Raw genomic sequence first — 110752 nt, forward strand, 5'->3', positions numbered from 1 at the left:
GTTCGTCGCCGGCGACATGCCCTGATCGAACTCTCTGAAGGCTGAAAATATCGCCGGCCGGGCCTCGCGCCCGGCCGGTTTCTTTTTGCGCATTGGGCGCTTCGCGTCCCGGAGCAAGAACGCAGCAGTTATATCGCAATGCGATATATGCGGCGTTTGGACGCAGGAGAAATTGTCGCGTCCGCGCCCGAACACGCATAGAATTTATCCATAGAGTCTCACTCCGGCGGCGGTCTCGCACGAATGAGCTGGGCTGCGGCAAGTCGACGAAATAGCGATTTCAAATCGATTCCTTTTTGCACTAAGAAAAATCGGGACAAGCGAGGGCGAGGCGATCTCGCTCTCTCGAAGCTCGAAGCAAAAAAAAGACGACGCGGCGACCCTAGAGGCGCGCGTGGTCGGGAGGAAGGAAAGCGATGATCGTCCGATCCGTGAGACCGTGTCTATTGGCGCTTGCGCTGTTCTTCGCGTCCTTTGCCGCTACTCCGGCTCGCGCCGGCGGCGACGGACCGGAAGCGATGGTCATGGACAATATGTGCATGGTCATGTTCGGCTATGACATGATCCACATCACGGCCTATGAGGCCGAAGGCGCACGCGATCAATATTGCGACCATATTCCGATCGTCGGCCGGATCATCTTCACTTTCGATATCGCCAATCCGGATTTTCGCGATCTGCCGCTCGAGCTGCGCATCATTCGCGATCCGCTGACGCCGATCTCGGCCAATACGGATCTCGAGCCGCTCACCATCATTCATCTGCCGCCGAAGCTCTACAGGACCGGCACCTTCAATTTCGAGCACAAATTCACCGAAAAGGGTCATTTCATCGGCTATGTGACGCTCACCCGAGCGAATGGCGAGAAAGAGACCCAGCAGTTCAAATTCATGGTCGGCCAGACGCTGTGGTCCTTCGTGCCGCAGGCGCTCGGCGTCGTGCTGATCGCGCTGATGGTCGGCGCTTATTGGCGCCATAGCCACACCAAGCCGAAGGCTGCCGATCCTGCTGATGCGCTGAAGTCGTCGTGAACGCGACCGTCTTGAACGGATGCGGCCGACCGACCAGATCATGATACGAAAAGCAAATAATATAGGAGGAGCGACGATGAAGATGACGTTCGGAGCCGGCCTCGTGGCGGCATTTCTATGCATGAGCGCCGGCGCGGCCTTCGCTCATTCCTTTCTGGTCGACGCTTCTCCGTCGGCGAAGGATCACGTCGCCGCTTCGCCGAAGCTCGTGAAGCTGCGCTTCGGCGGCGGCGTCGAGCCCAATTATTCGACGATCGCGATCCTCGACGCCAATGGCAAGACCGTCGTCGAAGGCGCGAAGGGCGCGCCCGACAAGCCGCGCGAGCTGACGCTCGACGCGCCAGATCTGGCGGCGGGCAAATATGTCGTGAAATATCGCGTTCTCTCCTCGGATGGCCACATCGTCGAGGGGAAATACGAGTTCACGGTGGACGCTCACTAAGTCTGGCTCAGAGCAGCTTTAAAAAATGTCGGGCGGCGCCGATCGGCGGGGCGCCGCGCCGTGCTCGCGAGCGTAACGGAAGTCGAAATCAATGGAATTGGCGACGCTTCGCTTCGTGGAGAGCGTTCTTTCCGCTCTCGCCGTCGGACTATTGCTGCTGCCGCGCCTCGTAGAGGAGGACGGCGAGCGCTTCAAAAAAGCGATCGCGGGCGCCGCGGTCCTGCGCCTGCTGTTCGGCTTCGGCCTCATCGTGGCGACGGCGCGCGCCATCATCCCCGCCGGCCGTCCGGTCGATGCCGACGCGCTGCTGCAGTTCATTTCCGGCACGGTGATCGGAAAGGCCTGGGTGGCGACGCAGATTCTCGCGGCGGTCTTCACTGTCGCGACGCTGGTGCGCCTGCGGATCTCCAATCTCTGGCTCGATCGCGCGACGCTCGGGCTCGGGCTCGCCGTGCTCGCGGTCGTGTCTGTCACTGGCCATGCGGTGGACGACAGCCTGCCGATCTACACGCAGCTGAGCTTCCCCTTCCACACACTGGCGGGCCTCACCTGGATCGGCGGCCTGCTCGGCCTCGTCTACTGGATGTTCACCGGCCGCGGAAAGCCGCCGGAGGTCGCCTGGCGTCTCGCCGAGCGCTGGTCGATGATCGCCAAGGGCGCGATGCTGATCGTGCTGATCAGCGGCCTCATCCTGGCATGGGAGACGGTCGGCAGCTTCGGCTTCATGCTGGCGACGCCCTACGGACGACTGCTCACAGTCAAATTGGCTCTGCTCTGCGCAGCGCTGCTGCTCGCTCTCTCGCTCGCGCGCTATCTGACGCTCGCCGAGTCCAAGAAGGGCTTCGATTTCGCCTGGTACAGCAAGATCGGCGGCATCGAGGGCGCGTGCGCGCTCGGCCTTTTGTTCATCGCAGGCTGGATCGCCACCATCACGCCGGCGGCGCATGAGACGAACGTCTATTGGCCGCTTCCTTTCCGCGTGACTTGGGCCGGCACATGGGGCCTCAAGGTCACGCCCTGGATCGATCCCACTTGGCAATGGGGCGTCGCCGGAGCGGCGCTGGCGGTCGTCGCCGGCCTCGCCTGGTTCGGGCCGGCGCTCGTCGCGGCCGTGGGGCTCACGCCTTTGCCGCAGCTCCGCGATTGGCGAAAATATTCGACCTCGGCGCTGGCGCTGGCGGCGGTGGTCTGCGGCACGGTCTCACTGTCGGTGCAGGCCTATCCCGAGACCTATACCGACCCGCCCATCGCTTACACGGCGGCATCGGTGAAGCGCGGCTATGAGACCTTCCAGGCCAATTGCATCGCCTGTCACGGCGTCACCGGCGAGGGCAATGGACCCATGGCCAAGGGTCTCAAGGTTCCGCCCGCCGATCTCACCGCGCCGCATGTCGCGACGCATACGCTCGGCGATATTTTTCACTGGCTGACCTATGGCGGACAAAGCGGCGTCATGCCGGCCTTCGGCGACGCGGTCACCGAGGACGAGCGCTGGGACCTCATCAATTTTCTCACCGTTCTGTCGAATTCCAACCAGTCGCGCTTCCTGAGTCCGAAGGGCGTCATCCCTTGGCTCGTCGCGCCCAATTTCGCGCTGGACGATCCCAAGGGCGAGATCGACGACCTCGAGAAGCTGCGCGGCGTGCCGACGCTCGTCTCCTTCGCGCGGTGCAAGCCGGAGGATGCGGATTTCGCCGATCGTGTCGCGAGTCTGAAAGTCGCCGCCGAGACGGTGAAGGCGATGGGCGCGCATCATGTCACCGATTATTTCGGCGAATGCCCGAATGATCCGAGCGCGCTGACGCCGAGCCATCCGGACGCCACAGAGCTCACTTATTCTCTCATCAATCATTATCTCGACGAGCCGGTCATCAATGAGATTCCGGAAGGTCATTTTCTGATCGATCGCTCCGGCTATGTTCGAGCCCGCTTCCGCCATTTCGGGACCGACGACGGCGCGGTCTCGCTGCTGAAGGCGCAGATCACGCTGACCGCGAAAGAGCCGATCGTCTATGTCTCGCCGCATCAGCACTGAGCGGCGAAGGAGTTGCGCGCAATTCGTCGCATGGTCGCGATGCGGCGGAACGGGGCCGCGAGAGCCTCGCCGAGAAAAGAGCGACGAATGCAGCCGACGAGCTTTCGTCGGGCAAGTAAGGGAGAACGCACATGATGATCAAGCGGCGTGATCTGTTGGCGGCTGGCGGCGCTCTATTGGGCGGCGCGGCGTGCGGCGTTTTGGCTCCGATGCGCGCGGCGCAGGCTCATGAATATGAGCTCGGCAAGCTGACGATCGAGCATCCCTGGGTGCGCGCGCCCAAGGACGGCGAGACCACTGCCTATTTCTACGCATTCGTCCACAATAAGGGCGGCGCCGACAAGCTCATTGCGGTGAAATCGCCGAACGTCGGCAAGGTTACCTTGCACGCCGACGCCAAGCACACCATCGCGGAAGGCGGCATCGCCATCGCGGCCAATAAGACGACGACGCTCTCGCCCGAAGGCGCGCATGTCGTGCTCGCCGAGGTCAAGAAGATCAACCCCGTCGGCTGGGGCATGGAACTCGTTCTCGTCTTCGAGAAGGCGGGTGAAGTGACGGTCGACGCGGCGGTCGATGCGCCCGACGCCAAGCATGCGCATGACGCCGAGGCGATGCAGCGATGGGAAAAGGCACATCCGGAAGGCGGCACGACGTCTCCGGCCGGCGGCGCTGAAGAGCACCACCACGACCATCACGACCATCACGATCACAAGGACGATCACAAGTCCATGGATATGAAGTGACCCTGGAGACGTAGAGGTCTGACGCGCGGTTCGGCCATTGCCGGGCCGCGCTTCTTTATGCTCAGTCGGCCGAATCCAAAGAGAGAAGGCGACCGGAAAAATCGCTCGCGTCGGAGGAGACGGCGGGCGTCGGCGGCGAGCTGCGTGGGGCGTTGAGCGGCAGAGCGAAGCCCAGGATAAAGGCGGCGAGCGCCATTGCCGCGACCAGGAAAAGAGAAACCCTGAATTGACGCCGCGCCGATTCCGGATCGAAGCTATGCGTAAAAGCCGGCTCCATGCGGTTTTCGAACTTATCCACCAACGACATGACGCACCCTCTCCGGGACGCTCCCCCGAACGTCCGACGCGTCGCGACCGCTCCCACGATCGCTCGGCGAATGATAAACGGCGGCGCCGGCCAAAAAGTTTCACGCCTCGAGCAGCGGGCGCCGGTTTTTTTCGCGAGATGAATTTTTTGTGGTCGTCAGGCCGGCGATCGTAGCGACGCAGTGGCGCCTGCGTGGCGAAAACATGCCTCGCGCGAATTTGACAGAATTATCGCGAACAATGCGGCCATTGTGATCGCGCCGAGAGGCAGAGACGTCGCCGTTGCCACGGGGCGCGCCGCGAGCGGAATGATGAAAGCCGCGGTGAGAGCGCTTTTCATATAGGGACCGAAGCCGCGTTCGAGCCCAAAGGAGACGAGCAGCGCGAAGGCGGGCGCGAGCGCCGTCATATCGTAGTCGAGACAATAGGGCGTCGTGAGGAATGTCGCGACGATCGCGCCGGCGGCCTTGGCGCGATAATCGGCGCCGCTGCGCCACAGCCAGACGAGCGCGGCGAGAGTCGTCGCCGTGGCCAGAGTCTGCGCGGCATAGGCCGTCGCTATATCGGCGCCGAGCAGGCGCGCCGCTGCGAAGACGCTCTGGATTTTCGGAAAGCCGGCCGCGCCGCGTTCGACGACGAGATCGCGCGTGACGTCGAGATTCTGAACAAAGGCGATCCAGCTTTCTGGGCCGAAGAAGAAGAGGCTGGCGAGCGTCATCACGAGGAGCGAGGCGGCGGCCGAAGCGAGCGCGCGCCAATGGCCGCCGACGATGAGCGCGACCGGCAGCGCGAGCGCGAATTGCGGCTTATAAGCGAGCAGCGCGAAGCAGAGGCCGGCGAGCGCCGGCCGGCGCGGCAGCGCCAGAAAGCCGAAGCCGAGCAGGGCCGCGGTCAAAAAGCCGTTCTGCCCATGGCCGAGATTGACGAGCGTCGCCGGAAAGGCGAGCGCGAGAAGCGCGACGCGCCCGGGTGGCGCCGCGCCGCCATGCATGAGCGCGAGCACGGCGATGAGATAGAGGGCGAGCGTCGTCATCTGCCAGACGGCGAGCGCTTCGAGATAGGGAAGATGCGCGAGCGCCGTCGCCGGGGCGAGGAAATAGGGCGGGTAATGCCAGCCATAGACGTCGCTGCCGGCGCCGAATTCGGCGCGCTGCTCGGCGATGTGGCTTGCAAGATCAAAGGGCTGTTCCGGATGGCCGCGCAAGGTCTCGAGGCCGGCGACCCACACTTGGCTGAAATCCGTGCCGAGCGGATGGCCATTGGCGTCGAAGCGGCCCTTTGCCGTCATCAGCACGGCCGCGACACAGCCGATCGCGAGCAGGAGCAGCATCGCCGGATAGACGCGCAGACGCTCTTCGTCGAGCCAATCGCCGCTGCACAGCTTTTCCCACATGTTCCGCGCCTCTCCACGGCTCGAGGTGAAGTCGAGCGTCGCAATTCTACGGAGGAGAGGTTAAGCGCTTCGTTTCGACGCGGGGGCGGCGGGCTGATTTTCGATTGCCCCGCACGTCCGCCGCGTCTATCTTCGACCTGATTGTGCACCGCACACATGCCCAGAGGAGCTCCCCAAATGGCCTTCATCGCCGACGCTTTGTCACGCGTGAAACCTTCCGCCACGATCGCCGTGACGCAGAAGGCGCGTGATCTCAAAGCGCAGGGCAGGGAGGTCATCTCGCTCTCGGTGGGCGAGCCGGACTTCGACACGCCGACGCATATTTGCGACGCCGCCGTCGAGGCGATCCGCCGCGGCGAGACGCGCTATCCGCCGGTGCTCGGCATTCCGCAGCTGCGCGAGGCGGTGGCCAAGAAGTTCAAGCGCGAGAACGGCCTCGACTACAAGGCCTCGGACGTCATCGTCGCCACCGGCGGCAAGCACATCCTCTTCAACGCCTTTCTGGCGACGATCAATCCCGGCGACGAGGTGATCGTCCCGGCGCCCTATTGGGTCAGCTATCCGGAGATGGTCGCCATTTGCGGCGGAACCACTGTCTTCGTCGACACGACGATGGAGCATGGCTTCAAGCTGCAGGCGGCGGACCTCGAGCGCGCCATTACGCCGCGCACCAAATGGCTGGTGCTGAACTCGCCCTCCAACCCGTCCGGCGCGGCCTATACGCATGACGAGCTCAGCCAAGTCGCCGAAGTGCTGCTGCGCCATCCGCAGGTGCATATTCTCACCGACGACATCTATGAACATCTCGTCTATGGCGATTTCAAATTCGCCACCATCGCGCAGGTCGAGCCCGGCCTGTTCGACCGCACGCTGACGATGAACGGCGTCTCCAAAGCCTATGCGATGACCGGCTGGCGCATCGGCTTCGCCGCCGGCCCGGCGCCGCTCATCAAGGCGATGGATATGCTGCAGGGCCAGCAGACCTCCGGCGCCTGCTCAATCGCGCAATGGGCGGCGCTCGCGGCGCTGGAAGGTCCGCAGGATCATCTCGCCGTGTTCCGCAAAGCGTTCCAGGAGCGGCGCGATCTCGTCGTCTCCATGCTCGGCCAGGCGAAATATCTGCAATGCCCGTCGCCCGAGGGCGCCTTCTATGTCTTCCCCTCCTGCAAGGAGGCGATCGGCCGCAAGACGCCGGAGGGCAAGGTGATCGCGAGCGACGTCGATTTCGTCACCGCTCTGCTGGAGGCGGAGGGCGTCGCCGTGGTGCAGGGCTCGGCCTTCGGCACGGGACCGAATTTCCGCGTCTCCTATGCGGCGTCCAATGCGACGCTCGAGGACGCCTGCACGAAAATTCAGAGGTTCTGCGCGAGCTTGACGTAAATGGCCGAGGCGACAAATCGCGAGCGCGACCTATCGATCCTGCGCTCCGACCTTCGCGCGTTCGAATTGCGCGTGACCGCGAGGCTCGGCGGCCTGACGATCTTCGCGACCGCAATCATCCTCGTGGCGCTTTGGCATTTGCCGCGCGCGCACTGAACTTCTCGACGAGAGGACAGTGAGAAGATTATTTGACGGCGGCGACGCATCGCGCCGCCGCCGTATGAAACTGTCTTACTTCGTCGCGGCCTCGTAGAGCTCCTCGACATATTCCCAATTCACGAGATGCTCGAGGAAGGCCTTGAGGAAGTCGGCGCGGCGATTGCGGTAGTCGATGTAATAGGCGTGCTCCCACACATCGGCGACCAGCAGCGGCTTGGCGCCGAACACCAGCGGGTTCTCGGCGTTCGGGGTCTTGCGCACGGCGAGCTTGCCGTCCTTGATCTCGAGCCACACCCAGCCCGAGCCGAACTGGCCGAGACCCTGGGTCTGGAACTCTTCCTTGAACTTGTCGACCGAGCCGAAGGACTCGACGATCGCCTTCTCGACCTTGGCGGGAATCGCGCCGCCGCCATTGGGCTTCAGCCACTTCCAATATTCGGAGTGGTTGTAGATCTGCGCCACATTGTTGAAGATCGGCACGTTCTTGCCGTAGGAGGCGACGATGATCTCCTCGATCGGCTTGCCCTCGAACTCGGTGCCTTTGATCAGATTATTGGCGTTGGTGACATAGGTCGCATGATGCTTGTCGTGATGATACTCGAAGGATTCCTTCGACAAATAGGGCTGCAGCGCATCATAGGCGTAGGGAAGGTCGGGAAGGGTGAAGCTCATATTCCTTGCTCCTGACTTGGGTTCGCGAGCGCAGCATTCTCCGCTCGCCTCTACCTAGAACCCGGCAGGGCTCCAAGCAATCTCGCACGGCCGCAGTCTAACAATTTTCGTGCAAAGCTCGGACGACAAGCGCATTCCGGGCGCGAAAAAAGCCCGCCCGATCTTCGATCGGACGGGCTGTGGTCATTTCGCCTGCGAGGCTGTGGTCATTCCGCCTGATGGAGGGCGGTCTGCTCCGGCTGCGCTCCGCGCCGCCAGGCCACCAGCCACAGACCGGCGGTCAGTCCGAGGAAGCCGATCCCGTAGAGGACATATTCGATCGTGTTCCACAGGCTGAGCACGCCGACGCGGAAGGGAAAGCGCGAGCTCCACTCATGCCCGTCGCGATCGGCGACGGTGATGATGGCCACATAATTTCCCGGCTCCTTGAAGTCATGCTCGAAGGTCATGGTGGCGTTGTTATGAATCTTCGGCGGCGCGTAGAACTCCGGCGCCGCGGCGTCGCTTCCGTCCTTGACGATGCGCACGCCAATGGCGATGTCGCGTACATCCACGGCCGGGCCGGCAGGCGCAGCGGCCTCCCGATTCTGGGCCATGTAGGAATCCGGCTGGCGACCGGAATCGATGGCCGTGAGCGCGATCACCGTCGGGCCGGTCCGGGCGATGTCGTCGCAGAACTCCTCCGGCTCGCCTTTTCGCTGATAGCCGATGAAATGCACCTTCACCGGACCGACTGTCGTCACGCATTCGTCCTGCTCGAGCTTTACCCCGCCATGCGCGAAAGCAGAACCCGCTGTCGCCAAAGCGAAGAGAAAGCTCAGTGCGAATATATTACGCCTCGATGAGCGCGTATCCATGGTTTCGACTCCCCTGAGATAGGCGGATCGTTGCCGACTTTCCTCCTGGAGACATTGGTCTCCATTATTGATGTCTGTATCGGCGTCACCGAATTCCATGTGACGTTACGACGCAGAAATATTGTTTTCTAAAGGGTTGAATATCATCTTTGGGGGCCGGTCACGGCGCGTGCGGCGTTTCTCCACACTCGCGCCGGAATTCTCGCGCGGAATGCGTGCATGGAATGCTTGGCGAAAACCGTCGGCGCGACCCGCGAGCGGGCGTGCTAACAGATGGCGGGCGACGATTCTCGCGCGTGATCTCGTCGCCGGTTGCACGGTCGCCATGCGAGAGGAAGAGGCGGAACATGCGGAGCGTCTGGTTCTTTCGGCTGACGCGTTGGGGCGTCTTGGGGCTCGGCGTCGCGCTCACGACTTGGGGCGTGGCGGCGATGTTCGAAGGCTGGGACAAGATCCAGATCGAGCGCGGCTGGAGCCTGTTCATCTCGGGCGCGGTGGCTCTCTCGGGCGGCGTGGTGACTTTGGCGATCGTCGCCGCTCTGTCGCGTCTCGACCATGCGCTCGCGACATTCGCTCCGCAGGCGGCGCGCATCGCGCCGGCGCCCGTGATTTCGCAGCCGGCCCTCGCGCCGGAGATGGAGCCGCCGCCGGCGATGGCCCCGCCGACAGCCATGGCGCCGCCGCCTGGCTTCGAGGCCTATGCGCCCAAGCGCTATGTCGAGGCGGAGCCGGTCGAGGTCGACCGCTATGAGAATGGCGGCGCGCTCTATGTGATGTTTTCCGACGGCTCGGTCGAGATTCGCGGCGAGGGCCGCGTGCGGCGCTTCGCCTCGCTCTCCGAGCTGCGAGCGCAGGTCAACGCCTGACTCGGTTTTCAGACCGCCAGTGAGATCGTCACCGGCACATGGTCGGAGGGGCGCGTCCAATTGCGCGCCTCGCGCAGCACATGCATCTGCTCGAGCGCGCCGGAGAGCGCCTCGCTCGCCCAAATGTGATCGAGCCGGCGGCCGCGGTCGGATTTCTCCCAATCCGAGGCGCGATAGCTCCACCACGTATAGAGCTTCTCCTCCTTGGGCACGAAGCGGCGCATCGTGTCGATCCAGCGCCCGGCCTCGACCACGCGGCCGAGCTTCTCCACCTCGATCGGCGTGTGGCTCACCACTTGGAGCAGCGCCTTATGGCTCCAGACGTCCTGCTCCAGCGGCGCGATATTGAGGTCGCCGACCAGCACGACGCGGCCGTCGGTCACGCGATCACGCTGAATCCATTCCGCCATCTCGTCCAGAAAATCGAGCTTATGGGCGAATTTCGGATTGATCTCGCGATTAGGCTCGTCGCCGCCGGCCGGCACGTAGAAATTATGGATCGTGACCGGCGCCCCGCCATTGGGGACGCCGACCGACACATGGCGCGCGTCGCCTTTCTCGCAGAAATCGCGCGTCTCTAATAGCTCCAGCGGCTGTTTCGAGACGATGGCGACGCCGTGATAGCCCTTCTGGCCATTGATGGCGAAATGCTCATAGCCGAGCGCGCGAAAATCCGAATAGGGAAATTCGGCGTTGCGGCACTTGGTCTCCTGCAGGCAGATGACGTCCGGCGCGTGCTCCTTCAAGAATTGCGCGACGATCGGCATGCGCAGGCGCACGGAATTGATGTTCCAGGTGGTGATCTTCATCCGTTTGTCTTCTCGAGAGGGAAAATCCGCGCCGCCATATCGTCAGCCGCCGCTGCTGCGGTCGCCGAACAAGAAAGGCGCCACATCGGCGACGCCGGGCGGCTTTTCGGCGCTGAAGGGCATGGGCCGGCAGACCGCCATGGCCGAGAGGCCGACGCGCGCGGTCAATAGGCCGTTGAGCACGCCCTCGCCGAGCTTGGCGGAGAGCTTGGCGGCGATGCCATGGCCGACCACCTGCTGTAGCAGCGAATCGCCGATGGCGAGCCCGCCGGTGATGGCGAGATGCGCGCCGACCGAGCGCGCGAGCTTGAAGAAGCCCAGCATTCCCGGCCGTCCGCCATAGATTTCGGCGATGCGGCGCATCAGCCTTATCGCCTGCGCGGCGACGAACAGAACGTCGAGCAGCGCGCGTGGGCTGACCGTGGTGACGATGGAGACGCGCTTGGAGGCGTCGGCGATCTCGCGCCGCGCCTGCGCGTCCAGCGGATGCGCGAGATGGCGCTCGGCGAGATCGACGAGATCGCGCCCGTCGATGATCTGCTGCGAGAATTCCAGCACCAGCGCGCGCGCCCGGCCGGTTTCGGGGCGGTCCTCATAGAGCTTGCACAGCTCCTTCACATGCTCGCGCGCGGCTTTGATGTCGTCGCGCAGCCGCGCATCGGCGAGGGCGATATGCAGCTTGGCGATGCGATTCTGCCGCGCGATGGCGGCGATCTCCTTGGTCAGCATCGCCGCGGCGGCGACGAGCGCCAGGCCGGCGAGCGCGAGCCCGACAGTTCCGAGCATGGCCGAATGCGCGAAGAGATCCTCGACCAGATTGGTGAGCCACATGCCGCCGGCCAGCGACAGCAGCCCCGCCACGGCCGAGATGAACAATCCGCCCCAGGAGACCAGCATGCTGCGCAGCACGCCGCGCTTCTGCGCGGCCTCGATCGCCTTCTCCCCCTCGACGAAACCGCGCGGCGCCGCCTCGGCCTCGAGCGCGAAGACGTCGATCTGCGCCTCGAAGACGCTGGGCTGGACTCGCTCCGCCTCCAGCGGCTTCGCGCTCTTGGGGGGAACGATCTGCTCGCCGTCGAGGCGGAAGGCGCGCGGGCGCGGTCTGCGTTCTGGTTCCGTCATCTCTGTCGCTTCGATGGCGCTTCGCCCCGCAGCTTTCTAGCGCATGGCAAACCGCTCCGCCCGTAAAAATTGCCGCCTGCGCCGAGCTCTCGACAGAAATCATCGGGGGCGGGGCCGTCCCGCCCCGGCTCAGGCCGGCGCCCAGGCCTGCCGCGCGGCGAGCTTCTCGTTCTGCTCGAGCGCGCGCAGCCGCGCCGGGCGATTCTCCAGGCCGCCCCAATAGGCTTCGAACTCCGGCCGCTTCTCCAGCACGCCGAAGCGCATGCCGAAGCCGATCATCGAGCCGAGATAGACATCGGCCGCGCTGAAGGCGTCGCCGGCGATATAGCGCCGTCCCGCCAGCGCTTTCGCCAGAGTGTCCAGCACGGCGGCGTATGAGCCGTAGCCGAAGCTCCGCTGCCTGTCCGCGGCCGGGTCCCAGCCGACGGAATGATTGCTCATCGCCGGCTCCACGCAGCCGGCGGCGAAGAACAGCCAGCGATAATAGGCGCTGCGCTCGGCCGTCGGCGGCGCGAGGCCGGCTTGCGGAAACGCATCGGCGAGATAGGCGCAGATGGCCGCGGCCTCCGTCACCACCTTGTCGCCGTGGCGGATCGCCGGCACCTTGCCCATTGGATTGATCGCGAGGAACTCGGGCGATTTGATCGAGGTGCCATATTCCTCGATCTCGATGGAATAGGGCGCGCCGATCTCCTCGAGCAGCCAATGCACGATCATGCCGCGCGATTGCGGATTGGTGTAGAAGACGATCTCGGACATGGAATTTCCTTTTGTGGTCGAGGACGCCGCACGTCCATAAGCCGTCACGCTGTCAGATTCTGTCAGCATCGAGCGACGCCACTCCTTTTGCAGCGTCTGGCGTCGGCGCGGCGGGCGCTCCTCCAGCATTTCCGCCGCCTCGATGCGATCCGCGCGGAAATGGCGAAAATCGCCTCTCAGCTCGCACCAGGCGACGAGCACGCGGGCGGATTCGAAAAAGCCCAGCGCGACCGGCCAGACGACGCGCCTCGTGCGCGCGCCTTTGCCGTCGGCGTAGGAGATGGCGAGCTTGCGCTCCTCACGCAGTGCGCGGCGCAACAGCTTCAGCTCGGCGACATGCGCTCGCGACCAAGGCGGGCCGACGATCAGCGCATCGTCCTGCGCGCGCGACCGTCCTTGCGGGAGAACGGCGGATATTTTCGCCATCGCGCTCTGCGCCGCGCGCGAAAGTCCGTCATCGGTGCGCTGCGCCACCCATTTGGCGCCGAGCTCCAGCGCCTCGATCTCTTCCTCCGAGAACATCAGCGGCGGCAGCAGAAAGCCGGGCCGCAGGACATAGCCGACGCCGGGCTCGCCCTCGATCTCCGCGCCCATCGCCTGCAGCGCGGCGATGTCGCGATAGAGCGTGCGCAAGGAGACGCCGGCCGCGCGTGCGAGCTCGGCGCCGCTGACCGGGCGTCGGCGCCCACGCAGGAGCTGCAAGAGTTCGAAGAGGCGGCCGGCGCGCGACATGGGCCGCGAAGCTAGCACGGGACGGGTGGCGGATCGCGCCCCTATTCCTTCGGCGGATAGGGCGGCTTGAGCTGGCTCGCCAGCAGCGCGACGAGGCCGGACTGTCGGCCGACGCCGGTTTTGGCGAACACGCTCTTGAGCTGGCTGCGAACGGTCGCGGGCGTCGTGCCCTGACGGCGGGCGATCTGTTCCAGCGACAGGCCCGAGACGATTCCGCTGGCGACGCAAGTCTCGGCGGCGGTGAGATCGAAGAGGCCGCGGATCACCGTGGCGTCGGGCGCTTGGCGGAGCGCTATGGGCGCGACCACCAGAAGCGCGCATCCGCCGTCGAAGAGATCGCGCGATTCGCCCGCCATCGGAATGAGATGGACGACCGCGGCGTCGCCGTCGCGGCCGCGGGCCGGAAAGGAGCGCGCCGTCGTCGCAGCGAGGCTCGACACATCGGCGAGCGCGCGCCGCAGCATGCCATTGGCGGCGGAGTCGGCGAGAGCGACGCGGTCGTCGGGCAGCCATTTGACATGAGGCGTCATCTTCTCGATGAGCGAATTGGCGGCCAGGGCGCGCCCGCGCGCGTCGAGAGCGGCGGCCGGGAGGCCGATCAGCGCGAGCGCCTCGGTGGCGGCGCGCAGCCGCTCGAGCCGCCAGCGCGCCGCGAGAAAGCCGGCGCGCGCGAGATGCGGACGAAACGCGTCGAGCCGCGCGATATCGGCGGCTGTGAAGGCCGGCTGGTCGATGCGTCGGCTGATATGAACCACCACGAAATCCTCTGTCGGCATGGGCATGGCCGTGGCGGCGGCATGGCCTATGCCATTGGGGGTTCCCCAATGCGTCATCACCGGATCGGCGAGCCATTCCTCCGGCGTGAACACTGTCGCGGCGTCGATGAATCCCGCCCTGTCGGCGGCGAGCAGCCTTATGGGCGCCTCGCTGCGCGCGCTGGCCGGCGACCGCAGATAGTCGTCGACGCCGACCATTGCGGGGGAATGGCGCCAGCCGACCCAGGAGTCGCTGCGCCGCGTGAGAATGATTCCGCCGGCGGCGTCCGCCGAGGCGGCGAGCTCGTGCATCGCGCGCGGCCAGAGATCGGGATCTGTGGCGGCGCGATAGATGAGCTCGACGAGGCTTTCGAAATCGATCATGGCCGGGCTCGAATATGAATTTTCGAAATGAGAAAACCAAGCTTGGGCGGACGTCGAAGCAGCTTTCGCGCCAGCGCGGGGCGTCTCGCATTTCGGCGCCGCTTCGCGCTCGGCTTGCGGCGAGCGGCGCGCTCGATTAGTTTGCGCGCCGCGTTCGGCGAATGGCGCCGGCGGCGCGGCGCGGGTCTTTCTCCTTGGCGTTTTCTCCTTTTCCAGAGCTCGGCGCGCTGGCGGTCGGCTATCTGCTCGGCTCGATCCCCTTCGGCCTTTTGCTGACGCGGCTCGCGGGGACGACCGACATTCGCTCGATCGGCTCCGGCAATATAGGCGCGACCAATGTTCTGCGCACCGGGCGCAAGGATCTCGCCGCGGCGACTCTGCTGCTCGATGCGCTCAAAGGCGTCGCCGCCGCGCTCATCGGCGCGCTAATCGCGCCGGACGGCGCCGTCATCGCCGCGGCGGCCGCTTTTATCGGCCATATCGCGCCCGTCTGGTTGCGCTTTCGCGGCGGCAAGGGCGTCGCGACATTCTTGGGCGCGCTGTTCGGAATCAGTTGGCCAGCGGGCCTCGCTTTCGCGGCCATCTGGCTGTCGATGGCGGCGCTGTTCCGCTACTCCTCGCTCTCGGCGCTGGCGGCGAGCCTCGCTTCGCCGCTCGTTCTCGCGGCGATGGGCCATGGTCGCGAGGCCATCGTCTTCGCGGTCATGGCGGCGCTGCTGTGGTGGAAGCATCGCGACAATATTCGCCGCCTGCTCTCCGGCAATGAGAGCCGTATCGGGCAGAAGGCATGAGCGCTTCCTCCTCCGCGACGCGCTTGACGGAGGAGCAGCTCTTTCATTGGCTGCGGCTCATTCGTTCGGAGAATGTCGGGCCGCGCACCTTTCGCCAACTCGTCAATAAGTTCGGCGGCGCGCAGGCGGCGCTGGAGGCGCTTCCAGATCTGCTCGCGCGCTCCGCCCATGGGCGCATGATCCGCATCGCCGAGCCGGACGACGTGCGCGCCGAGATTGAGCGCTCGGCCAAGCTCGGCGTGCGCTTCGTCTCGCTCGGCGACGCCGATTATCCTCAGCCGCTGCGCGCGATAGAGGCGGCGCCGCCGCTGCTTGCGCTGCGCGGCTCGGCGGAAATCCTGTCGCGTCCTTGCGTCGCCATCGTCGGCTCGCGCAACGCCTCGGCGGCCGGGCTCACCTTCGCCGAGCGTCTGGCGCAGGGCCTCGCGCGGGAAAATTACGTCATCGTCTCAGGCCTCGCGCGCGGCGTCGATCTCTCGGCCCATCGCGCGAGCCTCGCGGCGGGAACCATCGCCGTCCTCGCCGGCGGTCATGCGCGGCCCTATCCCAATGAGCATCGCCCCTTGATCGAGGAGATCATCGCGCGCGGCGGCGCAGTGGTGACGGAAATGCCGCTCGAATGGGAGCCGCGCGGGCGCGATTTTCCACGCCGCAATCGCATCGTCTCGGGCCTGTCGCGCGGCGTCGTGGTCGTGGAGGCGGCGCGCCGCTCCGGCTCGCTCATCACCGCGCGCTTCGCCATGGAGCAGGGCCGCGAGGTGTTCGCCGTTCCCGGTTCGCCGCTCGATCCGCGCGCCGAAGGAACCAATGATCTGCTGCGCCAGGGCGCGACGCTCTGCGCCGGGGCGGAGGATGTCACCCGTGCGCTCGCCGCCGGCGCCGGCAGGCAGGGCGATCTCTTCGGCGAAGGGGAGGGCGCGCCCAAGGAGGAGCCGTTCTGGGAAGAGATGGACGATCTCTTCTCGTTGCAGGAACGGGCGCCGAATTTCATGCATGAGCGCGTCGCTCCCATCGCGCCGCAGCCGGAGAGCGCGCCGATCGTCGCTGCGCCGACGCGAGAGGCGGAGACGGTCGATCCGCTCGCGCGCGTCATGGCGCTGCTCGGCCCGTCGCCGGTCGCCATCGACGATCTCGTGCGCGCCGCTGGTCTTCCCGCGCGCGAGGTCAACGCCGCGCTGCTGGAACTCGATCTCGCCGGGCGGCTCGCGCGCCACGGCGCCAATCTCGTCTCGCTGGCTTGATTTGAGGCTTTATGCGCGGCCGCGGGAGTCGGCGGCGCGCTCGCGTGATTTCGTCTCGGCCTCGACGCGCGCCAGATTGAGGAAATAGGCGAGCATGGTGAGATCGGACCGGTCCGCCATCGTCGCCAGCTCGCCCGCCATTTGCGCGATATAGACAGCGAGAGAAGCCGTCGATGCTTCTTGCGCGTCCATCTCGTCGGAAGTTGCTTTTGCGCTCTTCGACATCGGCTCCTCGCATCGGCGCATTGGATGGCGGCGGCGATACAGATATTCAACTTACAGTCGTAAAATGCCTCGTCGCCGACAGCTTGTCAACGCGACCGCAGCTATGTCGTCACGATTTTTTGCCTTGAACGCCATGCCTCTAGAGGCAAAGGCGGACGCCCTCGCAAAGCGGCGCAATACAACTAAAAGTTTTCATATCGAGGCCCCTCCGGCGCGGCGGGAGCGTTAACGGAGGGTTTTTTTTGACGCTCGATGGTCTGGACGGCCGGTAAGCGCGCCTTAGTTCCCCTTCACCTGGGCCGCGCTTCTCTCAGCGGAGCGACGGCATGATCGGGAATTTTTCAAAAGAGGCGCGAGTTGAGCGACCGATGAGTTGGGGGACTGATATGTGCGTTGGCTTCTCTTCACCGACCGCGCTCCTCCCGGCGCATCTGGTCGTCTGCGCCGTCGCGTCTGCCGTCACTGATTGAACGTCTGCGTCGGCGCGGATCGCGCCGTGACGAAAGGTTCCGGTCGCCCGCTGCGGGCGGCGGGAAAGGGGGGGCGAGAGCCACGAGGAGGCTTGGGTCATGAGCAAGGTTGTGAAGTTGTCTCTGCTGGGCGCCGCTGGCGCCGTGATCGGCATCGCCGCGCCGGGCGTCGCTCTGGCCGGTCCGGTCGGAATGGCGAATGTGGCGTCCGTGTCGCTTCCGGCGGCGACGGACGAGGTCCATTATCGTCGCATTCATGCGGGCCGTTCCGCCCACTATTGCCCGCCGCGTCGCATCGAGCACCGCACCGTCTATGTGCGTCGCATCATCGAGCGCCGCACCGCCTACTATCCGATGTATGAGCGTCGCACGGCCTATGTCGCGGCTCCGGTGGCGACGGCTGTCGCCGTGCCGGTCGTCGCGGCGACCTACGCCTATCCCTCCTATGGATATGGCTATGGCGGCCCGGGCATCATCGGCGCCGGCGCCGGTCTTCTCGGCGGCGCGCTGAACATCGGCTTCGGCGGCGGCGGCTGGGGCGGCGGTTGGGGCTGGGGACGTCGCGGCTGGTGGTGAGCCGGCTCGTCTAGCCTCCCGTAGCGAGGCGCCCCAGCCTGTCTAGGGCGCCTTGCAGAATATAGGCCGCGGCCATTCTGTCCACGACCTCGGCCCGCTTTGCGCGCGAGACGTCCTGCGCCAGCAGCTCTCTGGTGACGGCGGCGGTGGAAAGCCGCTCGTCCCAGAAGGCGTAGGGCGTGCGGCGCATCGCGTCGAAATTGCGCATGAAGGCCCGCGTCGCTTGCGCGCGCGGGCCTTCAGAGCCGTCCATGTTGAGCGGCAGGCCGACGATCAGCGCGGCGATCTCATGCTGCGCGATCAAGGCGGCGAGCCGTTCGGCGTCCTTGGTGAATTTCACGCGGCGGATCGTCTCGAGCGGCGTCGCGAGGCGGCGCTCGACGTCCGACAGCGCGAGCCCCACGGTCTTCGTTCCGACATCGAGCCCGATCAGCCTGCTTTTTTGCGGCAGCAGAGCGGCGAGCTCCTCGAGCGTCTTTGGTCCGGCGGTCATGCCGATTGGCCTAGCACGACGCGCGGCTTTCTGGAAATCCGGCGCGCTCGTTGCATCACGGGCGGACGCGCGCATTGCGCCCTCGAAGCCGCGAGTGGTATAGCGCGCGGGACGAAGTCGGAACGGAGCTCCATAAAATGTCCGTCGATCAGGCGACTGTCCGCCGCATCGCCCATCTCGCGCGCATCGCCGTCGAGGACCAAGAGGTCGAGCGCCTCGGCGCGGAGCTCAACGCAATATTGGATTTCGTCGCCGAGCTTTCGAGCGTCGACGTCGAAGGCGTCGAGCCTTTGACCTCCGTTCTGCCCATGCAAATGAAGAAACGGCAGGACGTCGTCACCGACGGCGGCTTCGCCGACGCCATTCTGGCCAATGCGCCGGAAAAGGACGACCATTATTTCGTCGTGCCCAAGGTCGTGGAATAGACGCCTTCCGCAAAGACGAGCGACGCCTGCCACATGCGGGCCTTTGAATAAGACACGAACGAGCGAAACGCATTCATGTCCGATCCTACGCATTTGTCCCTCGCCGAGGCGCGCGACGCGCTCGTTGCGAAGAAGCTGTCGGCGACGGAGCTGACCAAGGCCCATATAGAGGCGATAGAGAAAGCGCGCGCGCTCAACGCTTTTCTCACCGAGACGCCCGAGCTCGCGCTCGAAGCCGCGCGCGACAGCGACGCGCGCATCGCGCGCGGCGAGGCGCGCCCGCTCGAGGGCCTGCCGCTCGGCATAAAGGACCTCTATTGCACCAAGGGCGTGCGCACCACGGCGGCGAGCCGCATCCTCGACGATTTCACGCCCACTTATGAATCGACTGTCTCCGCCAATCTGTGGCGCGACGGCGCGCTGATGCTGGGCAAGCTGAACCTCGACGAATTCGCCATGGGCTCCTCCAATGAGACCAGCGCCTTCGGCCCGGTCGTCTCGCCCTGGCGGCGCAAGAAGGGCGAGGGGTTCGATGACGCCAAGATCGTTCCCGGCGGCTCCTCGGGCGGCTCTTCGGCGGCCGTCGCCGCGCGATTGGCGCTCGGCGCCACGGCGACGGACACGGGCGGCTCCATTCGCCAGCCGGCGGCTTTCACCGGCACTGTGGGCATAAAGCCGACCTATGGCCGCTGCTCGCGCTGGGGCATTGTCGCTTTCGCCTCCTCGCTCGATCAGGCGGGGCCGATCACGCGCACGGTCCGCGACGCGGCCATCATGCTGCGCTCCATGGCCGGCCATGATCCCAAGGACACGACCAGCGTCGATGCGCCGGTTCCCGATTATGAGGCGGCGATCGGCGCCTCGGTGAAGGGCCGCCGCATTGGAATTCCCAAGGAATATCGTATCGGCGGCGGCGCCGAGATCAATGCGCTGTGGGATCAGGGCGTCGCCTGGCTTCGCGACGCGGGCGCGGAGATCGTCGAGATTTCTCTGCCGCATACGCGTTTCGCTCTGCCGGCCTATTACATTATCGCTCCGGCGGAGGCCTCCTCCAATCTCGCGCGCTATGACGGCGTGCGCTACGGCCTGCGCGAGAAGGGCCGCGACATCGCCGACATGTATGAGAAGACGCGCGCCAAAGGCTTCGGGGCCGAGGTGCGTCGCCGCGTGATGATCGGCGCCTATGTGCTCTCGCACGGCTATTACGACGCCTTCTATGTGCGCGCGCAGAAGATCCGCAGCCTCATCAAGCGCGATTTCGACGAGGCTTTCGCGGCCGGCGTCGACGCCGTGCTGACGCCGGCGACGCCTTCCACCGCTTTCGCGCAAGGCGAGAAGGGCGCGGCCGATCCGGTCGAGATGTATTTGAACGACATTTTCACCGTGACGGTGAACATGGCCGGCCTGCCGGGCATTGCGGTGCCGGGCGGCCTCGGCGCCGACGGCTTGCCGCTCGGCCTGCAGCTCATCGGCCGCCCCTTCGACGAGGCGACCTTGTTCTCGCTCGCCGCGGCGCTGGAGAGCGCGGCGCCGAAGATCGATTTCCCGCAGCCCTGGTGGACAGACGCGAAATGACGCGCAGAGCAGAGGCCGCAAAGCGCGAACCGCGCGACGAAATGTCGGACGTGCGCGCCACCATAGACGCGCTCGACGACGAGCTCGTCGCTCTGCTCGCCCGCCGCCAGCGCCAGATCGAGCGCGCCGCCGCGGTGAAACCCTCGCTCGGCATTCCGGCGCGCGTGCCAGAGCGTGTGGACGAAGTGCTGGCGCGCGTCGCCGCGGCGTCGCAGCGCGAGGGGCTCGAGACCGAGCTGGGCCAATCGCTGTGGCGCGCGCTGATCGAATGGTCGATCGGCTATGAAGAGCGGCTGATGGGCGATCGCGAGCAAAGCGAGACGCCGTCCGGCGCCTGAGCCGTCATTGCTGGGAGCGGAGCGGCGACGACGCGATCGAGGGTCCATCGGCCCCTGGATTGCTTCGCCCTCGGCTCGCAATGACGAGCGTCGATCTTAGATGTAAGCTTCCCTCAACGATAGACACGGTTCGAGGACGAAAGACATGAACACGCGCGAGACGCAGCCGAGCAAGCTCCTCAAAGGCGCGACCGGCGACTGGGAAGTCGTCGTCGGCATGGAGATTCACGCCCAGGTGACGAGCAAGGCCAAGCTCTTCTCCGGCGCTTCCGCGGAATATGGCGGCGAGCCCAATAACCATGTCTCGCTCGTCGACGCGGCCATGCCGGGCATGCTGCCGGTCATCAATGAGGAATGCGTCAAGCAGGCCATTCGCACCGGGCTCGGCCTGCAGGCGCAGATCAATCTGCGGTCCGTCTTCGATCGGAAAAATTATTTCTATCCCGATTTGCCGCAGGGCTATCAGATTTCCCAGTACAAGCATCCGATCGTCGGCGAGGGCGAGGTCATCGTCGATGTGACGCCCAGCGAGCGCATCACCGTCGGCATTGAGCGTCTGCATCTCGAGCAGGACGCCGGCAAGTCCATCCATGATCTCTCGGCCACCGAGAGCCATGTGGACCTCAACCGTTCCGGCGTCGCGCTGATGGAGATCGTCTCCAAGCCGGATATTCGCTCGGCGGAGGAGGCGCGCGCCTATGTCTCCAAGCTGCGCACCATTCTGCGCTATATCGGCTCCTGCGACGGCAATATGGAGCAGGGCTCGCTGCGCGCCGACGTGAACGTCTCCGTGCGCAAGCCCGGCGCGCCCTTCGGCACGCGCTGCGAGATCAAGAACGTCAACTCCATCCGCTTCATCGGCCAGGCGGTCGAGGTGGAGGCGCGCCGCCAGATCGGCATTCTCGAGGATGGCGGCGTCATCGCTCAGGAGACGCGCCTCTTCGATCCCGGCAAGGGCGAGACGCGCTCCATGCGCTCCAAGGAGGAGGCGCACGACTATCGCTATTTCCCGGACCCCGATCTGCTGCCGCTGGAATTCGATCAGGCCTATGTCGACGCGCTGAAGGTCGAACTGCCGGAGCTGCCAGACGAGAAGCGCGCGCGCTTCGTCGCCGATTACGGCCTGCCGCCCTATGACGCCGGCGTGCTCGTCGCCGAGCGCGCGAGCGCGGACTTCTTCGAGGAGGCGGCGAAAGGCCGCGACGCCAAGCTCGTCGCCAATTGGGTGATCAACGAGCTGTTCGGCCGCCTCAACAAGGAGGGGCTCGACATTACGCGTTCGCCCGTGTCCGCTGCGGCGATCGGCGCCATCGTCGATCTCATCTCCACCAGCGTCATCTCGGGCAAGATCGGCAAGGATCTGTTCGAGATCGTCTGGCAGGAAGGCGGCGATCCGCGCGAGATCGTCGAGACGCGCGGCTTGAAGCAGGTGACGGACACTGGCGCGATCGAGAAGGCGATCGACGAGATCATCGCCGCCAATCCCGACAAGGTCGCGCAAGCCAAGGCGAAGCCGACCATGCTCGGCTGGTTCGTCGGCCAGGTGATGAAAGCGACCGGCGGCAAGGCCAATCCGCAAGCCGTCAATGAGTTGCTGAAGAGCCGTCTCGGCGTCTGAGACACTTCCGACAGAGCCGAAACTCGAATCACCGGCGGCGTCGATTCGATCGAATCGACGCCGCGCGATGGCCGCAGCGCGGCTTTCGCGAGACGCGGCGCGCGCGCTGCGCACAATTTTTTTTCACATGGTTAGCAGCGCTGCGAGAGCGCGCGTGACGAGCTTCGCAGAGGCGGCGCCGGCGTCGTCGCGCATGCGTCGAGACATGCGAAGCGATCGGCGCGGAGCGTCGGCGACAGCGTGAAACGAAAGCGCAAAATCGCGCTTCGTCATGCGCGCATCGTCGCGCGAATGCGTTACGCGCAATTGCGCGCATCTCCTAGTCATTGAAGAAAAACAATAGATTGAATGGCCTCGTCGACGGTCGCGCGGAGTGCGTGGACATTTCGAGGAGGCGTCGTCGTCGATGCGCGACGCGCCTTTCGAGCGCTGTCGAGATCGCTTTCGACATGCGTCTTCCGCGCTGCGTCTTACGCCTTCATCGACATGCGTCGCGGCGTTCATCGGCGCGCGCATTCGCTGCTGTCGCGCGCTATGCGACATCGCATTCGCGAGCAATTCGTGAAAGCGCCACTTGAACGACTGGTTAACCACGTTACGCTATTGCGGCCTATTGTCGGTCATAGCGACATTCCGACGATATGGATCAAGGGGACTGAAGATGGCGAAACCAACGACGAAGCGTAAGCCTGCGAAAAAGGCGGCCGCGAAGAAGGGTGCTCGTAAGACTGCGACCAAGAAGGCGGCGACCAAGAAGGCCGCGACCAAGAAGGCCACCGCCAAGAAGGCTACGCGCAAGGCCGCTTCGAAGAAGGTCGCCCGCAAGACCACGCGCAAGACGGCGACGAAGAAGCGCGTTGCGACGAAGAAGCGCGTTGCGACCAAGAAGCGCGTCGCCACGAAGAAGCGCGTCGCGACGAAGAAGACCGCCACGAAGAAGGCCGTGCGCAAGGCGCCCGTCAAGCGTCGCGCTCCGCGCAAGGCCAAGGAAACTCCTCCGGCTCCCGAAAGCTCGGAAGCGGTCTGACGAAAGACCCGCGGCCGAAACGCGTTCGCCATGCGCAGCCGATCCACCTCGCATCGTGAACGCGTTTCGCAGCACTTCTCTCGCCCGGGCCGGCTCGGCCCGCGCTCCTTGCTCCTGCTGATCGGCTTTCTTTCTCTCGCGCTTTTCCGGCCGACCTCGACGCGAGGTCCGCGACGGCGGGCGAGACCGCTCCCTCAGGCCATCAACGGGTGAGACATCTGGTCGCGAACTCGCGCCAGCTCGTTCCCGCCGTTCGACCTTCCTGCCGGATCTTCATCCATTGTGTGGCGCATTGGCGCATGCGCTCGCGCGAGGCGCGCGGCAGCGAGGGCGGCGGCGTCGATGTGTCGAGCGGCGGCAGCTCCTGCGGCGGCGCGGGCGGCGTCTCTACCGCCGGCGGCTGCGGCGCGCGCTGCTCTGGCGGACGTCGTGGCGGCGCAGGCGCGCGCGTCGCGCGGCGCGCGGCTGCGTGCGGCGGACGTTCGCTAGCAGACTGTGGCTGAGGCGCTGCGACGACAGCGGTCGCGAGCGCGCAGAGCGAGGCGACGATCGCCGCAAAGGCGCTCCGCGATGAAGAGAGAGCGCCGGAGTTCACGCGTTCCGCCATCGGCTCCCATTGCTCGTCGCGCCGCATCCGCGGATGAGAGCGCGGCGTCGGACGTGAGGACGGCTCTAGACCGGAAGGCGGCAGGGCGTCAATGTTCGGAGGTTTCGCAGTCTTCCCATTGCGACGAGCGCCATGCTACGCACGCTTCGCCGCCGTGCGCGTTTTCCGTGACGCGGCTGCGCTGGAGGTCGCGCCAATGAAATCTCCCGGAAACAAATTCGCCGACGCCTCCGCGCGGCTCGCGCTCACCGCGCGCCCGCGCCGCAATCGCAAGAGCGAATGGGCGCGCCGCCTCGTGCGCGAGACCAGGCTCTCCGCCGACGATCTCATCTGGCCGCTGTTTCTGCTCGACGGGGCAGGGCGCTGCGAGCCGATCGCCTCCATGCCGGGCGTCTATCGCTATTCGATCGACACGGCGCTGGAGGCGATAGAGGAGGCGGCCTCGCTCGGCGTGCCGGCGGTGGCGCTGTTTCCCAACACTGATCCGGCGCTGCGCGATCCGCATGGCTCGGCCGCGCTCGATCCCGAAAATCTCGTCTGTCTCGGCTGCCGCGCGATCAAGAAAGCGGTTCCGGGCATAGGGATCATCACCGATGTCGCGCTCGATCCCTATACGAGCCATGGTCATGACGGGCTGCTCGTCGGCGATGAGATCGTCAATGACGAGACCGTCGCCGTGCTGACGGCGCAGGCGGTCAATCAGGCGCGCGCCGGCGCTGATGTCATCGCGCCCTCGGACATGATGGATGGCCGCATCGGCGCGATCCGCGCCGCGCTCGACGCCGAGGGCTTCGAGAATGTCCAGATCATGAGCTACGCCGCCAAATACGCCTCGGCCTTCTACGGACCGTTCCGCGACGCCATCGGCACCAATAAGACTCTGCGCGGCGACAAGCGCACCTATCAGATGGACCCCGCCAATAGCGACGAGGCGCTGCGCGAGGTGGCGCTCGATCTCGAGCAGGGCGCCGATATGGTGATGGTCAAGCCGGGCATGCCCTATCTCGATATTGTGCGACGCGTCGTCGACGCCTTTCATGCGCCGACCTTCGCTTATCAGGTGTCGGGCGAATATGCGATGATCGAGGCCGCCGCCGCCAATGGATGGCTCGACGGCGAGCGCGCGATGATGGAGAGCCTCACCGCTTTCAAGCGCGCGGGCGCCGCGGGCGTTCTCACTTATTACGCGCCACGGGCCGCCGCCTTGCTGCGCCGCGGCTGAAGCCGCGGCGAGAACTCCGGGCCGTTATCGCGAGGAGCGAAGCGACGAAGCGATCCAGGGGCCGCCCTATGGCCATGGATTGCTTCGCTTCGCTCGCAAGGACAGCCGTCACCATTCGGCTTTCACCAGCGGCAGCTTCTGCTTCAGACGCGTGAGAAGATCCTTCAGGCTCTGGCGATTGGCCTTGTCGCAGAGCTGCGCGTCGAGATCGGCCTGCACCGATTGCGACAGCCACCAGCTCATCGAGACCTTGGACATGGACAAGGTCTGGCCCTTGAAGCGCGCGCAAGTCGCGTCGAGCAGCGGATCATCGCCGCCGTCGGCGACCAGCACGGGCTGCACGCGCACGCCGATCTGGAAGAAGCTCGCCGTCATATCGCCGGCGTAGCGGTCGGTGTCGGTGTTCATCTCGAGCAGGCTGCGCTGCGCCAGCGCCGCCTGCTCGGCCGCATGGCCGGCGCGCGTCGCCAGCAGAGCGTTCGCGGGCGCGGCGACGAGGCCGAAGAGATCGGAGACGAAGCTCACCCCCGTCTCGCCCAGCCGCGGCGTGCCTGCCGCGCGCGGCGGCAACGTATCGTCGGTGAGCGCGCCGACAGGATCATTCTGCACCCACAGGATCAGCGGCGTGACGCCCTGGCCCTTCAGCGCGCGCGCCACATCGAGCGCGGAGGCGAGGCCGGCATTGTCGAAATAGCCGCCGTCGACGACGCGGTCGCCATGGGAGCCGTCGCCCTTGGCGCGCAGCGTTCCCGCCGGCGAGATGACGGGGAAGCGCGCGCTGAGCAGCGCCGCGGTGGAGAGAAGAATGTCCGGCCCGTCGCGCAGCGCCGCGACATCCTTGTCGCCATGCGCCGCGGCCGGGCACATGTCGCCCTGCGGCGTCTTGCAGGGCGTCGAGATCATCTCGAAGAAATCATAGGCGGCGGGATAGAGCGGCGCGCGCGAATTGGTCGTGGGGGCAGGGCGCGTCGAGACGAGATCGGTTCCGATGATGCGCGTCCCGCTGTCCACCGAGGTGCCGTTGAGCAGCAGCAGCGGCGCCCATTTGCCCGCCGGCGTCGCGCGCGCATAGCCGAGCCGACGGCACATGCCGGTCGCGGCGCCGCTCGCGCAGGGCTCGCCGGTCTGGATCAGCTCGCCGGTCCAATAGTCTTTCTTATAGGCGGCGTTGGTCACGAAGTCGTAATGACGCTCCCAGGATTTCTCGAGCAGAGCGGCGCGATCCTCCATCCAGCTCTCCTCGCCGAAGAAAAATTTGCGCGGCGAGAAATTGTCGCGAAAGCCGAGGCCGACGAAGGCGGGCGAGAGATAATCGCCGGCGACCAGCAATTGCAGGCAGTCGCGCCAGCTCTTCGTCGGGTCGCGATGCTCATGCGCGCCGACCCAGACGCGCGCCGAATTGACGCAGGGCGGCGTCGGCGCGTCCTTCTCCGCGGCGTCGGCGAGAGCGGCGCGGAAGATCGCCGAGCCGAAGGCGCCGCCGGAGACGCCAGAGAAGGCGAAGACGCGCCGGCCCGGCGAGCTCAGCTGCGGCGCATCGTGGAGATCGCCGTCGCGATCGATCAAATGGCCGATGACCGTCGCCGCCATATAGGCCGCGCGGCTGGCGCCGCCTTCGGCCGCGACGATCAGCGCCGGAGGACATTCCGTCTCTGTGCAGCCATTGGCCGCCTTCCAATTTCTCACCGCCTCGGTGATGTCGATCTGCCGATCGTCCTTGGAAGGCGCGCCGGAGGCCTCGGGCAAAGCGCGCACATCGTCGAGATGCGTGTTCGCCGCCGTGATCCCGGCCGCGAAGAGTATGGCGATCAGCAGCAGCGGGCGGCCGGTCTCATAGCCCTTGCGCACCAGCCAGCTCGCGCCGAGCACGAGGCTGCCGAGCAGAAAGGGAACCAGCAGCGCGCGCGGCGCATGGTCGGACAAGAAGAACGGCCAGATCAGCGCCGAGACGAACACCGCCATTGTGGCGTGCAGCGAGGCGAAGGTCAGCCAGCGCAAATCCATGCTCGCGCCGATGAATTTGGCGATGCGCTGACGCTTCATTACAAAATAGACGAACGCGGCGGCTGTCGCAGCGTCGAGCGCCAGCAGCGCATAGATCTGGTCGCGCGTCGCCGTCGCCTCGGGGAGGATGGCGGCGTTTTCGATCGAGGCCTGCGCGCCCCAGAGGCCGAGCGCCACGGCGACGAAAGGGATCAGTCCGAGGAGGCGCGGCGTCCAACAGATGACATGTCCGAAGCGTCGGCGCACATGGTCGCGGACGGAGCGTATGTCGTTGTCGCGCATCTCGACGCGTAGCAGATAGGGGATCATCCAGGCCGAATCGGCGTCCTCGAGCACGCGGCGCGCGCCGTAATGGACGGGGAAGGCCCAGACCAGGAAGATCGCGGCGAAGACGCTGAGCCAATAATGCGCGCCGAAGAGCAGCGCGTCGAAGGAGCGATCCGCGAACAGATTCTGCGCCTGATCGACGAGGCCGAAGAGGAGAAGGCCGGCGAGGGCGCTGACGACGCTCACGCGGCAGGCCCAGAGAATGCGCAATATCCAATAGAAGTCCGTCTTCCATTGCGGAGCTGGAGCCGTCACCTCCGCGTGAATCTCTGCTTTCGTCTCGAGCAATTGCGACATGATGCTCTCCATTGAAAAGGTCATGCCCGGACCTTCGCGGCCCGGCGGGAAAACCTGTCTTTAAGTCTACGCTAGGTCGTGACAGTGACAAGACGGCCACGCCCGCGGCCCGATTGCGCGCCAGGAGGCGTCGTCGGGGTGGACAAAGCGGCCGTCCCGTGGTTTGGCTGTGTATCGCCGCTTCGGGCCGCCGGTCCGCGGCGCCGCTCTTCGACCCTCTCGCGACTGTTCCGCCCATGCCCGGACGCACGACTCTCTTTGTGATTATTTCGTGTTGTCTTTGCGTTATATCCGGCGCGCGAGCGGATTTTCGCCTGTGCAACAACACGACGAACAGAGTGAGCGTGTCCTTGGCCTATACGGACGGACGCAATTGGCTGTCGGAAGGGTGGTGGAATTTGCGTTCCTCCGCCTGCGAGACGCTGTTGCGCGGACCGCTGGCGGCGCAGTACTACTACGTATATGCGATGGACGAGCGTGGCGGAGAGTGGAAGGGCAAGGCGTTCATGTGCACGCGCGATCGCGAGTTCCGCATCGACGGGCGCGAGGACTGCTTCGCGCGCGGCTTCGACCGCACGGGCTTCTTCGAGATAGACACGGGGCGCGACGCCAAGAACTGGACGGTGCAGCTCACAGATCCGACGCCGTCGTCGACGCAGTGACGAAGACGGCCCGCGCGGCTCTGACAAAAGAGGATTGGGCGACAAAATGAGAAGGTTGCGGCGCGTGAAGATCATCGCGACGCTCGGTCCCGCGAGCGTCGAGAAGACCGTCGTGGCCGGCCTGTCGACGGCCGGCGCCGATGTGTTTCGGATCAATATGAGCCACACCGATCATGCCGGGCTCGCCGCCTATGTGCGCATGATCCGCGAGATCGAGGCCGAGACCGGCCGCGCCATCGGCATATTGGTCGATCTGCAGGGGCCGAAGCTCCGCATCGGCGCCTTCGCCGACGGACCGGTGCATCTGCGCAAGGGCGATCATTTCGTCCTCGACGCCGATCCGACGCCGGGCGACGCTGTCCGCGTGCAGCTTCCGCATCCTGAGATTCTGCAGGCGCTGAAGATCGGCGACGCCATTCTGATCGACGACGGCAAGGTGCGGCTGCATGTGGTCGAGACCTCGGACGACATGGCCCGCGCCGTCGTCGACATCGGCGGCCGCGTCTCCAACCGCAAGGGCGTCAGCCTGCCGGACACGGATATTCCGATCACCTCCATGACGCCCAAGGACCGCGTCGATCTCGACGCGGCGCTGATCGAGGGCGTCGATTGGGTGGCGATTTCCTTCGTGCAGCGCGCCGAGGATGTGCTCGAGGTCAAGCGCGTCGTCGGCTCGCGCGCGCTGGTCATGGCCAAGATCGAGAAGCCGCAGGCCATCGCCCGGCTGGACGAGATCATCGAGCACGCCGATGCGCTGATGGTGGCGCGCGGCGATCTCGGCGTCGAGGTGCCGCTCGAGAAGGTCCCGAGCCTGCAAAAGCGCATCACCCGCGCCGCGCGCCGGCTCGGCAAGCCGGTGGTGGTGGCGACGCAAATGCTGGAATCGATGATTCTGGCCCCGCTCCCCACCCGCGCCGAAGTGTCGGACGTCGCCACGGCCGTCTATGAGGGCGCGGACGCCGTCATGCTTTCGGCAGAGAGCGCCGCCGGTCAGTTCCCGATCGAGGCGGTGGCGACGATGAGCCGCATCGCCGAGGAGGTGGAGAGCGACGGCGTCTATCGCTCCATCCTCAATGCTCAGCGCAATGCGCCGCCCAATCCCACAGCCGCCGACGCCATCGCCGTCGCCGCGCGCGACGTCGCCGAGACGCTCGACTCCATGGCCATTTGCGCCTGGACGGCCTCCGGCGCCACGGCGCTGCGCATCGCCCGCGAGCGGCCGCGCCCGCCAATTCTCGCGCTGACGCCCAATCGTGACACGGCGCGCCGGCTGGCGTTGGTGTGGGGCGTCCATGCGCTGGAGACGCAGGATGCGCGCGACGTGGAGGATATGGTCGATCGCGCCAGCGTGAATTCGCTGGGCGAGGGCTTCGCCGCGCCGGGTGATCGCATCATCATCGTCGCGGGCATGCCCTTCGGTTCGCCGGGCGCGACCAATATGGTCCGGCTCGCGCTGGTCGGCGAGAAGATCGGCGCCTAGAGCGTACGCCGATCGAGCGGAAGCCCGTTCGATCGGTCGGCCTTCGCTCAGGTCAAGATCGCGGCGCGGCGGCCGACGACCATTCCATGATCAGCGTCGGCCGGCCTGCGAGGCTCGGCCGGCCTTCGCCGACACGCACGAAGCCTTCGCGCTCATAGAAGGCGACGGCGCGCTTATTGTCCTGATTGACGTCGAGCCGCAGCCGCGCGGGCGAGAGGCTGCGCGCCGCCTCGATCAGCGCCTCCGCCGCGCCGGAGCCGAAGCGCTCTGGATGCACGCAGAGCTGATCGAGCCAATGCGAAGCGGGATCGACGGTGACGAAGCCGACGAGCGTCCGCCCGGCGCCCTCGAGCAGCAGCAGCGTGCGCGCGCCGCCGTGCTCCAGCTGGATGATGTGATTCTTCAGCCAGTCGCGGCGCGCCTCGAAATCAATGTCCGCATAGGTCCGCCGCCAGGCGGCGACCCAGAGCTCGATGAGCTCGGCCCAGTCCGAATCGCGGCGCGCGACGATACGCGGGCCGGATATCGGGGGGCCGCCTGTCACGCGCGCGCCTTGCGCACTGTGTCGAGTAGGAGCCGGTGGATCGTCTCATTGCCGGCGCAGATCGCGCCCTTGGGCAGCATGTCGCCGCCGCCGTCGAGATCGCTGACGAAGCCGCCGGCCTCCCGCACCAGAACGATTCCGGCGGCGATATCCCAGGGCTTGATGCCGCGCTCCCAATAGGCGTCGTAGCGGCCGGCGGCGACGCCGGCGAGATCGAGCGCGGCGGCGCCCATGCGGCGAATATTGCCGGTCTTGGCCATGACGGCGGTCAGCTCCGTCTGGAAGAGCGCGTGGCGGTCCACCGCTGCGAGCGGGGGGATGCCGCAGGCGATGAGCGAGTCGCCGAGCGATTTGCGCGAGGCCACCCGCATGCGCCTGTTGTTATGATAGGCGCCCTGGCCCTTCTCGGCGACGAACATATCGTCGGTCGCCGGATTATAGACAACGCCGGCGACCAGCTGGCCCTCCCGCTCGAGCCCGATGGACACTGCGAAAATCGGGATGCCGTGCAGGAAGTTGGAGGTGCCGTCGAGCGGATCGATGTGCCAGGTGTGGGTCCTGTCGCTGCCCTCGACAGCGCCGCTCTCCTCCATGAGGAAGCCATAGCCGGGACGCGCGCGCGACAATTCCTCGAACACGACCTTTTCGGCGCGGCGGTCGGCGGCGGAGACGAAATCGCCGGGGCCTTTGACGGACACCTGCAAATTCTCGACCTCGCCGAAGTCGCGCTTCAGGCTGCGCCCGGCCTTTATGGCGGCGGCAGTCATGACGTTCATCAATGCGGATCGGATCATGGAGTCCTGAAGAATGGCGCGTGTGGGGGGAGGTGGGGCGAGGTCTCAAATGACAGGCCGGCGGCGGGCGCGTCAAGCATTCACTGACGTCCCGCCCGCATTCGCGCGCCCTCCGCCGCTCAGGCGTTAACCGGAGATAAACCCTGACGGCGGCGCTGGTCGCGGCCTTCACCGTTTCGAAAGCGCCATTTGGCCAGAGTGAGGCCCTCGGCCCCCTTCGTTGGAGATCAGTTCCGTGCCGTTCGATCCTGTGGAAATCCTCGAGACGAGAGGCGGCCGGCCCGCCGTGACCCTTCGCCGGAGCGACGCCGCGCCGAAAAACGGTCGCTCGCTCGCGTTCTCCAACCGGCCGGCGGCGCCCGATGGCGGGCAATTGCTGCGCGTCGGCCTGCTGCTGGCGCTCGCCGCGCTCTGCGCCGGCGCTCTGAAGGCGGGCCTCGGCCGCTCGGTCGTCGGCGCCGAGCGCACCGCCGATATGGAGCTCCAGCGGAACATCAAGAGCTGAGCCTAAGCGGTTTAGCTGGAAGGATATTCTGCGCCTCCACGCGCCTCGGCGGCGGAATTTTGCGCCATTCTTCGAGCAATGGTTAAAGCAGACCGATAAAAGGCGATATTTCATTTGCTTAAAGCCGGTCGCTAATGCGCCGCATCAGCATTGGCCGGGCAGGGAGAGGCGGGCGCGGACCCGCGCGGAGGCGGCTCGCGAGCCGTGACCTCGGGCGTAATACGTACGGATTCAAAGATTAAGGTTAAGCAAAACCTAATAAGGCGCGCCCCGCAAATTTGCGTTACATAGGTCTCATCGGAACGGCGCGGATCGAGCGCGGCGTTCGAGCGTTCGAGAGCGTCGTATGATGGGACAAGCGTCCGATTCGGTGGAGAGCATTCAGACTCCGGTCTCCTTCGTGGAGAAGCTGGCGGGGTCGGAGGCGTTCGGGGCCATGTTTCGAGAGGGCATGGCGCTGGTGGAGGAGGCGGCGGCCTATCTCGACGGCGATGGTCGGGACGACGCCAAATCGCTGCCGCGGCCCGAGGCTCTGGCCTATGCGGCCGAGAGCATGCGGCTGACGACGCGGCTGATGCAGATCGCTTCCTGGCTGCTGCTGCAGCGGGCGGTCAATCAGGGCGAGATCACGAGAGCGCAGGCCGCCAGCGACAAGCACAAGGTGCGGCTGTCGCAGCAGGAGCTCGCGTCCAATCCGGATGTTTTCGCGCATCTGCCGCAGAAGTTGCGCGATCTCGCCATTCACTCGCTGCGCTTGCAGGCGCGGGTGATGCATCTCGATCAGCTGATCTATGGCTCGGACGCCGGCTATCGCCAGAACCAGGCCGAGAGCCCGGTCGAGGCCCAGCTGCAGAGGCTGCGAAACGCCTTCGCCCCGGGGCTCTGAGGCGCTGGGTTCCCGAGACGAGAGAAACCAAAAAAGCCGCGCTCTCGAGCGCGGCTTTTTTTGGCGCCGGTGAGGGACGCGCTTACTTCTTGCCGAAGGACAGATTGCCGAAGCGCGAGTTGAAGCGCGACAGGCGGCCGCCACGGTCGAGCAGCTGAGCAGAGCCGCCGGTCCAGGCCGGATGCGTCTTGGGGTCGATGTCGAGGTTGAGCGTGTCGCCCTCGGCGCCCCAGGTCGAGCGCGTGAAATACTCCGACCCGTCGGTCATCACGACCCTGATCGTGTGATAGTCGGGATGGATTTCCTTCTTCATCGTCATTCCTCGAAATGAGAGCCGCGCCGACGCCGGCGTTTGGCGGCGCTCATAGCGCATGGCGCGCAAAGGAGCAAGGTCGCGTGAGCGGCGCCGGCAATTCTAGGCGCGTTGCGCCGCATTTTGGTCAGGCGGCGAGCAGACGCTGCACCTCATTGACGAGGTCCTTGAGGTGGAAAGGCTTGGAGAGGATTTTCGCCTGCCGCGGGGCCTGATTGTCGGGATTGAGGGCGACCGCCGCAAAGCCTGTGATGAACATGACTTTTATGTCGGGATCGAGCTCCGTCGCGCGGCGCGCCAGCTCTATGCCGTCCATCTCCGGCATCACAATATCGGTGAGCAGCAGCTCGAAAGGCTCGACGCGGAGCTGGTCATAGGCGGAGAGCCCGTTGTCGAAGGACGTGACGGCGAATCCGGCCGTCTGCAGCGCGCGCACCAGAAAGCGGCGCATGTCGGTGTCGTCCTCCGCCAGCAGGATTTTCGCGGCAATCTTGTCGGTCATATCGCTCCTCGCATGTTCTATGTCATAAGGGCGCAGTTTGGTAAAAATCGGGTGAAAATAAGGACCCGCTCACGCCCGCCTCTGAAATTCTGGCCCTTGTTTCGCATGATCTGAAATTTTCGGGAATATGCGCGCTGAAAGAGTCTATGCTGCGCATCCGCGATATTCTCTCGAGGGGGCGATAGGAGAGTGAGAGCGATGAGGCGTCGACGATGATGGACGAGGAGCGGGCCGAAAGCCCGACGCCCGCCGATCCCGAGCTCCATGTTCCGTTCGAGCTGGTCGAGCCCATCGAGCTCTCGTCGCCGCTCGTCTTCTCGTCCCCGCATTCGGGCGACATCTATCCGGCGAGCTTTCTCGCCAGCTCGCGGCTCGACATCGGGAATCTGCGCCGGTCCGAGGATGCGCATGTGCATGAGCTCTTCGCTCTCGCGCCGGCGATCGGCGCGCCGCTGCTCAAGGCGCATTTCCCGCGCGCTTTTCTCGACGTGAATCGCGAGCCCTATGAGCTCGACCCGCGCATGTTCGAGGATGCGCTGCCGGAATTCGCCAACACGCGCTCGCTGCGTGTGGCTGCAGGCCTCGGCACCATTCCGCGCGTCGTCGCCGACGCTCGCGAGATCTATTCCAGCCGGCTGCGCGTCGCCGAGGCGCTGCATCGCATCGAGAGCCTGCACAAGCCCTACCACGCCGCTCTGCGCTCGCTGATGGAGCGCGCGCGCCGCAAGTTCGGCGTCGCTCTGCTGGTCGATTGCCATTCCATGCCCTCCAGCGTCGCCAAGGAGAGCGCCACCGGCCGCGGCGACAAGCGCAAGCCGGATTTCGTGCTCGGCGATCGTTTCGGCGCGAGCTGCTCGGGCGACGTCGTCGAGGCCATAGAGGCGCGGCTGCGGCAATGGGGCTATCATGTGCAGCGCAATCGCCCCTATGCCGGCGGCTATATCACCGAGCATTACGGCAGGCCGGGCGCCGGCTGGCATGCGGTGCAGATCGAGATTTCACGAAATCTCTATATGAACGAGGCCGATCTGCGTCGCAGCGTCGATTTCGATCTGCTGGCCTCCCGGCTCGGCGAGATCGTGCGGCTGCTGACGCAAATCGTCGGCCCGCGCGAGCAGCGCGCCGCCGCCGAATAAATCCACAGCGCCGGAGAGGCAATGACCGCCGTCGATTTCGAGAAATTCGTCGAACGCCTCGCCGACGCCTCTGGCGAGGCGATTCTGCCCTTCTTCCGCACCAGCCTCGCGGCGGAGGACAAAGCCCCGGGCGGCGCCTTCGATCCGGTGACGGAGGCCGATCGCGCCGCCGAGATCGCCATGCGCCGGCTGATCGAGGCGACTTTTCCGAGCCATGGAATCATCGGCGAGGAATTCGGCAATATCCGCGCCGACGCCGAATATGTCTGGGTGCTCGATCCCATCGACGGCACCAAGAGCTTCATCTGCGGCCTGCCGCTGTGGGGCACGCTCATCGGCCTCCAGCATCGCGGGCGGCCCTGCTACGGGCTGATGCACCAGCCCTTCACGCGCGAGCGCTTCTCCGGCGATGGCGCGGCCGCCTATTGGCGCGGGCCGGCGCGACATCACCATGTCGAGCCCAGCTGGAAGGCGCAGCCGCCGGCGCCGACCGAGGAGCGTCGCAAGCTGCAGACGCGCCCCTGCGCCACGCTCGCCGAAGCGACATTGATGACCACCTCGCCGAGGCTCATCGACGAGCGCCTCCGCGATGATTTTTTCAGAGTGGAGGCGCAGACCAGGCTCTCGCGCTATGGGGGCGATTGCTACGCCTATTGCGCGCTCGCCGCCGGACATGTGGATTTGGTCATCGAGACCAATCTCAACCCTTATGACATTGTCGCGCTGATCCCGATCGTCGAAGGCGCGGGTGGCGTCGTCACCACATGGGACGGCGGCCCGGCCGCGCAGGGCGGCGCGATCATCGCGGCGGGCGACAGACGTGTGCATGAGGCGGCGATGCGGGCGCTCTCTGCGGGATGACCGCAGCCTCCGCAGCTCGACCGCGCTTTGCCGAGACGCTACCCTCCGCGCGTCCTTATGCGAGGTATCGTCATGCGGAATATTTTGCGCCTTTGCCTTCTCGCCTTCCTGTCCACCTTCGCCGCCGCCGCGCTGGCGCAGGCGCCTGCGACATCCATCGCCAAAGCGGGCAAGAGCGCGCCCGCCAAGCAGCAGCCGGAGGCTCCGGCGCAGGAACCTTCCAAGGAGCTGCCGGCCAAGGAAGCCGCTCCCAAACCGGTGGAGCTTCTCGACATAAACTCCGCGACGAAGGAAGAACTGAACGCGCTGCACGGCATTGGCGAGGCGCGCTCCGTGGCGATCATCAAGGGGAGGCCCTATAAGGGCAAGGACGAGCTCTATCAGAAGAACATCCTCCCCAAAGGCGTCTATGAGAAGATCAAGGACAAGATCATCGCCAAGCAGAAGTGAGCGCGCCCCGCGCGGTGGTTTGCAGCGAATTCTGATCGCTCGAACGGTCCGTTCGAGCGGAAAACGCTGTGACGCGCGGACGCTTCCTTGATCGCTTTTACCGACAAGCTGCCGATCGACGAGGTTCTGCCGCGCGTGACGGCGGCGCTCGGCGACGGGCGCAATCTCGTCGTTGTGGCGCCGCCCGGCGCCGGCAAGACGACGCGTATTCCGCTCGCTCTGCTGGACGCCGATTGGGCGAAAGGCGGCAAGATCATTCTGCTGGAGCCGCGCCGTCTCGCCGCGCGCGCCGCCGCCGCGCGCATGGCCGCGAGCCTGCGCGAATCCGTCGGCGAGACGATCGGCCTGCGCATGCGGCTGGAGTCGAAAATCTCCGCGAAGACGCGCGTGGAAGTCGTCACCGAAGGCGTTTTCGCGCGTATGATCCTCGATGATCCCATGCTCGAGGACGTCGTCGCCGTGCTCTTCGACGAATTTCACGAGCGCTCGCTCGACGCCGATGTCGGCCTCGCTCTGGCGCTCGACGCGCAAGCGGGACTGCGCGACGATCTGCGCATCGTCGCAATGTCGGCGACGCTCGACGGCGCGCGCGTCGCGGGGTTGATGGGCGGCGCGGAAATCGTCGAGAGCGAGGGCCGCGCCTTTCCTGTGGAGACGCGCTATCTCGGGCGCGACTCCAATGAGCGCCTGGAAGAGGCCGTCATCCGCGCCGTGACGCGCGCGCTGGCGGAGGAGAAGGGCTCGATTCTGGTTTTCCTGCCGGGGCAGGGTGAGATTCAGCGCGTCGCCAATTTTCTCGGCGAGCGACGCCTTCCCGCTGATGTCGATATCGCCCCGCTGTTCGGCGCGATGGATCGCAAGGAGCAGGACCTCGCCGTCGCGCCCGCTGCGCCGGGACGCCGCAAGGTGACGCTCGCCACCTCCATCGCCGAGACCTCGCTGACCATCGAAGGGGTGCGCGTCGTCATCGACAGCGGCCTCTCGCGCGTCGCGGTCTTCGAGCCCGATCTCGGCCTCACGCGGCTCGAGACCGTGCGCGCAGCGCGGGCCAGCGTCGATCAGCGGCGGGGCAGGGCGGGACGCATGGAGGCGGGCGTCTGCTATCGCCTGTGGGAAGAGGCCGCGACCGTCTCGCTGCCCGCTTTCGCCGCGCCGGAAATCCTCGCCGCCGATCTCTCGGGCCTCGCCCTCGATTTGCGCTCCTGGGGCCTCGACGATCCGGGGAAGCTCGCCTGGCTCGATCCGCCGCCGGCGCCGGCCTGGAAGGAGGCGGTCGCTCTGCTGCGCGCGCTCGGCGCTCTGGACGAGGCGGGCGCGCTCACCGCGACCGGCCGCGCGATCCGCTCGCTGCCGCTGGCGCCGCGCCTCGCGCGCATGATCTTGGAGGCGGCGCGCCATGGCGAGGCCGAACGCGCCGCCGATCTCGCTCTGCTGCTCTCCGAGCGGGGGCTGGGTGGGACATCCAGCGATCTCTCGGATCGCCTCGATCGCTTCCGCTCCGACGGCTCGCGCCGCGCCCGCGATGCGCAGCGGCTTTCGGCGAGCTGGGCCAAGCAGGCGAAAGCCGCCGTCCGGCGTGAGGCGGAAGCCGATCTCTCCGATGGCGCGCTCATTTCCATGGCCTATCCCGATCGCATCGCCAAAGCGCGCGGCGCGGGCGGCGAGTTTCTGATGGCCAATGGCCGCGCCGCCGCTGTGCCGCCGCATGACGTTCTCGCCAAGGCGTCTTTTCTGGCGATTGCCGAGACTGCCGGCCGCGCCGCGCAGGCGCGCATTCTCGCCGCTTGCGCGCTCTCGGCCGAAGAGGTGGAGCGCATCGCCGCCGATCGCATCGAGACGCGCGACGAAACAATTTTCGACGCGCAGAGCGCGAGCTTGCGGCGACGGCGTTTTCGCAGGCTCGGGGCGATCCGCCTCGCCGAGCAGAATCTCTCGGTCGAGGCCAGCGAGGAGAATGCGGCCATTCTCGCGCGCGGCGTCGCCGGGCTCGGCGTAGCGCGTCTGCCTTGGAGCAAGGCGCAGGAGCAATTGCGTGACCGCATCGCTTTCCTGCGCCGCGCCGAGGGTGACGATTGGCCGGATGTCAGCGACGAAGGCCTCGCGCAGAGCGTCGAAGATTGGCTCGCGCCTTTCATTCTCGGCCGCGCCAGCGTCGCCGCCATAACGGCCGATGATCTCGGCGCCGCGCTTTCGGCGCTGCTTCCCTATGAGCTGACGCGGCGGCTCGACCTCGAGGCGCCCGCCTTTTTTGAGACGCCCGCCGGCTCGCGCCATGCGCTCGATTATGCTGCCGCCAATGGGCCGCTCTTATCGGTGCGCGTGCAGGAATTGTTCGGCCTCTCTGCGCATCCGACGCTCGCCAAGGGCCGCGTTCCCTTGACGCTGGAGCTCTTGTCGCCGGCGCATCGCCCCATTCAGACGACGCGCGATCTGCCGGGCTTTTGGGCTGGCTCCTGGAGCGAGGTGAAGCGCGAGATGAAGGGCCGCTATCCGCGCCATCCCTGGCCCGACGATCCCGCTGGCGCGGCGCCGACGACGCGGGCGAAGCCGCGAGGGACGTGAGTTGCGTCCAGCTCAGGCGACGTCCTCTAGCCGGTTGGCGATGAACTGGTTGATGCTCTCGCCGGCCTTGGCCGCTCGTTCCGCTATGCGCCTGTGAAGCTCGGGAGCGATGCGCAGCGACAGCGTGCCGGAATAAGGCTTGTCCGGCTCGACGCCGCGCTCCTCGCACCAGTCCCGATAATCGGCGATCGTCTCGGCGAAGGCTCGGCGCAACTCCTCAATGTCCCGGCCGGCGAAATGAAGCGTGGCGCGGGCGTTGACGACGACGCCGTTCATCGACGCGTCGCCCTCTTCGTAGGACACTTCGGCGATATAGCCGTCATGCTTCAGGATCATGGCTTTACTCCCGCGCTCTCGAGGAAGCGGCGAACGGCGGCGACGGCGCCCTTGTCCGTTTCGGGTCTCGGATGCGGGCGGTGAAAAACCGCCTCGGAGCCGGCGAGCGAGAACCGGACGCGAGAGCCGCGCCCCTCGTAACGCTCTGCCCCGAGCGCAATCAGAAGGCTCTCGATCTCCGCCCATCGCAGGTCCGGGGGGACGGGACGGGCGTAGATCGCTTCCAATGTGCGCCGATGCTTTGCGTTCATAAGTGTCGATACCAGAATATGGTATCGACCGCCAGAAGGGCAAGCGGAGGCTCGCGCCGACGACGCGGGCGAAGCCGTGGGGGCATGGTGCCATGACGGCTTGATTCCGCAAGCCGCAGCGACAGGTACAGCTGCCTGCCAGGCAAAGCAGCCTGCAAGGAATCTCGCCAATGACCGAGGTTCAGACGCTCGCGGAATTCGTCGATCGGGCGGAGCTCGAGGAGATGAGCGAGGCCGCGCTACGGCAATTGAAAATCCGCGTTCTCGACACGATCGGCGTCGCCATAGGCGCGCTCGACGCGGCGCCGATAAAGGCGATCCGCGAGATGACGCTGGCGCTCGGCGGCGCGCCGATTTCGACGCTCATCGGCGGAGGCAAGACCGCGCCCGATCGCGCCGCCTTCTACAATGGCGCGCTGTCGCGCTATCTCGATTTCATGGACAGCTATCTCGCGCCGGGCGAGACCTGTCACCCTTCCGATAATCTCGGCGCCGTTCTCGCGGCGGCGGAAATGCGCGACGCCAGCGGCGCGGAATTTTTAGCGGCGCTCGCCGTCGCCTATCAAGTGCATACGCGCTTGAGCGATGTCGCCCCTGTGCGGGCTCGCGGCTTCGACCATACGGTGCAGGGCGCCTATGCGGCGGCTGCCGGCGTCGCCAAGGCGCTGCGTCTCTCGCCCGAAAAAATCGCCAACGCCATCGCCATCAGCGGAACCGCGAATAATGCTTTGCGCGTGACGCGTACGGGCGCGCTCTCGAATTGGAAGGGCCTAGCCTATCCCAATACCGCAATGGCGGCGACGCATGCGGCGCTGCTCGCCGCGCACGGGATCACCGGGCCGGCGGAAGTCTTCGAAGGCAATAAGGGCTTTGAGGAGACGATCGCGGGGCGTTTCGAAATCGACTGGCTGCGCGAGGATTTGGAGAGCGTGACGCGCACCATCGTCAAGAAGCACAATGCCGAGATTCATTCGCAATCGGCGATCGATGCGGCGCTCGACATCCGCGCGCGGCCGGGGTTTTCGGCGGCTTCTGTGCGCGAGGCGCGGCTCGAGACTTTCGCGGTGGCGTTTCAGATCATCGGCGGCGGCGAAGAAGGCGACAAGCGACTGGTGCGCAATAAGGAGGAGGCCGATCACAGCCTTCCCTATATGCTCGCCGTCGCGCTCATCGACGGCGAGGTGCAGCCGGAACAATATGCGCCGCAGCGCATTCTCGCTGATGATGCGCAGACGTTGCTGCGCAAGGTGAAGATCGCCGCTTCGCCGGAGCTTACCGCTCTGTTTCCGAAATTTCTGCCGGCGCGGCTCGCGATCGAGCTCGAGGATGGGCGCCTGCTCGCCTGCTCGCGCGACGATTATCACGGCTTCTATACCGATCCCTTCGATTGGGAGGCGGCGCGACGAAAATTCGATCGCGTCACGCGCGAGAAGACGAGCGAGATCGAGCGCGACGCCATCGCCAATGTGATCGAGACGCTCGACCGGCGGCGCGTCGCGGAGCTGACGGGACTGCTGGGGCGCATCGGCGGATCGGCGCAGGGGGAGCGACGAATGCGAGCCTGAAGGCTCGCGGTCCAGGGACTGCGTTGGACCGTGAGCCCTCAGGCTCGCACTCGAGCACGCTAGGTGAACGCCATGGTCGAGACCACATTCTCCTTCATTCCGCGCGCCGCGCGCACCAGCAAGCCGCGCCAGCGCGGGCTCACCGAAATTCGTGGGCCTTATTACAGCGCCTATGGCAAGCGTCATCTCGCCGATCTCTTCGAGACCATGGGCGCATGGATCGACGGCGTGAAATATGCCGGCGGCTCTTTCGCGCTGATGCCGCCCGAGGCGGTGAGGAGCTTCAACAAGACCGCGCATGACCATGGCGCCTATATCTCGACCGGCGGCTGGCTCGAGAATGTGATGCGCTTCGGCCCCGACGCGATCGACCGCTACATAGAAGAGGTGAAATCGCTCGGCTTCGATGTGGTGGAGATATCGGCGGGCTTCGTCAGCCTGCCGGTCGACAGCCTGCTGCGGCTGGTGCGCATGGTGAAGAAGGCGGGGCTGAAGGCCAAGCCCGAGGTCGGCATTCAATTCGGCGCCGGCGGCGACACTTCGGCGGCGGAATTGGAGGCGGAGGGAACGCGCGACGTCTCCTGGCTCATCGCGCAGGCCGAGCGCGCGCTCGACGCCGGCGCCGACATCATCATGATCGAGAGCGAAGGGATCACCGAGAATGTGACGCGCTGGCGCACCGATGTCGCCGCGCGCGTGATCGACAGTCTCGGGCTCGAGAAAGTGATGTTCGAGGCCGCCGATCCGCCGGTCTTCGAATGGTACGTCAAGAATTACGGCAATGAGGTCAATCTATTCGTCGACCACTCGCAAATCGTGCAATTGGAGGCGCTGCGCCAGGGCATATGGGGCACGAAGAGCACTTGGGGACGCATTCAGAACGTCGGCGGGTGAGGAGGGGCCGCGGCGCGGCGGAGGCGACGTACGAGTTGCAACGGATTGATAGATTGCAACTTGCGGTTTATCAAAAGATTCAAATCAAGCGTTAATTTCGATTATTCGAATTAAATCGAGGTTCAGGTCGAGATCGATATCTCCCATGCTTCGGATTTGAAGTCGTTTTTCTGTGGTGTTGGTTCGTAAGGTGATCAAGATGGGCACTTCTACAGTAAATTATACGATTCCCGCCAATGCGGCGGATGGAACTCCCAAAATCGACGTCACGCTCAATCTGACATATTCCGATGCCCTGAATACCGACGGCTCGCACACTGTCACGAATGCGAGCGGGACCTATTCCGTGAATGGAACGGTCTACAATGTCACCGGCGTCGTCGATCCGAGCGGATCGACCGAGGGCGCGGACAATCATTTTTGGCCGAGCGGCAATGGCCCGAACGGCGCCTATGTCGACTACAACGGCCTCAATTTCGTGACCGATTATCCCGCCGCCAATGGCAATCAGACCGGCGGAAACGGCAGCTATGTCGGCCCCAATGTCGATCTCTACTATGATCCGCGTCAGCAAGCCTATCTTCAGGACACGGGCGTCCAGAAGAGCCCGCTCGCCGCGACCAATTTCAGCGCGACCGTGACCTGCTTCGTCACCGGCACGCTGATCCGCACGACGCGCGGCGATATCGCCGTCGAGAATTTGCGCATCGGCGATCTCGTCGTTACGACAGAAGGGCGCGAGCGTCCGATCGTGTGGATCGGCCATCGCAAGATCGATTGCACAGCGCGCGCGACGCCGCGCGACGCCTGGCCGGTGCGCATCGCAGCAGGGGCTTTCGGCGAAAATCGCCCGGCGCGCGATCTCTATGTCTCGCCGGGGCATGGTCTCTGCGTCGATTGCGTCGGCGAGGCGCTGATCCATGCGCAGAGCCTCGTCAATGGCGCGACGATCGCGCGCGTCCCGGTCGAGACGGTCGATTACTGGCATGTCGAGCTCGAGAGCCACGATATTCTGATCGCCGAAAATCTTCCGTCGGAGAGCTACAGCGCGACCGGCGAGCGCGGCTTCTTCCTCGACATCCAAGGCTCGCCGGCGTCGGAGCGGCGTTTCGACTCCGACTTCTGCCGCCCCTTCGCTTCGGCGGCGATGATCGCGGCCGTGCGCGAGCAGCTCATGGCCCGGACGGAGCGATTGGGCTATCGGCGCGAGCTCGATCCCTGCGTGCGCCTCCTCGTCGATGGGGCGGAGATCTCGCCGATCCGCGCCGAAGGCTCGGCGATATTCTCATTTCCGCACGACGCGCAGGACATTCGGCTGCTTTCGACGAGCTTTGTTCCGGCGGATGACACGGGACTCTGCGCCGACATGCGCCGCCTCGGCCTCTCTCTGAGCGGCCTGGTGGCGACGGATGGCCGGGAGATCGCGCGAATTTCGCTCGATCATCCGCAGCTCGCCGAATCCTTCCATCCAGAGGAGGCGGGCGAGCATCGCCCCTGGCGCTGGACGCAGGGCGATGGTCTCGCGCTGCCGCGGTCTCTGTTCTCGCAATTGAACGGCGCGCAGATCATGCTGGTCGTCGCCTATAATTGCGACCAGATGCGCGGATGGGCGCCGCCGCCGTCACGCCGCGACGTCTGCGCCATTGAAGTGGAGCGCCGCGAGGCGGCCTGACGAGAAAGGCGCCGGGCGGGCCGCTCACGCCGGCCCGGCGCGGAAGGTCCACAGGCGATTGCCGAGAAAGGACCAGAAGAAGACAATTCCCGTGGTGACGATTTGCGCCGGCAGATAGGGCGCCCCCATGTTCTCCACAAAGAGGCGCATGAAGCCATAGGTGAGGCAGAAGCCGACGAAGGCGACGAGGGCGAAACGCCATGTCGTCTCCTCATGCGGCCGCACGCTCTCGAAAGTGTGACGGCGGTTGAGGATGTAGGAGACGATTCCGCCGGAGAGATAGCCGGCGAGCGCGCCCGGCACGGGCGCCCAGGCGGCGAGCTCGACGAGGCCGACGAGCACCGCATAATGCAGCGCTGTCGCGATGACGCCCACCAGGGCGAAGACGGAGAGCTGGCGGGGGAGCGACATGCGCCGACAATCGCATGTTTCCCGCTCCCGCGCGAGAGGGCCGAGCCCGCGGATGAGATCAGAAGCCTACTGACGCAGAACCAGCTTTCCGGCTCCCGCCTCGATGCGGGACAGGCGCGACAGGAAGGTCATGCCGAGGAGGCTGGCTCCCAGAGCATTGCGCTCGGCGACATAGGCGTCGACGTCGCGCAGCGCCACTTGGCCGAGCCGCGCCTCGCGCAGCTTCACGCGCGCCATGCGGGTGACGCCATTGGCGGTCTGGGCGGGGTATTTGAAATCGGCGGGCGTTGGCAGATAGCCGATCGCGGCGGCGTCCTCATAGGACAGCACGACCGTGCTCGCGCCCGTGTCCACCAGCATGCGGACGCGCTGGCCTTCGATCTCGACGTTGGCGGAATATTGGCCGAGCCGATCGGCGGCGATGGTCGCCTCGCCGGGCGCCGCGAGCGGCGCCGCCGGCGCGACAGGCGCGTAAGCCCGCATCGGAGCGGCATAGTCGGCCTGCTGGCGGTAGGGCGAGGTCTTGGCCTGCACCTGGGTGAGAATATGAACGAGCGACTGAGATGCGACGAGCGTGATGAACGCCCCGCCAATGGCGGTGCGGAGGATGGAGCTGGACATCGACATGGTCCCTTAATGCCGGCGACACACCGCCGGCTACGGAAGGCAGAGTAGCGAGGGGACCCTGATCAATACTTAAGGCGTTTCCTTAAACTAGGGCGTGTCAGCGCTTTTTGGAGAGGCTGCGCTGCTCCTGGGCGACCTCCTGCTCGGGCGTCGGCTCACGCACCATCGGCGCCGAGCCGAAGCCGGCGCTCACCACATGCACCAGCGCGGTCCGCACGTCCCAGCCATGATCCGTCAGCGTGATGTCGTAGCAGGCGCGCGGCTCGCCTATGTCGGATTTCTTGCCCGCCTTCGCCTGCTGGGCGATTACTTTCGCCTTGATCTGCGGATTCTCGACGAGAGACGCGAGACCGCGATCCTGCAGATGATGATCGGTGCTGAAATCGTCGATCATGGAGGTCGTCGGCTTGTCGAACTCGCAGAGATTGGCCAGCAGGCCGACCTGCAGCAGCCGCAGCGCCATGCGCGGCTCCAGCGCGTTCAAATCGCGGGCGACGCGCCGACGGTCCTTGGCGTCGAGCCGCTCGAAGAGCATGGGCGGCACGCGCTGCTCGATCGTCGCCTCGCCGAAATCCAGCTTGACGCCGGCGATCTCCGCGCCGCGCAGCCCGCCGAAGCGATCCGCCAGAGCCGCGAGGCCGTCGCCGATCGCATTGGCGTTGACGATGGCGAAGCCGATCGCCAGAACGAGGCCGACAGTCGCGATCAGGCTCTTCAGCGCCGCGAGCGCCTCCTGCATCCCCTTTATGTCCATTTCTCCTCCGAAACCGCTCGCAATATCGCGTGATGATAGCGGAGGCCGGCGGGCTTCGCCATTCGGGGCGCCGGCGCGGAAGCGCACATGCGCTTGCGCCCCGCCGCCGGTTCGGCTAAGGGGCTGTGCTTCTGCACTCCAGCCCGCCGGAAGAGCCGTGGCGCAGTCCAAGAAGCCTGTCGCGATCATCATGGGGTCCCAATCCGATTGGGCCACCATGCGGCATGGCGCCGAGACGCTCGATGCGCTCGGCGTCGGCTATGAGGCGCGCATCATATCCGCCCACCGCACGCCGGACCGGCTCAGCGCCTTCGCCAAAGGCGCCGAGGCGGAGGGATTCGAGGTCATCGTCGCTGGTGCCGGCGGCGCGGCGCATCTGCCCGGCATGACGGCGGCGCATACGACGCTTCCCGTGCTCGGCGTGCCGATCGAGAGCGCCGCGCTCTCCGGCATGGATTCGCTGCTCTCCATCGTGCAGATGCCGGGGGGCGTGCCCGTCGGCACTCTGGCCATCGGCAAGGCCGGCGCGATCAACGCCGCTCTGCTCGCCGCCGCCATTCTCGCGCGCGGCGACGCCGAACTCGACGCGCGGCTGAAGGATTGGCGGCGCCGCCAGACCGAGCAGGTCGCCGAGACGCCGAGCGACGATGCGGGAACCAAATGACCAGTCTGCGCCCCGGCTCCACCATCGGAATATTGGGCGGCGGCCAGCTCGCCCGCATGCTGGCCAAGGCCGGCGCGCGGCTCGGCCTGCGCGCCCATGTCTATTCGCCCGTGGCGGATGATCCGGCCTTCGATGTCTGCGCCGCGCGCACCATCGCCGCTTTCGAGGACGAGACGGCGCTCGCCGGTTTCGCCGCGGCCGTCGATGTCGTGACTTATGAATTCGAGAATGTGCCGTCGCAGACGGCGGCTTTTCTCGAGGCGCATTCGCTGGTGCGGCCCAATCCGCGCGTGCTGGCGTTGACGCAGGACCGGCTCACCGAGAAGAATTTCGTCCGTGGCCTCGGCATTGAGACGGCGCCTTTCGAGAATGTCGAGAGCGTCGACATGCTGGCCGCCGCCGTGTCGCGTCTCGGCCTGCCCGCCATATTGAAGACGCGGCGCTTCGGCTATGACGGCAAGGGCCAGATCATGCTGCGCGAGGGCGCCGATCTCGCCGGCGCTTACGAGCAACTCGGCCGCGCGCCTTGCGTCCTCGAGGGCTTCGTGCCCTTCACGCGCGAGGTCTCTGTGGTGGCGGCGCGCGGCGCGGACGGCGCCTTTCGCGCCTATGACGTCTGCGAGAACGTCCATGAGCATCATATTCTCGCGCTGACCGTCGCGCCGGCGCGGATTTCGCCGCAGACTGCGACGGCTTCCGTCGAGATGGCGCGAAAAATCGCCGAGGCGGCCGATTATGTCGGCGTGATCGCGGTGGAGATGTTCGTCGTCGAGACGACGGGCGGCGAGCTTCTCGTCGTCAATGAGATCGCGCCGCGCGTGCATAACTCCGGTCATTGGACGCTGGACGGCGCCGTGACCTCGCAATTCGAGCAGCATATGCGCGCCGTCGCCGGTTGGCCGCTCGGCTCGACGCGCCGCCATGGCGCGCGCGTGGAGATGCGCAATCTGATCGGCGACGAGGTCGATAAGTGGCCGGAGCTGCTGGCGGAGGAGGGCGCCTCGCTCCATCTCTACGGCAAGAAGGAGACGCGCCCCGGCCGCAAGATGGGGCATGTGACGCGGGTGTTCGCGGAAGACTGATTGGGCGTATCAGCGCGCCTCCGCCACCCTGCGTCGGGCCGCCACGGCCAGATTGCGCTCCACCAGCGGCGCTATGCCGGCGACGATGCGCTCGACGCCGGCCGCATTGGGATGAATATGGTCCTCCTGCATCAGCGCCGGATTGCCGAAAGCGCCCGCGAGGAAGAAGGGATAGAGCGAAGCGCCCCAGCGCGCGGCGAGCTTCGGATAGATCTGATCGAAGGTCACATTATAGACGAAGCCGAGCTCCGGCTTGGACAGCATGCCGCCGATGACGACGCGGGTTCCGCGCTTCTTATAGCCGTCGAGTATCCAATCGAGATTGCGCGCGACGACGGCCGGATCGGTCTGCGTCAGCATATCATTGCCGCCGAGCTCGACGATGACGACGTCGGCGTCATAATCCTGCGGCGTCGAGGCGAGCCGGGTGGCGGCGTCGGCGGTGGTGTCCCCGGCCATGGAGCCATTGACGACATCGACATTGCGATAGCCGTCGGCGCGCAGCCGCCGCGCTAGCGCCGGGCCGAAGCCATAGCCTTCCGGCACGCCGAGGCCGGAACTGAGACTGTCGCCCAATATCAGCAGCTTCAATGGGGAGGACGGCTGGCTCCGCGCGGGCGAGCCATGGATCGACGCGGCGAGCGCGATCGCGGCTCCGAGAGCGGCTCCGAAGCGGAAAATTTCACGGGCCATTTTGCACCTCGAACGCCTGAAATGAAATCGAGCGGACGGTAGAGGCGGCGCGTTGATCGACCATGAAAAAAGCCCGGCGGATTCGCCGGGCTCTTAAATCTTCTCAATACTTTGGCTTGGCCGTTACTCGGCGAACTCCATGATCACCGCATCGACGGCGAGGCTGTCGCCCGGCTTGGCGGCGATCTTCTTGATCGTCACGTCGCGCTCGGCGCGCAGCACATTCTCCATCTTCATGGCTTCCACCATGCAGAGCGGCTCGCCGGCCTTCACCTCCTGGCCCTCGACGACGTCGACTGTCTTGACGAGGCCGGGCATGGGGCACAGCAGATGCTTGGAGACGCCGACATTCTTCTTCTTCGGCATCAGCGCGTTGAGCTCGGCCTCGCGCTTGGTGAAGACGCGCGCGTCCACCGCCACGCCCTGGTGCGAGAGCTGGAAGCCGTTGAGGATCGGCCGAATCTGCACATAGATGGAGGCGCCGTCTATGGTCCCCTCGAAGACGGGATCGCCCGGCCGCCAATGCGAGGAGATGCGGCGCGTGCGGCCGTCCTCCTCTTCGAAATGGACGATCAGCGCCTCGCCCTGCGTGTCCAGCGAGACGTGGAACGACAGCTCGCCGAGCGAGCAGACGCGCTCGCGCTCGAACTCGAACGGCCGGCCATGGCCGAGCTGGCCGCTGATCAATCGCTTGCGTTCGTTGCCGATGTGATCGACCAGCGCGGCCACCGTCGCCAGCACATGGGCGACCTCGCCATCCGGCTGCGGGGCGGCGAAACCGCCCGCATATTCCTCCGCGATGAAGCCGGTGGAGAGCTGGCCGGAACGCCAACGCTCATGCTGCATCAGCGAGGCGAGGAAGGGGATGTTGTGGCGAATGCCGTCGATCACGAAGCGATCCAGCGCGCTGCCCTGGGCGTCGATCGCGGCGAGGCGGTCGGGGCCATGGGTGACGAGCTTGGCGATCATCGGATCGTAATGGATCGAAATCTCGCGGCCCTCGGCGACGCCCGTGTCATTGCGGACGGTGATCGCACCCTCGCGCTTCTCCTCCGGCGGGCGGTATTTCACCAGACGGCCGATGGAGGGCAGGAAGTTGCGGGTCGGATCCTCGGCGTAGATGCGGCTCTCCACCGCCCAGCCGTTGATCGTCACCTTCTCCTGGCGCAGCGACAAAGGCTCGCCGGCGGCGACGCGAATCATCTGCTCGACGAGATCGATGCCGGTGATGAGCTCGGTGACCGGATGCTCCACCTGCAGGCGGGTGTTCATCTCGAGGAAGTAGAAGCTCTTGTCCTGGCCGGCGACAAACTCCACCGTGCCGGCGGAATCGTAATCCACCGCCTTGGCGAGGGCGACGGCCTGCGCGCCCATGGCGGCGCGGGTCTCCTCGTCGAGAAGCGGCGAGGGGGCTTCCTCTATCACCTTCTGATTGCGGCGCTGAATGGAGCACTCGCGTTCGTTGAGGTGGATCACATTGCCATGCTTGTCGCCCAGCACCTGAATCTCGATATGGCGCGGGTTGACGATGAATTTCTCGATGAAGACGCGGTCGTCGCCGAAGGAGGAGGCGGCCTCGGAACGGGCGCGGTTGAAGCCCTCGACCACTTCCTCGGCCTTGAAGGCGACGCGCATGCCCTTGCCGCCGCCGCCGGCGGAGGCCTTCAGCATCACCGGATAGCCGATCTCATTGGCGATGCGGACCGCCTCTTCGCCGTCCTGGATGACGCCGAGATAGCCGGGAACGACACTCACCTTGGCGGCGGAGGCGAATTTCTTCGACTCGATCTTGTCGCCCATCGCCTCGATCGCGCGGGGATTGGGGCCGATGAAGACGATTCCGGCCTCGGCCAGCGCCTTGGCGAAGGCGGCGCGCTCGGAGAGAAAGCCATAGCCCGGATGCACGGCCTCGGCGCCGGTCTCCTTGCAGGCCGCGACGATCTTGTCGATCAGCAAATAGGATTGCGCAGCAGGGGGCGGGCCGAGATGAATGGCCTCGTCGGCCATTTCGACATGAAGCGCGTCTGCGTCGGCGTCGGAATAGACTGCGACCGTCTTTATGCCCATGCGGCGAGCGGTCTTGATGATGCGGCAAGCGATCTCGCCACGATTGGCGATCAGGATTTTACGAAACATGCGCGCCCCGATACATGCGGAACGGCGCGCCTGCCATTCTCGACCAGCGAGAAAAGCGGGCGCGCCGGGATTTGATCTGCGTCAGGCCTTGGCCTCGGTCGAATCGTCGGCATGGCTGACCTCCACCCGGTCGACGATGCCGAATTCCTTGGCCTCCTCCGCGGACATGAAGTGATCGCGATCGAGCGTCTTGTCGATCGTGTCATAGTCCCGGCCGGTGTGCTTGACGTAGATTTCGTTGAGACGCCGCTTGATCTTCATAATATCCTCCGCATGGCGGAGGATATCCGAGGCCTGGCCCTGGAAGCCGCCCGAAGGCTGATGGACCATGATGCGGGCGTTGGGCAGAGCGATGCGGTTGCCGGCCTCGCCGGCGCAGAGCAGCAGCGAGCCCATGGACGCCGCCTGGCCGATGCAGAGCGTCGCCACCTTGGGCTTGATGTATTGCATCGTGTCGTAGATCGCGAGACCGGAGGTCACGACGCCGCCCGGCGAGTTGATGTAGAGAAAAATCTCGCGCTTCGGATTCTCGGCCTCGAGAAACAGGAGCTGGGCGATGATGACCGAGGCCATATGGTCCTCGACCTGACCGGTCAGAAAGATGATTCGCTCGCGCAGCAAGCGCGAATAGATATCGAAGCCGCGCTCTCCGCGGCTCGTGTTCTCGATCACCTGGGGGATCAGATATTGGTTGTAGACGTCGATCGGATCACGCATCTGTTTTGCGCCTTTTTTAGATTTGACTGGCCTGCGACCGATGCGCCACGCAGCGGGGCTCTATGCTCCCCGGCTCCGCGGCGGCCTCTTCGACCCGCCGTCCTTCCCCCGCATGGAGTGAAAGCCACGAGCCAGCTTTTGGCTCGTTGGTAGCATATTGCGGCAAGCCGTCCAGACACAAACCGCAAAAGGGGCGGGCGGAAACCCCGGGGCCGCCCTTAATCGGCCCCGGGTCGGCGCGCCGGATCAGGCGGCGGGCTGGGCCAGATCGTCGTCTTCCTCGGCTGCGAGCAGCTCTTCCTTGGTCACGGACTTGTCGGTGACGCTGATCTTGGTGACCAGATGGTCGACGACCCGCTCCTCATAGAGGGGGGCGCGAATCTGGGCGAGGGCCTGCGGGTTATTGCGGTAAAAGTCCCAAACCTGCTTCTCGCGGCCGGGGAAGGCGCGCACGCGCTCGACCAGCGCATCGGTGACGTCCTTGTCCTCGACCGTCACGCCGGCGCCCTGGCCGATCTCGGCCAGCACCAGGCCGAGACGCACGCGGCGCTCGGCGATCTTGCGATATTCCTCGCGCGCCGCCTCTTCCGTCGTGTTCTCGTCCTCGAAGCTCTTGCCGGAGCGCTTGCGCTCTGCCTCGAGCTGGTTCCAGATCGTGTCGAACTCCTGGGCGACGAGACCCTCGGGCAGCTCGAAGCTATATTTCTTGTCGAGAGCGTCGAGCAGCGAGCGCTTCAGCTTGGCGCGCGAGGCCTTGGCGTAATCCGCCTCGAGATTGCCGCGCACGGCGAAGGTCAGCTCGGCGAGCGATTCGAAGCTGTATTTGCTGGCGAAAGCGTCGTCGATCGGCAACTCCTTGGGACCGAAGACGCCCTTGATGGTCACGTCGAACTCGGCGTCGCGGCCGGCGAGCGTCGGCACGCCGTAATCCTCGGGGAACTTCACCTTGACGACGCGCTGCTCGTCCTTGGCCGCGCCCTCGAGCTGCTCCTCGAAGCCGGGGATGAAGGAGCCCGAGCCGAGCACCAGATCGACGTCGCCGCCCGTGCCGCCCTCGAAGGGCTCGCCGTCGAGCTTGCCGGTGAAGTCGATGGTGACGCGGTCGCCCTTGGCGGCGGCGCCTTCTTTCGCCTCGAACTCGCGGATGCGCTCGGCGAGATCGGAGATCGCCTTCTGGACCTCCTCCTCCGAGACCTCGGCGATGGGACGCTCGATGGCGATGTCGTCGAAAGCGCCGAGCTCGATCGCCGGCAGCACCTCGAAGGCGACGGAATAGGAGAAGTCGCCCTCGGCCTCGAGCGCCTTCTCGACCTCGGCCTGATCGGTCGGGAAGTCGAGGCGGGGCTCCATGGCGACGCGCAGGCTATTGTCCTCGACGATCTTGCGATTGGCCTCGTTGACGGCCTCCTGCAGGACCTCGCCCATTATGCCTTTGCCATAGATCTTCTTGAGATAGGAGAGGGGCGCCTTGCCGGGGCGGAAGCCCTTGATCTGCGCCTTGCCGCGCAGCTCGACGAGCTGCGACTCGAGCTTGGCGGCGAGGTCGCCGGCCGGAAGCACCACTTTGAACTCGTGTTTCAAGCCCTGCGACAGGGTCTGCGTCACCTGCATGTCGTTTTCGCCTTCTCGAATCTCGACCAGTCCGGCGTACGCCGGGAAAAAATCTCTGCCGCCGGCGCGCGTCGGATGGTGCGGGCGGAGGGAGTCGAACCCCCACGACTTGCGTCACCGGAACCTAAATCCGGCGCGTCTACCAGTTCCGCCACGCCCGCCGCCTCGACGCGCAAACGCCCGACGAGCCGCCGGCTCGCGGGTGAAACGCCAAAGGACCGAAGCCACGAGCCATCCGGCGTCGAAACGTCGCGGCGACAATCGAAACGCCGGCTTCGAAATGCCGGCGTCGACGCGCGGACGCGGCCACGCGCCGGCTCGGGCGGGGGGTCTATAGCACGACGCGCCGCCGGCGCTAAAGAAAATGTCACGTGCGGGATGCGGGGTCGCGCCCTGTTGAAAGCCGGGCTCCGCTAGGGCCATATGCGCCGGCGAGGAGAAACCGGAGCCATCATGCCGTTCAACTGCTCACGCCGCGCCTTTGTTCGCGGAGTCGCCGCGACCCTCGTCTCTCTGGACGCCCGCGCCGAGCCGCCGGCCGCCGCCCTGAAAACGCTGGCGGCGCGCAAGGGCACGGCGCGGCTGCTGCCGGAGCCGGCCCATGCGACCGAGATTTGGGGATTCGAGGGGAAGGCTCCGGGGCCGCTGCTGCGCTTCGCTCAGGGCGACGAGCTGGCGGTCGGTCTGGCCAATGGCTTGGAGAAGCCGCTCTCCATCCATTGGCACGGCATGCGCGGCGACAGCGCCATGGACGGCGTCGCGCCGCTGACCCAGGCGGAGGTCGGGCCGGGCGGGCGATTCGACTATCGCCGCAAATTGGTCGACGCCGGTCTCTTCTGCTATCGGCCGTCGGTTTTCGGGGCGACGCCGGAGCTCTGCGGCCGCGGGCTGAAGGGCCTCGTCGTCGTCGACGAGCCCAAGCCGCTGGAGGCCGACGCCGATCTTCTGCTCGTGCTCGACGATTGGCGGCTGGACAAGAATGGCGCGATCGAGGGCGATTTCGCCTCTCCCGCCGCAGCCGCCGGGGCAGGGCGCATCGGAACGCTGGTGGCGGTGGACGGCGCCCCGGCGCCGGCGCGACGCGATTTCGCGCCGGGCGCGCGCATTCGCCTGCGCCTCGCCAATCTCGCCAATGCGCGAATCATGTTCGTCGGCTTCGACAATATTCAGCCCTTCGTCGTGGCTGTGGACAGCCAGCCCTGCGACGCCTTCGAGCCTGTGCGCCGCACCATTCCCGCGGCGCCCGGCTCGCGATTCGAATTGCTGTTCGATCTGCCGCAGGCCGAGAACGCCGCCGGCAAGCTGATTCTGCGCGGCATGGACGAGCCCGACCGCGAGCTGGCGATCTTCACCACCCGCGGCGCAAAGGCGGCGTCGCGCCCGCCCATAGCGGCGCTGCCGCAAAATCCGCTGCTGCCCACAGAGATAAAGCTGCAGGCGGCCAAGAAGGTCGATCTGACATTGGAGCCGCCCGCCGCGCCCGGCGCCCCCTGGCGCATCAATGGCGCGCCGAGCAAGGCCTATGGCGGGCCGCCTTTGTTCCAGGTGAAGCGCGGCGCGCCGGTGACGCTCGGCTTCGTCAATCGTTCCGATGTCGTCGCCGTCATGCATGTCCACGGCCATTGCGTGCGGCTCCTGCATGATCTCGACGATGGCTGGGAGCCCTATTGGCGCAATGGCGTCGTCGTGCCGCCGGGCAAGACCAAGCATGTCGCCTTCGTCGCCGACAGCCCCGGCAAATGGGCGGTGCATGACGATATTCTCGAGCACGAGGCCGCCGGCCTCGCCGCTTGGTTCGAGGTGAAGTGACGATAGCGTCAGCGAATCCTGGCCCGCGGTTGCGCGCTGCTGCGGCTGCGTGCAATATCCGCATGACGCGTCGCTTCACGACATGGCCCGCTCCACGCGGGGCCGCATTAGGCGACCTCTCGCCGGTCCGGGTAACTCTACGATAACCGAGCTCGAATAATAGTATGTAATCGCATCGATTTCGGGCTAGTTTTGCGACGAGGGCTCCAGTCGGGGCGTACTGACATCGACTTGCGAGATCGACTTGTGGCATCGACTCCCGGAGTGGCCATGGCGACGGCAGCCTTGGAGCATAAGCTTCGAAAACCGAATGAGTTTCCTGATTGGGAATTCGAGAATCTCGAAGTCGCCTATGACTCCGAGAGCCGTTCGGTGTGGATGAACTATAAGGTCGGCGCTCCGCATCATTATAGTCTCGCCATGCTCCTAGAAGCGGTCGAGATGCGCGAATCGCTGAAAGCGCTCGCGCAGTCGCCCTATGCCGAGCGCTGGCCGATCCGCTATTTCGTCATGAACTCGAACAAGCCGGGCGTGTTCAGCCTGGGCGGCGATCTGGCGATCTTTTCGGCCTCGGTCCGCAAGCGGGACAGGGACAGCCTGCTGACTTACGCTCATGTCTGCATCGATGTGATGTATGGTCTCACATCGGCCTTCGGCCTGCCGCTCGTCACTGTCTCGACCGTCCGCGGCCAATGCTTCGGCGGAGGCTTCGAGGGCGCCATGGCGACCGATTTTCTGATTGCCGAGGAGAGCGCCAAGCTCGGCGTTCCAGAGGTCGCCTTCAATACTTTCCCCGGAATGGGCGCCGTCACCTTTCTCAAGCGCCGCTTGGGTGCGGCGCTCGCGGAGCAAATCATCGCAACCGGCGCCGCCCATTCGGGATCGAAGATGCACGAGCTCGGCGTCGTCGATGTGCTGGCTCCCGATGACCGTCTGCGCGAGACCGCCCTCGAATGGATGTGCGAAGGCGGCGAGGAGCGTTGGCTGCGGCGGCGCGCGCTCGCCGATCTGCGGCGCGACTGCTTTCCGATCACGCACGACGAGCTGCTGCGTGTCGTCGAGCTGTGGGTGGATTGCTCGTTTTCGATCGGCGAGCAGGACTTGCGTCATATGGAGAGGCTGGTCGCCGCTCAGGGGCGGCTTTCTGGCCAGCGGCCGAGATCGGCGTGACAATGCTGCGCCCTCTGGCGGCAGCGAACTGGAAAGACCGTTCCATGTCGTCGAACGTCAATGCGAGCGACATCGAGAATAGCGAGATCCGCGAGGAGATACATCGCGATCTCGTCGAGACGCTGTTCGGCACGCCCGGATCGTTCGCCGCGGGACTCGTCGGTGGGATGATCGCGCCGGTGAGCGCCTGGCTGATGACGCGTCACGACGTCTATCTCGTGCTGACGGCGATCATGGCCTGCTTCGCCGCCTACCGGCTCTATGTGCTCTATGCCCACACCAAGACGCCGGTCGACGTTCGTCGCGGCGACGCGCAGCTGTGGGAGATTCGCTATGCGATCGGCGGCGTCGGCTTCATGACCGCGGTCGGCCTCAGCGTCGCGATCCTCTTCTCCGAGCATCATGACGAGATCGGGGGCTATTACGGCATCGTCATTATGATGAGCGGCGTCGGCATGCTCGCCGGACGCAACGCCGGAAGTCCCAGAATCGTCTATGCGCAAATGCTGGGTCTCTGCACGCCGCTGACGGTCGCGGCGCTGCTGCACGACGATCTGCGCTATTGGGGCCTCGCCTCCATATTCGTCCTCGTCATGGTCTCGTTGCGCTCGACGACGATATTCCTGCATGGAAATCTCGAATCCGCGCTGCGCAACGGCCGTGACGCCAATATGCAGCGCCGCCGCTTCAAATCGGCGCTGAACAGCATGAGCCACGGGCTCTGCATGGGCAATTGCGACGGGAGGCTGACCGTCGTCAATCGCCGCCTGCTCGAATTTTTCCAGATAGACGAGGGCAGCGCGCCGTCGACGCTCGCCGGGCTGGCGCGACGGATCGCCGAAAAGGCGGACATGCCCGAGTCCGAATGGCGCGCCTTCGCCGAGCAATGGGAATCGCATTCGACACTGCCGCGCACCAGCGTCTTCTCTCGCGAGATCGGCGATCGCATCTTCGATTTTCGCTGCGAGCCGGCCGACAACGGCGCCTTCGTCACCGTCGTCGAGGATGTGACCGAGCAGAGACGCGCGGCGCGCGAGATCGAGCGAATCGCGCATTTCGACACTTTGACCAGTCTCGCCAATCGCTTCCAGTTCCAGCAGCGGCTGGAGCGCGATCTGCGGCATATTCGCAAGCGCGGGCTCAGTCTCGCGCTTTTGTGCATCGATCTCGATCAGTTCAAGGAGGTCAATGACACGCTCGGACATACGATCGGCGACCGGCTCCTCTGCGCGGTCGCCGAACGTCTGCGCGAATGCGTGCGCTCGGTCGACATGGTGGCGCGCTTCGGCGGCGATGAGTTCTGCATCCTCATGCATCCGACGATCGAGACGCCGCCGGCCGACGCGCTGGCGCGCCGCGTCATAGAGGCGATCGGCCGTCCCTATGTCGTCGAGGGGCATACGATCGTCATCGGCGCCAGCGTCGGCCTCTGCATCGCGCCGCGGGACGCCGTTTCCGTCGAGGGGCTGCTGAAATGCGGCGATCTCGCAATGTATCATTCCAAGGCCGCCGGACGACGGCAGGCCATATGGTTCGAGACGTCGATGGAGGATGCGCTGGTCAGCAAGCGGCGCATCGAGCGCGAGCTGCGCGAGGCGCTCAGGACCGAGGCGCTCGAGGTTCATTACCAGCCCATCTACGACGCGCGCGATCAATCCATTTCTACCTGCGAGGCGCTGACGCGCTGGCGCCATCCGCAATTGGGCTATGTGCCGCCTTCCTCCTTCATCCCGATCGCCGAAGAGACGGGGATGATCGTCGAGCTCGGCGAATGGGTGCTGCGCCGCGCCTGTCGCGACGCGCATCTGTGGCCCTCGGCGGCGCGGGTCGCGGTCAATTTCTCCTCGCGGCAGTTTCAGCAGCCGGACATGATCGAGCGCGTCCGCAACGCGCTCGACGCCGCCGGGCTGGCGCCGAGCCGGCTCGAGATCGAGATCACCGAATCCACGCTCATGCAGGACACGGAGGACGCTGCGGCCAAGATCGCGGGGCTGCGCGCGATCGGCGTCCGCCTGTCGCTCGACGATTTCGGAACCGGCTTCAGCAGCCTCGGCTATCTAAATCGTTTTCCGGTCGACAAGGTGAAGCTCGATCGCAGCTTCGTGTCGGAGCTCAGCGTCTCCAGCAAGACGCAGGCGATCGTCGGCGCGGTCTCGCTGCTGACCGCCGAACTCGGCATAGATCTCGTCGCGGAGGGCGTCGAGACGCATGAGCAGCGCGCGCTGCTGCTCGCCAAGAATGTGCATCTGATGCAGGGCTTTCTGTTCAGCATGGCCAAGCCGCAGGCGGAGCTGACGCAGATCTTTTCCGGCGTCGCGCGCGGCGGCAAGCTGAAGGTCGTCGCCTGACGGAAGCGCCCGGCGCCCACCTTCAGCGGGCGCCGGCCGAAATCGCGTCTCGCCACAAATCCTGCGTCAGCCCCGCCGGCTCGCGGCGGTCGTCGTCTCCACCCGGCGCACCGGCGGGGCGCTGATGCGCTGCGCGCGGAACATGCTGTAGGAGGCGTTGTAGCGGCGCCCGCATTGCCGCACATAGCTCTCCGCGCCCAGCAGGCCTTCGCCATTCTCGACGATATGCTTGACGAGGCAGAGGTCATGCATCTGCTCGGCGGTGAGAATCTCGCCATTCTCCATCAGCCGCTCCGCCTTCACGAAGCCGAGCTTCTGCGCCAGCGCCCCATAGACGCCGACCGCCGAAGCGAGATCGGCCTCGAAGGAGAAGCGCGCGTAACGGTCGGCCACCATCATCGAGCAGGAGAGGGCGAAGTCCAGATCCGCTCCGTTCAGATAGGTCCTGGCCCATGCGATCGATATTACCGGCGCATCGAGGATGAGCCGCGCGGTCGCCGACGCCAGCTCGTCGAAGCCTTCCGCGGCGACGGCCGTGGAATCGTCACAGTGCGCAAAGTCGAAAACCAGATATTTGAGACCGGGCAGATGGCCTTCGGAAATTTTGCGCAGCAACAAGGTCAGGCCGTCGATGCTGTCGCGATCGAAACCGCAGCCGAGCTTGCTCACCAAGATCGTATCCAGCTCGTCCATACGATGGATCTCCAGCGACGAGCGCTGACGGATGAAATCCAGCGGATCCGAAAAGTCGGAAGGGGAAACATAAGTCTCGGCGGCGACAGCGGACGTGATGTCGTTCTTCGAAACTACCGCATTCATGTTTCGTCTCCTATCTCGAATGGTTTCGCAATTCTTACCGAGTTACTTAAATTTTTAAAGAAATTTCGGCCGCGTCTTCGCTCATGGTTAATAGCCGAGAGCAAAATTTACGTACGTAGTTTCCTGATTCGCGCCGACTGGGCAGGTTGCGACTTTTTGCCGCTGGCGGATTTTAAAATTATGGAAGCACTGCCCGAAAGTGCGGAGCCCGGCGGCAAAGCACATGCTGGAGAGGCTCGGGCGGCGGCGCCGCGGGCGGCGGGGCCGCGGCATTTCCGCGCCGGCTCGTTTCCGAGCGAAAACTTCGTCCCTATCTCGATGGGAGTGTGTGCTAAAAGCCGGGAGCGACCATCGGCCGGGGGGGCCGAGTCGCATCGCGGTCATCGACGCCACGGTCGGCGAGAGTGCTGCAGCCGCTCATGAGAAGCGGCGAGAACATGGATAGGGAGAGAAAAGATGAATCTTCGACTTCTGGTCGCTCTTGCCATGGCGACGGCCGGACTGGTCGGCGAGGCCCATGCGCATGGCGGCGTGAGCTCCGACACCGGCCAGTGCATCATGAAGATCGGCCCCGACACGATGAACTTCACCGGCTATCAGCCGCTGAAGTCGCGCGAGGTCTTCTGCGACGACATTCCCGATGTCGGCCCGACCATCATCGTGCTGGACGCCGTGCAGGACGAGCTGCGCGACATGGCGCTGGAGATCCGCATTCTGCGCAATGTCGGCCAGGCGGACGACAACGAGAATCTCGAGCAGAATACGGAAGTCTATCTGCCGCCGAAGAAATACCGCACCGGCACGCTCAATTTCGAATATAATTTCACCAAGAAGGGCAATTTCATCGGCTTGGTGAAGGCCAAGGCCGACGATGGACGCGAATATGTTTCGCGCTTTCCCTTCGCTGTCGGCACCACAGAGGACAAGAACACTATCATCGCCGTGTTCTTCGCCGCGCTCGGCCTCGTCGGCTTCGGCCTCTGGTATAAGAACAGCTTCCTCGACAAGAAAAAGAAGGCGGCCTGATCTTTCGGTCGCCAATGCTCCGGCCGGGCGAGTGTCCGGCCGGAACGCTTCAGACGAGCTCGACGAGACGGCCGTCGCTGAGCGTGACGCGGCGGTCCATCTGATCGGCGAGGTCGAGATTATGCGTCGCCACCAGCGCGGCGAGGCCGGTATTGCGCGCCAGCGTCATCAAGGTCGCGAAGACATGCTGCGCGGTGCGCGGATCGAGATTGCCCGTCGGCTCGTCGGCGAGCAGAACATGCGGCGCATTGGCGACCGCGCGGGCGATGGCGACGCGCTGCTGCTCGCCGCCCGATAGCTGCGAGGGCAAATGCCCCGCGCGCTCGCCGAGCCGCAGATAGTCCAGCAATTCCGCAGCGCGCCGCTCCGCCTCGCGGCGATCCAGCCCGTTGATCGCCTGCGGCAGCGCCACATTCTCGAGCGCGGTGAACTCCGGCAGCAGATGGTGGAACTGATAGACGAAGCCGATCGTCGAGCGGCGCAGGCTGGTGCGCTCATTATCGCTCATGTCGGAGGTCGCCAGCCCGGCGATGAGCACCTCGCCGTCATCGGCGCGCTCCAGCAGGCCGGCGATATGGAGCAGAGTGGATTTGCCGGCGCCAGAAGGCGCGATCAGCGCCACCATCTCGCCGGGAGAAAGCGCGAGATCGGCTCCCATCAATATGTCCAGCCGCCCATCGCCTTCGCGATAATGGCGGGCGACGCCGGAAAGCTCGAGAACTGTCATGGGCCTCACTCGTGGCGCAGGGCGTCGATCGGATCGAGGCTCGCCGCTTTCCAGGCTGGATAGATGGAGGCGAGAATGGCGAGCACGAGCGTCATGACGACGACGAGCGCCACCTCGCGCGGCTCGACGATAGAGGGCAGGCGCGACAGAAAATAAAGCTCCGCCGGAAACAGATTGGCGTGCATGAGCTTGTTGAGCAGCAGCCGGATCGCGTCGAGATTTTTGGCGAGCGTCAGTCCCAGCAGAAAGCCGGCGATGTCGCCGACGACGCCGATCGAGGCGCCGATGATGAGGAAGATGCGCAGCACCGCGCCGCGCGTCGCGCCCATCGTGCGCAGAATGGCGATGTCGGAGGATTTGTCCTTCACCAGCATGGTGAGGCCGGAGATGATGTTGAGCGCCGCCACCAGCACGATCAGCGTCAATATGATGAACATCACATTGCTCTCGACCTGCAGCGTGTCGAAGAAGGTCTTGTTGCGCTGCCGCCAATCGGTGAGCATCATCGGTCGATCGATATTGGCGTCTATGTCGGCGCGGAACTTGTCCACGGCGTCCGGCGCGTCGAGAAAGACCTCGATCACCGTCGCCTCATTCTCGTGATTGAAGAACAATTGCGATTCGGCGAAGGGCATGTAGACGAAGACGCGGTCATATTCCGACATGCCGATCTGGAAGATCGCCGTCACCGGATAGGCTTTTATGCGCGGCGCCACGCCGAAAGGCGTCGATGCGCCCTTGGCGATGAGAATGCTGATATTGTCGCCGACGCGCACGCCGAGCGTCTCGGCGAGGCGCTGGCCGATGGCGACGCCGCCGGCGCTGTCGAAGCCCTGGAAGGTCCCGTCCTTCACATTGCCGGCGAGGCCCGGCAGACGCAGAATGTCCTGCTCGCGTATGCCGCGCACCAGCGCGCCCGACTGCCCATAGGGGGAGGAGACGCCGGCCGCGCCCTCCACCATGGGGGCGACGAGCTTGACGCCCGGCAGGCGCTGCAGCCGCGCCGTGACCTCGGCCCAATCGTTCAGCGGCCGCTCGGCCGCCTGGACGAAAGCGTGGCCGTCTATGCCGACGATCTTGTCCATCAGCTCGCGATGAAAGCCGTTCATCACCGACATGACAACGATGAGCGTCGCCACGCCCAGCATGATGCCGAGAAAGGAGAAGCCGGCGATCACCGAGACGAAGCCATTGGCGCGCCGCGCCCGCACATAGCGGAAGGCGACCATCCATTCGAAGGGCGCGAAGGCGCGCAAGCGCGGCGGCGGCTCGGTCTCGACCACGGTAGACAAAGTAGATTCGCTCATTTCGGCATTGTGCCCATCCGCTCGAGCCTTTCAAGCGCGCCACAGAAATGGGCGTTTCCCATGTGAGAGAGGCGAATCGAAGGCGAAGACGCGGGCCGTCGCCCGCATGGCGGAAAACCGACAGCGGGGCTAGAGCCGAGCCTGCCGAGGCCAGAAAAATTAACGTCTGGCCCTTAATTTGCTGCACTGCATTCACCACCTCGACATCGGCGGTGGGCAATCGAGGAGACGAGAAATGGGTTCGATCGCCCAGCTGAAGAGCGCCCCGCGCAAGGCGCATGGCGCCGTGCATGACAATGTCGAGCTCGATCGTTTCGAGCTCGATCTCGAAGACGGAACGGCCGTCGCCTATTACCGCATGGCGCCCGGCGCCATCGTCTTCACCCATACCGAGACTCCGCCGGCGCTGCGCGGCAAAGGCGCCGGCTCGGAGCTGATCCGCGGCGCGCTGCAATGGGCGCGGGCGCGTGGGCTGAAGGTCGTTCCCGAATGCTCCTTCGTGGCCGATTATATCGCGCGCCACCAGGAATTCGCCGATCTCGTGCTGCGCAAATCGGCCTAGAGCGCTTTCTACTCCTCTTCCGAGAGCGAGAGCCATTGATCTTCCGCCTCGGCGAGCGCCGAGGCGAGATCGGCGCGCTGCTGGGCGAGGCGGTTGGCCTCCTGCGGATTGCGGGAAAAGGCGCTCGGATCGGCGAGCGCGGCGTCGACGCGCGCCAATAGCTCGGCGAGCTTTTTCATGCGCTCTTCCGCCGCCGCCAGCTTGCGGCGCGCCTGGCCGGCGTCGCGCTTGCCTTTGACCGGGCGAGGTGCCTCGCGCGGCTCCTCCTCCTTGCGCTGCTCGCGGGCGTCGTCATTGGCGCGCGCCAGAACATAGCGCGCATATTCGTCGACATCGCCGTCGAAGGCCTTCACCGTGCCGCCTTCGACGAGCCACAGGCGATCGGCGCAGGCCTCCAGCAAATAGCGATCATGCGAGACGAGCACGATCGCGCCCTCATGGGCGTTGATCGCCTCGACCAGCGCGGCGCGGCTGTCGATGTCGAGATGATTGGTCGGCTCGTCGAGAATGAGCAGATGCGGCCCGTAGAAGGAGGCGACGCCGAGCAGCAGCCGCGCCTTCTCGCCGCCGGAGAGGCGCTCCACCTTCGTGTCCGCCCGTGCGCCGGAAAAGCCGGTCTGCGCGGCCCGCGTGCGAATGCGCGCCTCTGGCGCGCCGGGCATCAGCGCGGCGAAGACGGAGTAGGGCGAGTCCTTTTCGTTGAGATCGTCGACCTGATGCTGAGCGAAAAATCCCGCCTCCAGCTTGGCCGCGCGCACCATATTGCCGCTCTTGGGCTCGAGCCGCCCAGCCAGCAGCTTGGCGAAGGTCGATTTGCCATTTCCGTTGGAGCCCAGCAATCCGATGCGATCGTCATTGGAGAGGCTGAGCGACAGGCGCGACAGCACGGTGCGCTCGCCATAGCCGACGCTCACATTCTCGAAAGCGATAATCGGCGGCGACAGCGGCTTTTCCGGCGACGGCAGATAGATCGGCAGCACCTCGTCGTCGACGACCGCCGTGACCGGCCCCAGCTTCTCCAGCATTTTGAGACGCGACTGCGCCTGACGCGCTTTGGTCGCCTTGTAGCGGAAGCGATCGACGAAGGCCTGCAGCTCGCGGCGGCGATCCTCCTGCTTTTTGCCTGCCTTGGCGGCGAGCGCGCGCGCCTCCAGCCGCTGCGCCTCGAAGGAGCTGTAATTGCCCTTGTAGATCGTCAGCTTGCCGCGCTCGAGATGCAGAATATGCGTCGCCACCGCGTCCAGCAGATCGCGGTCATGGCTGATGACGACGACATTGGCCGGATAATGCGCGAGATAATCGACGAGCCAGAGCGTGCCTTCGAGATCGAGATAATTGGTCGGCTCGTCGAGCAGCAGCAGCTCCGGCTGCGAGAACAGCACGGCGGCGAGGGCGACGCGCATGCGCCAGCCGCCCGAAAATTCCGAGAGCGGGCGCCGCTGCGCCTCGGCGTCGAAGCCGAGGCCGGAGAGAATCGCCGCCGCCCGCGCCGGCGCCGCATGGGCGTCTATGTCGACGAGGCGCGTCTGGATTTCGGCGATCTCATGCGGGTCGGTCTCGGTCTCGGCGCGCTCCAGCAGATCGGCGCGCTCTATGTCAGCGGCGAGCACGAAATCGACCAGCGCCGTCGGCCCACCCGGGGCCTCCTGCTCGACGCGCCCTATCTTCAGCTTGGCGGGGAGGGAGATGGTTCCGGTCTCGCCGGCGATCTCGCCGCAGATGATTCGGAAGAGCGTCGTCTTGCCGGCGCCGTTGCGGCCGACGAAGCCCGCGCGCGTCCGCGGCGGCACGAAGACCGAGGCCTTGTCGAAGAGCAGCCTCTCGCCGAGCCTGTAAGTGAGATCGTCAATGGAGAGCATGGCCTCGCCTCTAGGACCTTTGCCGGCGATGTGCAACGTTGGCGCCGCCGAAGCCTTGCGCGCAGCTTGTGAGGAGGCCTTCTTGACGCTTGTCAGCCCGAGCGCAGCCCTCTATATCTGCGCCCGCTTCGCGCCGCCCTCTGGACGGCGCAGCCCGCGCCCATCGTCTAGAGGCCTAGGACGTCGCCCTTTCACGGCGAAAACACGGGTTCGATTCCCGTTGGGCGCGCCAGTGAGCACTTATCGACAAGACAATTGCAGCGCTCGATGCGGCTCGACGATTATTCCGCGCCCGTGAGAAATGAAAAACGCCCCGCGCTTACATCCGGCGTCGGGGCGTCTCGCTGTTGCGTCCAGTTCCGGGAAACTTTCGGCTTGCTCACAGATTAGGCGGGTCGGCCCTGTGATGCAAGCGTGGGCGCCGGGGCTCGCGCGTCGATATTCCGCTCTCGGCGATGCGCTCCTCAGAAATGCCAGAGCTGATCGCCGATCTTTCTCAGCCTCGGAAGATCGAGCAAGCGTCCGAAGGTCAGACAAAGCTCCGCCATGGGTCTCACCCAGGCGCGCGGGGCGCGTCTCTTCGCGCCGATCTGCCGCTTGCGGGCGCGCGTCACACGTCTCGACAGTTCCGCGAATCCGTCCGCGCCGAGGCAGGCGCGAATTGTGTCGGCCTGCGCTGTCAATCTCGTCTCGATATAGCGCGAGAGGTTCTCATATTCCCGGAAGCCCGGGTGCGCGACGTGGGATTTCTGCAGGCACAGCAGCGCGCTGACATAGCGGTCCACGCCGAGGCGACCGGCCAGCTCGCCGACATCGTCGATCAGCCGATCGACGACCGCGCGCCAGGCGAAATATTCCGCCTTGAACGCCTTCGTCGGATCGGCGTTGTGAACTCCGCAGAGCTCGGCGTGGCCGGCGAATCCATTTGCGCCGTGAATGCGATAGATGGTCAGCGGGACGTCGATGAGCGCGACGCCGCTGAGTAGCCGCACGCCTTTGTTGAGATAAGTGTCGCCATGGAGCCGCAGCTGCATAGAGCAGCTTCCGCCGAGCAGCAGGCTCAGCGCGTCGCGCCGGAAGCAATTGCCGGAGGTCGGCGCATAGACCCAGTCTCCCCACTCATGCGCGTCGATGAAATGCACACGGGAGCCCACATCGTCCAGCGGCGCGCGCGAGAAAGGCCAGAGATCGCCGCAAAGATGGATGGGACGGAGGCGCTCCTTGCGTAGCCCACGTCCCGACGCGATGAATTCGCCGAAGGCGCTCCAGGAGGTTCGGACGACGCCGTTATTGGTGGATTGCAGCATATCCGCGGAGGTGAAGCCGACCGCCGTCCGCAGCGAGAAATGCACGAAGATATGCGTCTCCACGAAATTCGGGAGGAGCATGTCGTCGGCGTCGAGAAACACCACATATTCGCCGGAGCTCGCGGCGAAGCCGGTATGGAAGGCGGCCGTTTGACCGAGATTTTCGGAATGCGCGATGATCTCGACTTGCGGATGGCGGAGCCGAATGTCGCGAAGGACGAGATCGCTCTCGTCTGTCGAGGCGTCGTCGACGATGATGCATTCGATGCGCGGATAGGTTTGCGTGAGCGCCGAATTGAGCGCCGCGAGCAAGAAGCGACCGTAATTGTAATTGGTGATGATCACGCTCACGAGCGGCAGATCATAGGCGAGCCTGCCGCTGAATGCGCGGCCATGATCCGGCTCGACGAAATTTACGTCATTATCGTCGATCTCTCGAAATTGGGTGAAATTTTCTAGCATAATCGGCTCTACTGTCTAAAAACGCTTCACCGGCCGCGCTCCCGCGGAATGCATTTTGTCGCGGCAAGCCCTGTCGCAGCAAACTGTTACGTAACGCTATATACGTACATTACCTTATTGAAAAGGGTGCGCTTCGGATTTGATGCGCGCAGTGGTCGAGGGGCGCCTCAGCCGACGCCGAGGATGCGCTCCACCAGCCAATAGGCGCCGAAGCAGGCGATCACCGCGGAGACGGCGCGCACGAGGCGCGGATCGCGCAGTCCGTGAGTGAAAAATCGGTCGAAGGCCAAGAGCAGCGGCAGCGTGACCAGCACCACGCCGATCTGCCCGGCCTCGACGCCGAGATTGAAGCTCGCCAGCGCCGGCACGAGCGCGCGCTGCGGCACGCCGATCTCGATGAGCCCGCTCGCAAAGCCGAATCCGTGGATGAAGCCGAAGACGAAAGTGTCGCGCCAGCGGCCTTCCACCTTGCAGGTGAAAAAATTCTCGATCGCGACATAAATGATCGACAGCGCGATCGCGATCTCCACCCAGCGGCTCGGCAGATCGACGAGGCCGAGCGCCGCCAGCGAGAGCGTCACCGAATGCGAGACGGTGAAGGCCGTCACCAGCTTCACCACCGGCCAGACGCGCGTCGCCCACAGCATCACCGCTATCAGGAAGCACAAATGATCGTAGCCGGTCATTATGTGCTCGATCCCGGCGGCGAAGAATTTCGGCGCCAGCTGCCAGGGGGTGAGCAGCGGCTTGGAGAGATCGATCGGCGCGTCGCCGGGGAAGACCATCACCTCGCCGGGCGCCGGCTCCGCGCCGAGCCGCTGCGCCTCGGTGAGGCGCTCGTCGGCGTCGCGCTCGCCTATGCCGACGAGATGCTTCGCACGGCGTCCCTGCGCCTCGAGCAGCCGATAGGGGTCGTAGAAGATCTGTCCCGCGACGGCGCTGCAATCGAGGCGCAGCGCGACCTTGGAATCGCGCGGATTGGCGGGGTCCGCGCCCACCGAGGCGATCTCGCTCGGGCAGGATTCGCCGGCCTCGTTCCGCAGGGCGACGCGGCTCTGGATGAATTTGCCGATCATCGCCTCGATGACGCCGGGCTCGGTGAGATCGACATCGGCGGCGCTCGGCTTGCTTTCGGCGAACATGCGCTCGATGTCGGCGCCGAGGAAGCCGACCTCCAGGCGATAGCGGCCGCCCCCTTCCGGGACGATGCGGCTGCTGGAAATATCCGCCGTATGCGCCTTCGCGGCCGTGGCGCCGCCGAGCAGGACGAGAATGGCGAAGAGCAGGGCGAAGGGCGAAGGCGTCATTCTCATCATTTCCTTCGCCATCGTCTCCCTCGACAACTCTCTTGACGCTTCGCGACACGGCGACGTATGCAAGATAAGATGATAGTGCATATCAGACCGGCCATGACAAGGCCGAAGCGGATAGGGCCGAGGCAGGCCGGCGCGCTCGTTGCGCCGCACAATTGCCGGCGGCGCGAGCGCCTTGCTCACGCCCGAGAGGGCGCTTAGCATCGACGCAAGCACGACAAAACGGAACCCATGATCCTTCCCGCCGCCGCTCCTCGTCGAACCGCTGTCCCGCTGCGCTGCGCTGCGCTTCTCCTGCTCGGCCTCGCTGTCTGTTTCGCCTCGCCACGCGCATGGGCTCACGCCATCGTCGTGCGCACCTCGCCGGCGCAGGATGGCGTCGCGCCTGGAAACATCGGCAAGGTCGATGTCTGGTACGACGCCGGCATAAGGGACGCTTTCGCGGCGCTGGCGGTGATCGCCGCCTCCGGCGAGCGGGTCGACAAGCGCGACGCCGCGATCGATCGCGCCGATCCGGCCCATGTCTCGGTCGGCGTCAATCCGCTCGGCCCCGGCAAATATACGGTCCGCTACCGCGCGCTTTCGGCCGACGGCCATCTCGTCAGCGGCGCCTGGGAGTTCGAGGTGCGGCCTCAATAGCGCTGATCGAGCACAGCAAGGGAAAGGAAGCCGCCGAGATGAGTCCCAACGGCCGGATGAATCTGATGTTGTTCCTCGCCGTCGTGGTGATCGCCGCCGGCAATGTCGGCGCCTTCACCTATTCGCTCTGGGGGCCGTCCTTCAGCCTCTATTGGAATGATTTTCTGGATGCGCATCTCTATCGGCCGGCGGTCAAGGCGGGTGATCGCACAATTGCGAATTGCCTCAAGGTCAGCGATTTCTATTCGGCGCGGCTGACGACCTATTTCCTCGGGGATTCGGACAAGAGCGCCGGCGGCCCGACCACCGATCTCAGCAAATATGACGAATATTGCGATCGTGTGCCGGGCACCGGCAAGGTGATCTTCTCCGTCACGCTGATGGAGAAGGACGTGCGGAGCCAATCGGTCGCGCTCGCCTTCTACAAGAGCGACGCCAAAGGCGGGCTCGAGCTTTTGACCTCCGTCCCGTCCAAGCCGCATCCGGCCGGCTTCGTGACTTTGGAATCCTCTGTCGATCACAAGGGAAAATATCTCCTCGAGCTCGCTTTCGGCGAAGGCAAGAGCGAGGAGGACAGGATCGCCATGCCGATCTCCGTCGGCCAATGATTCACTTGCGCCGAGCGCGGCGCTTCTGCCGCCATCGCAGGAACCCGCTCACATAGAGGATAAGCGGCGCGAGCCCCGTCAGCGCGACCAGCGCGCGGCCGGGAACGCCGAAGGCCTCGCCGCAATGCAGCGGGAACAGCCATTCCAGCAGCTTCTCGCCGGCGGTGAAATCATCGCGGTCCTGTGTCTGCAGCACGCGGCCGCTGTAGCGATCGACGCCGACATTGCGGAATGTCTTGGTGCGGTTGGGCTCGCTTTCCGACTGCTTGCCGATGACATAAACGCCATCGTCGCCGCTCGGCAGCAGAACCCAATGCAGCCGTCCCTCCGGGAAAACTTTTTCCGCGCTGGCGATGGCCTCGTCGAGGCCGATCGGCGCGCGGCCGGCGATCGGCGTCGATCGTCCAAAGTCCGGCTCGGGGCGCACCGGAGAGATCAGCGTCGCCAGCGAATGCGTCGCCGGCTTGAAGATCATCGCGATTCCGGTGGCGAGCGTCGCCAGCAGTAGAATGGCGAAATAGGCGCCGACGCTGCGATGCGCGTCATAGACGATGCGCTCGCGGCTCGCGCTCCATTTGATCGTCAGGCCCATCCGCCAATCGCCATTGCGCGGGAGCCAGAGATAGAGTCCGAGGATGATCGAGACGAAGATGACAATGCCCAGACTGCCGATGAGATAGGCGTTATTGACGCCGAGCAGCAGCGTCCAATGAAAAGCCATGACGATCTGCACGAGCGGCTGCGCGAGCACGTCGTCGCCATGCGCGAGCAAGCGGTCGCCGGTCACTTCGGCCCGATAGGGATCGACGAAGATCTGATGGAAAGAGCTGTCGAGATCGTCGGTCTCGACCATATAGCCGATGATCGCCGCCGCATTCGCATGGCGCGGCAAAGTGATGCGCTCGGGCCGGCCCTCCGCCGGCATGGCCGCGGTCGCCGCGGCGAGAATCTCGTCGAGCGGACGCATGACGGCCGGCGTCGGCGGCTCGACGCGCATGAGCGGGGCGTTCAGCCATTCGTCTATGTCTTCGCGAAAGGCGAGCAGGCTGCCGCTGAGACCGATGAGGACGAAAACTGCGCCGGCGAAAAGACCGATGTAGCGATGGGCAGACAGAAATATTTTGCGGCCCCGCTCGTTCCGCCCCATGATGCGCGCCTCCGGTCGCCAGATGTTGCTCATGCTCGGCTTCTCCGCCGCGAGCGAGGGAGCGTCTTCCGCCGCTCATGTCAACGCGGTGGAGCGGCGGGCGATCCCGAGGGGAAAATTCATGTGCAGGCGCTGGGATGCTTTGGCCGTCGGGCGCTAAACGTGTAATATAGGATGATTGAGGCCCCGGGCGGCGGAAATGCGGTCCGAGTGGGAACCTGTGCGCTGTTCCGTCGCATCTCGGCTTATTGTATCTCTCTTGGACAGGCATAGGCTCGCCAAAATTGAAAAAAGAACGGCGGAGGACCGTATGGGGAGCGCCCAGGATAGCAAGGAAACCGTGAGGCTCGTGGCGGTCCTCGCGATCGTCGCCATTGTCTCGCTCGCCGTTGTGGTCGGCCTCAGAATGTGGAAATAGCGCGCCGCTTTCGCCCGGATCAGGCGATGATGTCGGGCGTGAGCTGATCTTCCAGAAACGCAACGCGATCGCGCAGCAGCAATTTTCGTTTCTTCAGCCGCTGAATTTGCAGCTGGTCCACGGCGCCGACCGCGAGAAGGGCGTCGATCGCATCCTCGAGGTCTTTGTGCTCGAGCTTCAGTCGCTCGACTTCTAGCCGGATCGCATTGCGTTCGGCTTCGTTCAGCTCATCAACCATTCGCCAACCTGCCCGAGCGCCGCTTGGCGGCGAGTCGTGACGCGAGGATTATCGCCTCGCATCATGTTCATCTTCAAGTCCTAATGAGAAGGCGGCGACGCCTTCTCGCGAATTTCCGTCTCAGTCGACCGCGATCGACTTGTCCAGTTCCACGCAGGCGGCGGGGTCCACGCGCTCCAGCTCGAAGACGCGGTTCTGACGCGTCAGCTCGAGATAGAGGGACTTCTTCCTCTGGTCCGGGCCACGCCAGCCGCTCACGCCCTCGTCCATGTAGAGCGTGACAGAAGCGCCATCCTCGGCGAGATCGATGGGAAATTCGCCGCCTTCCTCGGCCGAGCCGCCGAGGCCGCCGCGCGCCATGCATTGGGCGGCGGCGTCCTTGCGGAACGAGCGGATGAGGCGGGCGCCGTCGACGTCGCGATTGGCCTCTTCGCTCCAGGCGCAGCCGCCGACGACGTAAAAAGCCTTGCCATGGCCCTTGTGGCGAAGCTCGATGCGCAAATCGCGCGCGTCCTCCGCCGTGGAGGCGAGCTCGCGCTGCAGCGACAGCCGCACGGAGACGACGGTCTGGCCGGGATGCGCGCGCAAATGCGCTTCGTCATAGCGACGGAAGAAGCAGGCCCCGCTCGGCGGGATTTTGTCGATCAGCAGATTTTTGGCGGCGGCGGCGCTCGAAAGAGCGAGAGACAGAGAGACGCATAGCGAGCGCTTCATTTTCCGAACGTCATCCCCCGGCAGGCGCCGGCGCATAGGCTTCACGCATGGAGGCGATCTGTGCGACCTTCTCGGCGAGCGCGCTCCAATCGTCACGCTCGGCGATATGCGCCCAGATCGATTCGACCTCTTCGATCAGCATAGTGCAGGGGACGGGGCGACGGAAATAGGGATGGTCGAGATTGGCGGCCGGCGATGTCTCATGCGCGGCGAGCGCCTCGCGCAGCCCTTGGAATTCCGGCGCGTCATAGGCCGCCGCCTCCGGGCTAGCGGCGGCGCGTTCGCGGCTCGCCATGCCGCCGCGCCAATCGAAGAATGTCTGCTCATAGGGCGCTTGCGTCTTGCCGAGAAACTCCAGCAATCCTTTGGCGAGAGCGGCGTCCTGCTCGGGATCGTCCGCCGGCAGCAGGCCGAAGCGATCGAGCAGAGCGAGCTGGAACTCGCGCTGGAGGACGGCCTGATAGCCGCCGAGAATCTGCTCGGCGCGCTGCAGCCCGACATGCGGCAGAATGGTCTCGGCGAGGCGGGTGAGATTCCAGCCGAGCGCGCCCGGCTGGCGGCCGAAGGAATAGAGCCCACTGTCGTCGAAATAGGCCGCTGTGAATTGCGGATCATAGCGCGGCGCGAAGCGCCACGGCCCATAGTCGAAGCTCTCGCCGGTGACGTTGATATTGTCCGAGTTGAGCACGCCATGGACGAAGCCCGCGGCCATATAGCGCGCGCCGAGCCGCGCCACGCGCGCGCCGACGCGCTCGAGAAAAGCGCCGGCGCGGCTTTCCGACGGCTCGCCGGCCAGCTCGGGAAAATAATTGGCGACGCAATAGTCGATGAGCCGTCCGAGCGCTTCCTGGTCGTCGAGATGGGCGAGGCGCTGAAACGTGCCGATCCGAATATGGGAATGGGAGAGCCGCACCAGCACGCTGGAGCGCGTCGGCGACGGCTCGTCGCCGCGATAGAGCGGCTCGCCGGTCTCGATCAGGCTGAAGCTCTTGGAGGTGTCGACGCCCTGCGCCTCCAGCATCTCCGTGGCGAGAATCTCGCGCATGCCGCCTTTCAACGTGAGCTTGCCGTCGCCCTGGCGCGACCAGGGCGTGCGACCGGAGCCTTTTGTGCCGAGATCGAGCAGTCGGCCGTCCGCGGCGTCGCGCAATTGCGTGAACAGAAAGCCGCGGCCGTCGCCAATGTCCGGATTGTAGGTGCGGAACTGATGGCCGTGATAGCGCAGCGCCAGCGGCTGCGGAAAGCCGCCGGGCAGGGGCTCGAAACGGCCGAGATGGGCGATCCATTCCTCTTCCGTCAGCGTATCCAGACCGACGCGCGCCGCCCAGCGCTGATTGCGATAGCGCAGAATATGCTGCGGAAAGCGGGCGGGCTCGACACGGTCGAAGAAGCCGTCGCCGAGCGTGGCGTGGAGGGTCTCGGCGCGATAGCGCGGGGAAGGGGGCATGGGGTTCTCGGCTCTCGCTTTGGCAGAAGATTCTGCGACCAGAGACGCCCCGAAGCAAGCCGGGCGCCCGCGCGGGCCGAAGCGAGCGTTGCGGCGCCCTATGCGACAAAAAAGGCGGAGAGCATCTCTCCGCCTCGACGCTAGACCGCTTTCGCAAGCTGTTCAGTGCAGGCTGACGCCTTGCCGCAGCTTGTTGATCTCGTCCTTGAGCTGAAGCTTCTTGCGCTTCAATTCGTGGAGCTTCGAATCGTCGTATCGGGGATGGTGCTGAACCTGATCGATCTCTTTCTTGAGCGCCTGATGGCGGCGTTCGAGCTCGACGAGATGGGTCTGTAGCGACATACGGCGCCTCCTTTGGTTGATGACAGAAGGACGACGCCAGTGTGACATGAATTCCAAGGCCTGCAAGGGGCGAAGACGTCGCGGGCCAATGAATTATTTCGCCCAAAGCCGCTGTTCGCGGAAGGAAATCTTAACGCTTGGGGACGCTGGGGCCGGGGTTTTGCGACAGGGCGTGGAAACTGTCGAAGGGCGCTTGCGCCTCGGCCCGACTGCCATTATACGGGCTTCACTCGCGCCGGACGGAGCAAGCATCCGAACGGCGCCGGGGGCGCGTAGCTCAGCGGGAGAGCACTACGTTGACATCGTAGGGGTCACAGGTTCAATCCCTGTCGCGCCCACCATTCTGATCCACCCTACGCTCGATCCATTCCGCCGCCCGATGACGAAAATCGCATCGGGCGAAATTTTTTGTCGGTCACGCGACGTCTCGTTCCTTGCCTAGCCTCGCCGCGCCGATATTCGGCGGGCTTTCTATTTCAATTCGACGTTCTGCGGCCTATATCATCGAAATTGAGCTTGTTACTCGAGCCGAATCTGTCGCCGAGGGAAGTCGCTGATTGCCTTCGAATTCGATATCGGCTCCAATAGAAAAAGATTCGACCGAGGAGGGAAAGGCCATGTCCGAAGCCGAAGACAAAGCGCTCGTCGCGCAGATACTCTCTTCCTATCTTTCGAATAATACTGTTGCGCCTCTCGACCTTCCTTCTGTCATCGCAGCTGTGAAAAAAGCCTTCGGCGGCGCCGACGCCGAGACGTCGAATGCAACGGACGGCGAGGCCAAGCAGTGGCGGCCTGCCGTTCCGGTGAAGAAATCCGTCACAGCGGATGCGATTACTTGCCTTTGTTGTGGTGAGCCGTTCAAATCCTTGAAGCGTCATCTTCAGGCCGAGCACAAGCTGACGCCGGATGATTATCGCGCCGCATTCGATCTAAAGAGCGATTATCCGATCGTCGCGCCCAATTACGCTGCGCAGCGCTCGGCTCTGGCCAAATCGCTCGGCCTCGGCCGCAAGCCGGCGGCGAAGACCGTTTCCGCCGCGAAGAAGCGCGGCGCGCCGCTGCGCAAGGCCGCCGCCGAGGCCTGACGGCGAGGTCTGACGGAAAGCCGCGCCGCGGGTGAGCTCGTCCGCCGGCGCGTCTCACTCGGCGTGATAGGCGTCGAAGGCGCCTCCGCCCGCATAGGGCGAATAGGCGTAGGGGCCATATTTGCGCGCCTTCGCCTCGATCACCAGATTGAGCGCGACGCCCGCTATTCTGCCGCGATCGGGAAGCCGCTCGATCGCATGAGCGACGGTTTCGCGCGGCGTCGCCGCCCAGCGAATGACGACGACAGTCTTATCGACGAGTCCGGCGATGAGAATCGGATCGACGACGGGGCCGATCGGCGGCGTGTCGACGATGACGAGATCGAAGCTCCCGCGCACCGCGGCCATGAGCGTTTTCATCTTCTCGGAGGCGAGCAGATCGGCGGGCGCCTGTATCTCGCCGCCGGCCGGAAGAACCCATAGTCCCCGCTTCTCTTCGAAGAAGATCGCGGCTCCCGGGCTCGCGGAGCCGATGAGCAGATCGACGAGGCCGGGCCTCTCCTCGGCGAGGAAGAGCTTGGATGCGGCGCGGCGGCGCAGATCGGCGTCGATCAGCAGCGTGCGCAGGCCCGATTGCGCGGCGGAGGCGGCGATCGCCGCGGCGATCGTCGTCGTTCCTTCGCCGGGGACGGCGGAGGCGAGCTGAATCAGCTTGGGGGGATCGTCCACATCGCTCATGGCGATGGCGCTGCGCAGCGCGCGGAGCCCCTCGCTGGCGCGCGACAGAGGTTTTGCGCGCACGAGATCGACGAGGGCGGGGGCGCTCGAGGCGATTTTGGGAATGGAGCCGAGCAGAGGCAGACCGAGCGTCGTCTCGATCTGCGCCATCGTCGTGAAGCCCGTGTCCGCCAATTCGCAGGCATAGGCGACGCCGAGCCCGAAGAGGGCGCCGAGCGCCAGCGCGATCAGCAGCGTCTGCTCGGCGTCGGGCCAGGACGGGGCGTTCGGCGTGAGCGCAGGCGATATGATTCGTGCGTCGCGCGGCTCGAATTTGGCTTGCTGCTCGACTAGGCGCGCGCGGCGCATCGTCTCATCGAGAAGCTTGCGATCGGCCGCGGCGGCGCGCTCCAGCTCGTTGAGCCGGGCGAGCCGCTCCTTGCCGCGATCCTCGGACTCGGAAATCTCGCGAAGCGCCGTATCCGCGGCCTCGCTGTTTTTTTCTGCGAGCTCCAGCTCCTGGCGCACGCCGGCCGCGAGGCGGCGCCGCTCGGCGTCCGTGGCGCGGGCGGTGTCGGCGATCTCGGCGCGCAGCGCGATCACGGAGGGATGCGCCGCCGTGTAGCGGGCGCGCAGCTCCGCCTCGCGGCGGGAGAGCTGGTCGGCGCGCTGGCGAAGCTCGTCGAGCGCTCCGCCGAGGCCCGGCAGCTCGGCGGCGGCGCCGCCACGGCTCTCGATCCGCTGCAGCAGCTCGAGCCGGGCCTTGCGCTCCGCCGTCTCCGCCCGCGCCACGGCCGCGCGCTGCGCAATGGCGGTCTGCTGCTTCGCCGGCGCGGAAGGGCCGGCGGCGGCGCGAAACTGCGCCAGCGCCTCCTCGGATGCGCGCGATTGCCGTTGCAGCGCCACGAGCCGCTCGGCGAGCCAAGCGGAGGCGCGCCGCGCCGCCTCGAGCCGCGTGTCCAGCCTGTCGACCACGAAAGCGTCGGCGATCGCGTCGGCGAGACGCGCCGCTTTCGCCGGATCGGTCGAGGTGACGACGATCTTTATCACCGGCGAGTAGCGCAGCTGGGCGACGGAGAGAGCATTCCGCAAGCGGTCGAGCGCCGCGGCGCCGAATTCGAGATCGTCGGCCAGCCTTTCCCGCTCCACGACGCGCCGCAGCAGCGCCGCCGATCTTATGACCGCTATGTCGCTCTTCATCGTCTGCCGGTTGATCGGCGCATGCGCCAAGATCGCATCGGCGCCGATCGAACGATCCGGCCGCATCTCGATCAGCAATTGCGCGGAGGCGGTGTAGCGCGGCGTCGCCATGACCAGGAAGGCCGCGCCGGCGAGCAGGGCGAGCATTGTCGCGCCGAGCAGCGGCGGCCAGCGCCGGCGGAGGAATTGCGCAGCGGCGCGGAGCTTGCGGCTGCGCGCGTCGAGCCAGAACGCCGTCGTCGAGCGCTCGCGCATCGCTCGCGGCGCGGTCAGAAGCGGTCCGCGAACAGCATGCGGCGGCTGTCGCCCTCGAGCACGAGAGCGGTGAGCACCGAGGTCGCGAAAGCTCCCGTGTCGACATTGATGCGATTGGGCTGAATGTCCGGCTCGGAGACGGGCGTATGGCCGTGGACGATCACTTTCCCCCATCCGCCCTCGAAGCTCAGAAACTCCTCGCGGATCCAGAGCAGATCTTCGGCCTTCTGCTGGGCGAGCGGCACGCCGGGCTTCACGCCCGCATGGCAGAAGAAATAATCTCCGAAGTTCGCCGTCAGCGTCGTCTCCAGCATGAATTGCAGATGGTGATCCGGAAGCCGCGCCGTCAGCGCGCGGCGCGCCTCCTCGTAATTGCGGCCGCGCATGACGGAGGAGACGTCCACCCCATAGGAATGCAGCGTCTCCACGCCTCCGAACTTGCGCCAGCCCTCGAGCACGGATTCGTCCTCGAGGAAGCGCAGAAATATCTCCTCGTGATTGCCGCGCAGCGCGATGAAGGGCGTCGGAAAATCGCGTCGGCTCAGCCATTCGACCACGGTCGAGGATTGCAGCCCGCGATCGACATAGTCGCCGAGGAAGATCGTCAGCGTCTCCGCCGGCGCAGTGTCGAGCTCCGCCTCGATCCGCCGCGCGAGCGTGTCGAGCAGATCGGCGCGGCCGTGAATGTCGCCGACCGCATAGATGCGCAAATTGGGAGGAAGGACGGTCGGAAGCCCGGTCTGCAAAGCCTGAAATTGCGTCAATCTCGAAATCGTCATCTCACTGGCCCGGTCCCCGTCGCGCCCCGAGTTTTGACGTGACGGATCGCAAGTCTAGAGCATATCGCCCGCCGACGAAATCGCGAGAGGCCGCGTTTCGTCGCGCTTTTATGCGCGCGCGGAATCGAGCGAGCCCCATTGTTGACATATTATCTCGCCTATGCTCAAGATCGAGCATCCCGCTTTTAGTGGTAAATCACTGTTTGCGCTGGGAATATTTTCAATATGAGGGTAGCGTCGCCGGCATCTAGGGATCGAATTGCCTTTCGTCTCCAGCTGGCCGACATCGGCTGGGCGACGGCTGCGCCTTTCATCGCCCTCGCCCTGCGCGACCCTCAGCTGCTCGAGGCCGGCGATCTCGCGCACGACCTGCCCGCGCCTTATCGCTACGCCTTCCTATCCATCGCCTGCACGCTGCTGGTCATGTGGGGTTTCCGCCTCAGCGACCGCATGGGGCAGTTTTTCTCGCTGCGCGACGCTGTCGATGTCTGCGTCGCCTCGGCCTGCGCGGTCGCCTCGAGCAGCGTCGTTCTGTTCACGCTCACGCGGCTCGAGGGCGTGCCGCGCTCCACGCCGCTGATCTATGTCCTCGTGCTCGCCGCCGGCCTCATCGCGATCCGGGGGATGACGCGCCTGCATCACCGGGAGGTCTGGCGCAGGGAGCTCGAGACCGACATCGCCGATCCGTCGGTGGCGTTGCGGCGCGTGATCCTGATCGGCGTCGATCGCTTCGCCTCTGTGGCGATCAAGCTCATCGACTATCAGCTGCCGCGGACGACGCAGATCGTCGCCGCGTTGGACGCGCGGCCTTCCTTCGTGGGGCGCAAGGTCGGCGGCGTCTCGATCGTCGCTCTACCGCAGGACATTGGCGCGGTGCTCGACGAATATGCCGAGCATGGCGTCGAGATCGACGAAGTGTGGCTCGCCGATGATAAGGAGGCCTTGCCGGCCGAGCTGCTGAAGGATGTCGCCGCGCAATGCGACGCGCGCGGCCGCGATTGCGTCCCCATTGCGGAAGCGCTCAATCTCGCCCCGCGGCAGGCGCGGCCGGAGACGCCGCTCGGAGGGCCGCCGGATGGGCGTTTCGACACGCCGGATTATTTCGGCTCCAAGCGCGTGATCGATCTTCTGGCGACGAGCCTGCTGCTCGTCTTCGCCGTGCCGACGGCGCTGATCGTGGCTTGCGCCATCCTCATCGACGTCGGCGCGCCCATCGTTTTCTGGCAGCAGCGGGTGGGACGCAATGGCGAGCGCTTCTTCGTCTATAAGTTCCGCACCTTTCGGCCGCCCTTCGACCGCCATGGCCGCCGCGTGCCCAAGGAGCGCCGCTTGTCGAGGATCGGCCGCGCCATTCGCGCCGCCCGGCTGGACGAGATTCCGCAGCTCTACAATGTGATCATCGGCCATATGTCGTTGATCGGCCCGCGCCCTCTGCTGCCGGTGGATCAGCCGGCCGATCCGCGGCGGCGGCTCAGCGTGCGGCCGGGCGTCACCGGATGGGCGCAGATCAAGGGCGGAACGCTGGTCACGCCCGAGGAGAAGAACGCGCTCGATGTCTGGTATATTCGCCACGCCTCGTGGCGGCTCGATCTGGCCATCGTCTTCGGCACGCTCGCCATCGCCTTCACCGGGGAAAGACTGAATCGGGCCGCGGTCGATCACGCCACCGGCTGGTATCGCCGCGAGTTCGAAGGCGCGCGCGGAAGGGCGGAGACGGTCGGCCTGCGGCCGCAGGGCCGAGCGAAATCGCCGACGCTGGCGCCGGGGCGATCGATCTGAGGCGGCGCTACCGGACTTCCTCTCGCTCGGCCTTCTGCGGCGTTGGCGCGATCTTCGTCGTAGAAGTCAGCCGCTTCTCCAACGCCATCAATGCGAGGATCGACTCCGCGACGAGCCGCTGCAGCGCGTAATAGAGGCCGGCGCGGCCGTCGAGAAACAGGCCCTTGGCGAAATAGGCGTAGAGGAAGACGACGATCGGCGCCAGCGGCGGAAGGTTGCGCAGACGGCGGATCAGCGAAGGCGGCTCGTCCGCGTCGAGCCGCTCCACCTCGCGCGACATATAGCGGATTTGCGAGGCGACGAAGCGCGCCGTGGATTTGCGATCGTCATGGGTGATTTTGCCCGCGAGCGTCTCGACCGGGCCATCGACGCGCCAGCCCTCGGCATGGCCGCGATCATAGACGGAAAAACGCCCTCGGCGCAGCAGCGCGGCTTTCGGCGGATAGAGCGAGCCGCTCAGCGGTCGGCCGAAAATCTCATAATCGAAGCCGATCTCATAGGCCGCGACATCCGGCCCCGGCCGCAGCGCGCGCAATTCCTCGATGAGCGCGTCGCCGAGGCGATAATCGGCGTCGAGACGCAATATCCATTCGGTGGCGACGCCGGTCTCCGTCATGGCGAAGCGCCATTGGCTCGCATGCGTGTCGAAAGGCCGCGAGAAGACGCGCACGCGCGCATCGGCGCGCAGGATCGCCAGCGTTCGATCCGCGCTGCCGCTGTCGACGACGACAATGGATCTCGCCCAGCGCAGCCGCGACAAGGTGCGGGCGATGTTCGGCTCCTCGTCATAGGTGAGGAGAACCGGGGTGATCCGATCCAGCAGGGAAGGGCGGGTCATTTTACGGGACGCCTCGCATGGAAGATTGCTTTAGCACATCTTCGTAATGCGCGACCATTTCCGCGGCGACGGCGGTCCAGCTCCATCGCTTCTCGACGGCGACGCGCCCGCGCGCGCCCATCTCCTCGGCTGCGCACGCATCGGCCGCGATGATCGCGAGGCCGCGCGCGATAGAGCGGGCCTCCGGCGCGACGACGACGCCCGCGCGCTCGCCCGCGACCGCCTCGGCGACGCCGGCCGTGTGGGAAACGACGACCGGCCGGCCATGCGACATCGCCTCGAGAGCGACATTGCCGAAATTCTCATTGAGCGAGACGAGCGCGAGACAGAGACAGGCGCGATAGAGCGCCGATCTGTCGGGCTCGCCGATCTGCCGCGCGATGATCGTCACGCGCGCGCCGACGCCGAGCCGCGCCGCAAGACGCGCGAGCTCCGCCGCGCGGCCGTCCTCGTCATTGCCGGCGATGACGCAGCGCAGATCGGGCGTCCGCGCGACCGCCACGATCAGCGCCGCGAGATTTTTCTTCCAGTCGATGCGTCCGAAGGCGAGGACGAAAGGACCGCCGGCGATGGCCGCGACGATATCGCCGCCGATATTCTGTTCTGGTCGCAGGGTGGCGGCCTCGACGCCGTGGCCGATGACGGCCAGAGGCGGCAGATCGAAGCGGAAGGCGCGCAGATCGTCGGCCTCGCGCCACGAGGCGAGATGGAGCGCCGCCGCCTCGCGAATGGTGCGGCGCTCGAACAGTGCGATCCAGGCGGATTTGATGAGCGCGCTCTTGGCCCGCACCAGCGAGGCGACCAGCATTCCATGCGGCGAGAGCACATAGGGCGCGCCGTGGCGCCTCGCTATGCGCGCCGCCGCCAATGGCGGCCACAGATAGACGGAATGGAGATGCAGAATATGGAAATCCGCCGCATGGCGTCGCAGCGCCACGCCCATGGCGGGGGATCGGTAGATACGTCGTCCGAGGCCGGTGGCGAAATAGGTGACGCCGACGCCGTCGAGCTCGACGCGCGCGCCGAGCGGCGTCGGCGTGACGCCAGGGCCGTCGACATTGGTCGTATAGACCTCGACCGCATGGCCGAGCGCCGCTTGCGCCTTGGCGAGCCCATGCACAGCGTGGATCGTGCCGCCATAGCGGACCGCCGGCAGATAGGTGGGCGTGACATGGAGGATGCGCAGTCTCGTGCCTCCGTCAGCGTGCCTCGGCGAGGCAGCCGAGCATCGCCTCGAGCAGCCGCTCGCAGCCTGCCTCGACGCGATAGTCGCGGCTCTGCGCGCGGCCATTCGCGCCCATGGCGCGCAGCCGCGCGATCGGCGTGCGCGCGATCTCGCGCAGCGCCCGCTCGAGCGCCGCGGCGTCGCCCGCGGGGATCAACCATCCGTTTTTCGCGGTGACGCGTTCGACCGCGGCGCCGGTCCGATCGCTCGCCAGAACGGGCATGCCGGCGGCCATGCCCTCGATGACGACGAGCCCCCAGCCGTCGTGACGCGACGGCGCGACCAGCACATCGGCGCGGGCGTAGATCTGCGGCAACGCTTCCATTTGAGCGAAGCCGACGCGCTCGATGCGATCTGGAAAGCGCAACGCCAGCCGCTCCACATCCGCGCGCAGCGGTCCGTCGCCGACGAAAGCCGCTTCGAGCGCGACGCCATCGGCGAGCATTCGCTCGAGAGCGGCGATAAGGAGATCGACGCCTTTGCGCGCGATCAGCGCGCCGGAGAACAGGAGGCGTGGCGCGCGCGGCTCGGCGTCGCCGCGCTCGATCGCCAGAAAGCCCGAGAGATCGGACGTATAGGGGAGGTTTCGATAGCGTCGGCGCGGGCCGAACTCGCGCCGATAGGAGGCGACGGCCATCTCGCCCATGCCCCACATTTCGGCGGCGCTCGCATGAAAGGCGCGCATGGCCCAGCGCCTATAGAGCGCGCCGAGAGCCGGCGGCGCCTGATAGCCGAAGCGCTCGCCCCAAAATGCGAAAGGGCGGCGGGAGGAAAAGCGGAGCTTCAGTAGCCGTTGCACGAAAGGATTGCGATAGGCACCGAAAACGCAGAGATCGCTGTCGCGCATCCATTGCGCCAATTGCTCGAAAGGCGTCTCGCTGCAACAGGCGTGCTCATGCGCCAGCGTCGGCGCGCGCCATTCGCGATCGGGAGCGCGCATGCGCTCATAAATCACACGCAGCGCGATCCGCCCCTCCGCGGAGAGGAGATCGAACAGGCGCGCCTGATAGGGCGAGGGCATGTTGGTCACGATGACGATGGTTCGCACTTCTGCTCGCTATCGTCTCGGGCGGGCGGCGTCGTTGCGCCGGATTGGCCGCTGGATTTCTTGGAGGTGACGAGGCTGACGACCGTCCATGCGAGCACGGCGTAGGTCATCAGAATGATCTCCTGCATCGAGCGCATGCCGACGAAGAACACCATCAGGCCGAGGCAGTAGAGAACGCGGGCGTTCTCGCTGCGCTCGCGCAGCAGCGCCGTCCAGGAGGCCGCCGCCCAGCCGAGCAGCAGCGCGCCGAGGATGACGGCGGCGATCCCATAGGAGGCGTAGAGCTCGCCGATGATCGAGCTGGACAGCGAGACGTCGGATTTGCCGACCAGCCCCGGCAGGCTGAAGCCGGCGTCGATCGGCTTGTCCGGCCATAGCGCGCGCGGAATGGGCCGCACCAGCACGTAATAGATCTGCTTCCAGCCGACATATTCGACGACATCGGGGAAATAATGAATGATCTGGGCGAGCCGCAGGAAATTATCGTCGACATGAAACTGGCCGGCGAACTCGAAATCCTCGAGGCCGACGTCGCCGCTCAAAAAGCCTTCGAGCCCGACATTGCGGATGAGCAGGATGAATTGCAGCAGGCTCAGCACGCCGACCGCGCCGCCGGCGACGACCGCGGCCCGCACGATGGAGAAGCGCTCCTTCAATATCATCCACAGCAGAAGGCCGGAGCCGAGCATCATGCCGATGATCCGGCGGCCGCCGCTCTGCGCGATGAAGGCGCAGACGATGGCGGTGAGCAGAACGGAAATCCAGACGCGCGGATCGGCCCAGCGCGCCTTGGCGCGCGTCGCCACCAGCACTGTGGCAGCGGGCAGCACATAGCCGAAATAGGCGAGATGATCGATGAAGGCGTCCCAGCCGCCGAGATCTCCGCGCGACCAGGGCGCGCTGAAGCGCGGCTGAAACAGCCCATCGATCATCCGCGCCGGATCAAATCTCGCCGGAATGCCATAGGAGGAGATGCACAGAGCAAAGCAGAGGCAGACGGCGATGAAGGCGTTTTGCGCCGGCAGATCGGCCCGCGCGGCGCGCGCGATCGGCCTCGGCGCACCGATCGTCGGAATGAGCCGCCCGAGCGGGATGAAGAGGGCGAAGACGGCGATCGTCTCCAGCGCGGCGATCACATCGTCGCGGCCGAGCTCGTCCAGCGGATAGGCGCCCTGCAGCAGATCGAGCAGGATCCAATAGATGATCGCGACGAGGAGAAGATTCTCGGCATGCAACAAGCCGTGCAGCCCCTCGGCTAGACCGCGCATCAGCGGGATTGCGAGCAGGCTCGTCGCCAATGCCGCCGCCGGCAGGAACATGGCGCCCTGCGGCGCGTAGTCGATCGGCGTCAGCGCGACGGCGAGGACGGCGCCGGCGCCGATGATGGCCGAGCCCGCGAGCGCGACGCCGGCGTCGCCGGGAAGCGGCCGCATGCCCGCTAGGCTCCCGCGGCCGCGTCGCGCCGGCGCAGCGCTTCACGCCCGATCTCGCGCAGCTGCCCGATCACCGCCTCGGGCCTAAAATCGGCGGCGCGGGAGATCGCGCGCGCCGACATTGCGGCGAGGCGCTGCGGATGGCGCAGCGCCCAGAGCAGCGCGTCGCGCAGAGATGCGGCGCTCTGATCCGGCAGCAGCAGGCCGCTCGCGCCGTCGAGCACGACGTCGCCGCAGCGCCGCGAGACGATCGCCGGCAGCCCATGCGCCTGCGCCTCGAGCTGGGTGAGCGCGAAGCCGTCGGAATGCGTCGGCAGGACGAACACATGCGCCTTTCGATAGAAGTCGGAGGTTTCGTCGCGCGGAACCTCGCCGAGGAAGCGAATATCGGCATAATCCTTTTGCGCGGCGGCGCCCAGCTCGTCGCGTCCGACGACGAGAAATCGGATCGGCTCGCCGCGCAGCATGGCGGCCGCCTCCAGCAACGTCCGCGCGCCCTTGCGCAGCGAGAAGGCCCCCAGAAAAAGCACTGTGAGCGGATGATCCGCGTCGAAACGCTCCGGGTAATGCAGCGCCGCGCTCGGGCGCTCCGGGCGATACATCAGCGGCGCAATGGCGAGCTTCCCGCGCGGGACGCCTTCGGCGATGAGACAGTCCCGCGCCCAGGCGGAATTGACGAGGATCATATCCGCTGTCACGCATTCCTCGCGCCAGCGGCGCCAATAGGTCTCGGGCGGCGCATCCGCTCGCGCGCCATAACTTTGCGCCAGCGCGGAGATCAGCGCCGCCTCCTGCGGGCCGCCGTCGATCTGGTTCAATATGGTGGCGAAGCCGCGGCTCCGCGCTGCGCGCAAGCTCTGCGCGGCGGCGTAGCTGTAGCAGAGCGCGACGCCGCCCGCTGGCGCGCGCATCCTTTGCAGCCGGGCCGCGGCGAAACGATCGAAACGCAGATTATCGGCGTGCAGGCCGGACCAGTTCGCGCCCGGCGCCAGCCGCGCGGCGCTCCGCGAGGCGATGGAGGGGAGCGTGTCGGCGAAGACGCACGCGCTTTCGAGCCGCGCCGAATAGCGGGCGGCGAGACGCGGGCTGACGGCGCGCAGCGCGCGGCTCCATGGGCGATCGGGCGGCAGCCAGATATCGGTGACGAGCGCGCGCAGCAGGCCGCGCTCGTGCAGAGCGGCGGGCAGGGCGTAATGCTCGCGCGCGCCGATCTGGCAGACGATCCAATCCATGGGGTCATGCGCGTCAGAAATCGCTCCAGCCTCCTTTGCGCAAGGCGAGCTTGGCGGCGACCGCAGCCTTCGACACGAGGCGCCTGTGCGCGCGCATTCGCCAAAGATGATGCGGGATCATCGCCAGCCCGGCGACGACGCCGCGCCTGCGTCCGATGCGCAGGCAGAAGAGGACACGATTGGCGAGCTGCAGCGCCGCCAGCGGATAGAAGCGCGGCGGATAGCGCAGAAAGGCGAGCAGTGCGATATTGGCGATGCTCGCCGCATTGATGCGCGGCTCGGCGTGATGCGCGAGATCGGAATTGTGGAACACGCGCAGATAGGGCGTGAAGACGAGCCGGCGCCCGCGCTCGATGAGGCGCAGCGCCATATCCTCCTCCTCGACGCCATAGGCGAGCGGCAATGGCAGATAGCCGCCCGCCTCGAGGAGATGGCTGCGCCGAAACACGACGCCGCCGCCATTGAAGCCGCAGGCTTCGCGCAGCGCGCGCCGATCCGGCGCCGGCGTCTCGCCGGGATGGACGATCTGCGACGTCGCCAGAGAGAGGTCGGGGAAGCGCGCGAAAATCTCGCCGGCGCGGGCGAAGAAATCCGCGTCCATCGGATAGGAATCATCGTCGAAAGCGGCGACGAGCTCGTGGCGCGCGGCCGCTGTCATCCGGCTGCGTCCGCCGCCCGGCCCGACGCTCGTCTCGCTGACGATGACGCGTACCGCTGGAAAAGCCGCGCGCACCGCATCGGCGCAATCATGCCGCGCGGCGTCGACGTGAACGATGATCTCGGCCGGCGGCGGACGGCAGGCCTCGAGCCGTCGCAGCGTGTCCAATGTCTGCGAGATGCGTGCGAAGGCGGCCACTGTCGCGGTGATCTGTGGCGGCTCGCTCATCGTTCCGCCCATCCGGCGACGATGCGGGCGAGGCCCTTCGCGCGCCCGCGCAAAATCTCGCGCGAGAGCGGCCCTGCGGCGCCGAGCAGCCGCAGCGTCGAGCCGAGAGATTCGAGAATTGCGTAGGCGACGATGAGCGAGAGCGCATGCGCGCGCGAGCGCCCGAGCGTGCGGCGAAGGATCATATAGCGATTGAATATGTCGTCCTCGGCGGCGATCCGCGCCGAGACGCGTCCGTCCGCCGCATGAAAATGCGCGATGCGCGCGCGCGGCGCGAAATAGAGCGCGCCGAAGCGGCGCAGCTTCAAGGAGAGATCGACATCCTCGCTCATCGTGCAGCGATGCAGGAAGAAATCCGAGAATCCGCCGGTAGCGACATAGGCCGAGCGGCGGATCATCGCTGTTGCGCCGCCGATCCATTCGCTCTCGGCGATGTCCGCCGGCGCCGGCGAGAAGCCGTAGCGCAGCAGCGGGCCGATGACGCGCCCTTGCCATTCGCCCTCGCCAAAGCCGAGCAGGCGGCGCAGCACGAAACGCCAAACGCGGGTCGGCGGCGGCCAGCCGTCATTGCTCATATTCGCCATCACGCCGACGCTGTCGGCCCGCGACGCGAGCGCGTGGGCGAGCTCCGCGACGCAATCTTTTTCGAGCGCGACATCATCGTCGAGCAGCAGCAGCAATGCTCCCTGCGATGCGTCGATCGCGGCGCGGCGCTGTCGCACCGCATTGGGCGGCGAGACGGCGAGGAAGCGGATTGCGAGGCCTCGCGCGCGCCAGAGCGGGTCTTCGGCGACCGCGCGCGTCTCCGCGTCTCCGCCGCCATCGGCGATGACAATCTCAAAAACGCCGAGCGTCTGCGTCGCGAGGGATTCGAGAAGCCGTCGCAGCGATTGCGCGCGGCCATAGGTCGGCACGATTGCGCTTATGCGCGGCGCGGTCTCGCGATCCTCTAGCATCGGGCGTCCTCGAGCCCGAGCGCCGCCGCGAATTTTGCCTGCGCGTCTCGATAAGAGAAATCGCGGTCGCCGGCCGCGCCGGCCGTCGCGCCGAGGCGTTGGCGCAGCAGCGGATCGTGCGCCAATGCGGCGAGCGCCGCGGCGAGCGCCGCCACGTTGGGCGTCTCGACATGCATCAGCGCGTCGTCATTGGCGCGCGACCATTCCGCCGCCGTGCAATCGGGCGGGCCGTAGAGAACAATGGGCAGGCGCGTGAGCGTGTAATCGACGAGCTTGCTCGGAAAGGAGAGGCGCATAGCGGGCCGCTCATCCTCGAAAAAAGAGAAGGGAAGAAACAGAGCGTCGGCGCGCGCCGTCAGCTCGGCGAGAAAATCTTGCCCCGCGACCATGCCGCCGATGATCGTCGAGGCGTGGCAAAGGCCGATGGATCGAGCCGCCGCCGCGGTAAGCGGGCCGAAGATCAGCATGCGCCCGCCGATGGCGGCCATGGCTGCGGCGGCGTCGCGCAGCGCCGCCGCGAGGCCCGGCCAATGGACGCTGCCCGCGAAAGCGAGCGTGAAGGGACGATCCGGCCGCGCTTGTGGCGCCATCGCCGTCGCCTCGCGCGCACGGAATGGCGGCAGCACATCGCCCGGCGCGCCATAGCGAGCGGCGTATTCCTCCGCCATTCGCGCAGAGATGCAGAGCCGCGACGCCGCGCCGCGATAGACGGCGCCGAAATAGCGATCGCGCGTGCGCTCATGCGCCGGGCTGCGCAGAGCGGTGCGCGGCCAATCGTCATGCATGATGAGATGCAGCGGCAGGCCGCGCCGCGCCGCGAAGGCCGCCGCCGCGCGCCAGGAATGATGCTGCCCCACTGTGACGATGGCGTCCACGCGCCAATCGCCGACGCGCCGCTGCACGCGCGGCGCGTCATAGGCGGCGAAGCGCTCGACCGCCGCCTCGAAATAGGACGCAAAGCGCGTGAATTGCAGGCGCGGCGGCTTGCGCGTCAATCCCGCATAGCGCACGCCCGGCAGGCGGCGGGCAGGGTCCGAGGGGCCGAGATAGCCCTCGACGATCCGCAGATTTTCGGCGGGCCACGACTCCAAGAGCCGATACAGAAACAGCGAGCCGTGACAGGAGCGCTCGACCGGCGCGCAGCCGCAATAGAGGAGATTCATGCGCGTCTCTCGTCGAGCCGTGCGAGCTTGGGCGGCGTCGTCGAGGGCAGGGCGACGAAGCCGAAGCCGAAGGATTGCTTGAAGTCCCAGCTGCCGCCGCCGACGTTGGAGAACGGCGTCTCGAAGGCGAGCGCCTCATAGACCTGATGATCCCAATTCACCATCGTCACCGCGGTGGCGACATCGATGCAATATTGTCCCGAGGCGAGATGGATCGGCGCCGCCTCTATCGTCAGCTCATAGCAGCCGGGCTCGGCGGGCAGCGACATGGCGTCGAAATGGCTCAACGACCAGAGCGCGATGCGCGCGCGCTGCGCATTGGCGAGAAACACATCGACGGAGAGGCCCGGTGTTCCATCCGTGTCGAGAATGATGCGCAGCCGCAGCGGCGTCCCCGGCAGATAGACGCGCGTCGGGCCGTCGTCGCCGATCATCTCGACCGAGCGTATGCGCGTATGCGCGCCGGCGCCCCAATCATGCTCGGCCTCGTCGGCGCCGCCGTCCTGCTGCAGCCTTCCATAGGCGGCGATGGCGTCGTCGACACTGCCCTGCAGCACGAGCCGTCCGCGATCGAAGACGAGGCCGCTCGTCGCGAGACTCTTCACCGCCGCGAGATTATGGCTGACGAGCAGAACCGTGCGCCCGCCTTTGCGCGAGACCTCGTCGATCTTGCCGAGGCATTTTTGCTGAAAGCGCGCATCGCCGACGGCGAGCACCTCGTCGACGACGAGAATGTCCGGCTCGAGATGGGCGGCCACGGCGAAGGCGAGGCGCACATACATTCCGCTCGAATAATGCTTCACCGGCGTGTCGATGAAGCGCTCGATCTCGGCGAAATCGACGATGGCGTCGAAGCGCTTCGCAATGTCGGCGCGGCGCATTCCGAGAATGGCGCCGTTGAGAAAAATGTTTTCGCGGCCGGTGAGCTCGGGGTGAAATCCCGTGCCCACCTCCAGCAGGCTGGCGACGCGGCCCTCGAGCGTCGCGCGGCCTTCCGTCGGATCGGTGATGCGCGAGAGGATCTTCAGCAAAGTGGATTTGCCGGCGCCGTTGCGGCCGACGACGCCGACGATTTCGCCCTCGGCGATTTCGAAGGAGACGTCGCGCAGCGCCCAGAAACGCGTGTCCGCCTCCGCCGCGCGCGCGCGGCCGCGCAGCCGCTCGAAAGGCGCCGCGGCGGCGTCCACTAGCGCCTCGCGCAGCGTGCGATAGGCGCGCGCCGGCGCGCCGATGCGATAGAGCTTCGACACGCCTTCGGCGCGGATGGCGATTCCGCCTCTACGCATCATACGATATCCGCGAAGCCGCGCTCGACGCGCGCGAAATAGGCGACGCCGAGGCAGAAGATCGCGAGCGCCGAGGCGCCGGAGATGACGACGCCGCTGATATCCGGCGGCGATCCGATGAGCGCGTGGCGGAAGCCGTCGATCATGCCGGCCATGGGATTGAGGAAATAGAGCCAGCGCCATTCTGTGGGAACGAGGGAGACCGGATAGGCGACCGGCGAGGCGAACATCCAGAATTGGATGAGAAAGGGCACGACATGGCGAAAGTCGCGATAGGCGACAGTGAGCGCCGACAGCAGCACGCCGACGCCGAGCGCCGTGATGACGACGCCGAGCACGAAGAAAGGCGCTGCGAGCTGGCTCCAGCGCAGGCCGACGCCGTTCCACGCCATGACGGCGAAGAGCAGCAGAGCGGAGATCGCGAGATCGACGAGCGGCGCGCCAGCCGTCGACAGCGGGATCAACAGGCGCGGGAAATAGACCTTGGTGACGATGTTGGACGAGGCGACGAGCGAAGCGCCCGCGGTCGGCGCGACATTGGCGAAGAAGGTCCAGGGCAATAGGCCCGCCAGCGCGAAGACGGGGTAGGGCGCGCCATCGGACGGAAGACCGGCGAGACGTCCGAAGACGATGGAGAGCACGATCATCATCGTCAGCGGCTGCAGCAGCGCCCAGGCGGCGCCGAGCGCGGTCTGCTTGTAGCGCAATTTGAGATCGCGCGCGGCCAGCACATAGAGCAGCTCGCGATAGGCGAAGGCCTCGCGAAAATCATAGAGGCGCCAGCCTGGTCGCGCTTCTATGATCGTGATCGGCCTGCGCGCGTCGTCGCGCATCGAGGCCGAGGCGCGCTCGTCCATAGGGCTCATCTCTCCCTCGGCGTGGGCGCGAGGCCGATCTCGGCGCTGATCGTCTCGCCCGCGGCGCCGGCGCGCAGCAGCGCCTCGCGTATCTCGGTCTTTGTCTGCTCCGGCGAGAGATAGACGATGGAGACGAGCGCCTCGCGATCGGCGCCGGCCGCGCCCTCCCATCCGCCGAGCAGATCATCGACGATGCTGCGGCGCGCGGCGGCGGAGAGCTGTGGCCAGATCGGAATGGCGAAGCCGGCGCGCCGCGCCATCAGCCAGCCTTCATTGCGACCGACGAGCGCCGACATGAGAAGCGCGCGCTCGACCTTCGCCATCGGCTCCTCGGTCTCGAATCCGGCTTGCGCGAATGCGAGCCAGGCCCCGCCGGAGAGCGGGGCGCGCGTCAGCAGATTGCGCGATCGCTCGCGCCGCTCCTCATCGCTCGCGCCGGCGTCGAGCTCGAGCAGCCGCGCCTGCGCCAATGTTCCGACGAGTGGATCGTCGAGGAAAGGCGCGAGCGTCCTTTGCGCGGTCGTCGCCTCGGCGGAAATATCGGCGAGGCCGAAGAAAAGCAGCCGCGCGGCCCCCGCCATGGCCGCCATGGAGATTGCAATGATGACGACGGCGGTCACGATGCGGCTCATTCGGCGTAGTATTTCTTGTAGTAGCGGCCGCCGTAATAATAGGAATAGGCGTGCTTGCCGTATTTCTGCGCCTTGGAGTCGATTACCTGATTGAACACGACGCCCGCCACCTTTTTGTGGCCAGACAGCCGCTCGATCGAATGCGCCACCATCTCGCGCGCTGTCGACGACCAGCGCACGATGAAGATCACCTTGTCGACGAGATTGGAGATGATGAGCGGATCGACGACCGGCCCTATGGGCGGGGTGTCTATGACGATGAGATCGAATTGCTCGCGCAGGCTCGCGACCAGCGTCCGCAGCCGCTCGGACAAGAGCAGATCGGGCGGGTTCTGCGTCTTGCCGCCGGCCGGGAGAAACCAGAGCTTCAATGTTTCATTGTAGACGAGCGCCGAATGCAGTTCCGCCGCGCCGATGAGACAATCGACGAGGCCGAGCTTCTTATCGGCGCCGAAATAGCGTGACGCCGAGGGACGGCGCAGATCGCCGTCGATGACGAGCACTTTTTGTCCCGATTGCGCCGCCGAGCCGGCGAGCGCTATGGCGAGCGTGGATTTGCCCTCGCCAGGGATGGTCGAGGTGAATTGCAAAACCTTGGGCGGATTGTCGACATCGCTCATCTGTATGGCGCTGCGCAGCGAGCGCAGCGCCTCGCTGAGACGCGACAGCGGCTTGGCGAGCGGATATTCGGGAATGGAGACGACGGAGCCGTTCACCGACAGCTCGCGGTGATCCATGCGCGAGATGGAGGCGAGCAGCGGCAGAGCGAGAAAATCCTCTATCTCGCGCGGCGTCGCGAAGCCGGCGTTGAACATCTCCAGCGCATAGGCGCCGAGCGTGCCCGCCATCAGGCCGAGGACGAGAGCGACGAGCATGGATTGAAGCGGCTTGGGCGAGGTCGGCGTGACCGGCGCCAGAGCCGGCGTGATGATGCGGGCGTCGCGCGCCTCGAAGGTCGATTGCTCCTGCGTCACGCGCTCGCGCTGCAGAAAATCCTCGAACAGGCTCTTGTTGACGGCGGCGGTGCGCTCCAGCTCGCGCAGCGTTATGGCTTTCGTATTGTCGAGATCATTGGCGCCGGTCACTTCCCGCAGCGTCTTCTCGATCGCCTCCTGCCGCGCCTTGGCCAGCTCGTGCTCATTGCGAATATTGGCGGCGAGGCGCTGCGACTCGGCGGCGATGGCGCGATGGACGTCGGCGATCTGCGCGCGCAGATTGACGACGGAGGGATGGCTCGGATTGTAGCGCGCGAGCAGCTCCGCCTCCTGGCGCGAGAGATCGCTCGCCTGTCGGCGCAGCTCCGCGCTGGCGCCGCTGGAGACGTCCGGCAGCTGCGCTATGCCGCCGCCGCGCGCCTCGAGCTTTTGCAGCATGTCGAGCCGCGCCTTCTTCTCGGCAGTCTCCGCCCGCGCCTGCACGAGGCGGCCATTGAGCTGGGCGAGCTGATCCTGATTGAGCGTTGCGCCGGGCGTGGAGCCGCTGAGATTATTCTCGGCGCGAAAGCGCGCCACCGCCTCCTCCGACTCGCGCAGCTGCTGGCGCAGCTCGACGAGGCGATCGGACAGCCAGGCGGAGGCGCGCCGCGCCGCCTCGAAACGTGCGTCCAGCTTGTCGACCACATAGGCGTCGGCGATCGCATTGGCGAGATTTGCGGCCTTCTCCTTGTCCGCGGAGGTGAAGGAGACGTTGATCACATAGGCCTGGCCGGCGCGCGCCACGGCCACCGCCTGCTTGACATTCTCGACAGTGGCGACTGTCTCTGGCGAGCCGCCGAGCGACGATGCAGCCGATTTGGCGGGCGCCGATTGCGGCGGCGCATTGCGGGAGAGCAGCTCGCGGAGACGGTCGAGGAGACCGCCGCCGCCGCCGCGGGTGCGCGCGCCGAATTCCGCATCCTCGACGAGCCGCTCCTTCTCCACGACGCGGCGGAGCAGCGCGCTGGATTTGATGATGGCGATCTGGCTCTCGATCGTCGGCAGATCGAGCGCGGCGTCGGTCATGATCGCGTCTTGCCCGCCGGCCTTCTCCTTATGCGGATCGAGCAGCAGCTGCGCCGAGGCGGTGTAGAGCGGCGTCGTGCGCGCCGTTTCGACGGCGGCGACGAGCAGGAACAGCGCCGTCACCCCGGCGATCAGCTTCCACTGACGCCAGACGAAATTGACATAGCCATGGATGTCGAAGCCCGTTTCCGCTTCGGCCGGCGCGGGCGCCTCCCTTTGTGTCTCGAGACGTTTCAGCATCAATGCGCTTTCCAGGGGGCTAGTCGGAGAGGGAGAGGCGCGAGCTCTCGGCCTGGGCGACGCCGGCGCCGAGAATGGCCATGTAGGTGAGCGCCACGGCCTCTATCTGAATGCCGAAATCGACGAGAGCATGGACGCCGACGAGCAGCGAGCAGGCGGCGGCTGCAACCGCCGGAGCCGAGGCCCGCCGCCGCGTCGCCGCGCCGATGACGCATTTCGCCGCGAGCCAGAAGAGCGCGCCGACGAGCGCTGCGCCGAAGACGAGACCGAGCCCCAAGAACACCTCCAAATAGGCGTTATGCGCCTTGTCCCATATATCGGCCGTCGGAATCGAACGGTCGCGATAGAGCGGAAACAGCGTGGCGAAGGCGCCATAGCCATAACCCAGCAGCGGCGTGTCGAGAATGGCGCGAAGGGTGATGGAGAAGACGGCGAGGCGCCCGCCATCGTCGAGGCCGGAGTCGAGCGCGCGACGGACAATGAGATCGCCGAAATAGAAAATCGTCGCCGAGAGCCCAGCGACGACGAGCGCGACGGCTCCAGCGTTTTCTCCGCCGCGCCGGCCGCGCGAATAGGCGAGGGCGAGCACGGCGCCAGCGCCGAGAATCGTCGCCAGAATGCCGCCGCGCGACACTGTGCCGAGCAGAGCGACGAAGATCACGAACGCAGCCGCGAGCAGGAGCCAGCCGCCGAGGCCCGCCGCTTCCAGCCGCCGCGCCAGCCGAGCGGCGAGCGCGCCCGCTTCGCGCGGGGCGTCTCGGTCAGCGAGCGGAATGAGGAGCGCGAGCGTCGTTGCCAGCCCTATGCCCGCATAGGTAGCGAAGTTGTTGCGGTTGACGAAGGTGGAGCGCACGAAAAGGCCTTGGGCGGGCGCGTCGAAAAACGGAATCGTCGCCGAGAGGAAGGCCGAGAGAAAGAGCCCATAGGCGGAATAGGCCGCCACGATGACCGCGATCGCCTGCAGCAGAAAATGCGCGCGATGCGAGCGGCGCGACAATTGGAGCGCCAGCCAGAAGACGCTGGCCGCCGTCGCGAGGCGAAGCAGGAAGACGAGGGTCTGGCCGCGATCGACCGAGATCGCGCCGTCGAGCGGACGCTCCAGCGCCTCGCTCGCCATGCTCCAGATCGGATGCGCGAGCGCTCCAGAGGCGAGCGGGGAAGCCTGCACGCAAATCCACAGCAGCGCCGCGCTGAAGAGCGCCGCCGGACCGGCGATGGCTGTGATCGATACGGCGTGGCGGCGGCCGGCGAAGAGGACGCCGAGCTCGAAGAGAAGGACCAGCGCCGGAAAATACAGCCCGTTCACGCCCCAGGCCGGCAGGCGATTGCCGCCGAGCCATAAGGGCGCGACGGCCAATCCGGCCACGAGGCCGAGGAGGAGAAGCGCCTCGAAGCCGCCTTCCCCCCATAGATCGGCGAAAAATCCGCGCGCCGGCTCGCGGGAGCTTTCGGTCGGGAGCGAGGACTCCTGCGAAAAAGGCGCGAGCTTCTGCAAGAGGCGCTTGTCCATGCTGCCGCCATTGGGGTGAATGCGGCGCTTTTCATCCCAAAGGCGCGGTTGCGGAGGGGAGATCATATCGCCACGAATGAGGGCGGGTCGAGGCCGGGGCGACTCATGCGCGACCAGCTCTTTGGCGCGGCGCGCTCAATAGCGATAGGTTACGCCGGCCGACACGACATTCTGCGTAAATCCCCAACTCGCCGTGGAATAGCCGATGGCGCCGAAGACGCCGCTGACATTGGAGCTGGTCTTCTGAAGCTGATAGTCCAGCGAGATCGCGATGTTGCGCCAGAATGTGTAGCTGATGCCGCCGCCGGCCGCCCACACGGTGTCGGCGCGCGGCGAATTGGTCCAGCGCGTCTCGCCATAGCCGCCGCGCGCATAGGCGGTCCAGAAGGGAGAGATGGCGTAATCGATCTGCAGCTTGGATTGCGTGTTGAGCGTCGCTGGCGACCATTGGCCGAGACGGCCCGCGAGGGCTGTCGGCGCGGCGGCGGCGGCGAGCATTTGATCGACCGTCGCGGTCAATGTCAGATAGGGCGTCGGATAATAGTGCAGCCTTGCGCCGAAGGCGGGTTTGGTGACCTCGCCACCGGGAAAATTCTGCACGCTGGACTGGCTCTGATAGCCCCCATAGACCTCGCCACGGAACAGGCCGATGAGATCCGAGCCGAGACCGCCGACGATGCGATAGCCATTGGTGTCGGAGATCGAGTTCTCATAGCGGCGCAGATCGAGCGTCGGCTCGACGAAGCCGTAGAACATCGGCGAGAGCCACATTCCGCCGCGCAGCGTGGCCGTGTAGCTCAGACCGTTCTGCACGTCGCCGCTCGCGGCCAGCGAGCCGATCGGCCGGCTGTCATAGGAGACATATTGGACGCCGGTCGTCGCGCGCACGAACCAATCGGAAATTTTCTTCTCGACGGCGACAGAGCCGGAGAACTGATTGGAGAATTGCTGCGAGGCCGACACTGTATAGCCGGTCGGAACGGTGACATTGGGCGCCGTGGCTCCGAAATTAGAGCCGAACAGACCGCTCTGCCGCGTGTAATCGGCGGAAACATACACGTTGAGGTCGCTGAATGGCGACCAAATGTGATTTATCCCGGCGCGGCCGGTCACATTGGTGGGGTCGACATCGATCGTCGGCGTCGGCGACAGCCGAAATTGCGCGCCCAATCCTGGATAGAATTGCGCGTCGGCGCTCACATAGGCCGTGGATTTGTGCAGGCCGTTGTCGAGGCCCGCCTGGACCGACGGCCGCACGCGCACGCCGACGGCGGAGCGCCGATCAGTGGCGGTCGAATAGATATTGTCGTTGAAGACGGAGCCGATGAAGAGGGACGGATAGACGATCCAGCCGTCGATCGCGAGGCCTTCCTCGGGACTGGGACCCATGGCGGTGACGCCGGCCGGAATTTCCTCGCCGCGGGCGACGGAACCGGCCGAAATTATGAGCGCGATCCCCGCCGCGACGCCATTCGGCAGCAAATTGCTCTTCATAACGCCCTCTCGAAGGCGTTCAGCTTGTAAGTGAAACGCGCCCGCAGTCAAGCCTGCGCCCCTTAGTCTCTCAGGGCGAGAGGCGGGGCGGGGCCGTCAAAAATAGCGCTCCGGCACGCGCACGAGATCGCCGGGCAGCACGGGAATGGTGGGCGCCAGCGGATATTCCTTGAACCCTTGCTCGCCCACATGCTGGATGAGAACGGTCGATCTGCTGGCCCGATAGGTCGAGCCGCCGGCGAGCGCTATCGCGCTCATCACATTGAGTCCGCTCTTGAACGAATATTCGCCGGGCTTGCCGACCTCGCCCATTATGTAGAAGGGACGAAAGCTCGCGACATCGACTGTCACCTTGGGATTGCGCAGATACTCGCCGCGGAATTTTTTCGCCAATTCCTGTTCGAGCTGCGGCTTGCTGAAGCCGGCCGCCTTCACCGTGCCGGCCAGCGGCAGCGAAATAAAGCCGGCGGGGTCGATCTCATATTCGCCTGAGAGGCGGTCCTCGCCGAAGACGGTGACGCGGATTTTCTCGCCGGGCTGCAGATTCGGCGCGGTGGTCGCCGCATTGCGAATCAGCGCCTCGCGCTCTTCCGCCGAGACAGGACCGAGATTGGAGCCGCCGTCGCACCCCATGAGCAGGAGAGAGAGCGAGAGGCAGAGGCCGGCGGAACGGAAAAACGACATCGATCTCGTATGTCCTCGTCCTGAGATGGCGCAAAGCCGCAGTAGATAAGTGCCCCGTGCGCGGCGCGTCAATACGAAGGCTCATGGCGCTCGCTCTTCGGGGGCGAGCGCCGAGCGTGCGCCCGCCGCAGGCGCCGTAATAGCCGAGCTCTGGTAACTCTTTGTTTGTCGGCTACGGTCATGCTGCGGCGGGGAGCGAGAATCGGCATGCGCAGCGAGGACAACGACGAAGGACCGGCGAAGCCGCGCACCCGTGGCGCGGGGCTGCTCGCCTGTCGTCGGGGCGCCGCGATCGTCGAATTCGCCTTCATCGCGGCTCCGCTGTTTGCGATTCTGATCGCGATCTGCCAAGTCGGCGTGGTGTTTCTCGCGCAGCAGGAGCTGGAATCCGCCGTCGAGAAATCGGCGCGCATGCTTCTTACCGGCGCGGTGCAGAAGGGCGGACTCAAGCAGGAGCAATTCACGACCAAGGTCTGCGGCGGACTGACGGCGCTCTTTACTTGCACACAGCTGATCGTCGATCTGCAGACGGCGAGCGCTTTCGCCTCTGTCGATACTTCGGCTCCCGTCCTCACCTATGATTCCAGCGGCAATGTCACCAATAGCTGGAAATTCCAGACCGGCGGCGTCGGCAGCGTTCTCGTGCTGCGCGTGATCTATCAATTTCCTGTCGTCGGTGGACCGCTCGGATTCAATCTCGCCAATCTGCCGAACGGCAAGCGCTTGTTGATGGCGACCGCCGTATTCCAGGTCGAGCCCTACTCGTAAACATCGGAGCAGGCCCATTGCGAATGCGCTGTCTCAGTCGCTTAACGTCGAACGCCGGCCGGCGCGCCGGCGCGCTTCGGCGCGACGAGCGCGGCATGATCGCGGTCGAATTCGCGCTGATGATTCCGATCGCCGTGCTGATCCTCGTCAGCGAGTTCACGCTCGGCGAGGCGATCAGCATCAGTCGCAAGGTGGCGATCACAGGCCGCACGCTGACCGATCTCGTCGCGCGTCGCGCGAGCGTGTCCACCGCCGATCTCACGACGATATTGAACGCCTCGACGCAGATTATCTCGCCTTTCTCGACCGCCAATCTGACGATCATACTCGCCGAGCTCACGACCGATGAGAAAGGCGAGACAACAAAGATCGTGTGGAACGAGCCTTTCAACACGACGAAACTCGTCGATGGCTCGACCTTCGTGCTTCCGGCCGGCATGGCGCAGGCGAGCACGTCGCTGATCTACGCCTATGTGCGCTATAATTATACGCCGCCTTTCGGCGCCAAGATAATCCCGGCCGTGCCGATCCGCTACACATTCTACATCAACCCCCGCATCACCTCATCCGTGCCCCGGGTGAATTGAACGAAATGGCCGCGCGACGCATGATGATGTTTCGGACTCTCGGCAAATTCTTTGCTCATCGAGGAGGCAATGTCGCGATCATATTCGCGCTGACGGCGATTCCTCTGATGATCGCCGCCGGCGGCGCCATCGATTATGCGAACGCCGGGCGCATCAAGACGCAGCTCTACGCCGCGGCCGACGCCGCCGCGCTCGCGGCGACGACGCCGCCAATGATGCTGAAGTCTTGGACCGTCGCCCAGGCGGCGGCAAGGACGATGTTCGCCGCTCAGATGACGCAGATCACGCGAGTGACCTATGACGCCGCCAGTCTCACGGTCGACGGCGGCGACGATCCTGCGCCCGGCTCCATGACACGCAGCGTGTCAGTCACTTATACGACGAACGTGCAGAACTCTTTCGGCGGCTTCTACGGCTTGCGGACATCGAACATAACGGTGACCGCCTCGGCGACCGCGACGACGGCGCGCAATATCGATTTTTATCTGCTGCTCGACAATTCGCCGTCTATGGAGCTGCCCGCCACACAGGCGGGCGTGACAGCGATGAACGCCTTCGGATGCGCCTTCGCCTGCCATGAGAAGAATGTCAGCGACAATGAATATTCGACGCCTTATCCCGGCTGGGGGACGATCGACAGCTATGCCTACGCAGAGAACAACGGGATAAAGCTGCGCATCGACAATGTTCGGGACGCGGCGAAGAGCCTCGCGACGACCGCGCAATCGACGATGGCCTCCAATGGCGCGACCTATCGCCTCGCGGCCTATAGCTTCAATTACGGCGTGACGATGATGCAGAATCTCGTCCCGACGACGCGCGGCAATGTGAGCGTCATCCAGTCCAATATCGGGACGATGACGCCGCCGCTGATGGATTCGAACAATGTGCTCGCGGCCAATATGTCGTACACCTATCCGACCAGCAGCTCGACCTACGATACGGTCACGACCGGCGGCGCGTTGAACACCAATGACGCGATGACCGATCTCAATCAGGCGCTCACCAGATTGAACTCGACCATGCCGGCGCCCGGCAGCGGCGCCCGCGTCGCCGGCGACAAGCCGCAGGAAGTGCTGATGCTCGTGACCGATGGCGTTATCGATGCGAGCTATTATTCCAGCGGAACCTGCACGACTTCGCTGAATTGGAACTATTCGAACGCCTATGGCTCGTTTTATCGTTGCTTGCAGCCGGTCGACACCTCCTTCTGCACGACGATCAAGAACCGCGGAATTCGGATCGCGGTTCTCTACACGACCTATTATCCCGTGCCGAGCAATGGCTTCTACCAGGGGACCGTCGCCACCTTCGCATCGCAGATCGCCGACAATATGAAGAGCTGCGCCTCTTCCCCCGATCTCTTCTTCGAGGTGAACACGGGCGGCGACATCAGCTCGGCGCTGTCGACCCTGTTCTTGAACGCCGTTTCCTCCGCCTCGCGTCTCACGCAGTAACGGCCGCGTTCGCGTTGATTTCCCGTGTCACGGCCTTTACGCTGCGACGCGGAGAATGTGCGAAGGACGAGAATGCGAGCGCTCCAGATCATCATCGGCCTCGGCGCGGCCGCCGCGGCGCTGGTTTTCGCCGAGGCGGCGTCGGCGCGAGGCGGCGATCATCATGATCCCGCGCCCCAGAACGATAATCCGCCGACGATCGCGACGAGCCTTCCCGAATCTCTGGCGCAGCCCGCGGCGGCGCGCGACGCGCTCGCGGCGCGCGGCTTCGAATTCGGCCTCAAATATATCGGCGAGACTTTTTCGGATGTCTCCGGCGGCCTGCGGCGCGGAACGATCTATGACGGCAAGCTGCGCGTTTCCTTGGACGCCGATCTCGACAAGGCCTTCGGCTTCACGGGCCTCGTCTTCCACGCCAACGCCTCGCAGTTGCATGGGCGCGGCATAGATCAATTTTATACGGGCGCGCTGATGCCCGTCAGCAATATAGAGGCGACGCCGACGACCCGTCTCTTCGAGGCCTGGTTCGAGCAGAGCGTCGCCGAAGGCGCCTCCATTCGCCTCGGCCAGATGGGCGCGGATCAGGAATTCATGACGCGCGCATCGGCGAAGATTTTCGTCAACAACAGCTTCGGCTGGCCGGCGCTGGCCATCGCCGATCTGCCCGCCGGCGGCGCCGCTTTTCCACTGTCCAATCTCGGCGCGCGCGCGAAATGGGAGACGGCGCGCTTCGCCATTCTCGCTGCTGTCTTCGACGGCGATCCGGCCGGTCCCCAAGGCGCGTTCGAGTCTCCCGATCCGCAGCGCCGCAATGCGGATGGCGTGCGCTTTCGTCTGATGGACGCGCCTTTCGTCATCGGCGAGGGGCAATGGAAATATGCGGTCGACGATCTGCCGGGCGTCGCCAAGATCGGCGGCTGGCGGCATTTCGGCGTCTTTGCCGATGAGCGTTTCGGCGCCGACGGACTTTCGCTCGCCGATCCCGCGAGCGCCGGCGTTCCGCTTCGCCGTCGCGGAAATTTCGGTGTCTATGCGCTGGTCGATCAGCAGATCTTCCGATCGGACGAAGGCGGCGCCGGCGCTTTCGCGCGCGCCGAGGCCGCGCCCAATGATCGCAATCTGGTGAATTTCTACGCCGACGCCGGCGTCTCCTTCCGCGGCGCGCCGGCGCGGCCGGATGATCTCTTCGGCGTCGCCGTCGGCTATGCGCGCGTTTCCAATGGCGCGCGTGGGCTCGATCGCGATACGGCGGCTTTCGGCAATCAATTCGCGCCCATTCGTTCCGGCGAGGCGCTGGTCGAGGCGACCTATATAGCGAGCCTCGTTCCCGGCTGGACGCTGCAGCCGGATCTGCAATATATCCGCCGCCCCGGCGGCAATATCGCAGACCCGCGCGACCCGAATGGAGTCAGGAGCCTGCGCAGCGCCTTCGTCGTCGGTCTGCGCACGCTCATTCGCTATTGAGACTTTAGACGGAGACCTTGCGGCATTCCTCCGCGCAGGCCTTGCAGGAGTCGCCGCAGGCTTTGCATTCCGAATATTGCGGAAAGCGGTCGCATTCCTTCTTGCAGGCCATGCATATGTCGCCCACCGCCTTCGCCAGGGTCGGCGTGAAGGTCGAGTTCACCGCCGCCAGCGATTCGAGCGCGGCGCAGGCGGCGACGAGATCATAGGCGGCCTTGGTGCAGCCGGCCATGCTGGTGTCGTTCATCGACAACATGCCGAAGCAATGGCGCAGGCATTCATTGCCGGTGGAGACGCATTCGGCGCTGGTCTTCATCAGCGCCTGAAATTTCGGTCCATGCATCATGTGCTCGGCATGCGGATTGGCGGTCTGATCCTCGGCCAGCGCGCGCGTGGCGGAGAGGGCGGCGGCCGCGCCGACGGCGGCGACGACGAATTCCCGACGTTCCATGGAGAGCCTTCCTTTCGCTTCGGTCGAGAGGGTTCGAGAAAGTTTTGCTCTAACTGGCGCATGACACAGAAGCTTCAATCCATTTTCCGCGAGCGGGACCGTCGTTTCATTGCGCGCGCGGGTTTCGCACGCCATTTCTGGCGAGAGGGCGGGAGCGACGAAAGGGGAGGAGGAGATGGAGCCGAATATCATGCTCACGCTGGCGCGCAGCGACGCCGAAGCGCTGGTCGGCAGCCTGCGCCGACGCTTCGAGCGGCTCTGCGACATTCGCAAGGAGATTTGCGAGCCGGAGGAGTTCGATGAGCTGGAGCGCGAGGAGCGCGCCTATTTCGACGCCGAGAATGCGCTGGTCGAGCGCATCATCGGCGAGCTGACGCGCGCGCTCGAATCGGAACCTCGTCATTAGAGCGCCGCCGATCGAACGGCGCGTTCGATCGATCAGAGACGCCGATTCACGCGTCGCATGGCGTAGGCCCCGTCGCGTCCCAGGCCAGCGGCCGCGGCGCGCGCCGGCGCGTCTCCGGCCAACGCGCCAGCAGCATGGTCAGCACGACCAGGAGATCGGCGGCGGCGCGCGACTGGCCGAGATCGACAAAGCCGCGAATGTCCGCGATGAGAATATCGCGCACGGCGGCGGCTCCGCGATGGCGGTTGAGGAGATAGCTGGCCAGCGTCCGCTCATGCGCCTTCGAGGGGGCGACGCCGGCTAGCGGCATTGGATCGAGGCCGCTCGGCGCCAGCATTTCGGCGATCTGCATCATCGGTCGGCTCCACGACTCGTTTCTGCCGCAGAGCGCTAAACCGACGACGATGACCTTTTGTGACAGTTCCTATCGTGGAGTCTACCTATTCAGCGCGGCCTCGGCGCGGGCCTTTTCGCCCAGCAGCCGCTCGGCGCTCTCGGCGACGCGAAGCCAGACGCCATGGCCTTCGCTGTCGCCGGCCCTCTGCAGATCGACGGCCCGCTCACGCGCATTGGTGGGCGCGTCCCGCCGCAGCCGGCGGGTGAGCGCGCGCGCATGAATCTCGACGGCCTGTTCTAGAGAAATCTCCATGACGTCAACTCCTCTCGCAGGCGGCCGAGCCCCGTTTCCCGCCTTTGTGTTCATATGGTGTCGCATAGGAGGCGTCACGGGGGCTCTGCGGCGGATCGTCGCGGGGCTCAGGCGCTCGAGACCAGCCCCGCCGACGCTCCGCCGGAGGCGCGCCGCCGCTCGACGGCCGCGGCGAGGCGGCGCAGCGCGGCGAGCGAGGTCGTCCAGTCGATGCAGCCGTCGGTGACGCTCTGGCCATAGACCAGCGGCTTGCCGGGAACGATGTCCTGCCGTCCGGCGACGAGATGGCTCTCGATCATCAGGCCGATGATGCGTCGCTCGCCGGCCTCGATCTGCCGGGCCACATCCTCGACGACGGCGGGCTGATTCTCGGGCTTCTTGCTGCTGTTGGCGTGCGAGGCGTCGATCATCAGAAAGGGGGAGACGCGGGACTTCTCCGCTTCCTTGGCCGCGGCGTCGACGCTGGCGGCGTCGTAATTGGGCGTCTTTCCGCCGCGCAGAATAATGTGGCAATCCTCATTGCCGCTGGTGGAGGCGATGGCCGAGCGGCCGTCCTTGGTGACGGCGAGGAAATGATGCGGCTGCGAGGCGGAGAGCACGGCGTCGAGCGCGATGCGCACATTGCCGTCGGTGCCGTTCTTGAAGCCGACCGGGCAGGAGAGGCCGGAGGCGAGCTCGCGATGCGCCTGGCTCTCCGTGGTGCGCGCGCCGATCGCGCCCCAGCCGACGAGATCGGCGATATATTGCGGCGTCGTCATATCGAGGAACTCGCAGCCGGCCGGCAGGCCGAGCTCATTGACCTCGAGCAGCAGCCGCCGCGCGAGGCGCAGCCCGGCTTCTATGTCGAAGCTGCCGTCGAGGCGCGGATCATTGATGAGGCCCTTCCAGCCCACCGTGGTGCGCGGCTTCTCGAAATAGACGCGCATGATGATCTCGAGCCGGTCGCCGAGCTCGCGCTTGGCCTCGGCGAGCAGGCGGGCGTATTCGATCGCGGCGTCTGGGTCATGGACCGAGCAGGGGCCGATGACGACGGCGAGGCGATCGTCGCGCCCGCGCAAAATCTCGCGCAGGGCGGCGCGCGCGCCGAGCACGGTGGCGCTGGCCTTCTCGCTGCGCGGAAGCTCGCGCATGATCTCGGCGGGCGGGCTCAATTCGGTGATCTTGACGATGCGAAGGTCGTCGGTCTCGGTCGGCACGGCGGGCTCCTTTTTCAATTTTGCGTCGCGCCGCGGAACAAAAAAGCCGCCAGCGGGACTGGCGGCTCTCGGGGTTTTCAGGCTTCGCGTCTTTTGCTCACACGCGCTCGCCTCCCGTCGCCGCCGGCGCAGGATAGCTAAAATACCAATAGTAGCGCGCGGAGCGGACGAGGGTCATGGCCGCAGAGTTAAAGCGGAGCAGGGGAGGCGAGTCAAGGCGCCGGCACGCAGAGGCCCGAATATCCGGTCATGCGCGTGTTCAGCGGCGTGCCGTTCTCCTTGCCTTCCGCGGCTATGCCGAGAGAGGCGCGCGGCTGCAGCTTGCGCGCCGCCTCGACGCATTTCTCCTCGGTGGCGTAGCCGGGAATGGCGTTGGTCGCCACTGCGCCGGCGGCCTGGGAGGTGGTGACGACAAAGGTCGCGACGATGAGCGTGTAGGACATTGAAAATCTCCTCGCGAGCAATGAAAGCGAATGAAAACGGCGAAGACGCCCTTACGCGCTGCGACTCTATCGCGAAACGATTGCGAGAATATCATTGCTCAGCGATAGATTTCGGCGATTTCCAGAAATTCCTTCGCGGTCAAAGAGGCGCCGCCGACGAGCGCGCCATTGACATTTTTCACGCGCAGCAGCTCGGCGGCGTTGGCGGGCTTCACCGAGCCGCCATAGAGAATGCGGGTCGCCTCGGCGCCGGCGCCGAAGAGGGCGACGAGCCGGGCGCGGATGGCGGCGTGCATTTGCGCGACGTCGAGAGGCGTCGGCGTGAGGCCGGTGCCGATCGCCCATACGGGCTCATAGGCGACGACGAGATGATCCGGCGCGACGCTGCGCGGCAGCGAGCCGTCGAGCTGCGCTTCGACGATCGCCGATGCGCGACCGGCGTCGCGCTCGGCGCGCGTCTCGCCGACGCAGACGATGGGCGTGAGCCCGGCGCGCAGGCCAGCCTCCGCTTTGGCGCGGATGATCGCATCGCTCTCGCCATGATCGGCGCGCCGCTCGCTATGGCCGACGATCACGTAAGACGCGCCGGCGTCGGCCAGCATTTCGGCGGAAATATCGCCCGTATGCGCGCCGCTCGGCTTTTCGTGGCAGTCCTGCCCGCCGAGCGCGATTTTCGCGCCGGCGAGAATGCGCGCCGCGCGTTCCAGAAGAGTGACGGGCGGGCAGATCGCCAGCTCGACCTTTTCCAGCAAGGCGGCGTCATAGCGCGCGGCGATGGTCTCGATCTCGCCGAGCGACGCCGAAAGCCCGTTCATTTTCCAATTTCCGGCGACGAGCGGGCGCGGCGTGAAAGACATGTCCGGGCGTTCCTCTCAAATACAAGCGATGAAGCGAGCAATTCTGGCCATATCAGCGCTCGCCGCCATGGGCAATTCGCCGCGACGCCGCGCGGTTGCGGTCAAAAGGAAAATTGTCGCCGCTCGGGCCGGGTTGCCGGGCGTCCGGCCGACGGCTATAAGCGCCCCGATCTTAAATCCCATCCTCGAACTCGACGAGACGACGCGCCCATGGCGATCGAACGCACATTCTCCATCATCAAGCCGGACGCCACCAAGCGTAATCTGACCGGCAAGATCAACGCCCTCATCGAGGACGCTGGGCTCCGCATCGTGGCGCAGAAGCGCATCCAACTGACGCGCGCGCAGGCCGAGACCTTCTATGGCGTCCATAAGGAACGCCCCTTCTTCGGCGAGCTGATCGAATCGATCACCTCCGGCCCGGTTGTCGTCCAGGTTCTGGAAGGCGAGGGCGCCATCGCCAAATATCGCACCGTCATGGGCGCGACCAATCCGGCGAGCGCCGATCCGGGCACGATCCGCAAGGAGTTCGCCGTCTCAATCGGCGAGAATTCCGTGCATGGCTCCGACGCCCCGGAGACGGCGGCGATCGAGATCCCGCAGTTCTTCTCGGGCAATGAGATCGTCGGCTGATTTTTCAGGCGACGACATAGCTCGGAAAATAAGCGGCGAGCACCCGGTCTCGATAAGCCACGAGATTGGGTCTGCTCGCTACTGCCTCGCTCAGGGGCGATCGAAGCTCGACAATGAGCGATTCCGCCACCATGGCGAAAGCCGTGGCGTCGGCGGCGCTGGGCGCCTCGCCGAATAGATAGGGCTTATCGCCGAGCAGCACGGCGAGCGCCTCTATGTCGCGCCGCGCCAGCACGGCGAGCTCGTCGTTCGAATGCCGCCCGAGGCCCTGGGCCGTAAGACTGCGCGCGATCTTCTTCCGGATCAACGCCTTTATGAGCGGGCGGATCAGAGCTGGAGCGCGCGCGAAAAACTGCGCCGGGCCGCGCGCGAAATTGCCGTCGTCGATCCAGCGCGCCTGCACCATCAGCCAATAATAATGCTCCTCCAGCATTTTCTCGATCGCCCAGCCGGCGGCGCGTTGCTCCGCCGTGAGGCCGGCGTCGAAATCTATTCCATAGGTTTTTTCGAGATAGAGGCGGATGAAGGTCGAATCGGCGACGATCTTTCCATCGTCGTCGATATAGGGCAGCTTGCCCTTGGGTGCGCGGCCGAAGCCGGAATGATCCTCGACATAGCGAAGGCCGGCGAATTTCAGCAGCGTCATAGTCTTGAGTACAAAGGGACTTGCGTCTGGAAGACCGAAATAGGGACCGAACGAGTATAATTTGATCATTATCAAAACCTCTTTGCGGAAGCCGCTTCGAGAATATGATCGAGAAACTACAAAGATCATATTGGTGGCCGACAAAGTTAAGTAAGTCTCGTATCTTTGCGTTAACATTGGGGCCGGTCCGCGCGACGGCGGCAAGGGCGATATGATGACGAAACGCTGGGTTTATTGGGGGGTGAGGGCCACAGGTTTGCTGGCGCTCACGATTCTGCTCATAGCGACGCCCTTCGACGGCGCGCTCGGCCTCGCAAAGCTTTTGGCGTTCGGCGTCTATCTCTGCGTTTTCGCGCTACCGAGTCCGTGCAAGGGCGGCGCGTCCTATCCTTTCCGCCATGGCTTTCGCAACGGCGCCGGATGCCCGCGGCAGGATCAGCCGGAGGAGGGGACGGCGAGCGCCGGCAGCGGCGACGGGCTCGCGCCGAGCACGCGATTGCCATCCACCCTGACGGCGCCGGAAGCGACGAGCCGCAACGCCCGCGGATAGAGCAGATGCTCCTGCTCGAGCACGCGCGCCGCGAGACTGTCCGGCGTGTCGGAATCGAGCACGGCGACGGCGGATTGGGCGACGATCGGCCCTTCGTCCATTTCCGGAACCACGAAATGGACGGTGCAGCCGTGGATTTTCACGCCATCGGCGAGCGCCCGCTCATGCGTGTGCAGGCCGCGAAAGGCGGGCAGCAGCGCCGGATGGATATTGAGCATGCGCCCGCGCCATTGGCCGATGAACCAGGGCGTCAGCAGCCGCATGAAGCCGGCGAGGCAGAGAAAGTCGATTCGGTGCGTCTCCAGCACGATCTGCAGCGAGCGCTCGAACTCCTCCCGGCCGGCGTAGATTTTGTGATCGACCGCGGCGACGGCGATTCCGGCCGTCTTGGCCTTGGCGAGGCCCGCGGCCTCCGGGCGATTGGAGACGACCAGCGCGATCTCGGCCGGAAAATCCGGCGCGTGGGCCGCCTCGATCAGCGCGTCCATATTGGAGCCGCGCCCGGAAATGAGGATCGCCGTGCGCAGCCGCCGGCTCACAGCGGCAGCGTCCCATGCGTGACGACGCGCGGCCCGTCGCCCGCCGCTGCGATCTCGCCTATGGCGATCGGCGTCTCGCCCGCTTCGCGCAGCGCCGCGACGGCTTCGTCCGCGCCGTCTTTGGCGACGACCACGACCATGCCGATTCCGCAGTTGAATGTGCGCAGCATTTCGGCTTCCGCGACGCCGCCCGTCAGCGCGAGCCAGGAGAAGACCGGCGGCGGGCGAAATGCGCCGAGATCGAGCGAGGCGCCCAGCCCCTTCGGCAGCACGCGCGGCAGATTGTCCGGAAAGCCGCCGCCGGTGATATGAGCGAGGGCGAGGATTTTTTCGCTGCGCTTCAGCGCCGCGAGCAGCGGCTTCACATAGATGCGCGTCGGTGTGAGCAGCGCCTCGGCCAGCGTCTGCCCAGCCGCGAAGGGCGCGGGCGCGTCCCAGGCGAGGCCCGACTCGGCGACGATGCGGCGAATGAGCGAGAAGCCGTTGGAATGGGCGCCGGAGGAGGGCAGACCGAACAGAAGATCGCCTTCCCTCACCTCGGCGCGCGGCAGCAGGCGGGAGCGCTCGGCCGCGCCGACGGCGAAGCCCGCGAGATCATAATCGCCCTTGGAATAGAGGCCCGGCATTTCCGCGGTCTCGCCGCCCAGCAGCGCGCAGCCGGCCTCGACGCAGCCGGCGGCGATCCCCGAGACGACGGAGGCCGCCGCATCCGGCTCGAGCTTGCCGCTCGCGTAATAGTCTAGGAAAAACAGAGGTTCAGCGCCCTGGACGACGAGATCGTTGACGCACATTGCGACGAGATCGACGCCAATCGCGCCATGGAGGCCGGATTCGATCGCGATCTTGATCTTGGTGCCGACGCCGTCATTGGCGGCGACCAGCACTGGATCGGAAAAGCCGGCCGCCTTGAGATCGAAGAGGCCGCCGAAGCCGCCGATCTCGCCATCCGCGCCCGGCCGGCGCGTCGAACGCACAGCGGGACGGATCATGTCCACCAATCGATTGCCCGCGTCTATGTCGACGCCAGCCTGCGCATAAGTAAGGCCTTTGCCTTCCGCCATTGCGATATCCCGCGCTCGGTTTCGAGCCTGCGGCCTAGCGCCTTACGCGGCCGGGTGCAATCCGTTTCGATGGACCGACCAACAGGTAGAGCGAGCCTGAAGGCTCGCGGTCCAGGGCGTGCGTTGGACCGCGAGCCTTCAGGCTCGCATCTTTACTCCCGGACTCAGCCGCTCACATGCTTCTCGACCGCGCTCGGATCGACAGGGTTCAATTCGACGCTCTCGCCGCAGCCGCAGGCCGAGGTCTGGTTCGGGTTCTGGAACACGAAGCTCGACGAGAATTGCTGCACATCGAGATCCATGCGCGTGCCGAGCAGATAGATGACCGCCTGGCCGGCGACGATGACGCGTGCGCCTTTTTCCTCGATCACCTCGTCGCCCGGCGAGGGCTCGGCCAGCTCCATCTTATAGGCCATGCCGGCGCAGCCGCTCTTCTCCACCGAAATGCGCAGGCCGATATTGGCGTTCTCGGCGCCGGCGAGCAGGCCGCGCACGCGCTCCGCCGCGGAGTCGCTGAGGCTCATGACGTTCATCTGTTCGCTCCCTACATCCCTTCGTCTTCCGCGTGGATGCGCGGCCAGACGTCGCGATCAATAATTCTTCCATATGCCCGGAGTCGCCAGCTCGACGAGATTGCCGTCGGGATCGCGGAAATAGAGGCTCCGCCCGCCACGCGGCCACTCCATCCGCGCCTCGATCGGCACATTCTTCTCCGCGAGCCGCCGCTCCCACAGGCCGAGATCCTCGAGCCGGATCGCGAGCGCGAAATGCAGACGCCCGCGGCCTTCGTGCGGCGGTATCTCGCCCCCCGGCAGAACCACCGTCTCGCCCATTGTTTCCCGCGCAAATAGTAGAAGCACGCTGCGCGGGCCGCAATCATAGGCTATGAGCCGCTGATCGGCGAACATGGGCTCGAGGCCGAGCGCATCCTCATAGAAACGCGAGGCGCGCGTCAAATCCTCGACATAGAGAGCCGTCTCGAGACACCCGTCGATTTTCGGCGCGGGCGTGTCCATCGGCTCTCCTCACGCTCACCACATGTCGAGCGTCATGCGGGCTTCGTCCGACATGCGGCTCTGATCCCATGGCGGCTCGAAGACGAGCTTGACGATGACAGCCATCACGCCCGGCACGAGGCTCACCGAGCTCTGCACCTGCTCGACGATCTGGCCGGCGACGGGACAGCCCGGCGCGGTCAAGGTCATGTCGATATAGACGACGTCCTCGGGCGTGATGTCGATATTGTAAATCAGGCCCAGCTCGAAAATATCGGCGGGAATCTCGGGATCCTGGACGGTCTTCAGCGCGGCGACAATGCCTTGCGTCAGCCGTTCGACTTCTTCCTTCGATCGGCCCGCGGGCAGGGACTGCTGCTCATCCCGAGTCAGCTCCCGACCGGTCACGACTTCCTGCGGCTCCGCCGCGTCATCGGTCTTGGTCATGATTCTGTCTCCTTATCAAGAAAACAGCGCCTTCGCTTTCAGTAGCGCTTCCGCCAAACGATCGACCTCGTCGCGCGTATTATACATTGCGAAAGAGGCGCGACAGGTGGAGGTGACGTTGAAGCGCTGCAATAGCGGCATGGCGCAATGGGTTCCGGCGCGCACGGCGACGCCCGAGCGGTCGATAACGGTCGCTATGTCGTGGGCATGGGCCTCCGGCATATCGAAAGCGACGATCGGTCCCTTGTCTTTAGCGTGACCGAAGATTCGAAGCCCCGGTATAACGGAGAGGCGTTCATGCGCATAGGCGGTGAGATCGGCCTCATGGGCGCGGATCGCCGGGCGGCCGATCTTCTGCATATATTCGAGCGCCGCGCCGAGACCCGCCGCCTGCACGATGGGCGGCGTGCCGGCCTCGAAGCGATGCGGCGGCGTGTTGTAGGTCACATAGTCGCGCGTGACCGTCTCGATCATCTCGCCGCCGCCGGCGAAAGGCGGCAGCTTCTCGAGCCACTCGCGCTTGCCATAGAGAGCGCCTATGCCGGTCGGCCCATAGAGCTTATGGCCGGTGATGATGTAGAAATCGACGTCCAGCGCGCGCACGTCGACATCGAGATGCACCGCGCCTTGCGAGCCGTCGACGAGAACCGGCACGCCATGGGCGTGGGCGATGCGCACGACGTCGGCGATCGGCGTCGGCGCCGCCAGCACATTGGACATATGCGTCAGCGCGACGATCTTCGTCTTCGGCGTGATCAGTTTCTCGAAATCCTCGAGCGAGAAGACGCCATTATCGTCGGTCTCGATCCATTTCAGCACCGCGCCCTTGCGCTCGCGGAGGAAATGCCAGGGCACGATATTGGAGTGATGCTCCATGATCGAGAGGATGATCTCGTCGCCCTCGCCGATATTGGCGAGGCCGAAGGAGGAGGCGACGAGATTGATCGCCTCCGTCGCGCCGCGCGTGAAGATGATCTCCTCGCGATCGCCGGCGTTGAGGAAGCGGCGCAAGGATTCGCGCGCGCCCTCATAGGCGTCGGTCGCCGCATTGGCGAGATAATGCAGGCCGCGATGCACATTGGCGTATTCGTGCTCGTAGACCTGGGAGATGCGCTCGATCACCTGCCGCGGCTTCTGCGCCGAGGCGGCGTTGTCGAGATAGACGAGATCCTTGCCATAGGGCTTTTCCGCCAGGATCGGGAAGTCGCGGCGGATCGCCTCGACATCATAGGCTGGCGTGGCCTCGGCCAAGAGCGGCTGGTTCACTTCGCTCCCCCTCGCTTGCCGAGCCAGCTGCGGATGCGCTCGAAATAGGCGTCGCGCGCCGCTTCTTCGCCGAGCGCCTCGACGATCTCGCCGGCGAAGCCTTCGATCAGCAGCGCCTCGGCCTCATGCTTGGGCAGGCCGCGCGCCACCAGATAGAAGAGCTGGTCGGCGTCGAGACGTCCGCAAGTGGCGCCATGGCCGCAAACGACGTCGTCGGCGAAAATCTCCAGCTCCGGCTTATTGTTCATTGTGGCGTTCTCGCTGAGCAGCAGCGCACGCGACTGCATGGAGCCGTCGGTCTTCTGCGCGCCCGGGCGCACCACCACCTTGCCTTGGAACACGCCCGTCGATTGACCATCGAGCACGTTGCGGAAGCGCTCGCGGCTCTTGCAATGCGGCGCGGCATGCTCGACGACGAGCGTCGTATCCGCGTGATCCTTGCCGCCGAGCAGAGAGATTCCGTCGAGCGAGACGCTCGCCTCCTCGCCGGCGAGCCGCGCGAAGATTTGCCGACGCACGAGGCCGCCGCCTTCGACGAAGCCGAGCGATTTGAACGCGGCTTTCGCCTGCGCCGTGATCAGCAGGCTGAACAGGCGGATGGCGGATTCCGATTGCGGACCGATGTCGGCGATATGCTCGACCTCGGCGCCCGCGCCGATCGCGAAAGCGAGAACGTGGTTCTCCTGCGCGCCGGAAGGCGCGAGGGCGAGAGAGGTCTCGACGATCTTCGCCTTGGCGCCGTCGCCGACGATGACGAGCGAGCGTGTGAAGGAGGAGAGCGCCTCGCCGCCGGTGGAGAGCAGCAGGATCTCGATCGTCTTGGCGACGTCCGTCGCCGGAGCGATGCGCAGAACGACGCCGTCCTGCATCAGCGCCGCATTGAGAGCGACGACCGCGTCGGCGCCCGCATTCTCCGGCAGGCCCAGCGCCGTGAGGACGGCGCCGTCCTCCTTGGCGAGGACATCGGCGAGAGAGGAGAGCTCGACGCCGGCCGGCAGAGCCGCGACATCGGACAGCTCCGGCCGGAAGGCGCCGTCGGCGACG

The 110752-nt window shown here is 65.6% G+C and carries 111 protein-coding genes and 3 tRNA genes (1 of these 114 cut by a window edge); 46 read left to right on the forward strand and 68 right to left on the reverse strand.

What is annotated here, in order from left to right:
* Window positions 1–518 precede the first annotated feature (518 nt).
* The 4 genes from EDE12_RS11945 to EDE12_RS11960 all read left to right on the forward strand — a co-directional run bounded on the left by EDE12_RS11945 (window position 519) and on the right by EDE12_RS11960 (window position 4254).
* Complete coding sequence (locus tag EDE12_RS11945) at window positions 519–1031, forward strand: hypothetical protein (protein ID WP_245275770.1); 513 nt, start codon at window positions 519–521, stop codon at window positions 1029–1031.
* Between the two features lie 76 nt (window positions 1032–1107).
* Entirely contained in the window at window positions 1108–1473 is a 366-nt protein-coding gene (locus tag EDE12_RS11950; RefSeq protein ID WP_024880168.1) for a copper resistance CopC family protein, read from the forward strand.
* 91 nt (window positions 1474–1564) lie between these two features.
* A complete protein-coding gene (locus EDE12_RS11955) occupies window positions 1565–3508 on the forward strand; it encodes a c-type cytochrome (protein ID WP_026598804.1) in 1944 nt (647 codons plus the stop codon).
* A 131-nt stretch (window positions 3509–3639) separates the two neighbouring features.
* A complete protein-coding gene (locus EDE12_RS11960; RefSeq protein ID WP_026598803.1) occupies window positions 3640–4254 on the forward strand; it encodes a copper chaperone PCu(A)C in 615 nt (204 codons plus the stop codon).
* Between the two features lie 61 nt (window positions 4255–4315).
* On the opposite strand, the gene EDE12_RS11965 is transcribed toward EDE12_RS11960, so the two are convergent.
* Entirely contained in the window at window positions 4316–4618 is a 303-nt protein-coding gene (locus EDE12_RS11965; protein ID WP_245275769.1) for a hypothetical protein, read from the reverse strand.
* A gap of 99 nt (window positions 4619–4717) precedes the next feature.
* Window positions 4718–5953: a glycosyltransferase family 87 protein gene (locus EDE12_RS11970; RefSeq protein WP_036290940.1), complete on the reverse strand. Its 1236-nt coding sequence runs from the start codon at window positions 5951–5953 to the stop codon at window positions 4718–4720.
* A 177-nt stretch (window positions 5954–6130) separates the two neighbouring features.
* Here EDE12_RS11970 and EDE12_RS11975 point away from each other — a divergent pair, with 177 nt between their 5' ends.
* Both EDE12_RS11975 and EDE12_RS21870 read left to right on the forward strand, forming a co-directional pair.
* Window positions 6131–7333: a pyridoxal phosphate-dependent aminotransferase gene (locus EDE12_RS11975; protein WP_026598802.1), complete on the forward strand. Its 1203-nt coding sequence runs from the start codon at window positions 6131–6133 to the stop codon at window positions 7331–7333.
* A complete protein-coding gene (locus EDE12_RS21870) occupies window positions 7334–7489 on the forward strand; it encodes a hypothetical protein (RefSeq protein WP_157198941.1) in 156 nt (51 codons plus the stop codon).
* 75 nt (window positions 7490–7564) lie between these two features.
* Here the strand turns inward: EDE12_RS21870 and EDE12_RS11980 are convergent, their stop codons facing one another.
* Both EDE12_RS11980 and EDE12_RS11985 read right to left on the reverse strand, forming a co-directional pair.
* Entirely contained in the window at window positions 7565–8164 is a 600-nt protein-coding gene (locus tag EDE12_RS11980) for a superoxide dismutase (RefSeq protein ID WP_024880160.1), read from the reverse strand.
* A 206-nt stretch (window positions 8165–8370) separates the two neighbouring features.
* The gene (locus EDE12_RS11985) at window positions 8371–9021 is read right to left on the reverse strand and encodes a hypothetical protein (RefSeq protein WP_026598801.1); all 651 of its coding nucleotides are present in this window, start codon (window positions 9019–9021) and stop codon (window positions 8371–8373) included.
* Window positions 9022–9368: 347 nt separating this feature from the next.
* Here EDE12_RS11985 and EDE12_RS11990 point away from each other — a divergent pair, with 347 nt between their 5' ends.
* Window positions 9369–9887 (forward strand): hypothetical protein, encoded by a 519-nt coding sequence (locus EDE12_RS11990; RefSeq protein ID WP_024880158.1) that lies wholly within the window; start codon window positions 9369–9371, stop codon window positions 9885–9887.
* An 8-nt stretch (window positions 9888–9895) separates the two neighbouring features.
* Here EDE12_RS11990 and xth read toward each other — a convergent pair whose 3' ends face one another.
* The 4 genes from xth to EDE12_RS12010 form a co-directional block, all read right to left on the reverse strand.
* The gene (gene xth, locus EDE12_RS11995; RefSeq protein WP_026598800.1) at window positions 9896–10696 is read right to left on the reverse strand and encodes an exodeoxyribonuclease III; all 801 of its coding nucleotides are present in this window, start codon (window positions 10694–10696) and stop codon (window positions 9896–9898) included.
* Window positions 10697–10738: 42 nt separating this feature from the next.
* Window positions 10739–11818 (reverse strand): TIGR01620 family protein, encoded by a 1080-nt coding sequence (locus EDE12_RS12000; RefSeq protein WP_026598799.1) that lies wholly within the window; start codon window positions 11816–11818, stop codon window positions 10739–10741.
* Window positions 11819–11947: 129 nt separating this feature from the next.
* Window positions 11948–13309, reverse strand: coding sequence for a WYL domain-containing protein (locus tag EDE12_RS12005; protein ID WP_026598798.1), 1362 nt, complete (start codon window positions 13307–13309; stop codon window positions 11948–11950).
* A gap of 41 nt (window positions 13310–13350) precedes the next feature.
* A complete protein-coding gene (locus EDE12_RS12010) occupies window positions 13351–14448 on the reverse strand; it encodes a helix-turn-helix transcriptional regulator (RefSeq protein WP_026598797.1) in 1098 nt (365 codons plus the stop codon).
* A gap of 161 nt (window positions 14449–14609) precedes the next feature.
* Here EDE12_RS12010 and plsY point away from each other — a divergent pair, with 161 nt between their 5' ends.
* Both plsY and dprA read left to right on the forward strand, forming a co-directional pair.
* Window positions 14610–15239, forward strand: coding sequence for a glycerol-3-phosphate 1-O-acyltransferase PlsY (plsY, locus tag EDE12_RS12015; RefSeq protein ID WP_051592495.1), 630 nt, complete (start codon window positions 14610–14612; stop codon window positions 15237–15239).
* Window positions 15236–16480 (forward strand): DNA-processing protein DprA, encoded by a 1245-nt coding sequence (dprA, locus tag EDE12_RS12020; RefSeq protein WP_026598795.1) that lies wholly within the window; start codon window positions 15236–15238, stop codon window positions 16478–16480. Before plsY ends, dprA begins: the two co-directional genes overlap by 4 nt.
* 9 nt (window positions 16481–16489) lie before the next feature.
* On the opposite strand, the gene EDE12_RS12025 is transcribed toward dprA, so the two are convergent.
* Window positions 16490–16705: a hypothetical protein gene (locus EDE12_RS12025; RefSeq protein ID WP_245275768.1), complete on the reverse strand. Its 216-nt coding sequence runs from the start codon at window positions 16703–16705 to the stop codon at window positions 16490–16492.
* Window positions 16706–17274: 569 nt separating this feature from the next.
* Between EDE12_RS12025 and EDE12_RS12030 the strand changes: the two genes are divergently transcribed.
* Window positions 17275–17751, forward strand: a complete 477-nt coding sequence (locus tag EDE12_RS12030) for a hypothetical protein (RefSeq protein ID WP_026598793.1) — start codon at window positions 17275–17277, stop codon at window positions 17749–17751.
* 10 nt (window positions 17752–17761) lie between these two features.
* Here EDE12_RS12030 and ruvX read toward each other — a convergent pair whose 3' ends face one another.
* Entirely contained in the window at window positions 17762–18244 is a 483-nt protein-coding gene (ruvX, locus tag EDE12_RS12035; protein ID WP_026598792.1) for a Holliday junction resolvase RuvX, read from the reverse strand.
* 137 nt (window positions 18245–18381) lie between these two features.
* Here ruvX and gatC point away from each other — a divergent pair, with 137 nt between their 5' ends.
* From gatC to EDE12_RS12060, 5 genes are all read left to right on the forward strand, one after another.
* A complete protein-coding gene (gatC, locus tag EDE12_RS12040) occupies window positions 18382–18669 on the forward strand; it encodes an Asp-tRNA(Asn)/Glu-tRNA(Gln) amidotransferase subunit GatC (protein ID WP_026598791.1) in 288 nt (95 codons plus the stop codon).
* Between the two features lie 75 nt (window positions 18670–18744).
* Entirely contained in the window at window positions 18745–20244 is a 1500-nt protein-coding gene (gatA, locus tag EDE12_RS12045) for an Asp-tRNA(Asn)/Glu-tRNA(Gln) amidotransferase subunit GatA (protein ID WP_026598790.1), read from the forward strand.
* Entirely contained in the window at window positions 20241–20582 is a 342-nt protein-coding gene (locus EDE12_RS12050) for a chorismate mutase (RefSeq protein ID WP_051592494.1), read from the forward strand. Before gatA ends, EDE12_RS12050 begins: the two co-directional genes overlap by 4 nt.
* Before the next feature lie 145 nt (window positions 20583–20727).
* Window positions 20728–22200 carry an Asp-tRNA(Asn)/Glu-tRNA(Gln) amidotransferase subunit GatB gene (gene gatB, locus EDE12_RS12055; protein ID WP_026598788.1) on the forward strand — a complete coding sequence of 491 codons (1473 nt, stop codon included), beginning with the start codon at window positions 20728–20730 and terminating at the stop codon, window positions 22198–22200.
* 661 nt (window positions 22201–22861) lie between these two features.
* Window positions 22862–23227 carry a hypothetical protein gene (locus EDE12_RS12060; RefSeq protein ID WP_024880142.1) on the forward strand — a complete coding sequence of 122 codons (366 nt, stop codon included), beginning with the start codon at window positions 22862–22864 and terminating at the stop codon, window positions 23225–23227.
* Window positions 23228–23429: 202 nt separating this feature from the next.
* On the opposite strand, the gene EDE12_RS12065 is transcribed toward EDE12_RS12060, so the two are convergent.
* Window positions 23430–23834: a hypothetical protein gene (locus EDE12_RS12065; RefSeq protein ID WP_134188093.1), complete on the reverse strand. Its 405-nt coding sequence runs from the start codon at window positions 23832–23834 to the stop codon at window positions 23430–23432.
* Between the two features lie 196 nt (window positions 23835–24030).
* On the opposite strand from EDE12_RS12065, the gene hemB reads away from it, so the two are divergent.
* Complete coding sequence (gene hemB, locus EDE12_RS12070; protein WP_026598787.1) at window positions 24031–25056, forward strand: porphobilinogen synthase; 1026 nt, start codon at window positions 24031–24033, stop codon at window positions 25054–25056.
* 108 nt (window positions 25057–25164) lie between these two features.
* Here hemB and EDE12_RS12075 read toward each other — a convergent pair whose 3' ends face one another.
* On the reverse strand, window positions 25165–27684 hold the full coding sequence (locus EDE12_RS12075; protein WP_134188094.1) for a hypothetical protein: 2520 nt from the start codon (window positions 27682–27684) through the stop codon (window positions 25165–25167).
* Window positions 27685–27920: 236 nt separating this feature from the next.
* Between EDE12_RS12075 and EDE12_RS12080 the strand changes: the two genes are divergently transcribed.
* Both EDE12_RS12080 and pyk read left to right on the forward strand, forming a co-directional pair.
* Window positions 27921–28346: a DUF1036 domain-containing protein gene (locus tag EDE12_RS12080; protein WP_024880138.1), complete on the forward strand. Its 426-nt coding sequence runs from the start codon at window positions 27921–27923 to the stop codon at window positions 28344–28346.
* 46 nt (window positions 28347–28392) lie between these two features.
* On the forward strand, window positions 28393–29826 hold the full coding sequence (pyk, locus tag EDE12_RS12085; protein WP_024880137.1) for a pyruvate kinase: 1434 nt from the start codon (window positions 28393–28395) through the stop codon (window positions 29824–29826).
* Between the two features lie 52 nt (window positions 29827–29878).
* On the opposite strand, the gene EDE12_RS12090 is transcribed toward pyk, so the two are convergent.
* Window positions 29879–30370: a GNAT family N-acetyltransferase gene (locus EDE12_RS12090; RefSeq protein ID WP_024880136.1), complete on the reverse strand. Its 492-nt coding sequence runs from the start codon at window positions 30368–30370 to the stop codon at window positions 29879–29881.
* A complete protein-coding gene (locus EDE12_RS12095; RefSeq protein WP_024880135.1) occupies window positions 30367–31164 on the reverse strand; it encodes an inositol monophosphatase family protein in 798 nt (265 codons plus the stop codon). The genes EDE12_RS12090 and EDE12_RS12095 overlap by 4 nt, the downstream gene beginning before the upstream one ends.
* 235 nt (window positions 31165–31399) lie before the next feature.
* Here EDE12_RS12095 and EDE12_RS12100 point away from each other — a divergent pair, with 235 nt between their 5' ends.
* Window positions 31400–31669: a hypothetical protein gene (locus EDE12_RS12100; RefSeq protein ID WP_134188095.1), complete on the forward strand. Its 270-nt coding sequence runs from the start codon at window positions 31400–31402 to the stop codon at window positions 31667–31669.
* 346 nt (window positions 31670–32015) lie between these two features.
* Window positions 32016–32555 carry a DUF1465 family protein gene (locus tag EDE12_RS12105; RefSeq protein ID WP_026598783.1) on the forward strand — a complete coding sequence of 180 codons (540 nt, stop codon included), beginning with the start codon at window positions 32016–32018 and terminating at the stop codon, window positions 32553–32555.
* Window positions 32556–32637: 82 nt separating this feature from the next.
* Here the strand turns inward: EDE12_RS12105 and rpmE are convergent, their stop codons facing one another.
* The gene (gene rpmE, locus EDE12_RS12110) at window positions 32638–32868 is read right to left on the reverse strand and encodes a 50S ribosomal protein L31 (protein WP_024880132.1); all 231 of its coding nucleotides are present in this window, start codon (window positions 32866–32868) and stop codon (window positions 32638–32640) included.
* Between the two features lie 127 nt (window positions 32869–32995).
* Window positions 32996–33370, reverse strand: coding sequence for a response regulator (locus EDE12_RS12115; protein ID WP_018265194.1), 375 nt, complete (start codon window positions 33368–33370; stop codon window positions 32996–32998).
* Window positions 33371–33585: 215 nt separating this feature from the next.
* Here EDE12_RS12115 and EDE12_RS12120 point away from each other — a divergent pair, with 215 nt between their 5' ends.
* From EDE12_RS12120 to hrpB, 4 genes are all read left to right on the forward strand, one after another.
* Window positions 33586–34506: an N-formylglutamate amidohydrolase gene (locus EDE12_RS12120; protein WP_134188115.1), complete on the forward strand. Its 921-nt coding sequence runs from the start codon at window positions 33586–33588 to the stop codon at window positions 34504–34506.
* A 21-nt stretch (window positions 34507–34527) separates the two neighbouring features.
* Window positions 34528–35367 carry a histidinol-phosphatase gene (hisN, locus tag EDE12_RS12125; protein WP_026598782.1) on the forward strand — a complete coding sequence of 280 codons (840 nt, stop codon included), beginning with the start codon at window positions 34528–34530 and terminating at the stop codon, window positions 35365–35367.
* Window positions 35368–35439: 72 nt separating this feature from the next.
* Window positions 35440–35817, forward strand: coding sequence for a helix-hairpin-helix domain-containing protein (locus EDE12_RS12130; RefSeq protein WP_024880129.1), 378 nt, complete (start codon window positions 35440–35442; stop codon window positions 35815–35817).
* Window positions 35818–35907: 90 nt separating this feature from the next.
* Window positions 35908–38379 carry an ATP-dependent helicase HrpB gene (hrpB, locus tag EDE12_RS12135; protein WP_026598781.1) on the forward strand — a complete coding sequence of 824 codons (2472 nt, stop codon included), beginning with the start codon at window positions 35908–35910 and terminating at the stop codon, window positions 38377–38379.
* Window positions 38380–38391: 12 nt separating this feature from the next.
* Here hrpB and EDE12_RS12140 read toward each other — a convergent pair whose 3' ends face one another.
* Both EDE12_RS12140 and EDE12_RS12145 read right to left on the reverse strand, forming a co-directional pair.
* Entirely contained in the window at window positions 38392–38715 is a 324-nt protein-coding gene (locus EDE12_RS12140) for a type II toxin-antitoxin system HicB family antitoxin (RefSeq protein ID WP_051465413.1), read from the reverse strand.
* Complete coding sequence (locus tag EDE12_RS12145) at window positions 38712–38966, reverse strand: type II toxin-antitoxin system HicA family toxin (RefSeq protein ID WP_024880126.1); 255 nt, start codon at window positions 38964–38966, stop codon at window positions 38712–38714. The genes EDE12_RS12140 and EDE12_RS12145 overlap by 4 nt, the downstream gene beginning before the upstream one ends.
* 170 nt (window positions 38967–39136) lie before the next feature.
* On the opposite strand from EDE12_RS12145, the gene EDE12_RS12150 reads away from it, so the two are divergent.
* The 3 genes from EDE12_RS12150 to EDE12_RS12160 all read left to right on the forward strand — a co-directional run bounded on the left by EDE12_RS12150 (window position 39137) and on the right by EDE12_RS12160 (window position 43097).
* Window positions 39137–40531, forward strand: a complete 1395-nt coding sequence (locus EDE12_RS12150; protein WP_026598780.1) for an MmgE/PrpD family protein — start codon at window positions 39137–39139, stop codon at window positions 40529–40531.
* Between the two features lie 72 nt (window positions 40532–40603).
* The gene (locus EDE12_RS12155) at window positions 40604–41425 is read left to right on the forward strand and encodes a phosphosulfolactate synthase (RefSeq protein WP_024880124.1); all 822 of its coding nucleotides are present in this window, start codon (window positions 40604–40606) and stop codon (window positions 41423–41425) included.
* 172 nt (window positions 41426–41597) lie between these two features.
* Complete coding sequence (locus EDE12_RS12160) at window positions 41598–43097, forward strand: Hint domain-containing protein (RefSeq protein ID WP_051592493.1); 1500 nt, start codon at window positions 41598–41600, stop codon at window positions 43095–43097.
* A 24-nt stretch (window positions 43098–43121) separates the two neighbouring features.
* Here EDE12_RS12160 and EDE12_RS12165 read toward each other — a convergent pair whose 3' ends face one another.
* From EDE12_RS12165 to EDE12_RS12175, 3 genes are all read right to left on the reverse strand, one after another.
* On the reverse strand, window positions 43122–43508 hold the full coding sequence (locus tag EDE12_RS12165; RefSeq protein WP_026598779.1) for a GtrA family protein: 387 nt from the start codon (window positions 43506–43508) through the stop codon (window positions 43122–43124).
* 66 nt (window positions 43509–43574) lie between these two features.
* A complete protein-coding gene (locus tag EDE12_RS12170; protein ID WP_245275767.1) occupies window positions 43575–44129 on the reverse strand; it encodes a TIGR02281 family clan AA aspartic protease in 555 nt (184 codons plus the stop codon).
* A 103-nt stretch (window positions 44130–44232) separates the two neighbouring features.
* Entirely contained in the window at window positions 44233–44889 is a 657-nt protein-coding gene (locus tag EDE12_RS12175) for a hypothetical protein (RefSeq protein WP_024880120.1), read from the reverse strand.
* Between the two features lie 190 nt (window positions 44890–45079).
* On the opposite strand from EDE12_RS12175, the gene purE reads away from it, so the two are divergent.
* Window positions 45080–45553 (forward strand): 5-(carboxyamino)imidazole ribonucleotide mutase, encoded by a 474-nt coding sequence (gene purE / locus EDE12_RS12180; RefSeq protein ID WP_036291589.1) that lies wholly within the window; start codon window positions 45080–45082, stop codon window positions 45551–45553.
* Window positions 45550–46635, forward strand: coding sequence for a 5-(carboxyamino)imidazole ribonucleotide synthase (locus EDE12_RS12185; protein ID WP_026598777.1), 1086 nt, complete (start codon window positions 45550–45552; stop codon window positions 46633–46635). The genes purE and EDE12_RS12185 overlap by 4 nt, the downstream gene beginning before the upstream one ends.
* Window positions 46636–46644: 9 nt before the next feature.
* Here EDE12_RS12185 and EDE12_RS12190 read toward each other — a convergent pair whose 3' ends face one another.
* The 5 genes from EDE12_RS12190 to EDE12_RS12210 form a co-directional block, all read right to left on the reverse strand.
* The gene (locus tag EDE12_RS12190) at window positions 46645–47328 is read right to left on the reverse strand and encodes an arylesterase (protein ID WP_024880117.1); all 684 of its coding nucleotides are present in this window, start codon (window positions 47326–47328) and stop codon (window positions 46645–46647) included.
* A 123-nt stretch (window positions 47329–47451) separates the two neighbouring features.
* The gene (locus tag EDE12_RS12195) at window positions 47452–49464 is read right to left on the reverse strand and encodes an acetyl/propionyl/methylcrotonyl-CoA carboxylase subunit alpha (protein WP_024880116.1); all 2013 of its coding nucleotides are present in this window, start codon (window positions 49462–49464) and stop codon (window positions 47452–47454) included.
* An 81-nt stretch (window positions 49465–49545) separates the two neighbouring features.
* The gene (locus EDE12_RS12200) at window positions 49546–50181 is read right to left on the reverse strand and encodes an ATP-dependent Clp protease proteolytic subunit (protein ID WP_024880115.1); all 636 of its coding nucleotides are present in this window, start codon (window positions 50179–50181) and stop codon (window positions 49546–49548) included.
* Between the two features lie 246 nt (window positions 50182–50427).
* Complete coding sequence (gene tig, locus EDE12_RS12205) at window positions 50428–51792, reverse strand: trigger factor (RefSeq protein WP_026598775.1); 1365 nt, start codon at window positions 51790–51792, stop codon at window positions 50428–50430.
* Between the two features lie 76 nt (window positions 51793–51868).
* Window positions 51869–51953: transfer RNA gene (locus tag EDE12_RS12210), tRNA-Leu, on the reverse strand.
* Window positions 51954–52245: 292 nt separating this feature from the next.
* Here EDE12_RS12210 and EDE12_RS12215 point away from each other — a divergent pair.
* The 3 genes from EDE12_RS12215 to EDE12_RS12225 all read left to right on the forward strand — a co-directional run bounded on the left by EDE12_RS12215 (window position 52246) and on the right by EDE12_RS12225 (window position 57119).
* Window positions 52246–53601: a multicopper oxidase family protein gene (locus EDE12_RS12215; protein ID WP_036290932.1), complete on the forward strand. Its 1356-nt coding sequence runs from the start codon at window positions 52246–52248 to the stop codon at window positions 53599–53601.
* Between the two features lie 270 nt (window positions 53602–53871).
* The gene (locus EDE12_RS12220) at window positions 53872–54771 is read left to right on the forward strand and encodes a crotonase/enoyl-CoA hydratase family protein (RefSeq protein WP_024880112.1); all 900 of its coding nucleotides are present in this window, start codon (window positions 53872–53874) and stop codon (window positions 54769–54771) included.
* A 44-nt stretch (window positions 54772–54815) separates the two neighbouring features.
* Window positions 54816–57119 (forward strand): EAL domain-containing protein, encoded by a 2304-nt coding sequence (locus tag EDE12_RS12225; RefSeq protein WP_024880111.1) that lies wholly within the window; start codon window positions 54816–54818, stop codon window positions 57117–57119.
* 66 nt (window positions 57120–57185) lie between these two features.
* On the opposite strand, the gene EDE12_RS12230 is transcribed toward EDE12_RS12225, so the two are convergent.
* On the reverse strand, window positions 57186–57938 hold the full coding sequence (locus EDE12_RS12230; protein ID WP_024880110.1) for an enoyl-CoA hydratase: 753 nt from the start codon (window positions 57936–57938) through the stop codon (window positions 57186–57188).
* A 456-nt stretch (window positions 57939–58394) separates the two neighbouring features.
* On the opposite strand from EDE12_RS12230, the gene EDE12_RS12235 reads away from it, so the two are divergent.
* Complete coding sequence (locus tag EDE12_RS12235) at window positions 58395–58964, forward strand: hypothetical protein (protein ID WP_024880109.1); 570 nt, start codon at window positions 58395–58397, stop codon at window positions 58962–58964.
* Between the two features lie 49 nt (window positions 58965–59013).
* On the opposite strand, the gene EDE12_RS12240 is transcribed toward EDE12_RS12235, so the two are convergent.
* Together EDE12_RS12240 and EDE12_RS12245 are read right to left on the reverse strand one after the other, a co-directional pair.
* Window positions 59014–59691, reverse strand: coding sequence for an ABC transporter ATP-binding protein (locus tag EDE12_RS12240; RefSeq protein WP_036290929.1), 678 nt, complete (start codon window positions 59689–59691; stop codon window positions 59014–59016).
* Window positions 59692–59696: 5 nt separating this feature from the next.
* Window positions 59697–60998 (reverse strand): lipoprotein-releasing ABC transporter permease subunit, encoded by a 1302-nt coding sequence (locus EDE12_RS12245; RefSeq protein ID WP_051465411.1) that lies wholly within the window; start codon window positions 60996–60998, stop codon window positions 59697–59699.
* 235 nt (window positions 60999–61233) lie between these two features.
* On the opposite strand from EDE12_RS12245, the gene EDE12_RS12250 reads away from it, so the two are divergent.
* Window positions 61234–61560 carry a GNAT family N-acetyltransferase gene (locus EDE12_RS12250; RefSeq protein ID WP_051592492.1) on the forward strand — a complete coding sequence of 109 codons (327 nt, stop codon included), beginning with the start codon at window positions 61234–61236 and terminating at the stop codon, window positions 61558–61560.
* Window positions 61561–61568: 8 nt separating this feature from the next.
* On the opposite strand, the gene EDE12_RS12255 is transcribed toward EDE12_RS12250, so the two are convergent.
* The gene (locus EDE12_RS12255; RefSeq protein WP_026598772.1) at window positions 61569–63419 is read right to left on the reverse strand and encodes an ABC-F family ATP-binding cassette domain-containing protein; all 1851 of its coding nucleotides are present in this window, start codon (window positions 63417–63419) and stop codon (window positions 61569–61571) included.
* A gap of 156 nt (window positions 63420–63575) precedes the next feature.
* Here EDE12_RS12255 and EDE12_RS12260 point away from each other — a divergent pair.
* A tRNA-Glu gene (locus tag EDE12_RS12260) sits at window positions 63576–63651 on the forward strand.
* Between the two features lie 232 nt (window positions 63652–63883).
* On the opposite strand, the gene EDE12_RS12265 is transcribed toward EDE12_RS12260, so the two are convergent.
* Together EDE12_RS12265 and EDE12_RS12270 are read right to left on the reverse strand one after the other, a co-directional pair.
* On the reverse strand, window positions 63884–65188 hold the full coding sequence (locus EDE12_RS12265) for a glycosyltransferase family 2 protein (RefSeq protein ID WP_051592491.1): 1305 nt from the start codon (window positions 65186–65188) through the stop codon (window positions 63884–63886).
* Between the two features lie 167 nt (window positions 65189–65355).
* Window positions 65356–66495, reverse strand: coding sequence for a HupE/UreJ family protein (locus EDE12_RS12270; protein ID WP_245267322.1), 1140 nt, complete (start codon window positions 66493–66495; stop codon window positions 65356–65358).
* Between the two features lie 237 nt (window positions 66496–66732).
* Here EDE12_RS12270 and EDE12_RS12275 point away from each other — a divergent pair, with 237 nt between their 5' ends.
* Both EDE12_RS12275 and EDE12_RS12280 read left to right on the forward strand, forming a co-directional pair.
* The gene (locus EDE12_RS12275) at window positions 66733–67140 is read left to right on the forward strand and encodes a copper resistance CopC family protein (RefSeq protein WP_024880102.1); all 408 of its coding nucleotides are present in this window, start codon (window positions 66733–66735) and stop codon (window positions 67138–67140) included.
* Window positions 67141–67178: 38 nt separating this feature from the next.
* Window positions 67179–67748 (forward strand): hypothetical protein, encoded by a 570-nt coding sequence (locus EDE12_RS12280; RefSeq protein WP_026598770.1) that lies wholly within the window; start codon window positions 67179–67181, stop codon window positions 67746–67748.
* 1 nt (window position 67749) lies between these two features.
* On the opposite strand, the gene EDE12_RS12285 is transcribed toward EDE12_RS12280, so the two are convergent.
* The 5 genes from EDE12_RS12285 to EDE12_RS12305 form a co-directional block, all read right to left on the reverse strand.
* Complete coding sequence (locus EDE12_RS12285; protein WP_245267320.1) at window positions 67750–68928, reverse strand: PepSY-associated TM helix domain-containing protein; 1179 nt, start codon at window positions 68926–68928, stop codon at window positions 67750–67752.
* A 404-nt stretch (window positions 68929–69332) separates the two neighbouring features.
* Complete coding sequence (locus tag EDE12_RS12290; protein WP_024880099.1) at window positions 69333–69551, reverse strand: DUF465 domain-containing protein; 219 nt, start codon at window positions 69549–69551, stop codon at window positions 69333–69335.
* A 120-nt stretch (window positions 69552–69671) separates the two neighbouring features.
* Entirely contained in the window at window positions 69672–70265 is a 594-nt protein-coding gene (locus EDE12_RS12295) for a hypothetical protein (protein WP_134188097.1), read from the reverse strand.
* A gap of 10 nt (window positions 70266–70275) precedes the next feature.
* Window positions 70276–71712: a protein adenylyltransferase SelO gene (locus EDE12_RS12300; protein WP_024880097.1), complete on the reverse strand. Its 1437-nt coding sequence runs from the start codon at window positions 71710–71712 to the stop codon at window positions 70276–70278.
* A gap of 162 nt (window positions 71713–71874) precedes the next feature.
* Window positions 71875–72054, reverse strand: a complete 180-nt coding sequence (locus EDE12_RS12305; RefSeq protein WP_024880096.1) for a DUF465 domain-containing protein — start codon at window positions 72052–72054, stop codon at window positions 71875–71877.
* Window positions 72055–72320: 266 nt separating this feature from the next.
* Here EDE12_RS12305 and EDE12_RS12310 point away from each other — a divergent pair.
* Both EDE12_RS12310 and EDE12_RS12315 read left to right on the forward strand, forming a co-directional pair.
* Window positions 72321–72395, forward strand: a tRNA-Val gene (locus EDE12_RS12310).
* A 276-nt stretch (window positions 72396–72671) separates the two neighbouring features.
* Window positions 72672–73139 (forward strand): MucR family transcriptional regulator, encoded by a 468-nt coding sequence (locus EDE12_RS12315; RefSeq protein WP_024880095.1) that lies wholly within the window; start codon window positions 72672–72674, stop codon window positions 73137–73139.
* 54 nt (window positions 73140–73193) lie between these two features.
* Here EDE12_RS12315 and EDE12_RS12320 read toward each other — a convergent pair whose 3' ends face one another.
* Both EDE12_RS12320 and EDE12_RS12325 read right to left on the reverse strand, forming a co-directional pair.
* Window positions 73194–75251, reverse strand: a complete 2058-nt coding sequence (locus EDE12_RS12320; protein WP_026598769.1) for a polysaccharide biosynthesis tyrosine autokinase — start codon at window positions 75249–75251, stop codon at window positions 73194–73196.
* 14 nt (window positions 75252–75265) lie between these two features.
* Window positions 75266–76015, reverse strand: a complete 750-nt coding sequence (locus EDE12_RS12325; RefSeq protein WP_245275764.1) for a metallophosphoesterase family protein — start codon at window positions 76013–76015, stop codon at window positions 75266–75268.
* A gap of 240 nt (window positions 76016–76255) precedes the next feature.
* On the opposite strand from EDE12_RS12325, the gene EDE12_RS12330 reads away from it, so the two are divergent.
* Entirely contained in the window at window positions 76256–77809 is a 1554-nt protein-coding gene (locus EDE12_RS12330) for a sugar transferase (RefSeq protein WP_026598767.1), read from the forward strand.
* A 7-nt stretch (window positions 77810–77816) separates the two neighbouring features.
* On the opposite strand, the gene EDE12_RS12335 is transcribed toward EDE12_RS12330, so the two are convergent.
* The 15 genes from EDE12_RS12335 to EDE12_RS12405 all read right to left on the reverse strand — a co-directional run bounded on the left by EDE12_RS12335 (window position 77817) and on the right by EDE12_RS12405 (window position 95293).
* Window positions 77817–78647 (reverse strand): glycosyltransferase family 2 protein, encoded by an 831-nt coding sequence (locus EDE12_RS12335; RefSeq protein WP_051592489.1) that lies wholly within the window; start codon window positions 78645–78647, stop codon window positions 77817–77819.
* 1 nt (window position 78648) lies between these two features.
* On the reverse strand, window positions 78649–79938 hold the full coding sequence (locus tag EDE12_RS12340; RefSeq protein WP_026598766.1) for a glycosyltransferase: 1290 nt from the start codon (window positions 79936–79938) through the stop codon (window positions 78649–78651).
* Window positions 79847–80920: a glycosyltransferase family 4 protein gene (locus tag EDE12_RS12345; protein ID WP_051592488.1), complete on the reverse strand. Its 1074-nt coding sequence runs from the start codon at window positions 80918–80920 to the stop codon at window positions 79847–79849. Before EDE12_RS12345 ends, EDE12_RS12340 begins: the two co-directional genes overlap by 92 nt.
* Complete coding sequence (locus EDE12_RS12350) at window positions 80899–82353, reverse strand: O-antigen polymerase (protein WP_051592487.1); 1455 nt, start codon at window positions 82351–82353, stop codon at window positions 80899–80901. Before EDE12_RS12350 ends, EDE12_RS12345 begins: the two co-directional genes overlap by 22 nt.
* Before the next feature lie 5 nt (window positions 82354–82358).
* The gene (locus EDE12_RS12355) at window positions 82359–83585 is read right to left on the reverse strand and encodes a glycosyltransferase family 4 protein (protein WP_051592486.1); all 1227 of its coding nucleotides are present in this window, start codon (window positions 83583–83585) and stop codon (window positions 82359–82361) included.
* A gap of 13 nt (window positions 83586–83598) precedes the next feature.
* Complete coding sequence (locus tag EDE12_RS12360; RefSeq protein ID WP_026598765.1) at window positions 83599–84471, reverse strand: glycosyltransferase; 873 nt, start codon at window positions 84469–84471, stop codon at window positions 83599–83601.
* Window positions 84468–85427: a glycosyltransferase gene (locus EDE12_RS12365; protein ID WP_026598764.1), complete on the reverse strand. Its 960-nt coding sequence runs from the start codon at window positions 85425–85427 to the stop codon at window positions 84468–84470. The genes EDE12_RS12360 and EDE12_RS12365 overlap by 4 nt, the downstream gene beginning before the upstream one ends.
* Complete coding sequence (locus tag EDE12_RS12370) at window positions 85421–86590, reverse strand: glycosyltransferase (protein ID WP_026598763.1); 1170 nt, start codon at window positions 86588–86590, stop codon at window positions 85421–85423. Before EDE12_RS12370 ends, EDE12_RS12365 begins: the two co-directional genes overlap by 7 nt.
* Window positions 86587–87879 carry a polysaccharide ABC transporter ATP-binding protein gene (locus EDE12_RS12375; RefSeq protein WP_051592484.1) on the reverse strand — a complete coding sequence of 431 codons (1293 nt, stop codon included), beginning with the start codon at window positions 87877–87879 and terminating at the stop codon, window positions 86587–86589. Before EDE12_RS12375 ends, EDE12_RS12370 begins: the two co-directional genes overlap by 4 nt.
* Entirely contained in the window at window positions 87876–88742 is an 867-nt protein-coding gene (locus EDE12_RS12380; protein ID WP_036290925.1) for an ABC transporter permease, read from the reverse strand. Before EDE12_RS12380 ends, EDE12_RS12375 begins: the two co-directional genes overlap by 4 nt.
* Window positions 88739–89365, reverse strand: a complete 627-nt coding sequence (locus EDE12_RS12385) for a hypothetical protein (protein ID WP_026598762.1) — start codon at window positions 89363–89365, stop codon at window positions 88739–88741. Before EDE12_RS12385 ends, EDE12_RS12380 begins: the two co-directional genes overlap by 4 nt.
* Entirely contained in the window at window positions 89362–91605 is a 2244-nt protein-coding gene (locus tag EDE12_RS12390; RefSeq protein WP_051592483.1) for a polysaccharide biosynthesis tyrosine autokinase, read from the reverse strand. The genes EDE12_RS12385 and EDE12_RS12390 overlap by 4 nt, the downstream gene beginning before the upstream one ends.
* Before the next feature lie 19 nt (window positions 91606–91624).
* Window positions 91625–93115 (reverse strand): O-antigen ligase family protein, encoded by a 1491-nt coding sequence (locus EDE12_RS12395; protein WP_157198940.1) that lies wholly within the window; start codon window positions 93113–93115, stop codon window positions 91625–91627.
* A 135-nt stretch (window positions 93116–93250) separates the two neighbouring features.
* Window positions 93251–94609 (reverse strand): outer membrane beta-barrel protein, encoded by a 1359-nt coding sequence (locus tag EDE12_RS12400; protein ID WP_026598760.1) that lies wholly within the window; start codon window positions 94607–94609, stop codon window positions 93251–93253.
* Between the two features lie 96 nt (window positions 94610–94705).
* A complete protein-coding gene (locus EDE12_RS12405) occupies window positions 94706–95293 on the reverse strand; it encodes a polysaccharide biosynthesis/export family protein (protein ID WP_026598759.1) in 588 nt (195 codons plus the stop codon).
* Window positions 95294–95500: 207 nt separating this feature from the next.
* Here EDE12_RS12405 and EDE12_RS12410 point away from each other — a divergent pair, with 207 nt between their 5' ends.
* The 4 genes from EDE12_RS12410 (at window position 95501) to EDE12_RS12425 (ending at window position 99569) form a co-directional block, all read left to right on the forward strand.
* Complete coding sequence (locus EDE12_RS12410) at window positions 95501–96061, forward strand: TadE/TadG family type IV pilus assembly protein (protein WP_026598758.1); 561 nt, start codon at window positions 95501–95503, stop codon at window positions 96059–96061.
* Window positions 96062–96156: 95 nt separating this feature from the next.
* Entirely contained in the window at window positions 96157–96648 is a 492-nt protein-coding gene (locus EDE12_RS12415; RefSeq protein WP_245275763.1) for a pilus assembly protein, read from the forward strand.
* 20 nt (window positions 96649–96668) lie between these two features.
* A complete protein-coding gene (locus EDE12_RS12420) occupies window positions 96669–98105 on the forward strand; it encodes a pilus assembly protein TadG-related protein (RefSeq protein ID WP_051592659.1) in 1437 nt (478 codons plus the stop codon).
* A gap of 72 nt (window positions 98106–98177) precedes the next feature.
* Window positions 98178–99569: a carbohydrate porin gene (locus tag EDE12_RS12425; RefSeq protein WP_051592482.1), complete on the forward strand. Its 1392-nt coding sequence runs from the start codon at window positions 98178–98180 to the stop codon at window positions 99567–99569.
* Between the two features lie 4 nt (window positions 99570–99573).
* Here the strand turns inward: EDE12_RS12425 and EDE12_RS12430 are convergent, their stop codons facing one another.
* The gene (locus EDE12_RS12430) at window positions 99574–100020 is read right to left on the reverse strand and encodes a four-helix bundle copper-binding protein (protein WP_026598754.1); all 447 of its coding nucleotides are present in this window, start codon (window positions 100018–100020) and stop codon (window positions 99574–99576) included.
* A gap of 175 nt (window positions 100021–100195) precedes the next feature.
* Here EDE12_RS12430 and EDE12_RS12435 point away from each other — a divergent pair, with 175 nt between their 5' ends.
* Window positions 100196–100426 (forward strand): hypothetical protein, encoded by a 231-nt coding sequence (locus tag EDE12_RS12435; protein WP_024880071.1) that lies wholly within the window; start codon window positions 100196–100198, stop codon window positions 100424–100426.
* Between the two features lie 46 nt (window positions 100427–100472).
* On the opposite strand, the gene EDE12_RS12440 is transcribed toward EDE12_RS12435, so the two are convergent.
* From EDE12_RS12440 to tpiA, 5 genes are all read right to left on the reverse strand, one after another.
* Window positions 100473–100781, reverse strand: coding sequence for a hypothetical protein (locus tag EDE12_RS12440; protein WP_024880070.1), 309 nt, complete (start codon window positions 100779–100781; stop codon window positions 100473–100475).
* Between the two features lie 81 nt (window positions 100782–100862).
* Window positions 100863–101075, reverse strand: coding sequence for a hypothetical protein (locus tag EDE12_RS12445; protein WP_024880069.1), 213 nt, complete (start codon window positions 101073–101075; stop codon window positions 100863–100865).
* Window positions 101076–101182: 107 nt separating this feature from the next.
* On the reverse strand, window positions 101183–102271 hold the full coding sequence (locus EDE12_RS12450; protein ID WP_024880068.1) for a 3-deoxy-7-phosphoheptulonate synthase: 1089 nt from the start codon (window positions 102269–102271) through the stop codon (window positions 101183–101185).
* A gap of 212 nt (window positions 102272–102483) precedes the next feature.
* The gene (locus EDE12_RS12455; protein WP_018265265.1) at window positions 102484–102714 is read right to left on the reverse strand and encodes a hypothetical protein; all 231 of its coding nucleotides are present in this window, start codon (window positions 102712–102714) and stop codon (window positions 102484–102486) included.
* A 98-nt stretch (window positions 102715–102812) separates the two neighbouring features.
* Entirely contained in the window at window positions 102813–103571 is a 759-nt protein-coding gene (gene tpiA, locus EDE12_RS12460; protein ID WP_024880067.1) for a triose-phosphate isomerase, read from the reverse strand.
* Between the two features lie 210 nt (window positions 103572–103781).
* On the opposite strand from tpiA, the gene ndk reads away from it, so the two are divergent.
* Window positions 103782–104204, forward strand: coding sequence for a nucleoside-diphosphate kinase (ndk, locus tag EDE12_RS12465; RefSeq protein ID WP_024880066.1), 423 nt, complete (start codon window positions 103782–103784; stop codon window positions 104202–104204).
* A gap of 4 nt (window positions 104205–104208) precedes the next feature.
* Here ndk and EDE12_RS12470 read toward each other — a convergent pair whose 3' ends face one another.
* The 8 genes from EDE12_RS12470 to sufD all read right to left on the reverse strand — a co-directional run.
* Window positions 104209–104919 carry a glutathione S-transferase family protein gene (locus EDE12_RS12470; RefSeq protein ID WP_026598753.1) on the reverse strand — a complete coding sequence of 237 codons (711 nt, stop codon included), beginning with the start codon at window positions 104917–104919 and terminating at the stop codon, window positions 104209–104211.
* 366 nt (window positions 104920–105285) lie between these two features.
* Window positions 105286–105939, reverse strand: coding sequence for a phosphoribosylglycinamide formyltransferase (gene purN, locus EDE12_RS12475; protein ID WP_024880064.1), 654 nt, complete (start codon window positions 105937–105939; stop codon window positions 105286–105288).
* Window positions 105936–107000 (reverse strand): phosphoribosylformylglycinamidine cyclo-ligase, encoded by a 1065-nt coding sequence (gene purM / locus EDE12_RS12480; RefSeq protein ID WP_134188098.1) that lies wholly within the window; start codon window positions 106998–107000, stop codon window positions 105936–105938. Before purM ends, purN begins: the two co-directional genes overlap by 4 nt.
* A 164-nt stretch (window positions 107001–107164) precedes the next feature.
* Window positions 107165–107533 (reverse strand): iron-sulfur cluster assembly accessory protein, encoded by a 369-nt coding sequence (locus EDE12_RS12485; protein WP_024880062.1) that lies wholly within the window; start codon window positions 107531–107533, stop codon window positions 107165–107167.
* Window positions 107534–107590: 57 nt separating this feature from the next.
* Window positions 107591–108016, reverse strand: coding sequence for a VOC family protein (locus tag EDE12_RS12490; RefSeq protein ID WP_026598751.1), 426 nt, complete (start codon window positions 108014–108016; stop codon window positions 107591–107593).
* 15 nt (window positions 108017–108031) lie between these two features.
* Complete coding sequence (locus EDE12_RS12495) at window positions 108032–108442, reverse strand: iron-sulfur cluster assembly protein (RefSeq protein ID WP_198022766.1); 411 nt, start codon at window positions 108440–108442, stop codon at window positions 108032–108034.
* 15 nt (window positions 108443–108457) lie between these two features.
* The gene (locus EDE12_RS12500) at window positions 108458–109708 is read right to left on the reverse strand and encodes a cysteine desulfurase (RefSeq protein ID WP_024880059.1); all 1251 of its coding nucleotides are present in this window, start codon (window positions 109706–109708) and stop codon (window positions 108458–108460) included.
* A protein-coding gene (gene sufD, locus EDE12_RS12505) for a Fe-S cluster assembly protein SufD (protein WP_024880058.1) crosses the window boundary here: on the reverse strand, window positions 109705–110752 show its 3' portion. Its footprint extends 257 nt past the window's final position; 1048 of the gene's 1305 nt are visible here — the last part of the coding sequence; its start codon lies off the right edge, out of view — the gene reads right to left on this strand; its stop codon occupies window positions 109705–109707. The genes EDE12_RS12500 and sufD overlap by 4 nt, the downstream gene beginning before the upstream one ends.

The organism is Methylosinus sp. sav-2 (genome assembly GCF_004366495.1).
Classification (GTDB): domain Bacteria; phylum Pseudomonadota; class Alphaproteobacteria; order Rhizobiales; family Beijerinckiaceae; genus Methylosinus.

Coding starts and splice junctions, on each gene's coding strand:
- EDE12_RS12050 (WP_051592494.1), top strand. CDS start 20,241: ATGACGCGCAGAGCAGAGGCCGCAAAGCGCGAACCGCGCGACGAAATG.
- EDE12_RS12185 (WP_026598777.1), top strand. CDS start 45,550: ATGACCAGTCTGCGCCCCGGCTCCACCATCGGAATATTGGGCGGCGGC.
- EDE12_RS12305 (WP_024880096.1), bottom strand. CDS start 72,054: ATGTCGCTACAGACCCATCTCGTCGAGCTCGAACGCCGCCATCAGGCG.
- EDE12_RS12395 (WP_157198940.1), bottom strand. CDS start 93,115: ATGGACAAGCGCCTCTTGCAGAAGCTCGCGCCTTTTTCGCAGGAGTCC.
- EDE12_RS11955 (WP_026598804.1), top strand. CDS start 1,565: ATGGAATTGGCGACGCTTCGCTTCGTGGAGAGCGTTCTTTCCGCTCTC.
- gatB (WP_026598788.1), top strand. CDS start 20,728: ATGAACACGCGCGAGACGCAGCCGAGCAAGCTCCTCAAAGGCGCGACC.
- EDE12_RS11975 (WP_026598802.1), top strand. CDS start 6,131: ATGGCCTTCATCGCCGACGCTTTGTCACGCGTGAAACCTTCCGCCACG.
- EDE12_RS12470 (WP_026598753.1), bottom strand. CDS start 104,919: ATGATCAAATTATACTCGTTCGGTCCCTATTTCGGTCTTCCAGACGCA.
- EDE12_RS12080 (WP_024880138.1), top strand. CDS start 27,921: ATGCCCGGACGCACGACTCTCTTTGTGATTATTTCGTGTTGTCTTTGC.
- EDE12_RS12195 (WP_024880116.1), bottom strand. CDS start 49,464: ATGTTTCGTAAAATCCTGATCGCCAATCGTGGCGAGATCGCTTGCCGC.
- EDE12_RS12245 (WP_051465411.1), bottom strand. CDS start 60,998: ATGAGCGAATCTACTTTGTCTACCGTGGTCGAGACCGAGCCGCCGCCG.
- EDE12_RS12075 (WP_134188094.1), bottom strand. CDS start 27,684: ATGTCGCAATTGCTCGAGACGAAAGCAGAGATTCACGCGGAGGTGACG.
- EDE12_RS12120 (WP_134188115.1), top strand. CDS start 33,586: ATGGACGAGGAGCGGGCCGAAAGCCCGACGCCCGCCGATCCCGAGCTC.
- EDE12_RS12200 (WP_024880115.1), bottom strand. CDS start 50,181: ATGCGTGATCCGATCGACGTCTACAACCAATATCTGATCCCCCAGGTG.
- EDE12_RS12440 (WP_024880070.1), bottom strand. CDS start 100,781: ATGATGCAGATCGCCGAAATGCTGGCGCCGAGCGGCCTCGATCCAATG.
- EDE12_RS12330 (WP_026598767.1), top strand. CDS start 76,256: ATGAGGGTAGCGTCGCCGGCATCTAGGGATCGAATTGCCTTTCGTCTC.
- EDE12_RS11970 (WP_036290940.1), bottom strand. CDS start 5,953: ATGTGGGAAAAGCTGTGCAGCGGCGATTGGCTCGACGAAGAGCGTCTG.
- EDE12_RS12140 (WP_051465413.1), bottom strand. CDS start 38,715: ATGATCCTGAAGCATGACGGCTATATCGCCGAAGTGTCCTACGAAGAG.
- hemB (WP_026598787.1), top strand. CDS start 24,031: ATGAAATCTCCCGGAAACAAATTCGCCGACGCCTCCGCGCGGCTCGCG.
- EDE12_RS12065 (WP_134188093.1), bottom strand. CDS start 23,834: ATGGCGGAACGCGTGAACTCCGGCGCTCTCTCTTCATCGCGGAGCGCC.
- ruvX (WP_026598792.1), bottom strand. CDS start 18,244: ATGACCGCCGGACCAAAGACGCTCGAGGAGCTCGCCGCTCTGCTGCCG.
- EDE12_RS12290 (WP_024880099.1), bottom strand. CDS start 69,551: ATGGTTGATGAGCTGAACGAAGCCGAACGCAATGCGATCCGGCTAGAA.
- EDE12_RS12390 (WP_051592483.1), bottom strand. CDS start 91,605: ATGCTGAAACGTCTCGAGACACAAAGGGAGGCGCCCGCGCCGGCCGAA.
- EDE12_RS12295 (WP_134188097.1), bottom strand. CDS start 70,265: ATGAAGCGCTCGCTATGCGTCTCTCTGTCTCTCGCTCTTTCGAGCGCC.
- EDE12_RS11985 (WP_026598801.1), bottom strand. CDS start 9,021: ATGGATACGCGCTCATCGAGGCGTAATATATTCGCACTGAGCTTTCTC.
- EDE12_RS12360 (WP_026598765.1), bottom strand. CDS start 84,471: ATGAGCGAGCCGCCACAGATCACCGCGACAGTGGCCGCCTTCGCACGC.
- EDE12_RS12300 (WP_024880097.1), bottom strand. CDS start 71,712: ATGCCCCCTTCCCCGCGCTATCGCGCCGAGACCCTCCACGCCACGCTC.
- tig (WP_026598775.1), bottom strand. CDS start 51,792: ATGCAGGTGACGCAGACCCTGTCGCAGGGCTTGAAACACGAGTTCAAA.
- EDE12_RS12380 (WP_036290925.1), bottom strand. CDS start 88,742: ATGAGCCCTATGGACGAGCGCGCCTCGGCCTCGATGCGCGACGACGCG.
- rpmE (WP_024880132.1), bottom strand. CDS start 32,868: ATGAAGAAGGAAATCCATCCCGACTATCACACGATCAGGGTCGTGATG.
- EDE12_RS12190 (WP_024880117.1), bottom strand. CDS start 47,328: ATGGCCCGTGAAATTTTCCGCTTCGGAGCCGCTCTCGGAGCCGCGATC.
- EDE12_RS12095 (WP_024880135.1), bottom strand. CDS start 31,164: ATGATCCGATCCGCATTGATGAACGTCATGACTGCCGCCGCCATAAAG.
- EDE12_RS12270 (WP_245267322.1), bottom strand. CDS start 66,495: ATGACGCCTTCGCCCTTCGCCCTGCTCTTCGCCATTCTCGTCCTGCTC.
- EDE12_RS12255 (WP_026598772.1), bottom strand. CDS start 63,419: ATGCTCTCCATTGACGATCTCACTTACAGGCTCGGCGAGAGGCTGCTC.
- EDE12_RS12340 (WP_026598766.1), bottom strand. CDS start 79,938: ATGGCCGCGCGCAGAGCCGCGACTATCGCGTCGAGGCAGGCTGCGAGC.
- EDE12_RS12355 (WP_051592486.1), bottom strand. CDS start 83,585: ATGGATTGGATCGTCTGCCAGATCGGCGCGCGCGAGCATTACGCCCTG.
- EDE12_RS12315 (WP_024880095.1), top strand. CDS start 72,672: ATGTCCGAAGCCGAAGACAAAGCGCTCGTCGCGCAGATACTCTCTTCC.
- EDE12_RS12225 (WP_024880111.1), top strand. CDS start 54,816: ATGTCGTCGAACGTCAATGCGAGCGACATCGAGAATAGCGAGATCCGC.
- EDE12_RS12150 (WP_026598780.1), top strand. CDS start 39,137: ATGACCGAGGTTCAGACGCTCGCGGAATTCGTCGATCGGGCGGAGCTC.
- EDE12_RS12010 (WP_026598797.1), bottom strand. CDS start 14,448: ATGATCGATTTCGAAAGCCTCGTCGAGCTCATCTATCGCGCCGCCACA.
- xth (WP_026598800.1), bottom strand. CDS start 10,696: ATGAAGATCACCACCTGGAACATCAATTCCGTGCGCCTGCGCATGCCG.
- EDE12_RS11960 (WP_026598803.1), top strand. CDS start 3,640: ATGATGATCAAGCGGCGTGATCTGTTGGCGGCTGGCGGCGCTCTATTG.
- EDE12_RS12220 (WP_024880112.1), top strand. CDS start 53,872: ATGGCGACGGCAGCCTTGGAGCATAAGCTTCGAAAACCGAATGAGTTT.
- hisN (WP_026598782.1), top strand. CDS start 34,528: ATGACCGCCGTCGATTTCGAGAAATTCGTCGAACGCCTCGCCGACGCC.
- EDE12_RS12280 (WP_026598770.1), top strand. CDS start 67,179: ATGAGTCCCAACGGCCGGATGAATCTGATGTTGTTCCTCGCCGTCGTG.
- EDE12_RS12235 (WP_024880109.1), top strand. CDS start 58,395: ATGAATCTTCGACTTCTGGTCGCTCTTGCCATGGCGACGGCCGGACTG.
- EDE12_RS12115 (WP_018265194.1), bottom strand. CDS start 33,370: ATGACCGACAAGATTGCCGCGAAAATCCTGCTGGCGGAGGACGACACC.
- EDE12_RS12410 (WP_026598758.1), top strand. CDS start 95,501: ATGCGCAGCGAGGACAACGACGAAGGACCGGCGAAGCCGCGCACCCGT.
- EDE12_RS11980 (WP_024880160.1), bottom strand. CDS start 8,164: ATGAGCTTCACCCTTCCCGACCTTCCCTACGCCTATGATGCGCTGCAG.
- EDE12_RS12170 (WP_245275767.1), bottom strand. CDS start 44,129: ATGTCCAGCTCCATCCTCCGCACCGCCATTGGCGGGGCGTTCATCACG.
- EDE12_RS12320 (WP_026598769.1), bottom strand. CDS start 75,251: ATGCGCGAGCGCTCGACGACGGCGTTCTGGCTCGACGCGCGCAGCCGC.
- EDE12_RS12145 (WP_024880126.1), bottom strand. CDS start 38,966: ATGAACGCAAAGCATCGGCGCACATTGGAAGCGATCTACGCCCGTCCC.
- EDE12_RS12165 (WP_026598779.1), bottom strand. CDS start 43,508: ATGTCGCTCCCCCGCCAGCTCTCCGTCTTCGCCCTGGTGGGCGTCATC.
- EDE12_RS12375 (WP_051592484.1), bottom strand. CDS start 87,879: ATGATGCGTAGAGGCGGAATCGCCATCCGCGCCGAAGGCGTGTCGAAG.
- EDE12_RS12405 (WP_026598759.1), bottom strand. CDS start 95,293: ATGTCGTTTTTCCGTTCCGCCGGCCTCTGCCTCTCGCTCTCTCTCCTG.
- EDE12_RS12060 (WP_024880142.1), top strand. CDS start 22,862: ATGGCGAAACCAACGACGAAGCGTAAGCCTGCGAAAAAGGCGGCCGCG.
- gatC (WP_026598791.1), top strand. CDS start 18,382: ATGTCCGTCGATCAGGCGACTGTCCGCCGCATCGCCCATCTCGCGCGC.
- ndk (WP_024880066.1), top strand. CDS start 103,782: ATGGCGATCGAACGCACATTCTCCATCATCAAGCCGGACGCCACCAAG.
- EDE12_RS12485 (WP_024880062.1), bottom strand. CDS start 107,533: ATGAACGTCATGAGCCTCAGCGACTCCGCGGCGGAGCGCGTGCGCGGC.
- EDE12_RS12430 (WP_026598754.1), bottom strand. CDS start 100,020: ATGGAACGTCGGGAATTCGTCGTCGCCGCCGTCGGCGCGGCCGCCGCC.
- EDE12_RS12420 (WP_051592659.1), top strand. CDS start 96,669: ATGATGATGTTTCGGACTCTCGGCAAATTCTTTGCTCATCGAGGAGGC.
- tpiA (WP_024880067.1), bottom strand. CDS start 103,571: ATGTCTTTCACGCCGCGCCCGCTCGTCGCCGGAAATTGGAAAATGAAC.
- pyk (WP_024880137.1), top strand. CDS start 28,393: ATGAGAAGGTTGCGGCGCGTGAAGATCATCGCGACGCTCGGTCCCGCG.
- EDE12_RS12400 (WP_026598760.1), bottom strand. CDS start 94,609: ATGAAGAGCAATTTGCTGCCGAATGGCGTCGCGGCGGGGATCGCGCTC.
- purM (WP_134188098.1), bottom strand. CDS start 107,000: ATGGCGGAAGGCAAAGGCCTTACTTATGCGCAGGCTGGCGTCGACATA.
- EDE12_RS11990 (WP_024880158.1), top strand. CDS start 9,369: ATGCGGAGCGTCTGGTTCTTTCGGCTGACGCGTTGGGGCGTCTTGGGG.
- plsY (WP_051592495.1), top strand. CDS start 14,610: ATGGCGCCGGCGGCGCGGCGCGGGTCTTTCTCCTTGGCGTTTTCTCCT.
- EDE12_RS11945 (WP_245275770.1), top strand. CDS start 519: ATGGTCATGGACAATATGTGCATGGTCATGTTCGGCTATGACATGATC.
- EDE12_RS12335 (WP_051592489.1), bottom strand. CDS start 78,647: ATGACCCGCCCTTCCCTGCTGGATCGGATCACCCCGGTTCTCCTCACC.
- EDE12_RS12275 (WP_024880102.1), top strand. CDS start 66,733: ATGATCCTTCCCGCCGCCGCTCCTCGTCGAACCGCTGTCCCGCTGCGC.
- EDE12_RS12415 (WP_245275763.1), top strand. CDS start 96,157: ATGATCGCGGTCGAATTCGCGCTGATGATTCCGATCGCCGTGCTGATC.
- EDE12_RS12445 (WP_024880069.1), bottom strand. CDS start 101,075: ATGGAGATTTCTCTAGAACAGGCCGTCGAGATTCATGCGCGCGCGCTC.
- purE (WP_036291589.1), top strand. CDS start 45,080: ATGGGGTCCCAATCCGATTGGGCCACCATGCGGCATGGCGCCGAGACG.
- EDE12_RS12435 (WP_024880071.1), top strand. CDS start 100,196: ATGGAGCCGAATATCATGCTCACGCTGGCGCGCAGCGACGCCGAAGCG.
- EDE12_RS12490 (WP_026598751.1), bottom strand. CDS start 108,016: ATGGACACGCCCGCGCCGAAAATCGACGGGTGTCTCGAGACGGCTCTC.
- EDE12_RS12215 (WP_036290932.1), top strand. CDS start 52,246: ATGCCGTTCAACTGCTCACGCCGCGCCTTTGTTCGCGGAGTCGCCGCG.
- EDE12_RS12130 (WP_024880129.1), top strand. CDS start 35,440: ATGCGGAATATTTTGCGCCTTTGCCTTCTCGCCTTCCTGTCCACCTTC.
- EDE12_RS12385 (WP_026598762.1), bottom strand. CDS start 89,365: ATGAGCCGCATCGTGACCGCCGTCGTCATCATTGCAATCTCCATGGCG.
- EDE12_RS12240 (WP_036290929.1), bottom strand. CDS start 59,691: ATGACAGTTCTCGAGCTTTCCGGCGTCGCCCGCCATTATCGCGAAGGC.
- EDE12_RS12285 (WP_245267320.1), bottom strand. CDS start 68,928: ATGAGCAACATCTGGCGACCGGAGGCGCGCATCATGGGGCGGAACGAG.
- EDE12_RS12030 (WP_026598793.1), top strand. CDS start 17,275: ATGAGCAAGGTTGTGAAGTTGTCTCTGCTGGGCGCCGCTGGCGCCGTG.
- EDE12_RS12455 (WP_018265265.1), bottom strand. CDS start 102,714: ATGTCCTACACGCTCATCGTCGCGACCTTTGTCGTCACCACCTCCCAG.
- EDE12_RS12250 (WP_051592492.1), top strand. CDS start 61,234: ATGGGTTCGATCGCCCAGCTGAAGAGCGCCCCGCGCAAGGCGCATGGC.
- EDE12_RS12000 (WP_026598799.1), bottom strand. CDS start 11,818: ATGACGGAACCAGAACGCAGACCGCGCCCGCGCGCCTTCCGCCTCGAC.
- EDE12_RS12025 (WP_245275768.1), bottom strand. CDS start 16,705: ATGTCGAAGAGCGCAAAAGCAACTTCCGACGAGATGGACGCGCAAGAA.
- EDE12_RS12175 (WP_024880120.1), bottom strand. CDS start 44,889: ATGGACATAAAGGGGATGCAGGAGGCGCTCGCGGCGCTGAAGAGCCTG.
- EDE12_RS12105 (WP_026598783.1), top strand. CDS start 32,016: ATGATGGGACAAGCGTCCGATTCGGTGGAGAGCATTCAGACTCCGGTC.
- EDE12_RS12370 (WP_026598763.1), bottom strand. CDS start 86,590: ATGAATCTCCTCTATTGCGGCTGCGCGCCGGTCGAGCGCTCCTGTCAC.
- EDE12_RS12495 (WP_198022766.1), bottom strand. CDS start 108,442: ATGACCAAGACCGATGACGCGGCGGAGCCGCAGGAAGTCGTGACCGGT.
- EDE12_RS12425 (WP_051592482.1), top strand. CDS start 98,178: ATGCGAGCGCTCCAGATCATCATCGGCCTCGGCGCGGCCGCCGCGGCG.
- EDE12_RS11950 (WP_024880168.1), top strand. CDS start 1,108: ATGAAGATGACGTTCGGAGCCGGCCTCGTGGCGGCATTTCTATGCATG.
- gatA (WP_026598790.1), top strand. CDS start 18,745: ATGTCCGATCCTACGCATTTGTCCCTCGCCGAGGCGCGCGACGCGCTC.
- EDE12_RS12230 (WP_024880110.1), bottom strand. CDS start 57,938: ATGAATGCGGTAGTTTCGAAGAACGACATCACGTCCGCTGTCGCCGCC.
- EDE12_RS12005 (WP_026598798.1), bottom strand. CDS start 13,309: ATGTCGCGCGCCGGCCGCCTCTTCGAACTCTTGCAGCTCCTGCGTGGG.
- EDE12_RS12265 (WP_051592491.1), bottom strand. CDS start 65,188: ATGCTAGAAAATTTCACCCAATTTCGAGAGATCGACGATAATGACGTA.
- dprA (WP_026598795.1), top strand. CDS start 15,236: ATGAGCGCTTCCTCCTCCGCGACGCGCTTGACGGAGGAGCAGCTCTTT.
- EDE12_RS12350 (WP_051592487.1), bottom strand. CDS start 82,353: ATGCGGCCGCTTCCCGGCGACGCCGGCGTCGCGCTCGCGGGCTCGGCC.
- EDE12_RS12365 (WP_026598764.1), bottom strand. CDS start 85,427: ATGCTAGAGGATCGCGAGACCGCGCCGCGCATAAGCGCAATCGTGCCG.
- EDE12_RS12155 (WP_024880124.1), top strand. CDS start 40,604: ATGGTCGAGACCACATTCTCCTTCATTCCGCGCGCCGCGCGCACCAGC.
- EDE12_RS21870 (WP_157198941.1), top strand. CDS start 7,334: ATGGCCGAGGCGACAAATCGCGAGCGCGACCTATCGATCCTGCGCTCC.